This window comes from Methanococcoides burtonii DSM 6242, assembly GCF_000013725.1.
In the GTDB taxonomy this organism is placed as follows: Archaea; Halobacteriota; Methanosarcinia; order Methanosarcinales; family Methanosarcinaceae; genus Methanococcoides; species Methanococcoides burtonii.
Genome location: NC_007955.1, coordinates 2359485 through 2474827, shown reverse-complemented (window position 1 = coordinate 2474827; position 115343 = coordinate 2359485). Strand labels below are relative to the sequence as shown.

The following is a 115343-nucleotide window of genomic DNA, read 5'->3' as shown; positions in this document are numbered from 1 at the left end:
CTTGCAATCTTGCCATTCCCATAGCTTCAGCTATACAGACTCCCTAATTGGATTCTCAAAAATCTCTAAAAGGCAAGATATAAATTCATAGAATGACCACTACTAGACATGAAAGCTGTAATTCTGGCTGCCGGAGAAGGATTACGTTGCAGACCACTCACACTGACACGTTCAAAGGTTATGCTTCCCGTCGCAAATAAACCAATCATCGAGCATGTAATTGACTCGCTCGCAAAAAACGAGATAAAGGACCTTATACTTGTAGTAGGTTATGAAAAAGAACGCATAATGGACTATTTTGAAGATGGGATCGATTTTGGGATTAACATAACATATGTTCACCAGAAAGCACAACTTGGAACAGCACATGCCATAAAGCAGGTTGCAGAGTTAATGGGAGAAGAAGATGAAACATTCCTTGTTCTAAACGGGGACAATGTAATAGAAGCAAACACCATAAAGGACCTTCTTGATAACCATAATGGAAATGCGACAATCTTAACAGCAAGAAAGGAAAACACTCGCGGATATGGAGTCATCGTTTGTGATGGCAAAAAAGTGAAAAAAATAGTTGAAAAACCTACCGCTGAAGTAAGCCATGTGATAAACACAGGCATATACATGTTCGACCAGAATATTTTTGAAAGGATCGAGCAAACCCCCATATCTCAAATGGGAGAATTCGCAATAACAGATACATTACAACAGATGATCGATGATGGCCTCCAGGTAGACCATACAATAACAAATTCATTATGGATCGATGCCGTTTTTTCATGGGATATATTAAAAGACAATTCGATCGTTCTTGATAGGTCCAAAGATTATGGAATAAAAGGTACTGTTGAAGAAGGTGCCATAATTCGAGGAAATGTTAGTATTGGAAACAATACAATAATAAGATCAGGATGTTACATCGTAGGACCTGCCATTATCGGAGACAATTGTGAAATCGCGCCAACCGTGGTCATCCTCCCATCCACAACAATAGGCGACAACGTAACCATAGGCTCATTCTCCCACCTACAGAACAGCATTATCATGAACAATACCAGAATAGGAAATCATTCACACATATCCAACTCTGTGATCGGAATGAATAATTCCATCGGCCCTTACTTCATCACAGAGGACAAAGAGAACATCAAGATAGAACTGGAAGACGATATCCAAACAGCTGAAAAGTTGGGAACTATCACAGGTGATGACACAATTATCGGCCACGGAGTACTTGTCAAAGCCGGAGTAATGATATCATCGAACTGCAACATAGATTCAGGAAAGATCATATCCCGCAATTTGCCTGAAAATTCCATTGTGATCTAAGAGGTAGTAAAATGTGTGGAATTATAGGATACGTGGGAACACAGAATGCAGCACCCATATTAGTAGAGTCATTGAAAAAGCTGGAATACAGAGGTTATGACTCCGCAGGCATAACACTACTAAATAAAACCATAGACACATACAAGACCATTGGTAAAATAAATGACCTTGAAAAAATACTCAAAGACGATATAAAGGGGAACATCGGCATCGGACACACTCGCTGGGCCACACATGGAGTACCAAGTACCATCAACTCCCACCCACACAACTCAGGCAACATATCAGTAGTTCATAATGGGATCATTGAGAACTATCTGAGCATAAAAGAACAATTACAAAAAGAAGGATATACATTCCTCTCTGAAACTGATACAGAGGTCATTGCACATCTTATACATTCAAAATTATATGGCAGTGCAACCAACACTAAAAAGATATGCGACTTTTTCACTGCACTTCAACAAGCACTAAAAGAATTAGAAGGATCATATGCAATTGCAACTGTTTGCAGCAGCGAACCTGATACCATGCTGGCAGCCAGAAAAGATAGCCCCTTAATAATAGGTATGGGCAATGGTGAATATTATGCAGCATCGGATGTTACAGCTTTTTTAAGCCACACAAAAAAAGTAGTTTTTGTGGATGACCTGAACATCGTTAAAATGCAGCCAAATGGAGTAGAATTTTACGATATAGACGGAAACGTGATTGAAAAAGAAACGACTACCATCAACTGGGATATCGAAGCAGCAGAAAAGGCAGGCTATGAACATTTCATGCTTAAAGAGATACACGAGCAAGCGACTTCTGTTTATGACACGTTCGCAGGAAAGCTATCCGAACTTGATGGTTCAGTCAATCTGGAAGAATTGAACATATCCGATGAAGATATCAGGAATATTGACAGGATCGAGATAATTGCCTGCGGAACATCATGGAATGCAGGACTTCTCGGAAAATATCTTTTTGAGAAACTTGCCGGAATACACACTGATGTAGATATCGGTTCAGAGTTCCGATATGGCAATCCGATAATGAGAAACAATGTCCTTTCAATTGCCATAACACAATCCGGTGAAACAGCAGACACCCTCGCCGCCGTCAAAAGCTGCAAAGCCTACGGTTGTAATTCCATTGCCATAACCAATGTTGTCGGCAGCAGCATAACAAGAGTTGTAGACAGCGTTCTTTATACAAGAGCAGGACCGGAAATCGGAGTTGCCGCTACAAAGACATTTACCGCCCAACTTATAATTCTTTACTTACTTTCCATACGTTTTGCAAGGACCAGAGGAACCATCAACACAAATGAAGCGAAGGATCTGCTGATAGAACTTAAAAGGATTCCGGGAAAGATACAGAAGATATTGAACCGCAAAGCAGAGATCCGTGAATGTGCTGAGATCTTCGCAGAAGAGAGGGATTATTTCTTTGTTGGAAGAAATGTGAATTACCCTGTTGCACTAGAGGGTGCACTAAAGCTTAAAGAGATATCATATATACATGCAGAAGGCTTTGCCGGTGGAGAATTAAAGCACGGACCACTGGCCCTTCTTGATGAGGGAACCCCTGTTGTCGCAATTGCTACAAAGGGGCATGTCTATGACAAGATATTGAGCAACATAAAGGAAGTAAAAGCCAGAGAAGCCAGAGTCATTGCCGTAGCAGAAAAAGGTGATACGGAGATAGAGAAATATGTTGACTATGTACTGCGCATTCCACCGACACATGAAATGCTTGCACCAATACTGTCATCCGTTGTACTGCAATTGCTTGCATATTATACCGCCCTTGCAAAGGATTGCTCTATTGATAAGCCAAAGAACCTTGCAAAAAGCGTAACCGTAGAATAAGAAAAAATGGAGCTATTATATGAAATTATTCGGATCATCCGGAATAAGAGGAATTACCAATAAGGAAGTTACAACAGATCTTGCCCTGAAGGTAGGTCTTGCACTCGGGAAAACAAAAAGGAGTGCAGTTGTAGGCCGTGACCCGCGCATTGCAGGAGAGATGATAGAACACGCAATCATTTCCGGGCTTCTTTCAGCAGGCTGTGATGTTGTACGAATCGGAATGGTCAGTACCCCAACCCTTGCATATGCAACAAAGGACTACGATTGTGGAGTAATGATAACTGCATCCCATAATCCCGCAGAATATGTAGGAATAAAGTTATGGAACCCTGATGGGATGGCCTTTGATTCCAGCCAGCAGGAAGAGATAGAGGAATGCATAGAGAAAGAAGATTTCGAACCTGTCAATTGGGATCAAATTGGCAATGTGTCAGAAGATGCGAATGCCATCCGCCAGCACACCAACATGATATTGCAGAATGTAAAAAGGTCCTCAAAACGTGTTATCATTGACTGCGGATGCGGCGCAGGTAGCACGATAACTCCATATGTGCTCCGTAAGATGGGGTGTGAGGTCATTACCCTTAATTCCCAACCTGACGGTTACTTCCCGGCACGCAATCCCGAACCCAACGATACTAACCTTACTCTGCTCAAAATAGCCGTAAAAGAATTCGGTGCAGATATTGGCATTGCTCAGGATGGCGATGCAGACAGGATGATGGCGATCGACGAGAAGGGAGAGTTCATTACTGGCGATGAGATGCTTGCACTTTTTGCCAGACATGAATGCGACGAAGGTGCTATAATTGTAGTACCCGTGGATACCTCGATGATGGTGGACGATGCCCTGCCCGGCTCAACTGTCATTCGTACAAGGGTCGGAGATGTCTACGTTGCAGAAGAGATCAAAAGATGCAATGCCGACATTGGAGGAGAACCTTCAGGAAGCTGGATCTTCCCGAAGATATCCTATTGCCCGGATGGAATCTTCGCTTCTGCAAAGATAATGGAGCTAATAGAGAACAGAACATTATCAGAACTTAAAAAAGAATTACCACATTATCCCACATATCGCGGCACAGTGAAATGTGACAACGAAAGGAAAGCGCATGTTATGGAAGTGGTCCATTCCAAACTCGAGAAATGCGGGAAGATATCTGACATCGATGGAATACGCGTGGAAATGGATAACGGATGGGTTCTTGTGAGACCTTCAGGGACAGAACCGAAGATAAGGATCACAGCCGAAGCAAGAGAAGGTGCTGATAGATTGTTCAGCATGGCAGAGAACATTATCAAGGAGGCACTTAATTGAAAGCTGTCATACTTGCAGCGGGAGAAGGCACCCGAATGCGCCCTTTAACATCATCCATTCCAAAGGTCATGCTTCCTGTCGCCAACAAGCCCATGTTAGAGCATATCGTGGATTCTGCCATCGAAGCAGGAATTGACGGATTCGTTTTTATCACAGGATATCATGAAGAAGTCATCGAGCAATATTTTGGAAATGGCGATAGATGGAATGTTACAATTGACCATGTACATCAGGAAGAGCAACTTGGCACTGCAAACGCTATCGGATATGCAAAAGGTCATGTCAAAGAGAAGTTCATAGTCCTGAATGGCGATGTACTAGTCAGTTCCGACCACATTGAACACATGATAGAAAGGAAAGAGGATGCAGTAATAACTGTAAAACGTGTGGACAATCCATCAGATTTCGGCGTTATTGAAACTGATGGAAATAAGGTCATAAATATCATAGAAAAACCAGAGTTTCCACCAACGGACCTTGCAAATGCCGGAATTTACCTTTTCAGCGAAGCCATCTTCGACCTTATCGAACAGACGACATTATCACCAAGAGAAGAATACGAGATAACCGATTCCCTTCAGATGCTCATCAACAGTGATGCAGATGTCGGATATGAGATACTGGAAGAAGAATGGATAGATATCGGAAGACCCTGGGACATGCTGGATGCGAACGCAGTCCTTTTGAACCAAATGGAACCTTCCGTAAAAGGAGTCATTGAACCCAATGCCACCCTTATCGGGGATGTGAGTGTTGGAAGAGGAACTCTGATACGTAATGGCGCATACATTATCGGACCGGTGATCATAGGAAATGACTGTGACATAGGACCTAATTGTTTCATACGCCCTTCAACTGCCATTGGAAATGATGTGCACATCGGAAATGCCGTTGAAGTGAAAAACAGCATAATAATGGATGGTACGAATATAGGACACCTCACGTATCTGGGAGACAGTATTATAGGCAGAAAGTGTAATTTCGGTGCCGGAACTAAGGTTGCCAATCTGCGCCACGATGGTAAGAACATCAAAGTGAAAATTAAAGGCAAACTAACGGATTCGGGAAGAAGGAAACTTGGAGTCATAATGGGTGATGACGTTCACACAGGAATAAATTCCAGCATCAACGTTGGAACCGTTATGGAAAGTGGAAGCTATACCAGACCCGGAGAGGTTGTTCGATAACGCCGGATCTTTGTTGTTATTTATGTATTTAAGGTTGTACATACGGGTGATCTGATTGATAGAAATGCAAAAAATAAGCGAACTTGCAGAGCAGATAGCAGACATTATAGAAGAATACAGCCATGCACGTGTCATTTCCCATAACGATGCTGACGGAATATCATCTGCTGCTATCATCTGCCAGGCGCTCCTCAGAAAGAACATACCATATCACCTTACGATCGTAAGCAGGCTCGAAGACAGTGTTGCCGAGATGATCAATGAGACAACTAACGAAGGAGATATCGTAATCTTCTGTGACATGGGCAGCGGTCAACCAGATATCATTGGAAAGGTACTGCACGATACAATTGTCATCGACCACCATAAACCGGTCGGAGATTCCCCTGCCAAGGCCATGATAAATCCGCATATGTTCGGCATCGATGGTGCTGTCCACCTATGCGGAGCTACCACTACATATCTAGTAGCAAAGGGACTTGATCATGAAAATGTAGACCTTGCCGGTATTGCAATTGCCGGTGCAGTTGGGGATAAGCAGCTTTTTGAAACGGCGAACAAGATAATACTGGACGAGGCTGTGGAAGCTGGAGTCATTTCCATCAAGAAGGGATTGAAAGTAGGCAGTGGGGACATTGCTGATATACTGGAAAACACACCCGAGCCTTATCTTGACATCACAGGAGATCGTGAAAAGATAGACAGTTTCCTTGACATGCTCGAGATACATGGTGACATCGATTCAATGGACAGTGATAAACTGCAAAAACTGATATCGACCATTGTATTGAAGCTTACAAAAAGAGCAAGTCCTGAAGCTATCGATGCTGCTGTGGGCGATGTTTATATTCTGAACAATGAAGTTGTGAAGAACGTCTATGATCTTGTTGCCATAATGAACACTTGTGGAAAAAAGAAAGTTCCAGGACTTGCACTTGCTCTTTGCATGAGAGATGATTCAACCCTTGACGAAGCAAAGGAGATGACCACCCAGAGCCAGAAAGCAATTGTCAACGACATAAATAAAGCTGAGGGGCTATTGCAAAAGGGGAAGAGTATTTATTATCTGATAGGTGATGACCTCGAGTCCACAGGGATGATAGCAAGCACTGTCATACGATACATCCATCCCGATATGCCTTTTGTTGCCATTAATAAGGTGGAAGGTAAAGTGAAGATATCGTCAAGAGGGACAAGAGAACTTGTCAGCAAAGGGCTTGACCTTGCATATGCCATGCGAACAGCAGCCGATGCGGTTGGCGGGCAAGGTGGCGGACACAATATCGCATCCGGAGCTTCTGTAGAACCGGAAAAAATAGAGGAGTTCATTGCTCTTGTAGATGACATCGTTGCTGAACAGCTTTCCTGATGTAAAAACATGAAAATATCCACCACCATTGAGTTAATCAGTACTGATGCACCCAGCATCGCTGAAAAGGTCGCCCTTTCATTGAAGCCGGACAATCTCTCGAACATGGAGACGGAGATAAATGAAGATAAAGCTGTGATCACGATCAGGACCGAGAAGATATCATCCCTGATAGCAACCGTTGATGATCTTTTGATGAACGCAAAGATAGCTGAAGATGTTATATGTGAGATAGAGGACAAAGAATGAAAAACGAGTGGACAACACTAGAGGGTGTGGAGAAGGACATCCTTGATTGTACGGCATGCCCTCTTTCTGAAACGGTCATTAACAAGGTCGTACGCAAGGGTTCCGATGAGCCGAAAGTGCTTTTTATAGGTGAAGCTCCGGGGAAGAAAGAAGACGAAACAGGCGTGCCTTTCTGTGGTCGTGCAGGGAAGATACTGGATGAGCTTATTGAATATATGGGACTTGAAAGCTCTGATTGGGCTGTCATCAATACTATCAAGTGCAGGCCACCAAATAACCGCAATCCCAACAAAAAGGAGCTGGATTGCTGTAAACCTTTCCTGATCAGGCAGATCCAGCTGCTTGACCCGAACCTTATAGTCCTGCTTGGGAACACAGCAGAGAAAGCATATTGCAGTGGCCATAAGATGAAATGGGGAGCTGTTGAGATGCTTGAAGGCAAGAACGTGCTCAAGATATTCCACCCGGCAGCGTTGATATATACGCGGTCGAGAACGGAAGACCAGCATAGATTCCTTGATGAGAATCGCTATATCTGGGAAAATGAATGATCACATTCATTCTGGTACTCACCTGCTTTTGTTGGAAAAATTATTAAATCTAAAGCCTATTTCATAACTGTTCGTTTTAGCGAACAATCCAATTAATTAGACCACTATTTGCTAATTATCAGAGATACTATGATAGTGGTCCATTTATCACGGTCAGTTTCAAGAGGAAAAATGCATGGAACTTAAATTCAATCTTAAAGGAGCATTCAAAACCAGTACCGACCCGACCGGTGCAAAGGAAGTTATTGCCCAGTATTTTGATGAGGCAAACAACACCATCCTTAAAAAAGGAGCACCTGAAGGACAGGGAGCGAAGATCACACAATGGGATATTGTGGACGGAAGTATCGAGCTCACCATTGAATCCGGAAGGTACGTCAGGGCACACGATGCAATAATGCGCCTGAAAAAGCCACTTGCTGCCAAACTTGGAAAGGAATTCCGTATCGGCATTCGCGGTGTCGATGTCAAGAAGTTTACAATATCAATGCCTGCGGAAGGGGAAATTGGGAATATGAACATCCCTCACGTAAGCAATATATCAAAAGTAGAGGGCGGTCTTATTCTGGAACTGAATGTTGGAGAATCCGAACTTGAGAGACGTATTCCTGACAGGATACTTACCCTTATGGAAGAGAAGGTAAGGGCAAAGGATTATGGCGGCAAGGCGGAGCACTGGCAGATCCTCTGGGAAAGTGACAAGAAGGAACACACGTTCGCCGGAGATCCTACTCAGGAAATGATGAAACATGGATGGATCAAGCGGGGTGCAAGCCGTGGTCAATGGATACACGGCCCGCAGTCCACTAAGATGTTCAGGACATTTGAGAAGATAGTCTATGATGAGCTTCTTGAACCTCTGGGATACAGGGAAATGATCTTCCCGAAACTTGTCCCATGGGAGGTCTGGCAGAAATCCGGACATGCAAAGGGTGTTTACCCTGAGATATACTATGTGTGCCCTCCAAAAACAAGGGACCCTGCATACTGGGAAGAGGTATCCGACCATTACAAGGTCACACATGAAGTGCCTACCGAGCTCATCAAATCAAAGATCGGCGATCCTATAGGCGGTCTGTGTTATGCACAATGCCCACCTTTCTGGATGTATCTGCAGGGAGAGACCATACCTACCGATGAGTTCCCAATAAAGGTCTTTGACAAGTCCGGAACATCACACCGCTATGAGAGTGGCGGAATTCACGGCATAGAACGTGTGGACGAGTTCCACCGTGTCGAGATAGTATGGCTCGGTACCAAGGAACAGGTCATTGAGACAGCCAGGAAGCTGCATGAGAGATACATGCACATATTCAATGAGATACTTGACCTCGAGTGGAGAAAGGCCTGGGTAACCCCATGGTTCATGGCACAGGAAGGGCTTACAGGTCTTTCTGAGCAGGGCGAGGCAGGCACGACAGACTATGAGGCACCACTGCCATACAGAGGAGATGACGGAGAATGGCTGGAGTTCCAGAACGTCAGTATCAATGGCAATAAGTATCCATCAGGTTTCAATGTGAAATCCCAGACCGGTGAAGAACTGTGGTCTGGTTGTTCAGGTGTAGGACTTGAACGCTGGGCATCTGCGTTCTTTGCACAGAAGGGACTAGACCCCGAAAACTGGCCAGAGGAATTCAGAAAAAGAGTAGGAGAGGTACCAAAGGGAATTCGATTCCTGTGATATCACTTTCATGTACCGATTTGTTTATATATAGACGCCTACAGTATAGGCACGCTATTAATTAACCTATCAAACGGGAATTTTACCGGTCAGAATCACGAACATCACATCTTCGTTCGATCAGGGAATTGGTCGAACACATCAATAATAATTACAGAGGAGGAATTACTTGGCTAAAAAGAGAGTACAAAGGAAATTGGATAAGTGGAAATTAAAACAGTGGTATAACATCGTAGCACCAAAGTTCATTGGTAGCAACCACATCGGTTTAACTCCAACTGACGATCCGGAAAGTCTTATTGGTCGTATTGTAGAAACCACCGTTGGCGAGCTTACCAACGATTTCTCGAAACACAACATAAAACTTAAGTTGGAGATCGACAACGTCACAGGCGATGTTGCAAACACAAGGTTCATCGGTCACGAGATCACAACCGACTACCTCCGTTCCATTGTAAAACGCCAGACCTCCAGGATCGACACTAACCTTAATGTCAAGACAAAGGATGGCTACAAGATCAGGGTTAAGCCTATATGCTTCACCGTAAAGAGAGCAAGGACAAGCCAGATCAAGGCACTCAGGGACATCATGACCGAAACAACAGCAAAACGCGCATCTGAACTCGACTTTGAGCAGTTTGTCGAAGAGGCTATTGTCGGTAAACTTTCCGCAAACATCTACAGGAAAGCAAAGTCCATTTATCCACTCAGAAGAGTAGAGATCAGGAAGACCGAAGTTCAGGTAGTTCCTCCACACCGCATGGCAGTCGCATCTATTACACCTGTTGAACCAGTTGTAACTGAAGCACCTGTTGAAGAAGTTGTGGCTGAAACACCTGTTGAAGAAGTTGCACCTGAAAAACCTACTGAAGAGTGATCTTTAAAATACATATGGTGGCCTTTCGGTCACCGCTTTAAACTTTTTTGACTTCTTACAACTTATTTCAATTCGGACACATCAGATCAATAGAATGATGATCCCGAAAATACATCCGAAAACTGCTGTAGCGTAAGCTTTTTTCAGGAAAGAAAATAACATTTGACGCTTTTCTAGCTTTTCCATAATAACATTCTGGAATTTCATAATTGAAATGATAACTGAAAATATTAAGACCTTTATCCCAAGTGTAAACGTCGTTGATCCTGCAACCGTTTCCAGACATAAGAGCTGTTGCTCAAAATGTGATCCTAAAATAGAAACAAAAAGAAGGAACCAGCCAATAATACCAAAAATGAATGCAGCGACCCTAAGCTTTACACCATAATACCTTTTCCACTTACTCCAATCCATATTACCACTCAAAATTAAAACAAGAGACCGGAAATACCGGTCTCGTTCATACACTTTGAACTTACTTGTGGGTGAAATAAGCGACAACGCCATCATCCACAGAATCGATACGGCAGAAGCCAAATCTTTCGAACTGGACAACATTGTCAAGTTCATCCACGATCTGCTTTTCACCCATACCGATAAATTCACCTTGTGGCGCAAGTACTTTCACAGGAATACCGTCTTCAGGCACCCAGTGGATTATACGCATCTTGTTGCTCTTTGCATCTTCCATTGAATCGCCGATACATTTACATTTCAACGGTGATACAGAAGTTATCTCGATATTATACAGGTATTTCATACGCAACATATCGCCCAATTCAGCAGACTCGACGTCACTCTTGCAGACCAGCAACTTTGAACCGATATCGATGCAACGTACTCCCCTATCCTCAGAAGGATGAAGAGATGGGTTCACAGTACAACATACCGCATCCTCGACCTCAAGCTCCACAGGATCCCACACAAAGAAGTACCTATTAGCAATAGTGTCGATGATCTTTCTGTTCTCCGCATAGAGAGTGTCCATGCTGAGACTGACATCAGTCTCGCCAACGCCCATATCGATCATGAACTTACGAATAGCTTCAGGCTTGATACCCCTTCTTCTAAGAGCACGAAGTGTAGGCAATCTTGGATCATCCCAGCCGGAATATTCGCCATCCTCGATGGACTGGCGCAAACCACTTGTGCTGAACTTACCGAACTCATGCATTTTCACACGACCCCAGTGAGTTGTCTTTGGATATTCCCAGCCCAGATAATTATAGATATAGCCCTGACGTTTTTCACTGTCCATCAGGTCCTTACCACGGATAATATGGGTCATACCAAGCACATGGTCCTCAATTGCACCCTCGAAATCAAGTAATGGCCATACGACATATTTATCGTCAACTTCAGGACGAGGATGAGCTGTCTTCACTATCCTGAAAGCACCAAAATCACGCATAGCAGGATCCTTATGTTCGATATCGGTCTTTATCCTCACGACCGCAGCCTTCTCCTCATATTCGCCTGCAAGCATCTTGTCCCAGTGCTCAAGATTCACTTCAGGTGCATGGCCCCTATGAGGACATGGTTCCTTAGCATCCTTGAACTTCTTGAAATCACCACCCTCACAGAAACACACGTAAGCGTGACCCATCTCGAGGAGCTGTCTCGCATAGTCATAATAGACCTCCATATTATCAGAAGCAATGACTACCTCGTCCGGTTTTGCATCAAGCCACTCGCAATCCTCGAGGTACCAGTCATATGCTTCAAGCATAGGGCGCTTGGTCTGAGGATCAGTATCATCGAATCTAATGATGAACTTGCCACCATACCTCTTGACATATTCCGAATTCACAACGATACCACGGGTACTACCAAGAGTTGGTGGCCCATTAGGATTCGGTGCAAACCTCATTACAACACTCTCACCCTCCTTGACATCCAGAGGCTTAAGCCCTTTATCAGGCTCCTTTTTCGTGTTCAGTTCCTCAATAAGTTCAGGCGCTATCACCTCAAGTCTTGCCTGCCATTCTTCAGGCACCTCTTTCATGACCTCATCAAGGACATGCTGAATAACAGGACCAACCTCTTTTGAAAGAGGACGAAGATGAGGACATAAACCCATGACCTTTCCCATAACAGCTCCAAGTTGAGGTGCTTTTCCATATTTAACAGCGTTTTGAAGCGCAAATTTCTCAATCGTAATCTTATCTTCATCACTTAAGGTCATCTAAATACCCTCATAGGATCAAATTAATTGTAGAACATAATAAATTATAATTAAAAACAAAGAGATATCAGAATTTATCCCCAATATGCCTTATCTGCGTTATTTTCTCCAGAATATTGCCTATATTACCTTCAAATTTCCCGATAAACTCTTCTGCAAGATCTCCGGCAGTAGCACCATGAGATGATGGCTTTATGAGATGTTCCTGCTCAAGGACACGCAAAGAATATCTGACCTTATGCGTAGGCATCCCCGTCTCTTCAGCAAGTTTCAATATACCTATAGGCCCATTCTCAATGACCTTTTTAAGAACGAGCAAATGCCGTTCAGTAAGCTCAAGTTCTCTGTTGATCTGATCAAATAGCATTATATCACCTCATTCGCCAAAGTGCCTATACCTTCGACCTCTACTTCGACAACGTCCCCGCGCAGTAATTCCCCCACACCAGGAGGAGTACCGGTAGAAATAACGTCACCTACCTCTAATGTCATTATATCCGATATAAACTCTATCAGATGTGGTATATCAAATATGAGGTTCGAAGTACTGGAATCCTGCCGTACTTCGCCATTCACCCTGCATTTAATAGAAACATCACTGGGATCAAAGTCCCCTTCCGGAACAATGAACGGACCCAGAGGAGCAAAAGTATCAAAGCTCTTTGCACGTGTCCACTGCCCATCTTTCTGCTGCAGGTCCCGAGCAGTCACATCATTAAAGCATGTATACCCCGCAATGACATCACCTGCATCCTCGTAATCGATGTTTCTGCACCTCTTCCCAATAACGACTGCAAGCTCCGCTTCATAGTCCACACGCTGGCTCATTGCAGGATAAACTATTTTATCACCAGACCCTATGACCGAAGAAGGTGGCTTCATGAATATGACAGGCTCGACAGGAACATCCATGCCAAGTTCGACAGCATGGTCAATATAATTCAGACCAATGCAAACTATCTTAGAAGGTTTAGCAGGTGGAAGCAAAGCAAGCTCGGACATCTCAAAAGTTCCGCCATCGTGAGATAGGGAAGTCACAAGATTCCCATCAATGCTCAGTTCACCGTAGAAAATATACTCATCGTGTTTGAATCGACCCATCATAATTGCACATTCTCTGTTCTAATTGTACTAAAGAACAGAATTGTAGTATAAAATATTTATCAGCCAATGCCTTACAAAAATATTATGATTTGTCTGGTTCCCATAGATCATCATAACAAATTTATAATCAATATATACATATATTCCATAAGATGAGAAAAAAGGGGAACGAATTTGGGTTACTCTATGGCGGAAGGAACTATGATATTTTTGCCACATTGTTGGGATTTGGACATTCATACTACGAAAAAGCAGCAGGTGAACTACCTCTTGAAAAAGGAATGAAGGTACTCGACCTTGGGTGTGGTACAGCATCCCTTGATATAGAGATAGAGAAAAAGGCAGAGCACACCTGTAAAGTGTATGGAATTGACCTTTCCGACACACAACTGAAATATGCTCATTCAAAAACAAAGGGAATGGAAGAGGAGATATCGCTCTACAAAGGAACGATGGATGAACTCCCTTTCAAGAATGATGCTTTCGACATAGTGGTAACAAGCGTAGCATTCTGCGAAACCGATGAGGAAGTCAGAAGAGGCTCCATAAAAGAAACCTCAAGGGTACTAAGAAATGGAGGATATTTTGTCCTTATCGACTGTGCCCGACCAAGAATGGCACTCACCAGTGCAATGTTGCTGCCATTCTTCATGCTCAAAACAAATGAAGATAACTGGAACAATACATATGTTGAAATATGTAAAAATAACGGCCTTATGCTGGATAAGGAAACCTATCTGAAATCCTACATACGCTGCCAGCTATTCAAAAAAGAATAAGGGATTTAAGCCGCAGGTTCTTCACGAGACCTTTCAAAGTCTCCCTTATGTGACTGTTCAATATCTTTCTTATATACAATCGTCCTGTAAGGGAACGGAATTTCAATACCTTCAGCATCAAACCTCTTTTTGATGGCTTCCTTCAGATCACAACCCGTAGTAAAGCACACCGAACGATCCCGGACCCATACATAAAGCCTGAGATTTACTGCAAAATCTCCCAGTTCGGTCAAAAGAACAGAGACCTCCTCCCCCTTTTTTTCATGAGAATTATGTTTTTGGAGATTTTCGTATGACATTACATTTTTGTGTTTACTGGCCTCATCTATCATGATCCTTCTTGCAAGATCAATATTGGAATCATAACTAATACCGATATCAACTGTCCAGTTGACCGTCGGATCATCGATGGACCAGTTGATGATGGCTTCATCACTGATTACGTGATTGGGAATGTTCAAACGCCTGTTATCCCAGGTCCTGATCTTAGTGTAACCAAGAGTTATGTCAGTGACCCTGCCATATTCACCATGAATTGTCAACAGATCACCTACGCGGAAAGGTCTGAAAGTCGCAAGAGCAACACCCGCAATGATATTCGAGAGAGTGTTCTGAGCAGCCATACCAACGACAATTCCCGCAAATCCAGCACCCGCAAAAAGGGCTATGGACAGGTCACGAAGACTTTCAAAATGAAAAATGATAACAAGTAAACCGGCAAAATAGACCACTGCTACTATAATGCGGCGTACAAGTCCGTAAGTGGTCTCATCGATGTTCATTTTCTTGCTTGCCAGCACAAAATATGCCTTTAGCAGCCGGTCAGTCAACCTGGCTGTAAAAAATGTCAATATGACGACAAAGAAAGCAAAAAAAATAACCGCAACATCCCCCGAAAGCCATGAGGGGATAACGTCCAGAATTTCCATAGCCAATTATTAATGCAGAACTAATATAGATATTTAGTCATTCAAGAATATGCAATTAGATCAGACCATAAAGATAAACAAGACTGAAAAGCACAGTTACACCCAGAATAAGAACACTGATGGTAAAGACAATGAACACCCTCTGCAACCTTGACTCTTTTTCTGTCAGTGGGCGAATGTTCTTTACATGTTTTTTCTCAAGCACGTAACCTATCATAGTACCAAAGCCCATCCCAAGTGCCGGACCAATAGCAATGCCTATAGCAACATTTCCTAAAGCTATTCCGATGGAAATACCAAGAGGCATCCCAAGCAAAAGACCAAAAGCTATACCCATGCCAAACCAATAGCCTTTCGGATACATGCCACCATTTGCTGTGTCAGCTACTCGTTTCTTTACAACATTAGCTAAGAAGATACTAAGTACACATAAAACAAAAGCAAGGAATACTGCGGCTAAAAAAAGGCTCATATGTTAAGGAGTGCAGGAACTTTATTTAAATATTTGCAGTAAATCGAGTTCAACAATTTCAGCAACACACCAAAAATCGCACCGATCAATAAAAGACAGCAGGATCAGATATCCACGTAGATCATACCGCCTTCAACTTTTGTAGCATAAGATATCTGGTCATTACATTTGCCGGAAAATGCCTGCACAAAAAACCCGCTTTTTTTTGATCTTACCCGATGTCACATCATATTCGCACTTGTGACGAGGGCAGATCACTGTGCTATCCTTAAAGCTTACTATCCACAAGTTTTACCACCCATGTGATTACAGATAGCATCGATGGCATAGAACTTGCCACCATGATTTACTACCAGAATCTTATTGTCACCTGAATCGAAACTGCGCATTTCCCCATCCGGCACATCATCTGAACTGCATAGCTCTGTATATCCGGTCATTTAAATTACCCCATAGGGTATTGGACACGTTTGCATAAAAATATTAGTGTTCCATAGGTTCCGATCGAAATAGGACATTCAAATGAAATAAATATAAAACCCAAGAATTACAACCGAAATTATTTAAGTGTGTATTAATAACTTTTATATGGGAGCTTTTGTAAGGAGGTTGTGGGATTGAAACAAAAAATTAACCGTTCTGAAGAAGAATGGAAAAAATTACTGACGCCTGAACAGTATGCCATCCTAAGGGAAAAGAAGACCGAAATACCATTCACAGGCGAGCTGTTACGCAACGATAGACCCGGCGTATATAGCTGTGGAGCTTGTGGCCAGGAGATATTCAGTTCGAAGAATAAATTTGACTCCAGCTCAGGTTGGCCAAGTTTCTATGAAGTGATCTCCAATGATCGTGTGGAACTAGTTATCGACGATAGCTATTTTATGAAAAGGATTGAGATCCAATGTTCAAACTGTGGAAGCCATCTTGGACATGTTTTCGATGACGGACCTCAATCTACCGGAAAAAGATATTGTATAAATTCGGCATCATTGGGTTTTACAGAAGGTTCAGAGAAGGAAAAGGAAAAAAAGAACGATAAATGAGAGGAATCGACAATGGAAAGAGCAACATTTGCAGCAGGATGCTTTTGGGGTGTTGAAGCTGCATTCAGCAAAGTCGAAGGTGTGATCTCAACAAAAGTAGGATACACTGGCGGCACATTGAAAGACCCGACTTATAAGGATGTTTCCACGGGATCGACCGGACACGCTGAATCCATAGACATCATTTTTGATGAATCGGTCATCACATACGGGGAACTGCTAGAAGTATTATGGAACACACATGACCCTACGACAAAGGACAGTCAGGGACCTGACCATGGATCACAGTACAGATCAGCCATATTTTACCATGACGATGCTCAAAGGGAAGCTGCACTCAGATCCAGGGAACAACTGGAGCGTTCAGGAAAGTATGATAGTACCATTAAGACAGAGATAGTAAAAGCATCTGAATTCTCTCCTGCAGAAGACTATCATCAGAAGTATTTCCAAAAACTTCAGTTCAAACGATGATACAAAAAATAAGACGAAAATAAGGAAAAGCAAGACAAATATGGGAGTTTACCGGTAATTCCGACATTCCCCCATTTAAAGGAGGCTGCTATAAGATGAAACCCTCATGAGGACCATAAGTGCAATGGACCCGGCCACTGTAGCAAAGAACAATCCGTTGCCATCAATGTTTAAGCCGCCGGTTCTCCATTCAAAAAGCTTCTCTTCTTCTTCCATCATAGAACCTGTGTAATATGTGTCCATATATGTATTCCTCCTTGTTGGTGTAGTGCAATTTGTCACGATTAATGATTGCACATATCTATAACGATTAATCGTTTATAAGGTTTTCGACAAATGTTACCAAAGGGGATATAGAAACCCAAACGAATTGATATATGGACGAATTTACTCTAATGCTGGTATTGGAAAAAATCCGATCATCCAAAGGAGTGCTTTAAATGAATAATAAGATATTGAACCAAACATCTTGCTGTGACAGGAATTCGAAAAGTGATGACTGTTGCTGCGATTCGAGCAACAACAATTGTTGTGTGACTGATACTATAACTATAGATACTTGCAAAGAGAAGACCGCGTGCCCGATTTGTGGATATAGCAGTGAACAGGTTGGATCAATTACTGTAAAGCATCTTGTGAAAAAAGAAAAGATGGAAGATAATATTGATGAAAATCATCTGCTCTGCATGAATGAAGAATGTGAAGTTGCATATTTCACGGAAACATGAGCAAAATTCAAAACCAATTATCTGAAAGTACCGATTTGGTTCAAAAAGGGTGCTGATCCAAAGTATGCGTGCTATTGCAATGAGATAACTGAAGAACAGGTCATTAAAACCGTTGTTAACGCCGGTACCGATAATATGAAAGATGTCATGACAGACATCAAAAGGGAAGTAAGGTCACAATGCAAGATCAAGAACCCACTTGGCAAATGCTGTACACAAGCTTTTAATGAAGCAATAAGGAAAGGATTGAAGATCAGGAACATTTGAGAGTGTGATATGGGAAAAGGCAGATCGCAAAAAAGAAAAGCGATATCATAAGATAGCATGAGATAGCATGAGATATCAAATAGACAGCAATTCCCATCATCAGGGTCAAAGTCCAGCATACTGTTACAATATCCATATGGAATTTCTTTTTGAACCTCCATCTGTTGGTCACAAAAAGAATTATGAAGATCAGAACTATTGAGCCGAGAAGCCGGTGCATACCAAGTATGATTCCATATTCAGGAAGTCTAAAGCCCAGACTGATAGAATAGAACATATACAATATCGTAGGGACCATTACATATACCGCAAGAGAAGACGCCCTCCCATGCTCTTTGAGACCTTCTTTCCTTAGATTTATCGCATACAGAAGCATTACAAAAGCTATCACTTGAAGAGTCAGTGACAGATCAGCAAGTACCGAGATCACAGATATCAATAGATTACCCCCAATTATTTATTATATCGTAATTGGGAGTAGAAAATATTTAGCTGTTGCTACAGGTCACTTCTTTCCAGAATTATATATATCTGGCATGATCAATATATGAAAATGGTCATAAGTAGATTCCTAGTGTATCATGCCAGCTTGTCACTGAGATTTAATCCAAGAACACCGGCCATGACGATGAATATGGAAACCATCTTTATGGTAGTGGCAGGCTCTTTGAAATAATATACACCTATCAAGGTCATGGATGCTGTCCCCACCCCGGACCAGATGGCATAGGCAAGGCTTACATCAATGTTCTTCAAGGCGAATGGGAAAATACTGAAACTTATACCATAGAACACGAATATCATCAGAGATGCCGAAATGTTCGAATAGCCATCGGATATTTTCATGCAGACGGTACCACATATCTCAAAAAATATGGATATTGCCAGAAGTGAATAGCTCATATTAATTCCCCGGATCACAAGATATAACATGTATTTATGGAAGTTATTTACAGATAAACATAATGACCATGAAAAGATATATTGTTCTTGACCTGAGCAACGATAAATGAATGGTATGGAATCATCATAAATAGTTAGCTCTCAATAAATGACACACATAAGGAGATAATAAAAATGCCAGAAGACCCACTTCAGATAATAGCAGATAATGACCCGGAATTCGTCAAGCTTTTGGATGAAAACCTTCATAACGCATTCCCGGAAAATGGAATCCCTTACAAGTACAAGCTCCTGATGGCATTGTCCCTCGATGCATCAAAGGGTGCTGTTAACGGAGTGCGTTCCCTTGCATTGCAGGCATTGGATGCCGGTGCTACAAAGGAAGAGATCATGCAGACCATCAGGATCACACAGTACATCTGCGGAATTGGCAGTGTTTACGTAGCTGCTAATGCCCTTCAGGATGTTCTCTAAATTATAATAAATTACTGCACATATTTTTTCTGTAAATTTATAAAGACCCAGCTTTACAAATTTAAAGAGGATTATATATCGATTTCGGGGGACTTATATGTGGCAGATGTAAAAAATAAAGTAGCTGAAAATATAGAAGGAGTTTTTTATGTCGAGAATGAGTTTATCACTTGTCAGAAATGTATAGATGAAGCTCCAAATAATTTCAAGATGAATGACAACGGTTCGAGTGTTTTTGTATTCAAGCAGCCGGAAAATGATACTGAAAAAAAGAATTGCGAAGAAGTCATGGACTCCTGTTCTGCAGAAGCGATCGGAAATGACGGATAAGTGTAGAACTAATTATTAAAGCATCTTTTTTTCTTTTTCGTCATTCTTTTTTAGAACAGTCGTTTGCAGATCATAGAATACCACTACTCACAAAAACACTTATAGCGAATAGTATTTCCTTTTTCCTCCCATGACGTATTCAAAAAACTCAAATAGATTGCAAACTATTATTTCTATATGAGTTTAATCTATGAGGACCTGGTAAAATCGCTCGATTCAAAACAACAGGCATATGTGGATCTGAAATTACCAGATCCGACCAATGGGGAATTCCTTCTCGCAGTATTTCACATGATACCGGGAGGAGATCTTAACGTACTGCAAGCGGCTGCAGAGATCGCTGCAGAATCATCAACCGGTACGAATATCAAAGTAAGTACTGAGACTGCATTTTCCAGAACCATGAACGCTCGGGTGTATCAGCTTGATCTGGAGAGAGAGCTGGTATGGATAGCTTATCCGTGGAGGCTTTTTGACAGGGGAGGAAATGTCCAGAATATACTGACCTACATTATCGGCAATATCCTTGGAATGAAAGAGATCCAGGCATTGAAGCTAATGGATATATGGTTCCCGCCATCCATGCTGGAACAGTATGACGGTCCAAGCTATACTGTGGATGATATGCGAAAGTACCTTGATGTTTATGACAGACCAATCCTCGGAACCATAGTCAAGCCAAAGATGGGACTTACCTCAGCGGAATATGCGGAAGTATGTTATGATTTCTGGGTAGGTGGAGGAGATTTTGTCAAGAATGACGAGCCTCAGGCAAATCAGGATTTCTGCCCGTATGAGAAGATGGTCGCACATGTGAAAGAGGCCATGGACAAGGCTGTGAAAGAAACCGGTCAGAAGAAGGTTCACTCGTTCAATGTTTCAGCCGCTGATTTCGATACCATGATCGAAAGGTGCGAAATGATCACAAATGCAGGATTCGAGCCCGGAAGCTATGCATTCCTTATAGATGGCATCACAGCCGGATGGATGGCGGTCCAAACACTCAGAAGACGATATCCCGATGTGTTCCTGCACTTCCACAGGGCTGCACATGGTGCTTTTACAAGACAGGAGAACCCCATCGGGTTTTCAGTTCTGGTACTGTCAAAGTTCGCACGCCTTGCCGGTGCTTCAGGGATACACACCGGAACAGCCGGTATTGGTAAGATGAAAGGTACACCTGCAGAAGATGTTGTTGCCGCCCACAGCATCCAGTATTTGAAGTCACCGGGACACTTCTTTGAGCAGACATGGTCAAAGATAATGGATACCGACAAGGATGTCATCAACCTTGTTAATGAGGACCTTGCCCACCATGTCATTCTCGAAGATGATAGCTGGAGAGCCATGAAGAAGTGCTGCCCAATCGTTTCCGGCGGTCTTAACCCTGTGAAACTGAAACCCTTCATCGATGTAATGGAGAATGTAGATTTCATCACGACCATGGGTTCAGGCGTACACTCCCACCCAGGAGGCACCCAGTCAGGTGCAAAGGCACTGGTTCAGGCATGTGATGCATACCTTCAGGGAATGGACATTGAGGAGTATGCCAAGGACCATAAGGAACTGGCAGAAGCGATCGAGTTCTATTTGAATAGATAATTGTACGGAAAGGGTCTCTACACGGATATATAAGCCTGTAGAGATGAATACTTTTTTAATTTAGAAATTTAAGAATCTAACATTCTCATTAATAATAGTGATAAGAAACAAAACCATAGATTTGAAAGACTGGTAAATCGGCTCCATAGAAATCCTCAGTTTTGTTTTAATTGAAGTCAAATATTGATATAAACATCACTTATTCAATTTCGAAAGTACAAACTCATTAAACCAATCTGAAGTAAGATAATCCACCAATAGATCTAATGAACCATCTGGATTTTTTTTAGCTATTAATTCCATTTCTTCAGAATTGTCAAAAATGTATGCCCTACGACAGTGCTTTAAAGCTTCAAATAAATTATTGTTGGTCTTTGTGTACCGATCATAGATCTTTTCACGGGGAACATCGTGACCACCCATTTGCACTCGTTGTGCTACACGAACACAATTAATTTCAGGGTCGTTTGTACTTACAAAATACAGATAGACATCCCAACCAAGTTCTTTTGCATCCTTGAGAAAATCTATTTTTGATGGATGGGATAAAACAGTTTCAAACGAAAACAAACGTTCATTTGTTTTTATGAGACAATGCCTAAGATAATCCGATAACATTGCACCCATGTATGAACTTTTTTGATTTATGTAAAAACAGTTGTCTTTAATTTTAAGATATTCAATGGTAATGCCAAGTTTTTCATAAAAATGATATTGGAGTACGAAATCTCGAAAATCACTCTCATCAACTTTTACTCCGAAGTTATCAAAATTAAGAACATCCAATAAATTAAGGTCGTCAGGATTAACATGACGATTAGGATCGATCAGCTCATCCCTTTTTTCAATAAATTCACTAACAATTGCAGTTTTACCTGATCCATTTGGTCCTGCAAATACCCTCATACGTTGTTTCATATGTAGTATCGTTTTTTGTTTAGTGTCACAGGAATATTTTCAATTCTCTTGATGACATCAGTACTTCCATCTGGATGCAACATGACAATGTTTTCACCCTGTTGTCTTGCTACTGATATCCCATGACTAAATGCATTTTGTTTCGCACTAGAGGATGCTGCCCTCGCGATTCTCACGATATTATCAACTTCCCGCGTCCTGCGGTTCTTTTTATTGATCGATAGTCGCATTATTGATTCCTCCGTCTAGCTAATTGGTCATGTATAATCATCATACACAATCGTTACATATATACATTTGTGTATTAATCCATATTTTCACTATAGATTAAATCGCATCTATTGAAGCAACTAAATTATATTTGTGAACAATCTTACCTTTCTTTGATAGGTACCAATACATTACAAAAGTCAGTAGGGAATCTACTGCGATTCCTGCCAGTGTCGCTATGTCCGAGCTATCAGGAAGATTCGAGCTCATAACAATAGATTTAATTTTAGAATTCATATTGAATGTAACATAAATATTCAAATGTGATTTTGCTACAAATATTTAAAAAAGCTAGTGCGGGAGGTGCGATTCGAACGCACGAACTCCTACGAGACAGGGTCCTAAGCCCTACATACAGGGCCACGTAATATTTATAAGTGTATAAAGCATGTTATGAAGTATGAAATATGCACCTGAATTTGATGAAACAAACAAAGAAGTGCTAGAAGACTATGCAAGAAGCCTTGGACTTAACAACTTCAAAGAAACTACCATCAATACAAAGCTATGGAAAGTTTACACATTCCTTAAACACCACGATAACAAAAAAATCAATGAAATCACAAAAAAAGACATTGAGAGCTATATACTTTTTCGAAGAAAAAACAATAAGCCAAAAACAGTCCATAATGATATTGTCGATCTGAGACTCTTTTTCAAGTGGTTAAAGCCAGATAACACTTTTTTTGAAGACATCAAGACCCGTACTCCAAAGAACCACTTACCCACTAAAGAGATAATTGTACCAGCAGATGTGAAGAAACTTATTCCCGCATGTAAAACTCAGCGCGACAGAGCAATTATAATGACATTATGGGATAGTGCCGCAAGAGCTACTGAAGTACTGAACCTGAACATTGGACATGTGGAGATTGACAAATATGGAGCTGTGATAGTTGTTGAAGGTAAGACTGGAATGAGAAGAATTCGACTCATTGAAGCAGTGCCTGACCTCCAAGCATGGATAAACCAACATCCATACAAAAATAATCCAGAATCACCTTTGTTTGTCACTTTCAGAAACACTGGAAATGAACCAAAAAGGCTCGATATTCGTACAGTTCAGAATACACTCAAAAAGGTTGCTGAAGATGCAGGAATCAAGAAAAACATACATCCACATGCATTCAGACATGGAAAACTTACTGATCTCGTTAAACGTGGTTTCAAAGAAACTGAGCTGAGAATCATCGCTGGTTGGGAAGCAGACTCAAAAATGCCTGCCACATACATCCATCTATCTGGAGATGATGTTGAAAAGAAACTGCTGGCTTCTTACGGTATAATAGAAGATGAGATCAAAAAAGAAAAACTTGAACTCAAACCAATTGAATGTCCGCGTTGTAAAACCCTTAACCCACATGATTCCAAGTATTGCAGTAGCTGTTCAATGGTGCTTGATATAAAAACAGCAGTTAAACTTGATACTGAAATAAAAACAACCGATGGAAAACTTACACAACTTATGGAATCCAAGATTGATGAATTGGTGGAAGCTAGAATAAACGAAATATTAAAAGGAATTAGCCTTGGACAATAATTAATATTAAAATGATTATCGATATTCAATTTATTTGGAGTTTATCTTTTACTTGCTGCATATAACTATGTGCCTTCGTAAGGTCTTTACTAATACCACTGTGAAAAATACTCATTATTATCCATAATATAAGCTAATGATTTGTCTTGCTTCTATAATTGTAAGGGGTTTGGAAGTATGATAGATAGAAGCAAAGGATGATCAACATCAATATACATAATATATGATTATATTAGGATTGAAAAAATTTCAGAGAGATTGTCAACGAGATTTTCAAGATGCTTGTACTCTTCTTCCAATCTGATATGAAATACTAAGTATCTTTTTTCGTCATGACATTTTTACTGCAAACTGTGCCGTTATGTAATATTCTATACTACAAACATTACACAATTTAATAGTTCAGAAGTTGTAGGGCAGGATAACGGCATCGGACTTAAAATCCGATTTCAAAGGAAGTTGTGGTTTCGAATCCCACCCCCTGCACCAACATACGGGGATATATACAACACTGAAAAAGTGTACGCTAGATTTTTGTAAAGTTGGATATTTCTATAAAATAAATTGTTTCAATGGTTAGCTGGAATTTTTGTTAAAACAATTTTCATCTGAATCTCAGATTAGCAACACTTTTAGTAATTTTGTTTCCAAAAAAAGTATTAATACTTTGGAAAACCATTTTTAAACATCGAATTTATTCGGGAAGTATTTTTTTAATTATTTGGTGGATGTTTGAAAATGAAAATATATGTTACTAACAATTACATTGATTTTGAAGCTCCTATTCACATGACCGAAGATCAACGCGAAAAATTCATTGATTTTATGCAAATCAATTATTCTGATATTGGAGTTCGAGAAGTAGAAGAAGTTTCTAAAAGGATGGGGTCTGTAAGCCGACAAATGATTGAATGGACAGCAGATGATTATTTTGCTCTATTGAAAGCCGATAGTAATGAAGAATTAAGCAGGGAAACAGGACGAACGAACATGAGCATCATCATGAAAAGAGGAAGTTTCATACCTGAATTTTATTCGTGGATTAATTTGAAAGGTTATTCTGCACCAATCACTAAAAAGATGGTCAATGAATACTTAATGGAAAGGGGGATTTGAAAATGACATTACTTATTGGTGACAAAGGAAATGTCGATTTTGATAACCCCATTCTTATGAATAAAGAACAACAACAGAACTTTTTGGATTTTATGAGTGAAATGTTTCACCCTATCACGATTGAAGAGAACGTGGCATTTAGAATTAATAGATTAGGAGATCAGATTTTTCAAAGAAAGTGGGACGATAAAGAAGAATATGCTGTGTTATTGGACGTAACCATGGATACAAACGAAGTTTGTACCAAACTTGGTAGGACATGGATGAGTGTTAACATTAAAAGAGGACAGGCTTTACCAGATTTGATGAGATGGGCAGAGTCAAAAGGTACTGATCTTACAAAAGGCGATATTAGGAATATTGTTGAGAAATACTTGAAAGAGAAAAAAGAAATCTCGCGATTAAATAGAAAGATAGCACGGGATAAAAGAAAAAGGACAGAAAAAGAATTAGATGTCATCAGAAGAGAGATTGAAAGATGCAAAACAATGATTAATAGTCTTGAGCGTCGAAAAAACACTAATCTAGAATTTGATTCTGATGCTGCGACTATCTTCTTAAACATAGAGAAAATAGTAAACCTTGAACTTGATTATTATACAAAAGCACTTGAACATAATCCCGATAATGATTCATATTGGAGTAACAAGGGTGATGCACTCTGTAACCTTGAAAAGTACGATGAAGCGATAGGGTGCTATGATAAAGCAATTGAGATAAGCACCGATTTTGATATGTATTGGAATAACAAGGGCAATGCACTTTGTAACCTTGAAAGGTACGATGAAGCGATAGAGTGCTATGATAAAGCAATTGAGATAGATCCAGATTTTAGTTCATATTGCAATAACAAGGGCGATGCACTTTGTAACCTTGAAAAGTACGATGAAGCGATAGAGTGCTATGATAAAGCAATTGAGATAGATCCAGATTTTAGTTCATATTGCAATAACAAGGGCGATGCACTTTGTAATCTTGAAAGGTACAATGAAGCGATAGAGTGCTATGATAAAGCAATTGAGATGAGTACCGATTTTGATATGTATTGGAATAACAAGGGCAATGCACATTTTAATCTTGAAAAGTACAATAAAGCGATAGAATGCTATGATAAAGCAATTGAGATAGATCCAGATTTTAGTTCATATTGCAATAACAAGGGCGATGCACTTTGTAACCTTGAAAAGTACGATGAAGCGATAGAGTGCTATGATAAAGCAATTGAGATAGATCCAGATTTTAGTTCATATTGGGGTAACAAAGGCGATGCACTTTGTAACCTTGAAAGGCACGATGAAGCGATAGAGTGCTACGATAAAGCACTTGAGATAAGCACCGATTTTGGTATGTATTGTAATAACAAGGGCAATGCACTTTGTAATCTTGAAAGGTACAATGAAGCGATAGAGTGCTATGATAAAACACTTGAGATATATCCAGATTTTAGTTCATGTTGGAATAACAAGGGCAATGCGCTTTATTATCTTGAAAGATACAATGAAGCGATAGAATGTTATGACAAAGCACTTGAGATGGATCCAAATGATGATGATGCTTGGTATGCTTCAGCTTCGATATTCTCTAAAAATGGCAATAAAGAAGAGGCGCTTTATAGGTTGGCTAAATCAATCGAATTAGATGATTCCGATAAAAATAGTGCTATGAATGATCAAGATTTCGAACTCTTATGGGATGATTCAAGATTTAAGGAATTAATTGAATGATTAATTGTTTGATTTAGGTAGTCCTACCTATTAATCTAATCAAAAATCAAAAAACGGCAGTGTCCTTCCATGTATAAGATATATCAATGATTTTCCTTCTCAGAAAATCAGAATCATTCCCTTTTCCAGCATAAACAGGATTGACAAACTCAACCGTTTTACTCTTTCCAACAAGATAATGACTTAACTCTCTTGCCTTCCCCAAAAGAACAGAACTCCAAGAGCTGTTCTTTTCCTATAATCAACTTTTCTATTCATCACTGAATTAAACTCTTCAGTAACCTTCCTTGCTCCAGTAGGTCTAAGCCTTAGAGAAAAGCTTTCAGTCCTGACAAAATCCTTGTTATCCATAGCTCCCTTTTCAATCAGGTTCATAACAGTGAGATCTACAATGAACCTGAACGGCTCTTGAAGATCATAACCTCATCAAAAACTAAAAAGCATATCAAGCAAACTATCGTTGAATTCATAAATAAAATCATTGAAAAAAGCAGTAATACAAATGTTGAATTAGACCTTTGCAGAAAATTAGAAGAAAATGATCTTTGTTTTGATGTTGTTGTTTTATGTTATTCTCAACTCATTCCCAAAATATCCGGAACACATGCAGAGATTAATTGCCTCTCAATATCTGGTGTTACCCTTGCATAGAAGGCTGCTGTAGTCCTTGTACTAGCATGTTTCAACCTGTATGCTATGATTTCCATGGGAACACCTTTGGAGAGCAAGTATGTGGCTAAACCATGCCTGAAAAGGTGAGGATGGATAGATCTGATGCCTGCAATTTGTGCATAATCATCCAGCATATAATTTACACTCTGACGGATCATTGCTTTTTTTGAACCATTGATACTCTGGAAAAGCAACCCAGATATATTCCAGGTCCTGATATAGTTTGATAATCGTAGTGTTGTATCACTATCAAGACTGATAGTATGCCACTTTTTCCTTTTTGATACAAAGAATTTGATTGTCTTTTCTTCAAAGTCAATATCAGATTCATGGATGGAGAGAACATCGGAGACCCTGCCACCAGTAGCCCACATTGTTATCATCAATATCTTATTCCGATCCCTTACATATGCATTACGAATTGAAGATCTCTGCAAAGTTCCCAGCTTCCGATCTGCAGCATCCAAGAGCTTATGAAACTCAGCTATTGTCAAGTGATCCACTTGATCTCTCAAGACAATATCAAGGTTGACTATTGATGGTAACATTAACACTTATATTAATTGTAAAAGATAAGTAGATTTCTGTTAAACTTAAGTCCCCATAACACCTCTGATAGGGGGTTCTGGATGCACTTAACTTTAACATTATTAGAAAGAAGGTTAAAGTTAATTTTTCAAAGAAATGAAGTCATATAATCAACACAATCGATATTTTAAAAAAGTGAACTACCACCCATTTAAATGGGTGGTAGTCCAATTAGAGATTGTAAAATGAGTGAGGTCCGTAGAAGGAGAAGATTGCCATCTCAGGACCAGTTATTATTTTTGATCAATCTTGGCAAGATATTCTATATTGTTTTGTAATACTTGCTGATCTAGAGTAAGATTTTCTACAGAATCAATCAGTTGATTAATAGTATTTTTTACAAAGTATAGCTCCGAATGGGTGGGAACGGAGATTAGATCTACCACTTTTCGAGATGAGCATTTCTGGTTTGGATTATTGCAGCGAGGAAATTCAACTTGGCTTAAAAATTCAAACCCACATTTTAAACATTTTACTTGCCGTTTCCGAACTCGGTTCTTGTCGTTGATTTTTGGCATATAATCCTCATGGCGATAGATGGTAATAGACGGTTTTATTGATGGTAATAGATGGTATTAAATGGTATATAAAATCAACGCAAAAAAAACAGATTGGTAGATTATAATACATATTCTATGTATTTGATTAGAAGTACCTACGCGAATGGCAAAATTTAGGAATTAGTATCGAAGATTAAAGTGTTTTTTCAAAAAATTTCGGACTGGAATTAGCCTAAAGAGAATTGCGATTAACTGCTGATTTTTTTCAAAGCAAATTTTTCCAGCTAAAATTTTGAGCTTTTCTCTCTATTTCCAGCAGTTTGCTAGTATCTATTTATATACTTTCCAACTTTTTTGAATAGCTACCGCTATTCATCCTAATGATTTTCTTCTTATTGTCCTCAATTGATAGAGATTATAGCTGAATGCTGTAATCGCCATTTTGACATTTACTCTTGCCAACGTTGTTACTCTTACAAATCCTGACGTAAACACATTTTTGATAACAGCATAAGGTCTTTCTCCCTTTGCTCTTTTCCTGCTTATTCTTTTGTTTCTCATCTTATCCCTAATACCAATAGGATGACCTCGCACGCCCCTTTGCATAGTTGCATCATATCCTTTTGAAATTGCACCAAAGTAACCTCTATCTCTGTAAACAACTTCGCCTTCTTCAGAAAGATCCACCTGACTATCATGAACTGAGGCAGTAGTTGTCCTATATCTCCTTATCAGATCATATTCGGTATCTTCAATGGTATGTAGTTTATATCCAAAATGTGACTTAGATGCCTTTTTTGTCCATGTACCGTCCTTACATCTTCTGGTCTTTGCTTCATTTCCACGAGGAGTATCAAGATTTGCATGTCCTGGATCAGCATGTATAAATGTTGCATCCTGAATCATACCTTGTTTGATCCTCAAACCTTTCTTATCAAGTTGTCTTTGCATTTCATTCCAGATTTCATCTTCTTTTCCTGATTGAGCAATTCGTTCTCTAAATGCCCAAACAGTAGTATGATCTGGAATTTTTGCAGGAAATTGTTGCAGATTGATAATCTGCAACTCCTGTTAAATCTCTGATTTAACATGACCCAAGAATTTCCTAAAGGAAATTCTGTCAGTAGCTTGTCTTTCAAGTTCAGGGTCAGATAGTCCATGCCATTGTTGCAATACTAACATTTTGAGCATGACGATTTCATCAACGTTTGGTCTGCCACCGAACTCTGTTTTATTGATATACATCTCTGCTATAATTGGACGAAATGGTTTCCAATCGATGAGAGATTCAATTTCAGAGAGCTTGTCACCGAGATTTTCAAGACGTTTGTACTCTTCTTTAAAAGCAAAGTTTGTTAAGGACATAATACAAAATTATTGTAATATATTATAAATATTGCGTCTGTTTCCGAGGTTTATCGGAATTCTCTAAAGACAATGTCCTTGAACATATGGTCGAGTATATTGGAGGCACGTTTGAATATCATTTATCAAAATCTCCAAATTTTTATCATTTATGTCTTTCCAATGATAGTGATGCCTTAGAAAAAAAATGTAGATTTTTCAAAGATTATGGAGGATTTACAGATGAACAAACATCAAATTCAACTCCATATCCAGTAGCGACGCCCGGGGCTCATTTTACGGAACAACCTGATCTAATAGACATTGCAATAAGGGCATGTATTCTTTTTGATTGCTTTGAAGGCTATTACGATGAGCATGATGCGAAGATTTCACCATATAGACATCGTTTGACCTACCTGTACAATAGGTTTGAACAAACATCTGGTGACAGATATTAAAAAATAATATTTTATTATAAAGGACAATAAGAATAGAATAATGGGGCTTTTAACCCCGTGATTTGGAGCCGTCGGGAGGACTAATTAATGTAGCCTAAATCACCACTATTTTACCTGCTTTGTAAGGAACATTTGATATTACACTTAACAATTAGTACATATATTATATAAAAGATTTTTTGTCAAGTGAAACAAATTGACAAGCCTTATATTGACAGATGTAGATATTCCAGAATAAGTTATATTCTAAAATTTGAGATCCAGTGGCTATTTTTTCACGATAGTAGTATTTATTAGAACATTAACAGTATGAGTCTGATAATATCCTCTATAATTTCAGATGTTGTTTATATTTTTTAGTAATTCATTCTGGAAATTATCGATGTCTTTGATTACATCATTGTTCACAGGGCTTTGTTCAATTTCAAGTATATTTTCAACATTTATTGCAGCAACATCCACAATATCTTTTTCTTCATTATTCAACCACTGGGTATATGAGTCTTTTTGGCTGATCTTAGGCTTAAAATGTTCTGAGTTTAACCAAAATGTTGTATGGTTGGTTTTCATGTAATTGCCACCAGGACCAATATACTTGATTAAATCCCCCGCAAGAGTTTCTTCTGTAATGTTAATTCCATCATTAACCCTATTAACCATTCCAATAACTTCATTGTCTATAACTAACTGTTCAAGAGAAACTAGAGATTCACTTGTAACACATCCTGCTCCAGACAAATAGCTAACTCCACTTAATGAACCTAAAATCCATTGAATCGCTTTTTCGTATCCAACTTGTTGGTCAGAGATGTGTGAATCAGATTTGGGACAATATGAATTTGTGGGGATATCATAGTATTCACCCATTTGAGCAATACAAGCACTAATTAACCCCATCTCAACAGCTCCACCCGAGTAAATACCCGTATGCATGTCTAAAATTGTGTTGCTATGCCCATACATAACTGGAGCACCTTTTTTCATTGAATTCGCCATCACTAACCCTGCTAAAAATTCTGCATTACTTTGTACCAGAGTTCCAGCAATCGTTACAGGACCTGTCATTCCAGATAAAATTGCAGGCATTATTACAAGTGGTAAACCTTCTTCCACCGTCCTGAACAAAATCCGACTTTGATCTTCCGTGTAGGTTAAAGGAGATATTGAGCTGATTAAAAACATTAAAAATGGTTTTTTACGTAATTCAAAAGTGCTTCCAGCCACAATTTTAGATAATTTAATAACATTATCCATGTCTTTTAATGTGGAGCTAATATTTGAACCACCAGTTAGATAGAATTCAACAGTCTTGTTTGTGTTCTTAAAGGTCTCACCTAAAATAATAGGACTCGCTATTTCAGAAGGAACGTCATGAACTCCTGTTAAAAAAGGTATAACGGAATGAATATTGTCTAAATTTTCTGCAACTAAAGTTCCTTCTGCAACATCATTTAAGATGCCATCTCTAGCTATTTTTTTATTCCGATCAATTATTCCATAACCAGAAGCTGTTGATGTATAAGTTCTTCCAGATTCGATTTTAATATCATATTTTGATGCCCTCCCATATAATTTTATTGAACGTGGGGCATACCGTAGACAGTCATCAATAACATATTTTGGAAATTTAACAATTGAATTTTTCCGATTTACAATACATCCAAAATCACTTAGTTTATCTAAAGCATATTCTGATTCGATTTTAACCCCACACTCCCCCAAAATATCAACGGATGTGTCGTGAATTTCTTTACAATCTTCTTTTGTGAGAAAACATAGTCTGCCACTCATATAGCCTTTTATTCCTTTTTGCATAATATCAACAACATTCCACATATTAATAAAAGTTAATCCACAACCCTTGTATTTTTAGAGCTGACTAGCCAATTTTATAATACCAATCCATACATGCTTAAATAAATAAAAAACGAAATAAAGGCGAATGAGTTGGAGAGAAAATTCGCCTTTATTAAATTAATTTTTTAAAATTGTGACACGAATGTCCTTGCTTGCCACAATCCGATCAAAGCAAGAATAATGATCGCGAGCATCCAAGTATATTCTGCTGCTGGTACTGGAGCAAGGGTCATGTCAAAGCTTTCACCATAGTAGCCCACCATGTAGTCGTTTATTACTCCCATATTCAAACCTCCTTAGATGTACTCCAGACATGCATCAGCTGCACGAACCTTTCCGAAGTCTGTTATCACATACTTATGCAAGAGGAAACCTTTCTTGTATATGCCTTCCTCATCTACTTTTGATTGTACTGATCTAAGCATACCACCTGAAGCCAACTCAATGATATCGAAGTTTATCGAATCCCTACCAAAGTTGTTGTTCATGTTGTATTCTTTCTGCATCTGTACAACGATCTCATTGTTCCAGTGTTCTTTCTCATCAGAGAATAGCTCAAGCAACCTAAATTTTATTGGACGTTGTCCAGCCATATTAGTCACCTCTCACAGATTCTGATTCTGTTTCTTCAAACATCATTACAAAGCTACCGAGTATACAAAGTGCACCACCGACAATTACGGTCCATGATGGAACCTGTGCAACGAACAGGTAAAGGAAGATCACGGAACAAAGACCGTAGAGGTTACCAATACCCTGCCCCCTTGCTACACCAACTAGTGGGAATGACTTGTACCAGGCAACGTAGCAGAAACCAAAAGCGATACCTGCAAATGAAAGCACAAGTATTGACAGTGGATTCAGTGCTGCAATTGCATACTCGAAGATTGGATACCCAGCAAGTGCAACTACAGGTACGATAATGATCCACCAGATAATGTTCTCACCAAGGAACCTGAGTGTGAGACCTACATCAGGCTCGGCGATGTCAAGCCCTTTACCCGCAATTGCACCTTCAATACCCCATCCTAGTGCAGCCATCAGACCACCTATGTATCCAAGATATCTGGCATCACCAGCTTGAAGCTCAGCGATTGCTCCACCGACGAAGATAACAAAACCACCACCAATAATGACAAGGATACCTAACCAAGTCCTCTTGGAAATCTGTTCACCATACCATTGCCTTGCAAGGATGGAACCAACCACAGGATAGCCCAACGCAGCAACTGCTGCAAATCCTGCTCCAATGAAACCCATTGCGATAAATGAACCAAGTATAGCGACAGGTCCACCGAAGATGGATGCCATGAAGAACCATTTACTGCACGGGCGGAACTCCCTTAATGTTCTTTTCATTTCACCAAACTTACCAAGCACAGCGTTCCACACGAATAGTGCAAGAAGAACGGTCGCCGCATTGAATGCAGATATCAAAATAGCAACTATAACTGTTGCCATTGAAGCACCATTTGTTGCCTCGATTGCTACCCACATTGAATCAAATGGTGGTACTGCCCAGATAATTGTACCTGGAATATACCACATACCCCACAAGATTGCACAGAAAAGAGCCCACAGATAACCTTTGTTCATTTTCCTTTTATTTTCTAATTTTTTTAGAGCAATTATGTCCAAAGAGAATCATCTCCTTTATTATTAGAAATACAATAATTTCAAAATGATAAACGCCACCGCATGGCGAATTCTTTGATCTATTTTCGAATTGGGAAATCAGTTTCTCAAAAGACAAATAAAGGAAGTTGTAAAGGCGGTGGTGTCATCAAGTTGATAGAAGAAAAAATGCATCATTAATAGATGCATATTTTCTTATTTACTCAGCAGATGCATTACATTTAACAACAGCATCTGTTGCGTTTTCTGCGTAGATGTCTGAGCCGATCTTGTCTGCCCAGTCCTGTGTGACAGGTGCGCCACCGACCATGGTCATGACAGAGTCACGAATTCCAGCTTCCTTAAGCTGTTCTTCGATGTTCATCTGAAGGATCATTGTTGTGGTCATGAGTGCGGAAGAACCAACAATCATTGGCTTGTGTTCCTTCACTGCATCTACGTATGTTCCGATTGCAACGTCCCTGCCGAGGTCAACTACCTTGAATCCAGCGATCTTGAGCATTGTTGCGACAATGTCCTTACCAATGGAGTGAATGTCACCCTCGATGGTACCGATAACGATTGTTCCCTTTGATTTTACAGATCCACCCTGTGCTTCAAGAACAGGGGTGAGTATTGCAACACCAGCGCTCATTGCTTCAGATGCTGCAATGACGTGAGGAAGGAAAAGGGTACCCTGTTCGAACTGGTCGCCCACTTCGTTCATACCTGCAGTAAGACCGTCCTGAATAAGGGAAACCATATCAACCTTTGCTTCGATTGCTTCTTCACAAATCTCTTCAACAAGCTCGTCATCGAAATCCATGACTGCAGCTTTTGCTTTTGCATTAATTTCATCCTGTGTAACCATTAGTAAAACTCCTTTATTTTATGTAATAATTATAGTCCAATTTACATGCTGGATCTGAAGTCAGCATCTGCCCTGTCCACTACAGCCTTCATATCTCTCACAAGATCGGAATCGATTGGAGTAACCTCATGATTCTTCAATATTTCAGTAACTTTCTCGTGTGCAACGGTTGCAATATCTTTGGAACCTGCTGCTGCCCAATCACCGAACATATCTCTGTCAAAAATATCAGGAGAAGATACAAGATTGATATTATCCCTGGTTTCTTTGTGTGCAAGGAAATTGTTACCGATTCCTACCTTCTGGATGGATGCTAGACCAAGAGTTTCATCGTTTACTGGAATTCCTTTCATGACTTTCTTTCCCATCGAGATGATATCGTTGTCTATCATAAGTTGTTCCATTGAGAATGTCATTCCAAGTTCAAGCATACCTGCACCGTACAGCGTATTTGCACCAGCCAGTGCAGGAAGGAGGTTGGTCAAGGTTTTTTCATGACCTGCTTGGCCATCAGGAACTTTAGCATCAGTCTAAGTGGAAGCTACATATGTTGGCAGATCATAATACTGACCCAATTTTGCTACTGCAGCACTGATGAGACCTAGCTCAGGTGAGCCTACAGGTGCTGTACCATGTTTCAGGTCGAATGCTGTGGTCGAGCTACCGTACCAGACTTTTGCACCAGGTGATGCCAACTGTGCTAGAACAATACCTGAAAGAACTTCTGCATTATGAGTAACAAGAGTTCCTGCAAGATGTACTGGACATGATGCACCCGACATTGCCATACTTATAACATTTATCGGGATTCCAAAGTTGACACTTTTAAGAATTAATTGGCAGGCATTAGTTCCGATCTTGAGGGGGCTTGTTGGGCACAAGAGTTCAGAGAATATTGGCCTGCTTCGTGCTTGTTCTTCATCCCCGCCATAATATGCTTTTAAGATGTCCCAGTAATATTCAACATTCTCGCCGACTGGATCAATATGGAAGAAATGCTTAGATGTGTTCATAAGTGGTGTGAATGTTTCATGTACATCCTGAGCACCTTTTCCCGCCCAATCTCTCGCAGAAACAGCAAGTGAATAAGAATCAATATTATCTGCCCAGTCACAAACCCGTGCAGTATTTGCAAGATCCTCTTCAGTAGAATCAACAGTCTTGAATACACCAGGCGCTTCATATTTACACATTTTAACACCAGTACCAAAACATGTGTAGTGAACTTTTCCGCCAGCTTGCTGTGTAAATGTGTGTTGTTTTTCACGTCCATAAAGTGTTATTTTTGAAGGTGCAGTCATTATTGCCCTTCTGACAACATGTTCTGGTATTTTAACAACCATGGTTTTTTCGTTAACATCACACCCTGCCTCTTTAAAAAGTGCTCTTGATTCTGCATCACTTACCTGTATACCAGGATTCTGGAATACATCCATGGTTGCAGAATCTATTGCCCTCAGATCTGCATCAGAAAAGAAATCTATAGAAACCCCATCATACCTGTTTCTACCTGCACACAAATTTTCGTTTGTCATATTTAGTCTCCTTTTAGATATATCCATTCAATTTTTAGACATATCCATTCAATTTGAGAAAAATCTAAGATTTAGACAAATCCTCAATTTTTGAATGGAATTTGTGAACAAATCATTCACATATAATACAATTCTCTTCTATTATTTAAACATTTGCTGCAAATTTATAATATATAAATGTTTGTAGTGATGTTTATATACAATAATGTTTTCGATTTGAAATTTGCCAAAATAAGGTACAAACCGTGACATATTGATGACTTGTCACGGCTACTGTTTAAAATAATAATGCGCCCATATTTAGTTTTGTCACTCAAATCAAAACTGAAAAAACAGATATTGCAGATTCAATGAAAGTGCTTAATCATTGGCAATATGAAACTATATGGAAATTTGATAATAATCTTAACAGATCCAATTCAATACGAGAAGCTTTTTTTTGGACATGTGTGTGTTTCAAATAACCCTTTTAAGTTAAATTATTAGAATCTTCAGAATTAGTAAGATATTAAGTACATGTACCAATGGACGCAGACCTCAATAACTGCATGACATCAGCAGATCTGACTTGAATCTACAGAATACATAATTAAAACCGTGGAAGGGTTTTCATCTAGCAAAGTAAATCCACAAATTGATTGAAAGATGCAAGTTTGCATATTTTCCTGCAGTGCTGGTTTAATGAATATATGTTTGAGAAGAATAAACAACATATATAGATTTGATTTCTTGTTTGTGCACGAAATCAGTTGACCATTAGGAAACGGAAATTGAATTTAGAGAGGAGAATAAGATTTCTACATACTTAATTTATTGTATAAAGAGTCAGCTTTGAACTCCGAATTACATGTCAAAAAAAATAGCAAGAGAGTTTTATATACATCTGGCAAGCCGTCAGGGGAAAATTGAACTCATCACAATAGCTTTAATTCTAATATTCATATTGAATGTAACATACATCTTCAAATGCGATTTTGATACAAACATATAAAAAAGATGGTGCGAGAGGTGTGATTCGAACACACGAATTCCTACGAAAATGGGTCCTAAGCCCATCGCCTTTGACCTGGCTGGGCAACCCTCGCACTGAGAGATATGATTAACTATATTTCTACATATTAATGTTGCGCCTTCTATTTTGCGAGTATATCGGAAATATTATGAAGCCCTTTGAATAAGGTCCTAAGCCCTGCGCCTTTGGCCAGGCTGGGCAACCCCCGCAAAAAGGAACAATCTCTAAACTCATTTTTCATATTTAATCTTATGCAATGATGCGACAAGGCATATCTCTGCATGACCTTATCGCAGCATTATAAACTTCATTCATTGACCTCTGTAGGAGGGTGTTTGAGAATTTTTATCTCTTTCAGGAACATGACTCCCACAACTATGAGCATCAGATATATCCCCACAGGAGCGGCCATCCAGACACCTGTAAGACCGTAGTATCTCGGCAGTATGAACAACAAGGGAAGGATGAAGATGAAGATCTTGCCGAAATGGATGAATAATGAAGGTTTTATCTTGTTCACTGACTGGTAATAGACAGCCACGGAAATGATGACACCTTCAACGATGATACCGAATATGAATATCCTCATGCCTTCAACCGCTGTTGCCAGCAACTCGGGATCATTGCGATTGAAAAGCTGGATGATCGTTTCCGGGAAAGTGTATAGCAGAATGAATCCTGAAAGCCCTACTAAAAAACACGATAGAATAGCCATTTTGGTAGCAACGTACACCCTGTCGTAAAGTTTTGCGCCGTGGTTGAATCCGATTATCGGCTGCACACCGGCTGAGATACCCTCGAATATCATGAAGAAGATAGCGAACGAATACTCGATGACACCATAAGAGGAGACCGCAATTTCAGAACCGTATCTCAGGAGCATATAATTATAGCTCAGCACAAGAACTCCAAGGGATGCCTGCATGACAAATGCCGGAAAACCGGTCTTCAATATGCCTGCAATTATTTTGATATCAGGGCTTATGTCAGAAAGGTAAAGCCTCAACTGTGCATACCTGCTGAAGAAATAGGACACGAATGCGATCATTGATACTGCAAAAGCGATAATAGTAGCAATGGCCGCACCCTGCATACCCATGCCCCAGCACATGACGAAAAGATAATCAAGCACAACGTTCGTCATAGCACCCACAACCATCATCTTCATGGCAAAGTTAGGGCGGCCGTCATTACGTACAAGAGGATCAAGCCCTATTCCTGCAATGAGACAGATCGAACCTATGAACATTATACGGAGATAGTCGTTCGCCATAACGAAAACAGTACCTGTAGCACCCACCATCCTGAGCAACGGTTCAGTGAAGAATAGCCCCAGGATAGCAAAGAATGTACCTAGCACAAACATCAGAGGCAGCATATCAGAAGCGATACGATGAGCACGCTTGCGATTACCCTTCCCAAGCTCGATGGCCACGAGTGAAGCACCACCAGTGCCTATAAGCATGGCTGTTGCGATCATACCAATAAGCAAAGGATATACAAGTGTCACAGATGCGAGACCAAGAGTACCAACGCCATTACCGATGAAATAGCCATCAATTGTGATCTGTACACCACCGATAATGAATCCCACGACCGCAGGAAGTGCGAATTTTCTGAATAATTTACCTATACTTTCAACTGCTAATTCGTCTTCGCTCATTTCCCATCATCCTCTTCAAGATTGGAAGTTATCTTTTCCCACAGGCCTGAAAAGACCTCAAACTCATTGTCATCAAGTATCTCCCCGACCTTCCCAAAGAACATATCTTCTGCAGACCTACCCATTTCGACCACTTCATTTCCTTCTGCAGAGAGAGTTAAATTACAGACACGTTTATCACTGATCGAGCGTTCGACCCCAAGCAGACCCATATCAACAAGTTTCTTCACCATAACACTCGCAGAAGGTTTTTTCACATCCATTGCAGATGCAAGCTCCGATATTGTAGGATTGACAAGAGATCTGACCACCACAAGATAAGAGAAGGAACTATAGCTCACATCAGCATACATCTCAAGCTTTTCATTTTTTGTCAGGATCTTCTGGTAGTACTTATCGACCTTTTCAAATGAAAGTTGCGCGGGCATAATGATTAGTTTGGCTAACTAATATATAAGCCCCACGGAAAATCATCTAGCTTCAGACATCCATGATCTGACTTGCTGCCTTGAACATGAACAATGCAACCTCCCTTTCTTTACTGTGGTCAACTATTGGAGCAGGATATCCGGGAATATCCATATCGCCCTTTTCCAGTTTGTGAATACGTTGTGGCTCGATGTCTTCCAATTCTGGTATCCATTTTTTGATATATTTACAGTCTTTATCGAACTTCTTTTGCTGCAGCCAGGGATTGAATATCCGAAAATATGGTTGTGAATCAGCACCAGTGGAAGCAGCCCACTGCCAGTTACCATTATTCACACATGGATCATAGTCCACAAGTTTGCTTGCGAAATAACGCTCACCCCTCTTCCAGTCGATATGCAGGTCCTTCACAAGGAAGGAGGCTACGATCATCCTCACTCGATTGTGCATATATCCCGTTGTGTTCAGTTCCCTCATGCCTGCATCCACAATGGGAAAACCTGTTTTACCCAAACACCATGCATCGAAGAAGATCCGATCATTGTCCCAACTAAGATGATCGAACTTTTTTTTGAAAGCATGCTTGAAGACATCAGGAAATTCGAAGGATATTTGGGTGAAGAAATCACGCCAGTACAATTCATTGATAAGTGTGTGACCCCTGCCAAGTTCATCAATGACCGAATAATAGAATTCCCTTATGGATATGGTGCCCAGCTTGTTGTGTGCAGACAGACCCGTAGTTCCCTTGACGGAAGGCAGATCCCTCTCTGTATCATAGTTCACGAACTGGGAAAGGGATTGCAATACAGACAACCCATTTGCCCTCCCGCCATGCACGAATATTTGTTCATTCCTTTCAGGTAATGACCTTTTCAGAAAACTACCCTCATCGACCTCATCAACTCCGCAGTCCCCAGTAAAGAAACTGCCTCCACTGAACATTGAAGGAACAGCAACATCCCTTTTCGAAGCCTCTCGGAAGAACTGGGTGAAGACCTTATACGGAGTTCCTTTTTTCGTGCGTATGGACCCAGGTTCATGAAGCAGGCAGTCATGGAATTGAAGCATGTCCACACCTTTATCAGTACATATACTGGCTATTTGCATGTCCCTTTTGATACTGAAAGGAGTATAATCATGGTTCACAAAAACAGCATCAATCTCCAGGTTCTCCAGAAGCTGACCAATTACCCCCTCGGGAAGACCTGAAAAGAGATACAGTCTGCCATTCACTTTTTCGAGCTGTCCTTTGAGATCATAAAGCGACTCCAGCAGGAACTGCAAGGCATTGCTGTTGAAAGCCTTCCCCTTAGGATCGCACAGACGGGGATCTAGTATGAAACAGGGAATGACCACATCGGACATGTCAAGAGCTGCCAAAAGAGCAGAATTGTCATCCACCCGCATATCCCTCCTGAAAACAAAGAGGGATCTATTCAACCGGGATGTCATTGTACCTCAACCGCAATTTCATTCCGCATTATCATAGGAGGGAACCAGGGCGGATTGTACCGCATAAGGAAAAATTCCCCTTTTGTACTCAGCCCGTGCTCTGAAAGATTCTTTTCAAGTATGAGCCTCCGAGATTCAATTTTATTCTCGGTAACATATCCGGAAAATCTTATTCCCGCAAGCTTTCTGGGAGAAACATCATGAATTGATATGGCTTCGTCCAGAGAATAAGGAGCATTGTCTACATCATATCCTTCCGGCAGGACGAAAGACATATGCAGGACATGTTCCTCCTGCCGGGATATCACAGGAGCTGTCATCGCTATCTTTACACCATTTTTATTCTTGCCGAAGATATAACCCGACAGTGCCCTAAACCCGGAGTTCGAATCCTTTTTTGCATCCGCAGATATGAATGTACTTCTGCCATACTGCCTTATCTCAACACCATCACCAAGCTCTTCAATTACCGTATAGTTAAGCTGTTCATTACTCATTGAAACCTTGACCCCCACCAAGAACCATATTGCAACAAGAACTAAGATCAGTACCGATATCACAAATAACGCCCCCATTTGCTTCATAAATAAATATGCTAATGGGAACTTAATAAATATTTTGCATGAAAAACACACCTTTGATTTTAGAACCAAAGACATCACTATTAGAAAGTTAGATATGAGAAAAGAATAAGATGCGCCAACCGGGATTTGAACCCGGGTTTAGGGCTTGGAAGGCCCCAGTCATAGCCACTAGACCATCAGCGCACTTGCACCCCTTAACTAGTATTTTTAACATATAACCCTTTCGGATAAAGCCACTATCAGAAAGAAAGTATTACAGTCTACACAATACATAATAAAGCATCAACTTTTATATCGCATTGGAAGAGAACGCCCTTAAAGAGAATACGTGCTACGGAGTTCCTTTATGTTGTCACGCAACGCCGCTGCCCTTTCAAATTCCAGATTTTTGGCAGCCAGGTGCATCTCCGCTTCAAGTTCGATGACCATATCAGCGATCTCGATATCAGAAAGGTCTTCTGCAACCCCAAGAACTTCAGATACGACCTCACCATATTCTGTTTCAACAAGTTCTCTTTGGAGAGCTTTGTGGATGGTCTGCGGAACTATGCCATGTTTCTCATTATATGCAAGCTGGATCTGTCGCCTTCTGTTAGTTTCTCTCAAAGCAGCCTCAATGGAACCGGTAACTTTGCCAGCATAAAGGATCACATATCCATCCGCATTCCTTGAAGCTCGCCCCATTGTCTGTATAAGCGACCTTTCCGAACGCAGGAAACCTTCTTTATCAGCATCAAGGATAGCTACAAAGGCCACTTCAGGTATATCCAGACCCTCTCTTAACAAATTGATACCCACCAGAACATCGAACACACCCTTTCGCAGATCACGGATTATCTCTGCCCGCTCAAGAGTGTCAATATCAGAATGCATATACCGCACCCTAATACCCATTTCCAGCAGATACTCGGTCAGATCCTCAGCCATTCTTTTAGTAAGCGTTGTGACAAGGGTGCGATATCCTTTCTCAGTGACCTTATTAACTTCACCGATAAGATCATCGATCTGATTCTCCACCGGGCGAATGAACACCACAGGGTCAACAAGACCTGTCGGCCTGATTATCTGCTCCACGACAGCACTGCTGATCCCGAGTTCATAATCCGCAGGTGTAGCTGACACATAGATGGCCTGGTTTATCTTATGATGGAACTCGTTGTAGGTCAACGGCCTATTATCGTAAGCAGAAGGAAGACGGAATCCATAATTGATGAGTGCCTCTTTTCTGGCACGATCCCCATTATGCATTCCCCGGATCTGAGGAATGGTCACATGGGACTCATCGATAACAAGCAAAAAATCATCAGGGAAGAATTCAAGCAGAGATGAAGGAGGATCACCCGGCTTGCGTCCGTCAAAGTGACGGGAATAATTTTCAATACCACTGCAATATCCAAGCTCACGAATCATTTCCAGATCGAACTTTGCCCGTTGCGTAAGTCTCTGCGACTCAAGAATACGGTTCTCTGATACCAGTTTTGCAACCTGCCCTTCAAGTTCCTTTTCAATAGAACCAAGTGCCTTGACCATTTCTTCCTGCGGCATCACAAAATGTTTTGCAGGATAAATGACAATACTATTATCTTCCTTAACCTCATCAATAGTCTTTCCTGTCACTGGGTCGAAGGAAGATATCCTATCGATCTCATCCCCAAATAGTTCTATCCGCACACCATGATTATCCTGCGCAGGAAAAACCTCAATGGTATCACCCTTGGACCGGAAAGATCCTTTGGCAGATTCGATATCATTGCGCTCATAGTGGATATTGATGAGTGCGGCAAAAAGATCACTTCTACCGACCTCATCACCCGTACGGAGAATTACAGACATTCTTCTCCACTCATCAGGAGAACCGATGTTGTAGATACTTGAAACACTGGAGACCACAATAACATCCTTGCGTTCAATGAGGGATTTTGTAGCCGACAGACGCAAACGATCGATCTCTTCGTTCACAGAAGAATCTTTTTCGATGTACGTATCTGTGGTAGGAAGATAAGCTTCCGGCTGATAGTAATCATAATAGCTTACAAAATATTCAACTGCATTATTAGGAAAAAATTCACGGAACTCAGAGAAAAGCTGTGCAGCAAGTGTTTTATTATGTGCGATCACAAGAGTGGGCTTCTGCACGTTCTGTATAACATTCGCGACCGTGAAGGTCTTTCCAGAACCTGTAACACCCAACAGGACCTGATGTTTCAGACCTTTATTCAGACCTTCGGATAGCTTCCTGATAGCTTCCGGTTGGTCACCTTTAGGTTCATAGTCAGACACAAGCTCAAAACCACTCATTACTCTGTGAATATGTATGTGAATAGCTATAAACGTATGCGTGTGTCACTGTAGCAGGTTTCACAAAAACACAGGATGTGACCACATTGCCACAAGTAAACAACGATGGATAATCAGGTGAAAACAGTAGAAGGACCAGAATAACAAGAGCAGAACAGTGAACATTAAAATATTAGATTGCAGAGATCATGTCCTCTGTATCTGCCAAACAGGATAACCTTGCTGAACAGGCTGACTTACAACTTCTTCCATATCACCAATGTAGAGATATTCGCGCTGAGTGCGGTTTCCACGGCGTTCAAGAAGGTTCTTTCGATACATACGGGAAAGGTATGTTGACACAGTGCTTAATTTGATCTCACCATAGATGCTTTCATAATGTTGCTGTATCTTTTTTGAAGTTGACCACTCACGAGAATGTTCGTATTTCAAAAACAGCTCGAGCCTTTCACTGATAGTCAAAGAAGTGTCCAGTATCCTGTCGCGAAGTGATGTGCTCGACACACCCTCGTTGTTAACTTGTGGAACTTGTTTTTCTGTGACAGTTGGCTGAACAACAGATGGCACATTCATGTTGGGAGGCGACATTGCCGGCTGCTGCTGTTGTTGTGGTGGAATATAATTAACAGGCTGATTCACAACCGGATTTACAGACGGATTCACATTTTGCTGGTTCACAGGAACATAGTACTGCGGATAAGGAACCTGTGTTGTTGGCATCTGCATGCCAGGATACATAGGTGGTACGGGTGAACTTGCCGGCATAGCATTTACTGGATTATATTGATTTTGTGCACCCTGTGGCGGTTGTAACACTACAGGTTGCGAATTTTGCTGTGAAAAAAGTTGTTGGGCATTCTGCCCAGAATGCAGATAGGCTGATGAAGATCCGGTCGAACGAGTTTGTGTTTCATCTAAAGTATCAATGAACTTGATCACTCGTTCTTTTACATTCTCACCAGCAAATTCAATGCTGGTAGATTCTTTTCCTTCGTCATCGAGTATTTCGATCCGAATTTTCATCTTATGCGCCCCTGCTAGCATATCCATCCATCCCCTCAGATCGGTGGATTCACAAACCATTCATCCCCTCAGATTATGGTATAGTTTTTGTGTGAATGCAGCTAAATACAATTGCACTATGCTGCTTTTGTGCAATTGAGACATACTGCAATACAATAATTGTGTGTGATAATATATAAGTGTTACCTTGAATGAATGTCATCATATGTTTTACAGCAATTTAAAAGGTTTTAAAGACTTATATTAAGTAAATAACAGTTTATTACACATTAAATTATAAATAAGTAGTACCCCGAACATAATATATGGAAGGATAATTGCATGCATCAAAATAAACCATATTAAAAACAATTTAAAGTGTAGGAACCAAGTATAAACAGTCCTAACAAGACGAAATACATAATAATGATTATAATTTAGATGAATTAACATTTAAAACTTTGAAACAACAGATTAATACAAATAAAATAGAAAAATGCCCGCAATATAATGGAGACCCCCATAAATCAAGTGCTATTTTCTAACACGCAGTTGTTTTATATTACATGGTGTTGTAAGAAGGCAACATGTCCGACGTAAGTGCAGGATCAACAACAGAAAAGAAGTTCTCTGATATGGATTCCAATGGCGAGGAACACAATACTGATGAAATACAGGAAGTGGACATCCAGAAAGTGATCAGTGAGAACGACCTTCTGAAGGTCCAGAACGAAACAATGAAAGCAAAACTTCTTGAAACCAGCATGATGGTGAACAAGTACCTGTCAGAGATGGACCAGCTTAAGGACCAGCTTGATCACTTGACGACACCACCACTGTTCATTGCCAGTGTCATGGAAGTAGAGGATGACATGGCACTCCTGCGCCAGCATGGTAATAATCAGGAAGTTATGACGAGGATACCACCTGAAATGGAAGGAACCATCGGACCAGGCATGCGCGTAAGCATCAATGCTGCATTCGCCATAATCGCGATTATCAGTAGAGCAGCCGATGTTCGGGCACAGATGATGGAACTTATCGATTCACCCGGAATAGATTATGATATGATAGGTGGCCTTGATGATGTGCTCAAAGAGGTCATTGAATCAGTTGAACTACCACTTACAGAGCCGGAACTGTTTGAGAACATAGGCATTGAACCACCAAGTGGCGTTCTTATGTATGGCAGTCCCGGAACAGGAAAGACACTTATTGCAAAAGCAGTTGCCTCAAGAGCACATGCAACATTCATTCGCATGTCAGGCTCAGATCTTGTACAGAAGTTCATTGGAGAAGGTGCAAGGCTCGTTAAAGATGTATTCCAGCTTGCCAGAGAAAAGTCCCCATCTATCCTGTTCATTGATGAGATCGATGCAGTTGGTGGAATGAGAACACACGATGGAACGACCGGTTCTGCAGAAGTTAACCGTACGATGCTTCAACTTTTGGCTGAGATGGATGGTTTTGACCCCAGTGGAAATGTGAAGATAATAGCTGCGACCAACAGGATAGACCTGCTTGACCCAGCACTTTTGCGCCCAGGAAGGTTTGACCGTATAATCGAGATACCCATACCTGATGAAAAGGCAAGAGAAGAAATTTTGAAGATCCATACACGGAAGATGAATCTTGAAAAGGATATCGACCTTGCCAAGATCGCAAATATGACCGATGGCCTTAGTGGTGCAGACCTTAATGTAATAGTTAAAGAGGCAGGCATGTTCGTCCTCAGAAGAAGAGGAGACATGATCAAAATGCAAGATTTCCTCGAGGCGTTCGAAAAAGTGGTTTCCGAAGAAGAGGTCAACACACCGGCCGGAATGTTCGCATAATGCGAACTTCCAATTACTTTTTTTGACGAAAGTTATAAATAGAATTGATTGCTTTTAGGGGATGTTAAAAGCAGCAAAACCGTGTGCTCCGATAGTGTAGCACGGCCAATCATACAGGACTCTCACTCCTGCGACTGGGGTTCGAATCCCCATCGGAGCACCATACTTTTGTTTATAATCCCACTATTTTTGATTAAAGTTACATGAAGTTATGAGCCATATTCCATAATTAATTATTGCTTCATGAAATCATTTTGCCCTATAGATCAACATCCAGTCTTTGCCCATTGTAAATAATAATGAGATTCATTCTAAAATATGGCAATCAGGGTTTCATTCATATTTCTGAACTGTAAATATTTATAATTTAGTCAGTCATTTTGTGTCCCAAATCCTAGATTATCTCGATCTCATAAACCCCCCTCTAATCCAATTACAAGCCTTCTATGAGAATATCTGTACCTCACTCATACATTAGGGAAGATGACTAGATCCCTTAAAACGCTTTAAAATCAAAATTTATTAAAAAGTAAGATGGCAGTTATATTTCCATCAGCAATGAGTTTCAAGCACTGTAAAAGATTTCTACAAATCTCAAAATAACTGGAAATTAAAGTTATCAAAAACAGAGGGGATGAAGGCGGATGGACATCCCCACTCCCAATTAGTTATTCAATAGAACCACCACCACCACAGCGTTCGTGTTTTCAGACCGTACCACCGGAGTCGTGAAACACAACATAGCCCATAATATATAATAATAGATTAATAACATATTAACTTATCGAATATCCTTCTGATGTTATAATACTTATTATTATGAAATATGTGTAATATTCGGTGTTGTCTACTTCACCGGAAGCCTGGAAGAAGCAAGACAGTTGGTACCGGAAAGTATTTCATTGCACTTTGTCTGTGGGAATTGTAAATGTGAACTTACTTCCTTTTCCAACTTCACTTTCAACCCAGATCTCCCCACCATACATTTCGACCAATTTCTTAACGATTGAGAGGCCAAGGCCAGTGCCACCATATATTTTGGAAGTTGAAGAATTTACCTGTTTGAAGGTCTCAAATATTGCATCGTGCATGTTTTTGGGAATGCCAATACCATTATCTGATACAGAGATCTCCAGCATATCATCACAGTTAACAACATTAATCTATATGCAACCATTTTCAGGCGTAAACTTCAAAGAATTACTTAATAGATTATATAAGATCTGTTTCATCCTTAATCTGTCAGCATACACTTCGATATTTTCAGAATGAAACTGATTACAAATTTCAATGTTCTTTTTATCTGCCAGATATTTTATTGTATCTTCTACATCACGAATGAAGGAAGGTAAACTAAACTTCTCACATACAAGTTCGGATTTCCCGCTTTCGATCTTCGAGACATCAAGAATATCATTGATAATATTCAGTAAGTGTTTCCCGCTGGTCATAATATTGTATGCATATTTTGTTTCCTTTTCATTCAGATTACCGGAAGGATTGGTATTTAGCAACTGTGAAAAGCCGATGATGGAATTAAGAGGTGTGCGTAGCTCATGACTCATATTTGTGAAGAATTCAGTCTTGGCGTGGTTGGCAGCTTCTGCCACAAGTTTTGCATGGAACATTGCATCCTCTACTTGCTTGCGTTCGGCGATGTCTACAAGTATCCCCCTAATGCCTATTGTTCTGTCATTATGAACAATTCTGCTTGGATATATGCTGACAGGAAATGTACTGCCATCTTTTCTCAGAGCTGTGTATTCGTTAGACCTTCGATCATCACCACGCACGACATTCTCTAGATTCAGTTTAGCCCTATCCAGATCATCGGGAATCAGTGTCTGATAGACAGTTAAACCTTTTACAAAGTCTGCCTGTGTGTAACCGAACATTTCAAATGCCTGACGGTTTACGAATGTGAGATTTCCTTGTAGATCTGTTTCAAAAACTGTTTGGGGTAAGGAATCCGCCAACTCTTTGTACTTGATTTCACTTTCTTTTAGTACCTTTTCAGATAGCTTCTGTTCTGTAATATCTTCAGCAGTGAGCAAAACCATTGGTTCATTGTTTTGTTGTATCAGAATCGTTGAAATTAAAAAATGAAGTGTTACAGACTGACCATTGGTCATTATTTCCAATTCGCCTTCCTTTTTGTAAATGTTTTCACCGGTCTCAAAAGTGTACATTACAGAGTTCCGCACAGTACATTCAGAGCATTCTCTGTTTTTCCCACAACCTTCACCTGTTAATGAATTCATACATCCAAACAGTTCGCCACCAAGAAGACCAATGCTATCTTTTTTTTCTTTTCCTAATGCAATAGAAGTAGCTCGATTGATGTTTTCAACTCTGCCGTCCTTATTGATAAGGATCAGAATAAGAGGAAGGTCCTCAAAAATATAATTTAATATCCCGGGATTTACAAATGATTCTGTTGAGTGTTCATGCAATTTTTCGGCAGATGAATTACTCAGAATTTTTTTACTTCTAACCATATCTGACTCACTACATATTTCATACAAACAGTTTAATATTTTTAATGTGGAGTGTCATCAATTTGTTGTACACTGTGATACTATTTAATGTTTTTTGCCACGATATTGATAAAAACGGTTCTCTTTAACATCGTGTGGGTAAACTCAGTTTCCCTGCCATCAAGAATATCATTGTATTCCTGTACACTTCAGTCTTCGATCCATACGATCTCTTAAAAGCAGTCTTGATCTTGTTGTTCATCTCTTGGTCAAGGACAAGTGAGCATTGACCACAGAAACGGTCAGACTCTTGCAATACATTGTTACAGCGTGGGCAACGAATGAGAGTTACATGGCGTTTGTCTTCAGTTTTAAGACCATATTTTTCATAAACAGAATCGTTCATTTCTTGGTCAGTGAAATTGGCATATATTTTCATCATTTGGTTGCTGTCCTTTGCCCAACCTGCCCTGTGATTAATAATTTGTTCACTAAGACCATCCAATATCCAACCCGTGATTGCATAATGGCGGAATACGTGTGCATGAATGTTCTTCTTGACACCAGCTCGCTCAGCAATTCTTTTTAAAGTGACCCCTATGGACTTATAGCTCAACGGTTCCTTCTTGTATGTATGCGTCACCCATAGGGGAGCTTCAGGGTCTTCTCTGAGTGGATGAACAGCCATCCATTGTTGCAAATAACCAGACGACCATGTCAGTGGTAGACCTTTAGCTGGAGTTGTTTTTTTGCTCCTGCTGGTAGTGCTGATGTATATCATTGAACCGTATTGATTCGATTCGACATTTTTGATCCTACAGGATGCAAGTGCTCCAACACGTAGACCTGCGTCACAAAGAATAGCTAAAAATGCTCGGTCTCTGGCATTTGTACAGGCTTCTAACATCGATGTGACCTCTTCCTTTGTTGGAAGGTCTGAAGGTTGTACAGGTGTTTCAATGGATTTTAATTTGAGACTATGCACCCATCTTGGCACATCATCTTCATCCATAATCGTTTTGAAGAACTTCTTAACACATTTTTTATAGTTGCGAATTTCTCCTTTGGATATATCGCAATTGTCCTCCAAATGAAACAACAGATCATCGAATGTATTTTGGTTGAGCTTATCAAGGTCATCAATATAACCAATATTTTTCAACCTTTGAATCATTCTTTTTAGTAAATTTATGTAGTTAGTTATCGTGCTTTTAGCAAGTTCATCTCTTCTGCAAGCACGGACAAAATTTATTACCAGCTTTTTATTATTATCGCTGGTAGTAAGCTTTCAAGCCTAATCAATGCGTTTTCATAGCCACTATTATATGAGTGGACATCATCTACATTACGGACTAATTTATAACACATTTTCTATATTAACAGAGTGGTTATAAACAGTCCGTAGATGTTCCCCCCTCGGAGCACCAAACTCTTGTTTATAATACGAATATTATAATTTGTACCCAAGTACCATTTACCGGATGTCGGTAGTACATAACTTCACAATTGATTATTATGCAAGGTATTTGAGCAGACGAACTGTTGAAACATACAAAAATAGTGAAAAGAAAAAAGATGTTAATGCATTGTTATTAACTTTACAAGCACATCTTCAACTTCTTTCATTTTTGTATTAGTAATATCGCCTACTTTGTAAGCGATGATATCAGTAGTTGCAGTGAAAAGTCGATTTGAACGAATCAAACTATCATGCTTCAGGCCACCTTGGATAAAATCTCCAGATTTTAATGAAATATCATAGCCATCGCCTCGATGAGTTGATGTAATGGGACAAAGTATTACATCATCACCTTTCAGATCCACAACTACTAAAGAGGGTCTCTTTTTTGCTGCTGCCAAATCTGAAAATGGGAATGGCAGTACTACAATTGATCCTTTTGTTATTTTTCCCAATATGTTGGCCTCGATTTATTTATTTATTTATTGTAACTATTCAGCCACCTTTGCGTGCTAAAATCCCCCCACCTCAATTTATTTCATCTTCTGACATGGATTTTTACGAAAAAAGTAAGTAGTAGCATTCTATTTAAGTTCACACCCAAAAAATCAATTGGTTTTGCCAAACAGGAGGTGAATGAACACGAAACGCAAAGAAATCCTAGCAGTTTATGAACAAGGTCCCGAAGCAGTTGTCACTCTTGTCACTACATTGTACGACATCATTGCTGAACAACAAAGGATCATAGAACTACAAGCTGCCAGAATAACCGAACTCGAAGAACGAGTTAAAAAATTGGAAGAGCAACTCAAAAAAAACAGCCGAAACAGCAGTAAACCACCTTCAACTGATGTTTTTATTAATGAGAAACCAAAAACAAAAAGCAGACGAAAAAAGAGTGGAAAGAAACCAGGTGGTCAGAAAGACCATCCTGGAACTACTCTCAGAATGGTAGATGTTCCTGACGAAGTTATAATTCACAAAGTACACAAATGTAGCAATTGTGAAAGATCGCTTGAAGATATAGAAGTTAAAGATCATGAAAAAAGGCAAGTATTTGACATACCTCCCATTAAACTTCAAGTAACAGAACATCGTGCTGAAATCAAGTCCTGTCCTCACTGCGGTTGCAAGAACAAAGCTACTTTTTCAGAAAAGGTTAAACAACCCACGCAATATGGCTTGCGTCTTGCATCATTAGCAGTCTACTTACATGATTATCAATTACTTCCTTATGAACGCAGCTGTGAATTGCTAGCTGATGTTTGTGGATGTGAAATAAGTCCCGCTACTTTGGCCAGGGCAGAAAAGACATGTTTTGAAAAACTTGAAGATTTCGAACAGCAGATCAAGAACTTCTTAATAGAATCTCCTGTGATAAATTGTGATGAAACTGGTATGAGGATAGAAGGAAAACGACAGTGGTTACATGTTGCTTCTACAAACAAAATGACATGTTATTATCCTCATCAAAAAAGAGGCTCTGACGCAATGAATGCGATGGGAATCTTACCAAATTTCAATGGTACAGTAGTTCATGATTTCTGGAAATCATATTACAAATATGATTGTGATCATTCGATCTGTAATGCTCATCTATTGCGAGAATTAACAAGTGTAAGCGAGAACGATAATCAATTGTGGTCAAAAGCTATGAATATTCTACTTATTGATGTCAAAAAGTCAGTTGACCAGATCCGAGGAATGTCTGGTTGTATGAAACCAGAGAGAATTAAAGAGTTTGAAGATTGGTACGGCCAGATTATTCATATTGGGATAGAAGAAAATCCTCAACTTCAAGCCAAATCAAAGAAGCGAGGAAGAACTAAACAAACCACAGCAAAAAATCTGCTGGATCGGTTTATTGGTTATAAAAATGATATTCTCAGGTTTATGCATGATCTAAAAGTTCCATTTGAGAATAATCTTGCAGAAAGGGATGTGAGAATGATGAAAGTACAGCAGAAGATATCGGGTACATTCCGAAGTATGCAAGGAGCATTAATTTTCTCGCGGGTAAGAAGTTACATTTCTACTGTTAAGAAGAATCAGATTCCTGTGATGGATGCAATTCGAAATGCAATTGCTGGAATGCCATTTATTCCAACAATTGTTTGAGCTTCTAATCTTTTTGTGTAAAGGTTGGTCATACAGGATTGATTATAGGTAGGCTGAATAGTTACTATTTATTTATTTATTTAAAGATAATTCCATGCTTCATCCTCTTCGGGTGTATCCCAAAGTTTTGCAAGGGACTTTTCTGATGCGATTGCCGTTTCCATTTGATCTTCAATCTCACTGAGTGGTCTAATCTCAATGTGATTATTTTTGGCAATGACTGCAACACGATGTCCAATATCAAAGGAACCCTTACGCATGGAAGAAGGAATCACAATTTGACCCTTACTTGTTATTGTTGCAGTCCTGATGTCTACAATTGCCATATTTTCACCTCGGTTTAAACTGTCAACTATCCACCTTACATAGATTACATGTAAGATATGTAATACAATGGGTGATTGATATATAAAAATAATGGAGTTAAAACCCTAACAATATGAATTTGTACAGATACTCTAATATGAACAAATTAACATCAATTAAAAGTAATATATGTATTAGATAGAAAAATAAGTATTTTAAATGCTTGAATATCCATCGGAGCACCATTGATACTTTTCTAATATCATACTAATTTTGTAATGATTTCTCATGATTTTTAGAGGTTCAAAAGGATTGAGAGCTCATAGCCTGCAAGTGCCTTTTTAAGAGTGTGTTTAACCCAATACTTGCAAGTTTCAAGTAAACTCCATGGATCCAAATAACATCCAGGAACAGATCCAAGGAGGATAAGATCTTGACCCTCATTGGATACTACAAAGGTGACACATTTAGTTAAAAAAGCAAAAGGGTGTCACCCTTTGTTTCAATTTGCGAAATACCACAGAAGTCCCAGTGCAATACCGATCAATACCCACACTTTGAAACTAAAACAACACCCAGAAGTACAACAACTTCCATTCGCACATACATCATCGGACAAGTGTATTTCATCACCATTAAAAGTATCTTCATTTTCATCCATGGACATTCACTCCCTTTTCTTAGGCTGAAAAAGATCATAATTTATAAAATTAATAATTTAAAACATCCGCATTTGCAACCTACAGCCCATACAGATCACTTCACATTTAGTATGAGACAAAGCTATTTCAATATATGTATATTAGCAAACCATACCCACCTTACGACCCATCAATCATCACCAACTACCTTCCAGTACCCCGGTTCACAAGCATACAGACAAGCAGCTAATATATTTTTCTCACCAAGATCAGCTACCGTCTGCTTCAACCCAGGTTTAGAACATTCATCAGAAACCTTACAGACATTACAACAATTCGGATTCATTCTACCCCCTCAGATACAACCACAATTATTGACATAACCAAAAATAAAGCAAAATTAAAATATCAAATGGCGAAATTTAAGAGAAAAAACAAATTTTTCAAGTAACCCCAAACTGAATCCCCTAAAAGTTAACATAAAAGGAAAACAGTAGAATTTAGAAGCTTGACAGGAACGCGATCTTACTAAGTGCAAATACAGCGAAAAAACCGATTGCAACTTCCTGAAGATTGAAAGGAATAGCGCCCCCAGGGTTTGTAAGAATATAAAGAATAAATGTTGCAATTCCTGCAAAGGCGAATGCACCAATGATAACATCTTCCATTTCTACCATTTTTTCACGCTCATTTTTATGGTTGGGCATAGATATAGACCATGAATGCAACCATTGTTGTATATACAGTAACCACGAGTTGTTTTTAAATAATAGTATCATTTTCCTAAAAGATTAGTTAATATATAAAGTTATTGGTTTTGAAAAAATGAAATGGCTTAAAGGGAAAAATAGAGCTGTCAATTACGGAAATGAAACCGATGTATAAAATACACATCCCCTGCATTGTAAATCAAAAAAACAAGATGAAAAGAGACATTTACTTAAAAATAAGGAGGAAACAAAAAAGGACGATAATACCAGATCAGATATTCGCATTTACCGCACTTGCCCCACCCATAGAATTACTGAACACAGAACGAACAAGAGATCCAAGTTCTTCATCCATAAATGGTTTAAGCAAAAAACCCTGAGGACAGGCAAGTTCCGCCCTTTCCCTCGTTTCGAGAGAAGAATCCGCAGTAATGAACACAATCGGAATATTTGATATTTTCCGGATCATCATAGCAGCCTCCACCCCATCCAAACTACCTTTTAAGCGTATATCCATAAGTACAAGTTCGGGCCTTACCTTCTCGACCATTGCAACAGCATCAGCCCCTGTTGAAGCCATACATGACACGCAGTACCCCATTTTTGCCAGCTTCAACTTTATCATCATACCAACAATAAGCTCATCCTCAACTACCAATATTTGTGCACCTTTCATAATACCATCCCCAAACAAATATCCAGCTCAAGGCAATAGTCCCATAACCCCAATAATAAAGATCATCAGGTCAGATCGAAGCAAATTCCGCCCACCTTTGCAGACATATTCACATTATCTATCATAAGCCCCGCAAGGGACTTGATCACATCAAGAGAATCACGGTCATTCTCAGGAATGATACACTCCGAAGATGATGCCGCAAACAACATCCCCATAAAACGACCCTCATGATGAATAGGAATTATTGCCGTACCCTGAAGACCCTCATCACCAAGATACGTACCTGAAATAAACGGATATATCTCCGAATAATGTTTGTAAATAGGAAAACCCTTTTCCGCAAAATTGAGCTGAATAGAATTATGATCAAAATATGAGATGCAACTCAAAAAGCCATCAGAGAGTCCTTTATACCTCACGAGGACAAGCCCGCCAGTGACATCATCCAACATATAAAGAGCACCGGCATTAATAGCATCTAACTGAATAGTCAATTTCAAAAGAGCATCCATAGAATCCTCAAGGTTGCCAGGCCAATTCAGATCAACACCCATTTCCCCTTGAATGAACATAAAATCACTTATCTTCTTTTCATCACTAATATCAATGATACTACATTCCAGACGTTCCATTACCCCATGCTCATCATAAATGATACACATCTTTTCACGAACCCATCTGACATCCCCATCAGAAGTAAAGATCCGATACTCCTGTACAAATATCCCATCAGGACTCTCAGAATAAACAGACAACGCTTTTCTAACCCTTTCCAGATCAGCCGGGTGAATAATATCTTCATAATTCAACCCTTTGAACATAAAATCATCTGCATCATAGCCAAACATGGCAACATTATCAGAAACGAACTCAATCGGCCACCCATACTCAGACTTCCAAACAAAGACTACTTCAAGATCCCCACATGAAACATCAGACACTCTTTCGACCACATCCATAGAACCACCCATATTAAAACAACCCACGTTAGAAAATTATACTGATCATTGAATAAAAAAAATAAGTTCCTGTAAATATTCAGGAACCTTTGGACAAATAAAGGAACTGTTTACGATTACTTTTTCATTGAAAGCTCTGGTATCAGGCTAATAGCAGCGATCTTGTCAACATGTGCCTCATGCTGTGAATAGAACCACATTGGGATATACAGACCGAGCACACAAATACCGACAACCGTTGAGAACCAGCTTCCTTCAATAGTGTTAAGGTAGATCACACCAACCAGACAGAGAGGGAGGTTGAAGAGACCAAACATCAATGCAACATTCTTCCATCCTGCTGGTGCCTTGAATGGCCTGTCAAGACCTGCAAGGTGAGGACTTGATTTTGCCTTAACGTATGCGAAGAGACTGATACCGTTTGCACAAACATATCCAATAGCTGATGCAGCAAGGATAGCTGTAGGAGTACCCATTGAGATCAGTATCAAGTTGAAAATTCCGATAACGACCATTGCAAGGATCGGAGTACCATGTGCATTTGTCTTTGCAAATACTTTAGGAAGATTTCCTTCAGTTGCCATTGAGTGCATTGCCCTTGAAGAACCAAGGTATGCAGTCTGTATGATCAATACCATTGCTGCAATAAGCATAACGATCGCAATTGTGGAACCGACATCACCAAGTGCTGCCTGAGCAACAGGGAGCATTGGGTCAATAGGTGCATTTGCAATACCATCAATACCTAGCACACCTGTAACGGTCATCTGTACAAGGATGTAAGCTACCAGACAGATAGCACCACAGGAGAACAATGCTTTTGGCACATCTGAACCTGGGTTTTTATATTCCGGGCCATAAATAGCTGCAGTTTCCCATGCACAAGCACTCCACTGAGCCATTGCAAAGATACCAAGCAAGATCAGTATATGAGACAGATCCCATGCCCAGTCAGTTGGTAACCAGGTACTGGTGATGTTAGCCATCACGAAATCACCTGTAAAATAAGGTGCCAGTGTAATAATTGCCATTGGGATAAGTGAGAAAGCTGCGAGAATATAACCTACAGCAGCACCACTTGAAAGTCCACGATAGTTTACAAGAATTAATCCACCATATATCACAACACCTGCTATCATTGAAAGCTGGTACTGGCTGAAAGTGCCCGCCAATACAGGGAACAAACTATGAAGATAAAAACCAACAAGAATTGCAAAGATAGCAAGTACAGGGTTCCATGCGAACCAGTAGCTCCATGCACTGAATCCACCAATCAATTTACCCTTGTCATACTTTCCTTTGTGATCAGGAGACTTGAAAACATTCTGTGCAAATCCAGGCAGACCGGATGCATTAGGGAATGTAGTTGCGAGTTCACCATAAGCGAGGTTCTGCATAAATCCCTGGAATACAGAGAGACCCCATACAATAATAGCAAATGACCATAAATAGCTGGCAAAATAGCCAATCGAAGGTAAGATCAATAAAGGTACACCAATAGCAATAGCTAATCCCTGTTTCCAATCGATCGATCGTTCGAGCTCACCGGATTCACAGACAACCTTTGCGCACTGTTCGGCATGTTGCCAGTCTACACCCGATTTTTTTTCTTCGGACATATTACATCACTCCTTTTCTAATAGATACTTTCTGTCAGATCAAAAAACTGAAAAGGGCCTGACAACTGCCAGGACCTTTATATCAGTATGCAGAAGGGATTTAACCTGTAATTTCCCTGAACCTATCACAGCAGTTGATGTCTATGCCGAGAAGCTTCTCGATGTTCATCTTAGCTGCAATACCCTTTGCGCAGCCAGGAACTGATGTGATTACACCAATATCGAGCTCTTCCCTGAGTTCCCTCATGACATACTCGTCGGAGAGATCTGCATTTGAAACACCGAGTTTCTTAGCAACGAAGTCCTTTGCTTCACCGATTCTCATGCTCTTGTCAAACTGCATCCTTGCAACAAGGTCACCAGCTGCCCTGATTCCGGTCATACCGGAAGCCATGATGTGTGAGATTGGCATACCCATTGGGTCACCAACACCGATCTATATACCATCGACACCAGCGATCTCGACCATTGCCTTGCTTGCCCTTGTAACAGCATCTATTGGCGGTGTTTCAAGCATTGGGGATCCACCAACACCCATACCCATATTCACATGAACCGGAATTGTTGATGCTTCGACAGCTGCCTTTGTGAAGGTAACTGCACGACCAAGGTTCCATGCGGATGTCCTGCTGGTGTTGGTATTACATACAGGACCGAATATGTTTGCTCCTGCCTTTGCTATAAGTGCTGCCTGCTGGTGTGGCCACAGACCTGCAAGTACTGTACCATCGTACTCAAGCTCTCCGTGCATACCGAGAACAAGTTCTCCTGCCATACCTGCTTCAATGTACATTCCCGGGAATTCTTTCCTCAATGCTTCGATAGAATTAAGTGATGCATACATGTCACCGTCACCGGCTGCACCGATGGTATCGAAGTTGACACCGTCAGAACCAACATTCTGGAGTTTTTGCATGATCCAGGTCATGTCGCGGATACCGTGCTCTGCAGCATGGAAAATAGGGCATTGGTATTTAAGTAGAGTTTATATAGTATCAGGGCCTATGTTTGTGCATGAACTGTCCCAGGTGCAAGAGCTCAAGTCATAAAAAGAACGGTAAAATCGATGGACGCCAACGCTACAAATGCCATGATTGTGGGTATAGCTATTCAGTAGAGATTAAATCAACTGCTAGTCCCATGTCTGTTAAACGGCAGGCTTTACAGCTCTATCTCGAAGGATTAGGATTTCGCTCAATTGGACGTTTATTAGGAGTTAGCCACGTTTCTGTCCAAAAATGGATAAAGAAGTTTGGTCGTGAATTAGAGGATATAAAGAGCGAAAATGAAATATCGATCGTTGAATTAGATGAAATGCACACTTACATCGGGAACAAAAAAAATATTGTTGGATCTGGATTGCTGTTGATAGAGATGGAAAAAGGTTCATCGACTGCTCTTTTGGTAGCAGGGGGAAGGAAACAGGACTAAAGCTCTGGAAAAAGTTAAAGGGGAAGGAGATTGGAGAAGTGATGACTGATCACTGGAGGGCATATGCAGAGTTTCTTCCAGAGAAAATTCATACTCAATCCAAAGCTGAAACATATACTGTTGAAGGATATAACAGCATATTCAGGCACTTTCTGGCAAGATTGAGAAGAAAGTCAAAGTGTTATACTAAGAGTCTTGAAATGCTGAAGTACTCTGTTCTTCTTTTGATGAAGTACAGAAATAAAGAGCTAGCTATGTTTAGTTAACAATGCCGAAAATAGAATCCTGTGCTTCGGAGATCTTGAATGCTTTCATAAGATCACCAGGGTTCTCGAATGGACCATCAGGAGTGTAGTAAAGACCCATGTTTGGCATTGCGCCATAGAGCATAGGAATGATCATGTTCTGCTGGCAGGACTCCATTGTCTGGCATTCCTGTGAGATCACAGGCTTTACAGGCTTGAAACTGTAGTCGATGTGACCAAGTTCCATTGTATCCGCACCAAAAGCACGCTCGTGGATCATTGAACCAACAAGTCTGCTTGCAGGAATACCTACACCACTGTTACCCTGGTCACCATCGATCCTGATAGCACCGATATCGTGAGTTACAGGAACTTCCATGCCTGGCTCCACACCGACGATCCTGCCAGGTGAAGTGATGATATCAAGCATATGATCCATTTCATTTTCAGAAAGTGCTGGAATGTCACCAAGGTCTGCTGCATCTGCACTACCTGCTTCGATGTCAGCTCTGATGTCTTCCTTTGTCATGAAGATCTTCTGACCGTCACCCATTCTTAAGAAATATTCTGTTGCCATATTATACACCTCGATCGATCAGAGAAGTAATTCTTTTGCTTTTGTTACAGCTTCACTTGCATTTTCTGCATAGCAGTCTGCACCACATTTCTTTGCCCATGAATCAGTTGCTGGTGCGCCACCGACCATGACCTTTACCTTGTCCCTGAGTCCGTTCTCTTTGAGAAGCTCGATGACTTCTTTCTGGCCCGGAAGGGTTGTTGTCATAAGTGCGGAAAGACCGACCATATCTGCGTTGGTTTCCTTGATCTTGTCAATGAAGTTCTGTACAGGAACATCTCTGCCAATGTCGTGGACTTCAAAGCCTGCTGCCTGAAGCATTGTTGATACGATTGACTTACCGATGTCGTGAACGTCACCCTCGACGGTACCGTTTACAATAACTCCGAGCTTAGAAGATGCGCCTCCGCTTCCACCAAGCTCGTCCTGAAGTAATTCAACACCAGCGGACATTGCGTCTGCTGCCATCATAACGTGCGGAAGGAAGAGTTTTCCTCTCTCGAAGAGTACACCAACTTCGTTCATACCTGCTGCGAGACCGTTGTCAATAAGTTCTACTGCTGGAGCCTTACCTTTTGCCTTTTCTACTGCAGCGATTACTTCATCTTTCTTGCAACTTACTACCGCATCGGATAGTGTTTTGAATAATTCTTCGTTTGCCGTGTTACAACCTCCTTTATATCAATATGGATAAGACCACATTGAAATGGCAGCAGGATATCACTCCGCACCACCATATAAGAAAAAAACAACATGTTATATAGCATAATTTGAGTTGCAAGTCTTACTGGCATCGGAAATTGCAAACCGCATAAGAAATTGCCAGTGGTATGAGAAATTCCAAAGGCTTTGGTATATATACGGATAAAGCCCACTTAATACGGTGGTATTTTTAAAAAAAACAATTCCTTAAATGGAACATCCTTTATAGATAACCAAAAGAATCATTCTGTTGATACAGGATTTTATAGAGGATAACATATGAGATCATCATTGAGTGATACAATATGGCTTTCTGAAAAAAGAAAGAACCTACTCTTATTATTAGCCGAAGGTTCAAGGAACATCGACCAGATCAAGACATCACTAAATGTCACTTCAAAGGCCATGATGCCACAGATCAAGATACTCAAAGAACAGGACATGATAGTCCAGAACGAACTTGATGATTATGAGCTATCCGATGTAGGTCGCATTATAGTAAAGAACATGTCACCCCTGCTAAAGACACTCGGAGTTATTGAAGAGAATATGGAATACTGGGCAACCCGTGACCTTTCTTCCATCCCTGAGTCACTTTCATACCGCATAGGAGAACTCGGGCAATGCATGTTGATAGAGCCAGACCTTAATCATATGTTCGACCTGCCAATCGAATTTACTGAGAACCTTGTACGCTCACAGAATGTGAAGATGTTCATCTCCTACTTCCACCCATATTATACCAGGTTATTCGTAGAACTCCTGTCAAAAGAGATCGATTTTACACTCATATTCACAGACACAGTATTTGAGCGTCTAAAAACCGATTGTCTTAAAGAATTAGAGCTTATAACAGGATCAAGAAGTGCAGATCTATATGTTTGTGATGATTCTATAAAACTTACCACCATTTCTGTAACTGAGAGATTCACATATCTCTGTTTCTTCAACAAAGAAGGAATGTATGATCACAGAAAGATCATGAGCTTTGATGAAAGTGCAAGTAAATGGGGAGAGGAACTTTTCACCCACTACCAGAACCTTTCTAGAAGGATCACGGAGATCTAAACACAAGGGAGTGAAAAATGGACTGGAAGAACACATCCCTTAAATCAAAACTTATTCTCTTCATCGTGACAGGTGTTCTATTGGTGCTGGTAACATCAACAGCCGTGATCATTTCAACGGTCACATCCCAGGAAGTGAACCTCGCATACGAACAATCGATCGAGAAAGCAAGGGGATTCGCCAACTATTTTAATAGCGATATGCGTGCGAATCATGTTATCGGTCAGACCATTGCCAATTCCATGAACGCTTATAGCACTTCAGATAGAGATGAAGTGAATGAGATCCTCAAAGAGGTGGCTGTACGCAACCCGAATCTTCTGGGAACATATGTATGCTATGAACCAAATGCATTTGATGGCAATGACCAACTTTTCATAAATGCAGAAGGACATGATGAGACCGGACGCTTCATACCATACTGGAACAGGATAAATGGGGATCTGGCAATTGATCCATTGTTAAACTACGAGGAATCTGATTATTACAAATTACCAAAAACGACAAAGACCGACCATATTATTGATCCATATTTTTATGAAGGTGTGTTCATAGTAAGCTATGTTACGCCCATTTTCAAAAATGACGAATTTGTCGGCATGGGTGGAGCCGATGTATCCCTTACATACCTTGATGAAGTTGTCAGTGAAGTGAAAATATTTGATACCGGGTATGCATTCATGACCGGGAATACTGGAATTCTTATCTCACAACCTGAACAGAAGGACTGGATCGGCTACAAAACACTTTATGATTTCGATATCCCCGAGATTTCCAACATGGCAGATGAGATAAAGAATGGTAGCTCAGGATATATCGATACCATCGACCCTACTACAGGAAAGACGGTGGTGATGTTCTATGAGCCTATTAAAACCGGGAATTTCTCATTTATTCTCGTAGTGCCAAAGGATGAAATGCTCGCTGGTGTTACAGAATTGCGTAATAATCTCATTGTGATATCTACAATGTCTATTATTTTTATGACCGGACTTGCAGCTCTTATCGCAGGGTTTGTCACCCGCCCCATCAATGATATCGTTGCGGATTTCAAAGATCTGTCAGATGCAGCCGTTGTAGGACAACTTCATGCCAGAGCGGATACCGAAGTAGATATAGATTTCAAGAACATACCCCTGGGTTTGAATGAGATTCTCGATGCTTTTACAAGACCTATGACAGAAACCATGCGAGTCACTAATGAACTTGCAAAGGGCGAACTCCAGACCCGTATGCCGACCGACCTTAAGGGAGAGTTCAAACATATTGGAGATACACTAGATAGTTTCGCAACAAAGCTCAATGCCATTATAGATGAATCAAATGCAGTTCTGACCTCATTTCAAAATGAGGATTTTACCCATAAGATCAATCTAAAAGGAGAAGGGGATTTCAGGATCCTTACAGACGGTATTGAGATTACAAGGCAGTCCCTTTACAAAGCTACCACTGAACGAAAAAAAGCAGAAGAAGAACTGATAAGATATGCAAAGGAGCTTGAACGTTCCAACCAGATGAAAGAAGAGATGGAAAGAGTCATTGAGAGTAGTCCGGTTGTTGTTTTTAAGTGGCGAGCAGAGAAAGGATGGCCCATTGAATTTGTTTCCAGTAATATTTCACAGTTTGGCTATTCCCTTGAGGATTTCTCAGCCGGCAAAGTAACTTATTCAGATCTGGTTTACCCAAAGGACCTTCCAAGAGTGGAGGAACAGCTACAGAAAAAATGTGATGAAGGAGCAAATGAGTTTACCATTGAATATCGGATACTTACTAAATATGGACAAATCCTTTGGGCTGACGAGAGGACCTTTATCCGACGTGACATCGACGGAAATGTGGATCATCTACAGGGCATCATTGTGAATATCGATGAGAGGAAGCGTGCAGAAGAAGCATTGTTGAAGATCGAGGAAATCCGCAAGAAAGAGATACACCACCGCATCAAGAATAACCTGCAGGTGATATCAACACTATTGTACCTGGAATCAGATAAGTTCAAAGATGAAAAGGTAAGGGATGCTTTTAAGAACAGTCAGGATAGAGTCAGGACAATGGCGCTTGTCCATGAAAAATTGTATCAGTCAGAGGATATGGAAAGTATAGATTTTGTAGATTATACAAAGAATCTTATTAATTACCTTTCCCAATCATACGTGATCGGCAACAGGAACATCACTATCGACCTTGATGTTGCTGATGTGTTCCTGAACATGGATACTGCAGTACCGCTTGGCATTATTATTAACGAACTTGTTTCTAATTCACTAAAATATGCATTCGGGGATAAGGACGAAAACGAGAAAGGGATCATATCAGTAGATATTGAGAACTTCGGGGATGAATTTATGTTAACAGTTAGCGACAATGGAAATGGCATCTCAGAAGACATTGATTTCAGGGACACTGAATCACTTGGGCTCCAACTTGTGACTAACCTTGTTGAGCAGATCGGCGGTGACATTGAACTTAAAAGGGACAATGGAACAAAGTTCATAATCCAATTTACAGAAGAAAAATATTGAGAGAGGGTGAATAATGAGCCAGATTAAGATACTGATAGTGGAAGACGAAAAGATTGTCGCATTAGGTATTAAGAAGATGCTTAAGAACCTTGGATACCTTGTCCCCAGTATCGCATCATCGGGAGAAGAAGCGATCAGTAAAGCAGAGATAACATTTCCAGATCTTGTACTGATGGACATTATGCTAAAAGGGGATATGGATGGAGTCGAGGCTGCAGATCAGATACGAAAGCGATTTGAGGTCCCGGTAGTATTCCTCACTGCCTATTCTGATGAGAAGATATTAGAGAGAGCTAAAAGGACAAATCCTTATGGATATATTATCAAACCTTTTGAAGAGAATAGTCTTCATGCGACCATTGAGCTTGCACTTCACAATTACAAAGAAGAGAAAGCTATCAAATGAATTAAAAGTGGACACAGCAGAAGCTGTTAGAACAGGTTATTGAAAAAAAACTAAAAAAAAAGGCATCACATTCAATGGTGATGCCATTTTTAAATATTATTTCTTGAACTCAGTGTATCCGCATTTACCACAGGTAAGTCTGTCCTTGTGGTCTGCAAGATAAACACCATCGCCACAGCGTGGGCAGAACTGCCTTAGCCTTTCAATGGATTCGCCGTTTACTTTATAGTAGTCTTTAACAGCCATGTTTACTCACCTGCTTCTTCTACAACTTCTGCCTCAGGAAGTTCGTTTCTCTTGAGGACATATTCTTTCTCTACGACCTTCATACGAGCTGCATCTTCGTAGATCTTTGCATATCCATTTGCTGCAGACATTCCGTAGGTGTTCTCGAACTTCTGAAGGATGACAAGCTCAAGAGGTACGTTAAGCATTGCAGCCAGTTTGCCCCTGACATCAAGCCTTGAAGGTGTGGAACCTTTGAATGTTGCATCGAACTTCACTTCATGCCTGTTGAGAAGCGCATTGTTTTTGTCTTCAATGATATTAATATCCATTTAATTTCCTCCGCACATTATGTAATAACTGTTCTTTATGATCTTGTTTTTCAAGGATCTTATCAAATAGATCCTTAAGTTCTGCTTTAAGGGATTCTGTAACCCTTACAAGCATTACACCTTCGTCCGGTTGGCCATAAAGGACCACCGAATTCAGAGGCGCCATTAGTATCGCAGGCAAAGCTGCAAGATCTTCTTCGCCTTGTACGAATATTCGGACATTTTTGTCAGACACGATCGCATCGCTTATCACGTTGATCAGATCCTCGGTTATTACCCCGGGAGGATTATCCACTGTTATCTCAGCGAAACCCTTATGTTTTGTTCCAAATACGACCTGTGATGAAGCTGGTGCCCTTTTTGTCCTATCATCCACGATAAGTATATCTGGAATGATATTGGAATCTAGCAAGTGGAAAGTAGTAACATCGCCCACAGATATAAGTTTTGTGGGATTATTGAGATCCTTTACAAGACTTTTGACAGCATCACTGCCAATACCTGTATATAAGACCCCGAAAGGTTTCCTTAAAAGAGGCCGAAGGCTATCTGGCAAGGAAATTTGCAAACCCAACTTACCGCACCTTCAAAGCGTATTTATCGGCAACTTCAACACCGATCATCTCTGCTATTATGGAACGTTGAGGATCAACGATAATGACAAGTCCGCTCCAGTCATCACTCAAATTACTTGAAGCGCAAACAGGACATGTCTGACCTGAAACGATCCTGTGACATTCACGGCATACCTGATCTACCATTTAAAAACACCCCGGTTTATTCATCTTTATTCTTAGATTCATCGGACTTGGGCTTGCGTGCATCTTCAAGCCATTCAAGTCTGCCCAGAGCATGCTGGCGCATTGTCAATCCGATCTTACTATCCCTTGGCTCTCTCTCGTTGGTGCTCACAGCAACGATACGGGCACGCACTTTGTCACCTTCTGAAAGAGTACGATTTCCGACCTTGCTAATAAGCCTGCCATTCTTACCATCATAGGACATAAAATCATCAGTGATCTGGCTAACGTGTAAAAGACCATCCATAGCTCCAATGCTTACAAAAGCACCAAATTCTACAGTCTCTACTACCAGACCTTCAATAACCTCTTGAAGCTGTGGGATGAATATGATAGCTTCGAAGATCACATCGTAATAGACAGCTCCGTCTCCTACAAGGATATGCCCTTCACCCACTTCTTCAATATCAGTGATAGCGACAATGGAGCCCAGTGCCTTATCGACCCTGCCCTCAAGCTTCTCCTTTAACGCATCCTTTACGCTAACTCCTACATCTTCGCCCAACAGACGGGGAGCCACACGGATCGTATCCTTAAGTTTCATCCTTTTATACATATCTCGATCTCCAATATGCCCTGTATTAATTTAAACTGCCACTGCAATTATAATATGATCATCGTGTTATATCTAAACGGTTCTTCTGGCGTAAACGCACAACGGTAGCATTCGCATCATTAAGACGCTTTACCAGACCAACATCGTTTGTCAGCACTGCTGCATCCATATCAAGAGCAAGCTGAAGGATGATATCGTCCGCAATCCCTGCTCTATCCAAGAGAGTACATCTATCGGATAACGAAAGTCCAACTTTTGCTGCGGTTTTGTTCTCACCCCTATACTTCTTGACCAGGGACTTGAGCTCGTTGACGACCGCCTGAGGCACAATAAACTCATCGTACCCGAGACGTCCCAGTTCACCAAAGATATCCACTTTGAACTGAACCGGTATCATGAAACCGTTCGTATCGATTATAACCTTCAATCTTTGATTACTCCAACGCCAATAAGTCGCCAGCGTGAACCAATACGCCTGCTGATAGCTACCATGGAGCCAACCTCAGCACATACCGGACGCTTTAACTTTGCCTCTGCGACATCCTCACGTGCACTAGTAACGATACCCACAGTAGTTGCAGTACCGACATTGAGCATAAGAGGTTCACTGGTCTTGATCTTACCAATAGACTCCTCATCAGACACACCCACTACACGTTCAAGCAACTTCAGTTCAAGAGTGAACGAGTCACGTGTTGGCGGCAATGTACCAGGTACGCCTGCAACCTGTCCAGTAAGGGAATCACTCTTTGTGATACTTGGGTCCAGACCGGTACCCAATGCAAGCAATCCACCAGGAGTTGCCTCATCAACCTTTTCCTTCCCTGCAATTATAAGATTGATGTTGGTGAAGATAGGTTCCCACCTAACAGCATTCTCACTCTCGACCTTACGTCCTGGACGTATCTCAATATCATCACCTGCTTTTAGTGTACCTGCTGTAAGGGTTCCACCAATAACGCCACCAGAGATCTTATCAATAGGTGTTCCAGGTTTGTTGATATCGAAAGACCTTGCAATAAGTAAGTGTGCAGGTTTATCAAGTTTTTGTACTGGAGTTGGAATCATTTCGTTCATCGCGCTGATGAGAACATCAATATTGATATTCTGCTGTGCGGAGATCGGAACAACCGGTGCATCCTCTGCAACCGTTCCTTTAACGAATTCCTTGATCTGATGGTAATGCTCAATGACCTTTTCCTTTGGAACAAGGTCTATCTTATTCTGCACGATCACGATATTCTTGATACCGATGATGTTCAGAGCCATCAGATGTTCCTTTGTCTGTGGCTGAGGACATTCCTCGTTCGCAGCAATGACAAGAATAGCTCCATCCATAATAGCAGCTCCTGAGAGCATTGTTGCCATCAAGGTCTCGTGACCAGGGGAATCTACAAATGACACTGTACGGATCTCTTCCGTTTTTGTCCCACAGTGCTCACAGGTCTTAGCAACACTAAGATTCTGTGGCTCTGGGCAGGTAGGACACTTCCTGAAAGTGGTATCTGCATACCCTAATCTAATAGATATACCACGCTTCATTTCTTCACTGTGCGTATCTGTCCATACACCAGACAGTGCGCTTACAAGCGTTGTTTTTCCATGATCGACATGACCCACCATGCCAATATTAACACAAGGCTGACTCAATTTTTGATTTCCCTCCCTATCGGGCTAAAATAAAAGTGTGATGTAATATAGATTATCTAAATTAAATTAGCTGCTTTAAAGTTTGTGATACCATGTCATTTCTAATATATAAGTGATTTCAACCATAATAATATCATACTATACTTATTAGTGATGTCATATCAGATCAAAACATCAAACATCACAATAAAAAAGAACACTTCAAAAATAAAGGCGATAAGATCACTCATCGCCATCTTTCTTTGAAACCCTGCTTCGATAAACAAAATATCCTGCAGCGGCAAGCACTATGACCACACCTGCACCAATGATCACCATCGTATTAGAGCCATCGGACTTTGCAGATGTAGAAAGTACATCGGTCTTGATCTTCACAGTATCAGATGTCTGGTCATGTCCCTTTATATCCTCATACTTGACCTCGCTATTCAAAGCATAAGCCTTTGGAACTGCAAGTTCATCGACCTTAAGCTTAAAAATTGCAACTGTGCTCTCACCAGATCCAAGCGTACCCAAAAATGCCTGATCATCGGTAGTACTGAACGGATCAGCTGCACTTATCCTTACAGTAGCATCCTTTGCTGGAAGATCGCCTACATTCTTGTAAGTAACATAGACCATACTCTCCGAATCAGGATATAGGTCACCGGTAACATTGGTAACTTCGAACCTTGCTTCATCCTCTACGAGGATATTGAAAGTTGTATTCTGCCCACCAACATCATACCATAGGCCAACCTCCATATTAGTGATACCAAGGTTGGTCTCATTGTCACCATTTATCTGCACATTCTTCTGGTATCCATAATAAAGGTCCAGACGCATAGGGTAATTTCCAGACACTGCATTATTTGATATTTCGATATTGAACTGTACAGGAGACTCTGTCTGCTGGCCTGAAACAAGGGTTCCAGCTTCCTGAGGACCGGACTTGACATCAACATCCGGATCAAGAGATGTTAGAACCGCCACAATACCAATTGCAGTAGTACGCTGGGATTCATACGACATTTCTGTATTTTGTAATTTCTGTTCCAGAGTACTCAGGAAAGTACTATCTTCCTCAGATCTAAATCCTGTAATAAGACCTTTGTTCATAAGATCGATGTTCAAAGTCACGGAATCACCGCGCTCAAATTTATTGTCACCCACAAGGGTTGCAGTCACATCAGGGCCACCATATACAGTATAGTAGTTCTCATCAAAATTGAAGAAATCAGGAAGTTCAGCATTCGCTGCCGTAAACTCAGCACTTGCCGGAATTGCACAAAGGAGCAATACCGCAAGTGAAGCCATAATTGGCAAAGCATATCTGGAATCGGTCATTTTCACCATAATTAGTCCTCTTGATATTGTAAAGTAGATAATTTCAAAACATTATTTAGCTTTTTTAGCCTTCCTTAAAGTATTGTAGCCCATGTAGATAACCAGCAATAGAATTCCTGCAAATGCTACAAGAGTGATACTTATACTGGACTCCCTGGACCTTATCGGAACCTCAACAAAGATGTTATCCGAAAACTCGATCTCGTCATCATCATTGCGATATTTGATCTCACTGTCGATACCATAGATCTTCTCGACAGCAGATATTTCCGAAGCAACATTGAATGAAACGGTCTTATCCTCGCCAGGAGCAACGTTCCCAAGATTAACGACCGATCTGCTAGAGCTCAAAGGTTTCATCGTAATGATGCGGGCATATGCATCATATGCTTCAACCTCACCGATATTCGTATAGGTCACATTGATAGTACCAGATTTTCCTGACGTAAGTTCACCTTCGACCTCAGAAACCACAAACTTTGCAGAAGGTTCGATGATAACCGGGATCTGAAGCGTTGTATTCCTTATCTTATAGAAAGAAGTATGATCAACATCAGGCAAACCGATCCTGATAGTAATTCCATCGGTCATCTCCACCTCATCCTGGAATTCATAGCTCACAGGGAGCAAAATCATATAGCTGCCTGCCGGAGCATTGTCAGAGATAGTTATAGTAAAGGACATAGGATCATCAGGAAGCACACCTGGCGAAAGCTTTTCAAGAGTCTGGACGCTCGTGATCGGATCTACCTCTATATGATCTGTAGAAGATATCATTTCAGCCTTAATGCCGAATGCTGTGGTCCTCAATGACTCATATTCAAGCTCCTTTAAGGACAAGGAATGCAATCCCTCATCCGTCCCCACATTACCCCTTGCCTTAAAGCCATGCAAAACACCTCTGTTGGAAAGAACAACACGCACCTGCGCAGTCTCTCCTCGTTCAAACTCAACGTCCCCCAGAACGGAAGCATAGATATCCGGTTCGCCGTATCCGTCATAATAATTGGTGGAAAATTCATGATTCGGCTGAATGAACTCTTTTGCTTCCGCTAAAGGAGAAGCTGCCAGAACAAGCAAAGCCATGGCCAACAAGAATGTTAGCATGACCGCTGAATTAACATATTTCTGTTTTTTTGTATATTTACAATTCATCATCAAAAGGCATCAGCCCCCGGTTCATTGCCATAAGTACCGATTTCTCGATCCAGTCCTTCATTTTCAAATGATCCATCAAGTAATGTTTTTGCTGCTTTCCTCTTTTCACGGAAATTGTCAAGCGATACCATCACAGGCGGGAAGATGACAAACGTTGCGAACAAAGCAAGCCCCACATCTATCACAGTTATAATACCAAAGCTGCTAATTATATCGAAATCAGACACTGCCAATGCACAAAATCCAAACAGCGTAGTAAGGCCTGAAGTGATAATGGCTTTACCGATCTTGGTACCCGCTTCCGACATAGCTTCCTCAGGAGTAGCACCTTTCTCTTTTTCCTCGAAATATCTCTCCATCATCAGCACAGCATACTCGGAACCAACTCCAAGAATGAGCGCACCCAGTGTAGCTGTCATTGGTGTATAATCCATACCCAGAAGATACATCAGACCACCTGACCAGCCAACGACCATGAACATAGTAATAACAGGCACAAGCGCTTTGAGAAGATCACGATAGATCAAAAGTAATCCTCCAAATACCAGACCAAGGCCAAGATAGGTCATAAAGACTCTTCCGGATGTGAGGGCACCGATGACTTCTGTAAAGACCACATTGCTTCCAGTTATCGTTGCAGATACACCCGGTGGCGGAGCCATCCACACCATATCATCCTCGACAACATCGATAAGAGCTTCAATGCCCTCCATACCAAGACTGCCCATTGCATCACCAATGTTCAGATTCAGCAAGAGCATATTCCCACCATACATGAAACGCTCTTTCTGCTGAGCAGGCATCTGATCATACAGGGCATTTACCTCAGCTTCACTGTCGGGAATAACGCCACCATTCATTGAACTGATGACAGAGGCCATACTCTCCGCCCCGAGAATATTGCTTCGACTATCGACCTCATGCTCGGCAAACTCATCCATCCATTGCAGAAGTTCGGGATCAGCCACATTATTAGTCTTTATAATTATGTTGAACTGGTCCTCACCACCAGTGATATCAGAAAGGTGCCCAAGGTCTATCAGTGCAGGAAGGTCCTGCGGAACGAACGACTCCGTATCTGTCTGGATACCTACTTGAGTATCAGCCACCAAGCCAGCACTACAGGTGAGAAGAGCTATAAAAAGTATCAGAAAAGGATGCTTTAGAGTGAAGGTGGTAGTACTTCCAAGCAACCTTTCCATAAGATCAGGCTTAGTATCCTGAGTGGAAGAAGATGCTTTCGACTTGCTTTTTCCATTTGAAAATAATTTTGCAAATTTCTCTTTACGTATCGATTGCATGTGATTAAGACCATATATTACTGTCACTCCGACAAACAGGGATGCAAGGAAACACATCGCAATACCTATGAGAAGCAATTTTGCAAAATCCTGTATCATAGGTACACTGGAAGTAAGAAGGGAGAAAAAACCCAGTGCAGTAATAATAAGTGCGATCAGAACAGCAGGGCCAGTGTGCTTGATAGTATCCACCACAGCGGCCTCAGGAGATTCACCCCGTTCAAGTTCTTCTTCGATACGATTATGGAACTGAATGGCATAATCAATGCCAAGCCCTATCAATACAGGGAAAGCTGCCATTGAAACCATGGTCATGGGTATCTCAAGATAACCCATAGCTCCGAACGTATAGATGATACCCAGTAGCACGATTGCCAATGGCATAAGCCTCCATCTGACATGACCGAATACGAGGTAGAGAACAACGACCATCAATATGACTGAAAGACCAAGCAATACTGCCATGCTGGACATCATTGCATTGTTCATGGAAACCATGAAAGCCGGTTCTCCGGTAACCACTACATTATAGTCAGGAGGGAATTCTGCCATTGAGACCGAAACCTCAAGTTCACGCAAGATCTCCTGTTTCTGTTCGTCCGAGGTTGAGCCTGCCATCTCCACATACATAAGTGCATGAGTTGCATCAGGCATCAATCCCTCCGGCACATAGTCCCTTATCAATGCTGCAAGTTCTGCCTCATCTTCCGGCAATGCTGCTTCACCGTTCACCTTGTAATTGGCATCCTTGATGACAGAGGTCGCACTTTGAACCCCTACAACTCCGGGAAGCGACAATGTCATGTGTTCGAACCGGTCCATTGCCTGCAGTGCAGCAGGATCACTCACCTGCCCATCCTCAACTATGACAACAATGGCTTCAATGCCGAAGATGTTCATATAGAGGTGATCAAAATCCTGATACAGTTGGGAAGTTTTCTCAACAAATGTATCAGTTCCGGATTCCATAGTAATGTTCTGTGCACCCTGGACAGAGACAAGGACGAGCAATAAGGCTACTAATATTATAGGGATAGTGTTGCTCTCAATAAAGACGCCCAGTTTTTCGAATAAGTTCTTTATGATGACTACCTCCTTATGAGTTATCCGAACATTTTTCCTGAGCCATCTTCTCAAGGAACAAAGGAGTATTAGAGTGCATATGTGTATGGAATTTGACGAGGATCTTCAGTGCATTTAGTGCTTCATCAATATCCTCATCGCTCAGATCGGACATACATTCTGATGCAACACTGCACATTTTATCGATCATATATTTAGATCGTTCTAGCCCATTTTCAGTAAGACCCAATAATGTTTTCCTGCGATCAGACGGATCATCCTTTCGATAAACAAGCCCCTCAGTTTCAAGAGAATCGATCAGGCTTGTGGCACTACTTTTCTTGATCTCCAGATATTTTGCAAGATTGGAAGGCATGACCTCCCCTTCACGCTTTATAAAATGAATAGCCTTATTTGCGGTTTTGTTCAAACAAATATCATCTTTTTCAACGAACTGACCGACAATGTTGCTTTCTATTTTTCTTTTAAGATAGTCAATTTCAAGACGCAACTCTATTATTTGTTTTGTTTTATCCACAATGCACCTCCGTAATTTTTAAGATCATAACTTGGGCAATCCAAGATTCGATTACCGTATCTTTAGATAATCGAATAGTTGGTTTTTCTAATATTCATATTTATATATAAGGTTTTTGAGTTAAATGACGCGTATGAATACCAATGAGAACTTGTGACGATATATCGCCCTGCCTAGAATAGAGAATATACAAGAAAAAACTAATAGACCCCAAAATAAAAAACGTAATCATGCGACACATTAATGGAATATGGAACAGAAAAATAAATGATATGAATGAGTTGGAGGAGGAGTGGAATTGGACACACCTCCTCGTTTGGAGTCAGCCCCTACATCGAATTTATTCTATAAAAACATTTTGTCAATGAATATTAAGGAGGAATACAAGAAGATCTTCAAATATTGATATTAGAAGAAGAAGCATTTTGGAAGTGGAAAGATACCATATATCTACGATGACCACAAAACATTAACTATTAAACAAATTGGGGAGTTGGTACAACGTTATCACAAAACATACCATACATGGAATTGACATATTTTGACCTTTTATCAGCATTGATAGTACTCGTATTAGGCATCATTGTTGCAAAAGTCCTCATAAAAATATTCAAGAACGGATTGCAGAAAACGAATCTACCGGAACTTATTGTAGAATTCCTGTCTAAATTCATTCTTGCACTTCTCTATGTCGCAGTCATTCTTGCAACAGTATCAATGCTTGGACCTGACATTAGCTCGGTCATTGTCGGACTTTCAGCAGTCATAGGACTGATCCTTGGTTTTGGAATGCAGGATACATTGACAAATATTGCAGCCGGTGTCTGGATCGCCACACTTCGACCTTTCGATAAAGGAGAGTACTTGGAAGTAACAGGATATTCAGGAACCGTACATGAGGTAGGTATCATGGCGACCGACCTGCTTACTCCGGACAACAAGCTCATCACAATACCAAATAAACTGGTATGGGGAAGCCCTATTGTCAATGCAACAAGAATGCCCACCCGAAGAGTCGATGTTGATGTGGGAGTCAGCTACGATACCAAACCCGAAGATGCATTAAAAGTTGCCATGAAGCTTATGAAAGAGAATCCAATGGTCCATGCAGACCCTGCACCAGCTGTCGTGACAACTGCACTCACAGATTCATCAGTGAACCTGCAACTTCGGGCATGGACAAATACAGCGGATTACTGGGGAGTAAAGGGTGCATTGACGAACGGCATCCTGAAAGCATACAAAGAAGAAGGCATCGAGATCCCATATCCACAACTGGACGTGCATATAGAAAAAGAATGATCATTTTAATTTAGGGGGTTTAATAAATGACAGAGAACAAGACATCCATCCAGCCATCAACGAACGGACCATATATTGCAAAGGAACTGAACGACCTGAAGAACTCAAAGGGAGATACTTTCGAACCGCAGTCAATGGTAGCCCTTTGTCGCTGTGGCCATTCTTCGAACAAACCGTTCTGTGACGGAACACATTTAAAAGTGGGATTCACTGGCGAAAAGGTAGAAGGCAGACAACCTGACAAGGTCGATACCTATGTTGGAAAGGATATTACTATCCATGACAACAGGGGTGTATGCTCCCATCGTGGATACTGTACAAACAATCTTCCAACCGTTTTTAGAATGAAAGAAGAACCATGGGTCGATCCTGATGGTGCAAGTGTAAAAGATATAATCAGGGTCGTAGAGATGTGCCCTTCAGGTGCCCTTAGTTACACAAAGGATGGAGTCCTGCACAAAGATGTTGATCGAAAACCTGGCATCACGGTCACAAAGGATGGACCATATGATGCCGTAGGCAGGATAGAGTTCGATGATCCCGATGGAAATACCTCCGAACCAAAAGAGCATTTTACCCTTTGCAGGTGTGGTGCTTCAAAGAACAAACCCTTCTGTAGCGGAGAACACTGGCACATTGAATTCAAAGACGAGAAGAACTAAATACACTCTCTGCGAGGATATAACATGGGTAAACACAGATGTTCCGTCTGTAACTGGGTCTATGATGAAGAAGCGGAAGGGCAGGATTTCGATTCCCTGCCTGACGACTTCACATGTCCTGTCTGCGGCGCTCCAAAGTCTGCATTCGTTGCAGAGGAAGAAGGTAAAGGTAAAGAAGATATAAAGACCACTGTTGCAGAGAAGATAATTGAGCAACTTGAGATATTTGGTGTAAAGTATGTTTACGGAATACCAGGAGATTCCAATTTACCGCTAATAGAAGCCATTCGAAAGAGTGAAAAAATAAGATTCATCCTTACACGACACGAGGAGACAGCTGCTTTTATGGCATCAGCTCATGGGAAGATGACAGGAGAGCTCGGAGTATGCATGTCCATAGCAGGTCCGGGTTGCACTAACCTGATAACCGGATTGATGGATGCTGCCACTGACAGAAGTCCAGTACTTGCATTTGCAGGACAAATACCTGAAGTATATCTTGGAAGTGAAGCGTTTCAGGAAATAGACCAGATAGAACTGTTCAAACCATTCACGGAATTCGCAGAGACCATTGCAAGGGAGAATCAGGCTCTTAAGCTTGTCACAATGGCGACTAAATATGCATTCAAGAAACCCGGTGTATCGGTATTGAGCACACCAACAGATATACTTGCAGAAAAGCTTGATGAGAAGGTTTATCCTATCGAAAAAAGGATATTCTCCAACAAAACAGCCCCAAGAGATGAAGATGTTCGAAAAGCTGCAAACCTTATCAATGGATGTCAGAAGATCACCCTCTTTGTAGGCTGGGGTTCCAGACATAGTGGAAAGTTAATAAAGGAGCTATCTGCAAAACTGAACGCACCTGTTGCAACTACATCAAGAGCAAAAGGTGTCGTACATGAAAATGATCGGTTTAGTCTTGGTGTACTCGGGTCAATCGGTTCGAAACACGCTGCAAAGGCAATAAAGAACTGTGATCTGATAGTTATCATGGGTTCTGGTTTCAGGCAGGCAAACCTTGTACCTTCGGGAATAAAGATAGTACAGATAGATATCGATCCGACAAAGCTCGGCAAGACATTTGATGTTGATGCAGGGATCGTTGGTGATGCGGAACTTGTTCTCCAAAAACTTCTGCCACTTATTGAGAGGAAGAGAGAGAACACCGAATTTCTTGAATATATCGACAGAATGAAACAGGAACACCGCGAAGAACTTGAAGCCGAATCAAACGACCTTTCTATTCCGATAAGTTCCGGTTATGTGATACAGGCCATAAAACGCCATGCAGACAAAGATGCGATCATCTGTGTCGATGTAGGGGACCATACATACTGGTTCCAAGAAGTTCGTGTGTGAAGGACAGAGAACATTCATGTCCGCAAACATTGCAAGTATGGGATTTGCACTTCCGGCTGCATTATCAGCGAAACTTGATTATCCGGATAAGCAGGTCATATGCGTTACAGGCGATGGTGGCTTTGCAATGTTAATGGGGGATTTTACCACCGCTGTAAGAGAAGGCCTTGGCATTAATGTCATAGTCTTTAACGATGGTAAGCTCAAGAACATAAAGAAAGAACAGCTACGAGACAATTATCCCGAATACGGAGTGAGCTTCCCGAATCCCAACTTTGCAGAATTTGCCAGATCTACCGGAGGCGAAGGTTACAGAATAGAAGACCCGAAAGATCTCGATGATGCACTTAAAAAAGCATTCTCATCCGAAAAGGCATCACTTATTGAAGTTGTAGTTGACCCGGATAAAATGGCTGCAAGCACAAAAAGGGTAGATTAAGGGATTACTTCAACCCCTTTCCAAAAAGCAAAGTGACCAGTAATCTCTTTTGCTGCCTCTTTCGGTTCAGGATAGGACCAGGCAGCATCATTATTATCCTCCCCGTTGACAACGATATCAAAATAATGTGCCAGACCCTTCCAGGGACATGTTGAGCGGGTATCCGACTCTCTTAGATATTCTTTGTTCACCGACTCAGGTGGGAAATAAAGATTACCTTCGATCTCTTTTACCGACTCACTTTCCGCAAGTACAACTCCATTCCATTTTGCTATTGCCAAAATAACCACTCCTTATAAACAGTTGAAAAACATAGCTTATGTGGTTTTCGGTAAACAGCACTTTAATGAAATTAAAAATATCTGTTATGGGTATCGGGAATCAACAATCATCAAAAATAGAGATACCCATTTCCTCAAGAATTGTACCAAGCCTGAAAAGAGGAAGACCAACGACATTGAAGAAATCCCCATTGATACTTTCAACAAGCACAGCCCCTTTCCCCTGTATTGCAAAAGCCCCCGCTTTGTCAAGCGGTTCTCCTGAATTCACATAGGATGCGATCTCATCAGAGGACATCTGTTTCATATTAACATCTGTACTCACGTATTCACTGACACATTTGCCGGAATCCATATCGAGAATGGTCATTCCGGTGATAGCCAGAACAGACTTCCCACTGATGTTTTCAAGCATTTCCTTTGCATTATTCAGAGTATGGGGTTTTCCCAGAATGGCTCCATCACAGAAAACAACAGTGTCTGCAGAGATGATGATACCCGAATCGAACCTTAAGGCAACATCCTTTGCTTTCTCCAAAGAGTGAAAGACCACCAACTCTTCAACGTTCATTTCCTGCAGGGGAGTTTCTTCGTACGAGCTAACGCATACCTCAAAATTATTCCCGATCAACTTGGAAAGCAGCTCTTTCCTGCGAGGAGAGGCGGAAGCAAGTACGACCTTTCTCACATCACACACCTTTGAAGTAGTGACCAGAAGTGAAATCAGAACCCCGTTTGGAATAGATGACCGCATCCTTACCATCCATGACCCGGCGATATGCAGATGTAATTTCCTGAACATCCTTTTTACCATAAAGGGAAAGGTCCAGACGTATCACATCGATCCCGCATTCTTCGAACTTGTCCACATGGTCCAGCATCTCAGTGACCATTGAATCATAGATAAGTGTCCTTTCCCCGACACGCTTGACAGGATATTCATCACTCTTCGAATCGACAAGAAGGACCTCACTTCCTTCAATGGTGATCCCATTATCGATCAAAGGCTTTAGCAGATCATGTTCGGTTATGAGCATAAGTTCCCGCCCATGCGCAACAGCTTCGAGCTGGTGAGACTCCCCACGACAGGAGATATCATCCGCCACATCTTTCATCTCATCCATATTGAGTTCACTGGAAAGGGTCACACGGAATGCACCTGCCCTGTAGAACCCATCCGAAGTATAGGAATTGAATGTGTTGAACTCCTTCTGCACAACAAAAGGAATGCTCATCTTTCTTGCCAACTCGACCTGTCCAAGTGTATAACAAGCTATACGCAAACCTTCCTCTTTTACGGTCTCGAACATTGGAACAAGTGCATCCAGCTCAGCTTCATGCGATATACGGGGAGCCAGCACAACGATCTCCACCGTTTCCTTTACATCCCTGAAAGTTTCAGCATATTCCTCTGAAAGCAATTCCGAGAATTTGCCCATAGGCAGATAAACAATATCGGCACCACAATCCACAGCATCAAAAAGAGCAGCACTGTTCTTTACTTCCACACTTAGGAGAGGGACATTAATTTCAGACCCAACGGCAGCCCCATCATCGCAGAAATGTGTCATATCGGACAACTTCGGATGCTTTTCTTCCCTTCGGTAAGATGCCAGTATCTTTTCAAGCAGCATATCCGCAGCCTGCCTTCTGGCATTTGTAAGCACTCCCATCGGAATGAAGATGTCACCATTTATCCTCACATCGATGTCCTTTGCCTCAAATGAGGTGTCACCGAGTTTTCCTATGACCTCAACGATCTTTTCCTTTGACATCGGCGCATTCTGGGCCTTTTGCACTACGAACTCATCAACGAACTCAGCACTAAAAGAAGCAGAAGAAATCCTCACTTTCAGCACTTCACCAACACTTGCATCCACTTCAATGGAAACCGGCAATCCCTGTTTCCGTGTTCGCTGCAAACGTTCCAGAAGTCTTTGATCGGTAGTCAGATAAACCTCATTGCCTACAGAGACAGCCTTACCCGTCTTTGAGCTTATCTCAAGGGTAACAATATCCCTTTTATTTGCCTCTTTGATCTCCTCGCCATCTGCATCAAAAAGCTTGTTAACAGCTGACCCCAGAACACCGGCCTTTGTATGTATGCCCACACCATCTTTCAGACGAATATCCTCGTCCAATGTCAGAGTAATGCTTGTATTGTACTTGAAATCCTTCACATTGGTGATCTTGCCTAAAAATACACCATAACTTGAACTGTATTTCGAATGTGCAACATTCCTGTCGCCAAGAACGAAACCCTTGGTAAATCCTCTGTAGAACAACTGTGCAAGGTCCTTCTCGAATCCCTTGATCTCATCCTCGTCAAGTTCCTCAGAACCACAGAAAGCTTTCACGACCTGCTTATAAGCCAGAGAACTTTCGGTCACATATTCCGGTCTTTTCATCCTGCCTTCTATTTTCAGGCTTTTCACACCGGTCTTAACAATATCACCTATCTCGGAAAGAGTGCAGAGCTCCGCACAACTTATAGGGAATCTACCTGTTATCTTCTCATTGATAGTCCGACCGTTCACAACAAAAACATAAGGTCGCCTGCAAGGCTGTGCACAAGCACCACGATTGGCACTACGGTCATTGATGAAACTGCTGAAAAGACATTTACCGGAATAAGAATAGCACAACGCACCGTGTACGAATATCTCGATCTCAACATCGGAATTCTTAACAATGTCCTCGATCTCCTGAACCTCAAGTTCCCTCGAGACAATAACGCGAACAGCACCGGCATTTGCTATAAAGTCCACACCTTCTGGTGTGTGAACGGTCATCTGTGTGCTTGCATGCAATGCAAGGTCAGGATAGCTTCTGTGAAGGATGCTCAAAAGCCCGAGGTCCTGAAGGATGATAGCATCGATACCAAGCGAATATGCTCTGTCCACAACATCAAGAGCATGCTGGAGCTCATTCTGTTTCACAGGTATGTTCAATGCAAGGAAAGCCTTGATGCCATGAGAGTGAAGCAAGTCGATGGTTTCCCCAAGATCATCTACGGAAAAGTTCTTTGCGCCTTTTCTTGCATTAAGGTCCGTAACACCAAAATAGACAGCATCGGCACCGCCTTTAATTGCGCCCATCAATGCATCAACATCGCCTGCCGGAGCCAGTATTTCCGGAGGGGGACTACAGACCGTATTATCATTTTTCAAAATATCAACTCATCCATTTTAAGGGAGGTATCTTACTTTTCCGTAAGAAATACCTATCCCTATAAAAGAACTTCCTGTTCAGATCTCGTTTCTTAATTCCTGTGCTGCCTCATGCATACGGATAGAATCTTCTCCCCTTCCCATCTCACCAAGCAATGAACCAAGATTATCAAGGGTTATGGAAGCGTGTTTCTTGTAACGAACATTCTCCGGGTCAGCATTCAGCAATTCAACATATGCCTCAAGTGCTGATTCATAAATGCTCTTTGCATCTTCATGGCGACCCATATCAGCGAACAGTTTTGCAAGATTGTTCAATGTAAGAGCAGCACCGTACTGATATGCTGCATCCTCTTTATCCCTGTCAAAAAGATCGACATACGTTTTAAGGGAAGCCTCGAACATTGCTTTGGCTTCTGTGAACTCGCCATCCTGTGCAAACATCGTACCGAGGTTGTTCCTGATAGAAGCTATTCCGAACTCCTGCAGCATTGATGATTCGCCTTTTTCGATAAGCATTTTCCTTATGCTTAATGCCATTTCATAACTTGAACGGGCATCAACATTCCTACCTGCATTCATTAAGAAACTGCCCTTGCGATCATAGAGATCAGCTACTTTCGTATGATGCGAAAGATCAAATGGATCAATAAGAGAAAGCTTCTCGTACATCGAGATCAGGACATTGAGATCTTCTTCTTTTTCACTCTCATCACAGTCAATTTCAAGAAGACTTTCCATATCCGACAATACATTACGGAATATAGAAATGAAAGTGACATTTTCAGGTTCCCCTTGCATCAATTTCATCAGGATATTAAGAGTGGAACCATACATTGAACGGACATCATCAATACGACCAGCATTCATCAAAAGACCGATCATTATCCCATTGAGTTCTACGATCTTTATATGATACGAAAGATCGGAAGGATTAAGAGTGGAAAGCTTCTCATACATTGATATGAGGAAATTGAAATCGGCTTCCTTTTTACTGGCATCAAATTCCGTATCAAGAAGAGATTCCATATCAGTTAGTATAGTACGGACCATGGAAAGGAAAGTGACATTATCAGGATCCTTCTGAACCAGATCCATAAGAACATCAAGGATGGAATCAGACCTTGAACACGCATCATCGAGACGACCTGCGTTTATCAAAAGGATGATCATGCCCTCATTGAGTTCAGCGATCTTTGCATGATACGAGAGATCGGAAGGAACCAGAGTGGAAAGCTTCTCATACATAGAGATAAGGAAATCGAGGTCAGCTTCCTTTTTACTGGCATCACTTTCAGTTCCAAGAAGAGATTCCATATTAGTTAGTATAGTACCGATCATGGAAAGGAAAGTGACATTATCAGGCTCCTTCTGAACCAGACCCATAAGAACATCAAGCGTGGAATCAGACATTGCACGGGCAGCATCAAGATGACCAGCAGTTAGCAAAGTAAGAACCATGCCCTCATTGAGTTCAGCTATCTTTGCATGATACGAGAGATCGGAAGGATTAAGAGTGGAAAGCTTCTCATACATTGACATGAGGAAATTGAAATCGGCTTCCTTTTTACTGGCATCATTTTCAGTTCCAAGAAGAGATTCCATATTAGTTAGTATAGTACCGATCATGGAAAAGAAAGTAAAATTATCAGGCTCTTTTTGCACCAGATTCATAAGAACATCAAGGATGGAATCGGACCTTGAACACGCATCATCGAGACGACCACCATTTATCAAAAGAAGGATCATGAGGTCATTGAGTTCGGTGAGCTTTGTATGATGCGAGAGATCGGAAGGAACCAAAGTGGAAAGCTTCTCGTACATAGAAATGAGGACATTGAGTTCAGCTTCCTTTTCAGTTTCAGAACTATAAGTCTCAAGAAGATATTCCATGTCACTAAGTATCGTACGTATCATGGAAAGGAAAGTGACATTATCAGATTCCTTTTGTAACAGGTCCATAAGAACGTTAAGGGTGGAATCATATTTTGAACGGGCATCGGCAAGACGACCACCACTTATCAAAAGGATGATCATTCCCTCATTGAGTTCGGCGAGCTTTGCCGGATAGGAGAGATTTGAAGGTTCAAGAACAGAAAGCTTCTCATACATAGAGATGAGGACATTGAAAGCATATTCATTTTCACTATCATCATCGTTCATTTTGATGAGGGCTTCCATGTCAGTAACTATAGTACGGACCATAGAAAGGAATGTGACATTCTCAGGATCCTCATTGATAAGTTCCACCAGATCATTAAATGTGGACTCGTATTTTGACCGACCAGCAGAGAGACGACCAGCTTTCATCAGAACATTACCCATGCGCTGATTGAGTTCGGCGATCTTCACATAGTAGGAGAGATCGGAGGGGTCAAGCTGTGAAAGTTTCTCGTACATAGAGATAAGAACATTGAGATCAAATTCCTTTTCGCTATCAGCACAATCAACCTCAAGAAGATGTTCCATATCGGCAAGTAGAGTACGGAACATAGAAAGGAAAGTAAAATTGTCAGGATCATCCTGTATCAGATCCATCAGAACAGTAAGTGCAGAATCATACTTTGACCTAGCAGCAGCGAGGCGTCCAGCATTCATTAAAAGGCTGCCCACCCGCTCATTGAGTTCGGCGATCTTCACGTAATGGGAGAGGTCGGTGGGATCAAGAATGGAAAGCTTCTCGTATATCGAGGTAAGAACATTGAGATCAGATCCTTTTTCACCGTCATCAGCATTCATTTCAAAAAGAACTTCCATATCATTTACTATCGTACGGAAGGTCGAAAGGAAATTGGTATTATCAGGCTCTTCCTTGATCAATTTCGTCAGAACAGCAAGTGTGGAACCATAACTTGAGCGAGCAGCAGAGAGACGACCAGCATCCATTAAAAAACGACCCATGCGCTCATTGAGTTTGGCGATCTTTACATGGTGGGAAAAGTCAGAAGGATCGATTCTGGAAAGCATCTCGTACATGGAGATCAGGACATTGAGGCTTGATTCCTGTTTGCTGGCATCCATTTCAGTGTCAAGAAGAGATTCCATATCATCCAGAATCTCATGGATCATTGAAAGTAAATTGACATTTTCAGGATCCTCATGGACCATATCCATAAGAACGTAAAGAGTGGAATCAGACTTTGAACGAGCTTCAGCAAGACAACCGGCGTTTATCAAATGACGTATCATGCAGTTATCGAGATCGGAGATCTTTGTAACATAAGATACGTCAGAAGGATAAATATCGGAAAGATTCTCGTACATATAGATGAGGGTATTGAGATTAGATTTATGTTCGTTGACATCACGATCAGTTTCAAGAAGAAATTCCATATCATCCAGCATCTCACGGATCATGGAAAGTAAATTGACATTATTAGGGTCCTTCTGCATCAGATCCATGAGGTCGTCAAGAGTGAGATCCGATTTTGAACGAGCATCCTCGAAACGACCAGCAACTATCAAAAGCTGTACCATGCGGTCATTGAGTTCAGAGATCTTTCCAGCATAGGAGAGATCAGAAGGATCAAGAGCGGAAAGATTCTCGTACATAGAGATCAGGATAGTGAGATCGGCTTCCTTTTCGCTGACATCAGTATCATTTTCGAGAAGAGATTCCATATCATTAAGCATCGTACGGACCATTGGAATGTAATTTGCATAATCCTGATCATCCTTTATCAAATCCATCAGAACAGGAAGCATAAGCTCATACCCTGAACGGGCATCGGCAAACATCCCCTTGTCTGCATTGTCACGAGCAAGCTTTACCAGTCCGTGAATAGGATCAGTAATCCTTTCAAGAAAACGAGGTTCATCCTTTGCGAACCTTTGAAGCATATCCATCAGTTCATGAAGCTTCTTGCCGGAAGCAGCATATTCCTGCATATCAAAAAGGACATTTACCTGTTTTTCCAGTGTATCTGCAATTTGATCACGGAACAAATTGCCAGATGTATTATCCTTTAGCAGCCCGGAATATCCTCCATAAGTGCTTTCAAAATTTATTTTTGCATCTTCCAGGAGTCCCATATCGTAGAGAAGATTAGCAAGATTTGTCTGAATTGTCAGAGCTTTTGTAATATTAGAACTGTTCAGAGGGTCGAGTACAATGAGCTTAGCCGATAACTTAAGGGATCTTTCGAACCTTTCTTTTGCATCCTTTTGCTGACCCCTTTCGGCGAGGATGGTAGCAACATCATTGAGTGCAGAAGACATGGATGAACAATGGACAACATTATTCGGCTCCTTTGAAAGCAGTTTATCATATGCTTTCACTGTTTCTTCAAATAAATATCCGGCATGTTCCACATCGCCTTTATTGGCAAGAAGGGTGGCGGCCTTGTTCATAGCAAGGGCTTTGTGCTCCACAAATGAAGGATCCGAGTTTGCAAGACCGTCTAGTAGCTCAGATGCACCCAAGTACCTCTCAAGGGCTGCATCCTTTTCGCCGTTGGATTCCATTATTTTTGCAACCGATTGAAAAATATTTATTAGCAGATCCGTAGAGCCTGCGTCCTTTGCTTGTTTTTCAGCAACAAGCAATACTTCAAGAGCTTTTTTCTGTTGTCCGGCTTCTAAAAAGGACATCCCTTTTTTGAAATTACGAAGTGCCATATCTTTTGATCTTTGTGACATGATCTATAAACCTGTGATTAGTACCTGATTTCCACGTTATCCGACTACATTTAAAGCAAGCTATCGTTATTAGTCTTTGCCTAAAAGGGACTTTTATTTATATAGCCCGGTCCATTGTAAGAAGGATCTAACATGGAATTGAAGAACATATTGCGACAGGTAAAGGATGGCAGTACGGAACTTGAAAATGCGGAAAGCCAGATCCGTTCCATGGGATACGTACCCGTCTCAGATATCGCAAAGCTGGACACATTCCGAAAATGTCGAACCGGTTTCATGGAAGCAATTCTCGCAGAGGGAAAGGAAGCAGACGATATAATAGAGATTGTGAAAGCACACAAAAGGGCTACTGGAAGAACACTTATCACACGCATCAATGAAGTACAGGCATCTGCCCTTAGAAAGGCATTCGTGCCTGAAAATATCGAATGGGGCATACATTCAAGAACGGCTGTCGTGCATGATGGCACTCCTGTATCGAAGACAGGAGGCACTGTAGCCATAATTTCAGCCGGCACTGCGGATATCGATGTTGCAGAAGAAGCACGGATGGCTGCCTCAGAAATGGGGTGCAATACCATTAAGATATACGATGTGGGAGTGGCGGGATTTCATAGACTGATATCCGAGATGAAGAGCTTCGAAAAGAACAGACCTGATGCTATCGTTGTGGCAGCCGGAAGAGAGGGAACACTACCAACGGTGGTATCCAGCCTTATAGACGTACCTGTAATAGGCCTGCCCGTATCGACTGGATATGGAGCAGGTGCCAAAGGAGAGGCTGCACTTCTTTCGATGTTGCAGTCATGTTCTATATTATCAGTGGTCAACATCGATGCAGGGTTCGTGGCAGGTGCTTTTGCCGCAAGGATAGCAAATAGCATTGCAGAAGCGAGAAAGTAAGAGTTTTGAGGCGGGATAACATGAGAACACTTGTATTTGAGCCATTTTCAGGTGCTTCCGGAGATATGATCCTTGCAGGACTGATCGATCTCGGAGCAGACAAAGGGGAGATAGTGGAAGTTATCCAAGCCTCCGTAGATGTTTCCGTAACTATTGAAGATATCACTAAATGCGGGATACGTGCCACGGATGTTAATATACATACAAAGGACAGTGCAAGGATAAGGTCATTCGGGGAACTTATAGACATAATAAAGGATGCGAACCTTCCCGAAGAAGTGGAAAAAAATGCTATTGCTGTATTCAGGATTATTGGAGATGCGGAAGCAAAGGTCCACGGTATGTCTCTTGAGCAACTACATTTTCACGAGGTCGGTCAGGATGATGCACTTGCGGATGTCATAGGTTCTTGTTATGCAATTCACAGGATGAAGGTAGAAAATATATTGTGCACTCCGGTCAATGTAGGAGGGGGAAGCGTGAGAACTGCACATGGTACATTGCCTGTGCCAGTTCCTGCGACCACAGAGATACTAAGCGGAAGTGGTCTGGAGGTACATAGCAACGGTGATAGGGAACTTCTCACCCCAACAGGAGCTGCTCTACTCACTTATTTTGCAAACCCTAGCGACCAACTACCCACAGGAAAGATACTGACCACCGGATATGGAGCAGGAGATGCGGAAACTGACATGCCCAACGTTCTTCGTACAATGCTCATGGAAACCACAGGGAACCTTTCACGTGACCACATGGAAGTTCTTGAGACAAACGTGGATGATGTTACCGGAGAAGTGCTTGGGAATCTTTTTGAAACCCTAATGAAAGAGGGAGCCAAAGATGTAACGATTACACCTGCCACTATGAAAAAGGGGCGTACTGGCCACATCATACACGTTATCGCTCATCCTGAGAACAGCGAAAGAATCGCAAGGGAGCTCATAAGACAGACTGGGACCCTTGGAGTTCGCATCCTCCCAACGAAGCATCGTTTTATTGCAGAGCGTAAGATGGAAAAAGTGAATATAATAATAGGGAAGCAGACATTTCAAGTAACTGTAAAGATAGCACATGACAGGTCTGATGAAGTTCTTCATATTTCAGCTGAATTCGAGGATTGCAGAAGAATAAGTCAGGAATGCGGACTTCCCTTGAAAGAAGTGATAAGGCGCGCCGAGGAGAAGGCCTGGAACAATATTCTAAAGAAATAAAATGTAGGGTAGATTATTTGATAATGGGTGCATAAATTGAACGCTTGTCAAAAATGAAGCCACAAAGTTGCATTTATTAAGAAAGGGCATTTCAAAACAAACCTGCTTGTTATTAAAGAAAAGGCAGTAGTAGCGTGAAATACATCTTATATATTATAATGATCTTACTCCGAAAAAGATGCTTACATCAAAATTGATCATTTTCTACTTTTTTTAGCAAATTTCAGATTTTAATGCCATTAGAAATTGATTTTAAGAGATATAATAACAGTTATCCGATCTTCAGAAAATAAGTATTATTTGAAATATACACTGACAAAAAGACCAATAACTTCAACAGATGTTGATTTTTTAGAATAATAAAGTTATTAAAGCACATATCATAAATTATAGAAAACATTATATGCATAAAGTTTTGCACAAGCAAATTTGTTTATAAAAAAATTATAAACAAACATTAAATTTAGCACATTTGCAAGAAGGATATATAAATGCATGAGTAAACTATAAATAGTAGAATATTAGACTTCATTTGCCGATTGAATAACAGGCGATCGGCAAAAAGGAGTCCAAAAACGATTTAACTAAAAGGAGAAACAGTTATGTCTGAGAAAATAGAGGTCCGAGTAGTCAATACTTCACCAATGGCACATGTATTGCATGGGTTCAAATTGAGCGATGCAAAACCTGAAAACAAAATGCATGCAATCCCAGATATTCATGCATCCATTGCAGAATGATATTTGTTTTTTGTCAGGCATCGATATTCATTGCAGATATCGTGCCAACTATATTTTCTTCAATAATTGGCCATTCGGCCAGAACTAAAATTAAAAAAGTTGTTCGTAAGGATTTATTTCCTCACGACATCTTTTGCTTGTTTTAAATATCCGGTACACTCATCCATTTTCGTAGCTGCCGTACGGATATGATCTGCAACTTCCTTAAATCCCGCAGCTTCCAGCTTGGAGATCCAATCGTTGAAGCTCTTGCTATGACTTTCACTATGTTCGATCCAATGTTCCAGAAGATGTTCCAGTTTACCTTCATCAAGTTCTTCTACCATGATAATACCTCCACTTTGAAATTCATACAGTTCTTGGGTCGGTTATTTCACCTGTGATCGCTGATGCCGCTGCTGTAGCAGGAGATGAAAGATAGATGAAACCGCCTTTGCCCATCCTGCCTCTGAAATTACGGTTTGCTGTCGAGATACATACCTCACCTTCACCGATAACCCCCATATGTCCGCCAAGACATGGACCACATCCAGGAGAGCCCAGTGTGACACCAGCATCGAGAAGTGTTTCTGCTGTACCATTTCGGACAGCTTCAAGCATTATTGAACGGGATGCCGGAATTACAATGGTCCTTACAGCGACCTGCTCACCTTTGAGGATCTCAGCGGCCACTTCAAGATCTTCCAGTCGTCCATTGGTACAGGTTCCGATGAACACCTGGTCCACCTTTTTACCCTCGATCTCCGATACATCACACACATTGTCCACCTGATGCGGAAGTGCAATCTGTGGCTCAAGGTTCGCACCATCAATGTCATATTCTGCACAGTATTCAGCATCCTCATCTGCATAAACTGGCTCATAACCTTCCACAGCCCTGCCTTCAAGGAAATCGAAGGTCTTTTGGTCAGGCGGAACGATGCCTGCTTTAGCACCCATCTCAATAGCCATATTTGATAAGGTCATCCTGCCGGATATTGACAGATCGGTTATTGTATCACCATAGAATTCAGCAGCTTTGTAAGTAGCTCCGGATGCACCAACCGTACCGATCACTTTGAGTGTTACGTCCTTGGCAAGAACATCCTTCTTCAGTTTTCCGGAAGCAGTTACTTTAATGGTCTCAGGCACCCTGAACCAGAGTTCACCGGATGCAAATATCTCGGACATGTCAGTTGCACCGACACCCGTACCAAACGCACCGAAAGCGCCATAGGTGCATGAATGGGAATCAGCACCAACAACGAGCTTTCCCGGCATTGCAAAGCCGTTCTCAGGAAGGACCTGATGGCAGATACCTTCACCAACATCGAAGAAGTTCGGTATGCCCTGCCCCCCGATCCATTCACGGATATCATGATGTAAATCCGCAGTAGTTTCCGTGTTTGCAGGAGTTAAATGATCAAAAGGAATAACAATGCGCTTTGGATCCCACACATTTTCAAGCCCCATGTTCTTGAAAGAACGTACTGCAAGCACACTTGTGCCATCGTGAGCCATTGCATAGTCTACTTTTGCCATGACGAACTCATTGGCTTTTACATCCTTTCCACTTGCTTTGCTGAATATTTTTTCACTGATGGTACTCAAAAGATTAACTCCTTGTGTCTCTTGCTTAGTATATATTACAGTACAATGAACATGTAAATATTTATATCCGTCCACTGATCGAAATATATCTAAAAAAAGATGATTTCAACGGTAAAAAAGAAAGGTGCAAAAGGCCAGAAAGAAAGAAAAGTAGATTAAGATAAGCTCTTAAGCTTTTCAATATTCTCCAAGAGAATTTTGTTTTCAGCCAATACTTTAGATTCAATGGTCTCAATGATCTCGTTCATTGGAACAATGAGCGAATAAACCTTTATTGGCCTTCCTTTGCCCTGTTCCTTCTTTATTTCTTCGACATCGACCCAATTGTTCTCTTTGAGATAGTTCATAGCGATGCTGACTTCCGGCTGCCTCAGACGAGACATCATCTCGACCTCACGAGAAGTTATCCGTTCAGTACTAAGTAAACAAGCAAGTGCTTTTGCAACCGGTTTTGATACATTAAGCTTCTGAAGAAGCATCACCATTTCATGTTCTTTGTCATCCATATACGACTCTCCGTTATCCATGTCCACCATTATAACGCATATTTTATAAAGAACATATTATCTTAGTAGTTTATAAGATTTATGGTATTTTTAATATAATAGTTACAAGATAAACATCTGCATAGACTTTCGGCCGAATATAAATAAAATGATAAATTCCAATAAAATCACGCCTCTGATACCCATATACCACCCGCATAACTTCCATTTGAGCGAAATAATCATGGTTTTTCACCAACAGAGATCACAGCGATATTTCTCAGAATATTGGTTTAGCCCGAATTTGACAGTTTATAAAAATTAATGTTAATTTATGTGGCATTTTGCTTATTTTCTATCAATATTTGCCTAATCTGTAACTAAAATAAGAATATATCACAAATTATAGTTTTTACATAACATTAATTAACATAAATATTTAACTTAATAACAATTGTCCAATTCTAAAAGACTAAAAAATAGAACTGTCAAACTTGGGGTTTAGAAAAGAAAACAAAAAGCAAAAGCTTTTTTTTGAAAACTATTAATAAGAACAAGAATAGTGGGCCCGATGAGATTCGAACTCATGGCCTCACGGTTATCAGCCGTGCGCTCCACCTAGCTAAGCTACGGGCCCAATGCGTATCTTGCACGATGCTGTTCATCGTACGAGCTACACAATACTCATTCTATTACATTAAGATTTCGCTTTGGATCCGCCTCTCCCCGAAAAAATAAATGGAGATGAGGAGGAGAGTTTCAGCAGAAAGCGATAGGTTTATCTGACATTATTGTAACTATGTCACTAATTATCTAATTCAATAATTCAATTGTGGGCCGGTAGATCAGGGGAAGATCGCTACCTTGGCATGGTAGAGGCCTCGGGTTCAATTCCCGACCGGTCCACCAACCTTTTTTAGAGATACATATCTTGAAATTATTTTTTTGCATTTTATTTGCTAGATTGTCAAGTGTGCTAATTTTCCCATATTTCCACCAGAAGGTTCTGAACGATCCAAGGGAAGTGACGCCTGAGGAGATACTTACCGAGACATACGCACCCATAGACAGAACATATTTTATCGGCCGGTCTTGACGTTTACTTTCAGATAAAAGGATCTGTGAACCATTATCCCTGTTGCCTACGGTTCAACGTGTACATCTGTACCTTTTTCATCTTTGCAAGGTTGATCGTTCGATCCATTTCAGCTTTTTCCAGAGGACGGGCTTCCAGATAACCACTATCTACCGCTTCATTAAATATTTCATACCCGACAGAGGACCTTATAAGCACTGTTGTCCAACCAACCGGGGTTCCCACGCCACCAAATGAAATATCAGTATTCTCTGAAACCATGTCCGTACAGTATTTGCATGAACTGCATCGGTACTGATCTAATTCTGAAAGATCATAGCTCTTCATACCTTCAGAAGTACCAAGCTCAAAAAGACCTTTTCGGATCTTCATAGAGTGGATATCATTAAGGTCCATACCCTTTGACTCAACGAATTCCTTAATCCCGTCATGTTCAAAGCTGTCCATACAGAACAGACCGAACTTAAGCACCCTTGCCCTTAAGAAAAGATGAAGAAAACCATAAGAACTTGTCTGCATCTTGTGTACTGCATCTATATTGCAACTTGGACCAACAAATCCAATGCTCCCCATCCCCTGCTTTATGGCGCTCATCAAAGGTTCCAGTGTCATACTATGGGTATAGATGCTGCCAGCAGACTCAAGCACTTCAGCAGAGGTTCTAACTATCACAGGCTCAGCCTTCCAGGGTTCATCCTTAGATCGTTTCGTAACGACCGCACAATCAAGCAACCCTTCATCAAGTGCATATGCAAGCATTGAAGTTACAACGCCACCATCCTGCCCTTTTACCCCGGGGATCGCGGACCTTGCAGCATAAGCGTACCTTATCTTTCCAATGAGGTCCTCTTCCTTGGTAATGGTTCTAGGACATTGATTATAACAAACCCCACAGGCAGTGCATTTGCCCACAAGTTTTGGCTTGTTGTCCACAAAAGTGACATATTCACAGGAAGCAACACATGCACCACACAAAGTGCATATTCCAGTCTTGATTATCTCCTTGTTCAACCTGCCAAAAGATATTTTCTCACGATCACCGATATTGCGCTTAAGGCGTATAACGCTTTTTTCAAGCCTGTCGAACTTGCTCTTGCACTTACCAGAACAGAAATAGTATGTTTTGCCACCATATTCAGTGACAAAGTCACTCTTTTCAGACATATGAACTTTACAGATGGGATCAATGAACATTGTTATCATTCCAAAAGGATGTGAATGATAGAACTAATAAATCATTCGTATTAAAGCTAACTTTAATGAATGTTAATTTTAATTGTTGATAATGATGGAAATTAAGAGAACTAAAAAACCCATTTACAAAAAATAAAATTAGCCCCCACATTAAAAAATGCAGGGGAATGAAACCTTTTTTACACATATTATTTCTTTCTCATGAACCCCACATAGATCATCCCGACAGATACTAGAAGGATCAAGGTCCCCACAATATCAGATGTTGAGAAAGGAGAACTTTCCACTTCGGTTTCAGAAATCGATTCAGAGGTCATCTCATAACCTTCCACATAATTGTCAGGAGAATCAGCAGCTTTTACAGGAGAAGGATCACTCTCAAGATCAACGTCATAGCCACCTGTTGAACTTGAATTCTGGTTCGCACTTTCAGAGACAACCGCTTTTCCTGAAGAACTGCCACCATTACTTCTAACAGCAGTGCTGGAAACTTCCTGCTTTGGAACCTCTCGTTGTGTCGCATCCTCCAAGATACGCTGATAATCATCTAAAGTGCTCATACTAACAGCCCCTGAAGCAAGTGCCTGATTCACAACATAGTCATCAAGAGGAATGTTGCCACACGTGTGATGGCAGCAGGTCACACCATTTTCAACGACGGATTCAACATATTCCTTGACAAGATGGTCAATGACCTCCTGAGGAGCATCCCAGTAATCCTTTCTTGCAGCCTCAAGCATCCTTCCTGTAATGGACTGATAAGCACCCGGATTATTCTCATTGAACCATTCCCTCATCTCATCATTGACATATGTATTGTGAAGCATTTCCCAGGTAGAATCATCAACCAGTTCTGGATCCGAAACTTCCGCAAGCCATACATTATCAATAATTTCTGCAAACATCCTGCCACCTGCATAACCTGACCCCTTCATACCTTCGATCCATTTCGGGTTAAAAGCAGTGGTACGTAAATCTTTCATAAAGTATTCTTTCAGAGTAGAGAGCTCAGTCATCTCAGGGTCACTACCATCCACAACATAAGAATCAGGGTTATCTCCAGAAAGATTCCTTATCGCCAGATTCAATGCTCCAAAATATTGGAAGAAATCATCATTGTCTATGGAATTATATAGATTGGAGTTTACAGAATGAACTGAAGCATCTACATTCATGAGATTGGCTATAAGGGACTGACTGAACTCATATCCCCAAAGTTCACTACCATAAAGGAATCCCATCTTTTCAAGATAGATATTTACGATCTCTTCATCTGACTCCCAGGAACCACTTGCACCCATTGCATTTCCAGTTCCGATCTCATAAGTTCCATCACGCACCGCATAACAGCGCATAGTGGACAACTTCCTTGCAAGATTGGATGCAGTTTCCTCATCCATTGTCTTAGACAGCTCTTCATAGTACTGCTCATAGTTTGCATCTGAATGTTCACGTACATAGTTTGGATAATTCACCGGTTCGATACTATTGGCAAGTCTTATCGAATCATCTATCATCTGCACCTTGCTCGGGAAAGCATCACGCATTCCGGCAGTAAGATAAACGATATCGATACGAGGTCTCCCGGGAACTGAAGGATCATAGTTTGGAAGCAACTCCTCTTCAGGTATTTCTTCGACACCGATCACATATCCATTATCTTCATCCCACACCGGCCTGACACCAAGTGTGTACATTATTGCAGCTTCGAGAGTACCATGATCACGTATGAACTCCACACCGAACCTTGAGAATGCAATCGTATCTGGATACGTACCATTTTCGCTGTCATAAGTTGCATCTATCAGATCAATCGCCATTTGTTTGCCAACTAACCATGTAGCCTTAGAAGGATAAAGCTCAGGATTCACACCATAGAAGTTCCTGCCAGTAGGCACAGACTCGGGATTCATCACAGGATCAGTGCCCGGACCTGCCGGAATGAAACCTGCATTGAGTGCAGATAAAAGCCGGTCCATTTCCATTGAAGAATCTACAAGCCGATCCCTATAAACGAGACCTTTCACGAGATCCACAGTTACAGACTCATTGGTCTTGCCATAGAACATCATCTGGGACTCATTCACATCAGTACCATTGGTTACAACTTCCCAGAGCATCTGATCTACACGTGTGTCATTGAAAGGAACCCCCAGAGGATAATCATCTTCAGGATAGAATGCTGACAGAACTGACCCCTCAAATCCACTCTTGAGCATCGATCTGACCATCAGAGACAATTCATCATGAAGATAACCGGTAGTGTTCGTAGCAGGCGTTTCACCGAAGATATGCATACCATAAGGGATATTCTCACCCTCGATCTCTTCAATATACTCATGCAGCACATTTTTAACAAAACTACTGAACTCGGACTCATTGTAGCTTGCCAGATCGGTTATATTAAGCCCGAGGTCAGAATCGATGTGTGTTTCTCCGATCTCGTAAACTATCTGTGCCTGATAAGCAGCCTTTGTCTCGGGACTCATCTCAGGTCCATAGTAGATCTGTGTCAAACGAGACAACTCTTCGATCTTACCATAACTTCCCGAACGCTCAAGTGTAGGGGTCATGTGGTCTACGATAAGTGCATTACCACGGTATTCAGCGGTCAGACCTTCTCCGACATTTGCAACTATGTAAGGATAGATGTTCGGAAGGTCCTGAAGCAACAATGGTGCCCATTCGGTCTTTCTGTCAAGACCATAAGACTTTCCAGGAAGCCATTCATGTGTTCCATGGGTTCCGAAATGTATGATAGCATCTGGTTGCCAGTCATTGTTCAACCATAGGTAGAAACCGATGTATTGATGGGTCGGAGGAACAACACTACTATGATACAGCGTATCGTCATTCTGCATGAAACCACGGGCTGGCTGTGGCATTAACAATACATTTCCATACTGTACAGCAGGAATGACCAAATACTGACCCGTTTCATTTTCCCATATCATCACAGACTTGTTCTCAGGAAGCTCTTCTGCCCATGGCTCACCCCATTCTTCAATGACGGAATTTCTTAGGTCTTCAGGAAGTTCTTCTTCGAACCATTGCTTATACGTTTCCATCGGAATAAGCTGAAGTCCCCATTCGGTGCGGTTCTCCACCATCTCATCAAGAACACCAGGTGCCCAGGAACCAGCGTTTATACCCTGTGCCCATATCCTTTCAAGAAGTTCGCTGTTGTTAGCAGGAAGATCAGAAACAGTATAATTTGCATCATCCATTTCATCCAGCAAAAGCCTCATGCTTGTGATGGTATCGAGATAGCTTGCCCCGATGTTATCCTTTCCTGAAGGATAGTTGTAGTAGATAACAGCTACTTTTTTATCTTCGTTCTCAGCAAGTTTCAACTCTGCCCATTTGATAGATCTGTTACTTATCCAATCGACCTGTCCATCGATCGGTACATATTCACTACTCATGGATTCAGCATCGTATATTGACTGCCCGACCAGAATGTATTCAAAGATACCATCAAGATTTGGTGATATCGTCTTTCGCACCATCTGAGCATTGGGAATACCACTATTGGAATCTGCAACATTGGTAGAATCAGATATTTCTGCTACTATTCCCCTTAGAACAGGAACATTGAGCTTTTTCAGTTCTTCCTCGCCTTTTAAAGGATCAAGGTAATTAAGTCTAAAGCTCTTGAGAGAAATAACAGACTGTACAAGTGGTTCCTCGTTTTCGTCACAATAGTACTGAACGATATCATCGAATGTATCAAAACCAACTATAACGTTACAGTCCTTGGATTCAATGTCTTCTATCAAAGCATCGACCACACCGGTCTGGCCATTCTGAACGTCATTCCGGTGGAACCACATCCCGATAGTAGGTCTTGAAGGATCGTACACCCTTCTTTCAGAGCTTTCCTGCTGATACCATTCAAGATATTCAGCTGTTGTTTCAAAATACTTGTAGCCATAGTCGGGATGGTAAATTCCTACTGCAGGAAGACCACTTGATGAAACATTTGCATAATCCCACCCAGCAGTCAAAGCAGTCTCCCCACCATACTCTTTTGCAATATAGACAAGCAGGCTTTCAGCGTTTCTTAATTCGGCTGATGTGCTTACGCCCATATTGTTGTAATAGTTACAGATCGTATCATTGATCGAACCGTTGGAGACATAATCAAAGTATTCAGGAGTGTCTGTTGAGCGAATATCAAGTAAAGAAGTACCATTATCATGCATATCTGCAAAAGTATCGTTCAATGGAATAAAGAGACCAGAAGAGAACATATCACAGAAAATGACATTTTGTTCTGCAAGTACACCACTGGATATAGATCCTAAAAGCTCATCGCTTGGACCCCATGTTGTCGTGTTGTAAGCAGGAATGTAATTGTATTCTATGAATTCAGCATACGGATTGCTTTGACTTGCATTTGCGAGGGCCATACTTGGAGAATAAGCAATATACGAGACTTTAATTGAAACCCAATTGTCGGTCACATCTGGCTTATTGCCATATTCATCTGCAAGATAGAGCAACATATCTTCCGCATTCTTTACACCGACTTGATCTGTTCCTAAGTTGTTATAGTAGTTGCAGATAATATCGTCAATGGACCCATTTGAAGCATAATCAAAGTATTCAGGAGTACCGGTTGAACGAATATCAAGTAACGAAGCTCCATTATCATGCAAAGCTGAGAATGTATCATTCATTGGATCAAAGAGACCAGAAGAGAACATGTCACAGAAAAGGAGATCCTGACGAGCAAGCTGACCATTCTGTGAAGCTTCCAGCAATTCATCACTAGGACCCCAGGAAGTCGTATTGTAAGCAGGGATATATGTGTACATAATATCGTCATGGTGGAGATTGCTCTGGCTTCCAAGATCAAGAGCAGTACTTGGAGAATAGGCGATATAGGTGATCAGGACCATCCATTCGTCTGTAATATCATGCTGGTTGCCATATTCTATTGAGATGTGACTCAATAACTTTTCAGCATTTTCAACACCATTTTCATCTGTACCCATATTGTTATAGTAGTTGCAAATGGTATCGTCAATAGAACCATTTGAAACGTAATCAAAGTATTCAGGAGTACCGGTTGAGCGAATATCAAGTAATGAAATACCATTATCATGCACTGCTGACAATGTATCATTCATTGGGATGAAGAGACCAGAAGAGAACATGTCACAAAGGATCGCATCCTGTTGGTCCAGAATACCATTTTGAGCAGCATTAAGCAATTCATCGCTTGGTCCCCAGGAAGTTGTGTTGTAAGCGGGTATGTAAATATACCCGATCTCATCACTGTGTTCATGGCTCTGACTAGCCATTTCCAAAGCTGAACTTGGAGAATAGGCAATATACGCAATGTTCACTTTGTTCTCGTCTGCCGATACCACTGGCGAAATCGCCAGTAAAATCAAAACACTTAATAGTAATAATTGATGTTTTATATTCTGCATATTATCCACCCGATAATGTGCCTGAAGCATCCCGGAAATTTGCTTGGCAGCTTATCGGGATGTTTCAAACTACTAATAATTCCACATTCAATTCACTTCTTAATTCAATTTTTTCTAATAATGTTCAAATTATATTTCACATCATAAAGAGCCAATAAAGGATCAGGATCCGGTGTCATTTCCTGAGTCCGGAACATAGACGACCCTTCCATCAGCCAACTGATAGGCAGTACCAAGAGCCTCACCGGTACCACCGCCTATCTGATCGGTCATATTCAGTACTTCTATATTCTGACCTTCCTTGACAATGATCTTCATATCAGGCTGACCCGGATTTTTAACAATGGTTATATCCGCCGTAGGACTTAGAAGTTCGGGAAGCTGGAAAGACATGACAAGAGCTATCATAAGTGCTACTGAGAACACCATGGCGATATCGAATAGATTCGCAACACCTGTCAGAGGGTTCTGGTCATCTTCCTCATAGAGGATGCCGGGCCTATGATAGCGTTTTCTCCTCATTGGTCACTCCCCATGGAATCCATAAGATAATCGATATCTGCCATATCCTGCCAGTACCACCGTTTTCTGATAAGTGTCAGGACATACCCTACGACACCTGCGAACAGTCCGAGAACTGTTGTTGCAAAAGCGATCATCAGGTTGTTAGCAAGCTGTAGGATATCACCCTGTGCAAGACCAATGAGCGCAGGACCCAGTGGAATTAGAGTACCCATCAGACCGAGCATTGGAGCAACCGTAGATAGTATCTTGGTCTGCTCCAGACGCTTTGTCATCCTTACCTCATACTCTTCTGAAAGCCAGTCAATAGAGGAAATTGAGTTCTGTTTCAGATATTCACCAGCATCTTTTGCAAATGAGGTTACCAATTGGTTCTGATCAAGACTATGCAATTTTTCTGCTGCATTGTCAAGCGAAGAAGCTTTCACGCTTTCCTGCACGCTTCGACCAACTTTTTCAAGTTCCCGTACATTGCGGTGACGTTTTGCATATTCCGAAATGAACTCACCAATCAATCCAAGAGATGCTGCGACTGCTAAAAGCAGCAGTATGACCACTGGATATAACAACGCGGCTGATGCAGTGTACATCAGCTGAAACAAAAATGAATCAATAGCCATTTTTAATTACTCCGTATATTATTCAGAACAAATCCCCCGGCAATGAAGACCGCGAAGACCACAAAGGGAAGAATATCAATAGGCGGTGCAGTATATTGAGGGATGTTCATCTGTTTCGTTTTGATGTAAGCAGGAACAATAATGGCACCCATTAGATAGTAGATACCAAGGATCATCATGATGTTACCGAGCGTTTCGGGGGTCTTGCCAAGTTTCTTGCAAAGCAGTGATGTTGAAACGACAGAAATAAAAAAAACTACACCCACAAGCAACCCTATCAGAGTACCACTCATATCGATGTACGATGCCAGCAGCATACAGGATATGAACAATGCTGTCAGGCAGACAGGACAGGGCAGGGAGATCACAAGGAATGTCCTATGGGAAACATCACAGCCACAATTCCATTGTTTTTGGGTATAGATGCCTGCCCCAATAAGTAACAATGCAACAAGGACGTGGAGAGACATACCCATGCTCGCAATAACATCAAGGTTCGACTGGTCCACATATCCAATCAGACTGCCCAGAACAATGGACAAAATAAGATAACTGGAAGCCAATAGAAGAATGCTTTTCAGACTACGGTTAGAGAAGCCACAACCAATCCCGGTTTTCACTCCAAAGAGTAAGATAGCCATTAGGATACCTATGACTGTGAGAATTACCATGTTCATTTAGTAACACCCATTGAGCATGGCGAGCTAAATGCTGAAATGTATTTATTTATGACCACATATACCACCCTTTTTGCTTATAATTAAGATCTAAATTTTGAAATTATATGCATAATTTAATACAAACTATCTGAATTGTAACAAGTAAACTTGTTATGACATATAAAGACGTGTATTTAGATTATATATGTAACTAAAACTGAGTATATACACACCATGAATTTGATACATATATAATCCAAAATGATAACGATTGCACAATTGATTAGAAGTTTTTTAAAAAAAAGAAAAGAGAAAAGATTAAAGAAAGTTATCTGAGAAAAATATCCAGTTACAGCGTTCTCAGCAAGCTCATAGACATACGCCCACAACTGCGAAGATGTCATATGAGATCGTTTTTAAGATAATTGTAGTAATCAAAACGCTTATCACACATAATAAGATTAGGACTATTGATTCCAATGAGAAAAGCACTATTACTCCTAATACTTACAGGCATGCTCCTTGTGAGCGGGTGTGCAAGCAACGGAGATCAGGAAAATACCATGGTACAAGAAGGAGATCTAATATCGGTCAACTATATAGGCCAGCTTGACGACGGAACGATCTTTGATACATCCTTTGAAGATGTCGCAAAGGAAGCAGGACAGTACAATCCTGCAAGAGGATACGAACCCCTTGAATTCACGGTCGGTGCCAGCCGGTTGATCGCAGGTTTCGATGCAGGTGTTGTCGGCATGACAGTCGGTGAAGAAAAGACAGTGGTCATCCCAGCTGCAGAAGCCTACGGAGAATATGATGAAGAACGTGTCCAACCGGTCCCAATAAGCCAACTTAAAGAAAAGGATATTGAGCCAGAAGTCGGCATGCTACTTAATACTATTTCCGGCCAACAAGTCCCCATTGTTAGAATGGATGAGACCAACGCATATGTTGACAACAACTACCCCCTTGCCGGAGAGACACTTACCTTCCAGATCACACTTGTTTCCATTGGCCAGGACTGAACATTACATATAGAAAAAGAAGAGAAAATAATTTCGAGTTTACAATTAAAGAAAGTCAGGAAGATAATATGGTACAAGAAGGAGATCTAATATCGGTCAACTACATCGGTCAGCTTGAAGACGGAACTATCTTTGATACATCTCTTGAAGATGTCGCAAAGGAAGCAGGGCAGCACAATCCTGCAAGAGGATACGAACCCCTTGAGTTCACGGTCGGCGCAGGCCAGATGATCCCCGGGTTCGATGCAGGCGTTGTCGGCATGACGGTCGGTGAAGAAAAGACAGTCACCATCCCAGCAGCAGAAGCCTATGGAGAATACGATGAGGAACTTGTTCAGCCGGTCCCAAGAACCCAGCTTAAAGAAATGGGCATCGAGCCAGAGGTAGGCATGCCACTCTTCACCCAGTATGGTCAGGTCACTATTGTAAGAATAGATGAGACCAACGCATATGTTGACTACAACCACCACCTTGCCGGAGAGACACTTACCTTCAAGATCACGCTGGTATCCATTGGCAAGGAATGAACAGTACCTATGGAAAAAGAAGAGAAAATAATTGCTATTCTGCTGGCAATGGCTATACTATCGCTGGCAGTAGCTTATTTTATATATATGCCCGGAGAGTTGGGCGGCAATATTGAACCATTGTCAGATTCAACCACCCTCGGAGAAAAAGTCTTTGTTGAAGGAGCTGTCCTCAATAAGAGAATGACCTATTCCGGAGACCATCTTATCCTGGAGATCGAACACGAAGGTGAGATGATCACTGTATTCGTTCCGAACAATAAAGGTGCCAAAGAGATAGGCAAGGAACTGGCAGTCAATGATATGGCACATATTGCAGGGGTCCTTGACGAGTACGAAGGTGAACTTGAGATCATTGTTAAGGACAAGAAGGATGTTGAAAAGCTCTGAAACTTACAGGCATTTTGTTCAACCTTTTGAGTAGGAGTCTCCTTCCGTAAGGTGGAGAGGAATACGTCTCTTTTTCACACAAACGTTATTTATACAAAACGTGTGAATACATCATTGTATGTTCTTAACTAAAACCGTTATCTTGAAAATTGAAACCCCTGATACCGAGTTAGTTGAAACTATGCAAAAATATTCAGAAGGGATGAATCACGTTTCCAAGGTTCTTTTCGAAAATGGTAAAACAATGGGAGCCATGAAACTCCAAAAATTAGTTTATCCTCATCTTCGAGAAAACTTAGGTTTAAAGTCCCAAATGAGCTGTAACATTCCACGTCAGGTTGCAGGTTGTTATAAAACATTGAAAGAACAAATAAAGACTAAAAAATCTCATTGGCAACAAGTAGAATTTAGTCCCACATCAATGACACTTTCGTATAAACGAGACTTCACCATTGATGAAAATACTGTAAAAATAACAACCTTCAACAGTAGCAGGAAAGCTTATACTATTCTGAATTACAACCACGCAAAGCAATATTTTGATGGTTCTTGGAAATATCAAGCTTCCAAAATTGTAAAACATAATGACGGAAATTATTTTATCCACCTTTCCATTGAAAAAGAAATTCCAGACAAAAGCATAATAGAAGCATCTACTTTTATGGGTGTTGATGTTGGAATTAATTATCTTGCTGTTGCATCAACCACCGATAAAAAATGCAAATTCTTTGCAGGTGGTAAAATCAAGAACCTTCGCAACCATTACAAATCAATGCGGACTCGTTTACAATCGAAGGGAACTTTATCGGCAAAGCGTATACTCAAATACATTTCCGGTAAAGAAAAACGTCTTATGCGAGATATAAACCACAAAATATCAAAAGAAATTGGTAACTATTCAGCCTACCTATAGTCAATCCTGTATTACCAACCTTTACACAAAAAAATTAGAAGCTCAAACAATTGTTGGAATAAATGGCATTCCAGCAATTGCATTTCGAATTGCATCCATCACAGGAACTTGATTCTTCTTAACAGTAGAAATGTAACTTCTTACCCGCGAGAAAATTAATGCTCCTTGCATACTTCGGAATGTACCTGATATCTTCTGCTGTACTTTCATCATTCTCACATCCCTTTCTGCAAGATTATTCTCAAATGGAACTTTTAGATCATGCATAAATCTGAGAATATCATTTTTTGATTTGGCTTGAAGTTGAGGATTTTCTTCTATCCCAATATGAATTATCTGGCCGTACCAATCTTCAAACTCTTTAATTCTCTCTGGTTTCATACAACCAGACATTTCTCGGATCTGGTCAACTGACTTTTTGACATCAATAAGTAGAATATTCATAGCTTTTGACCACAATTGATCATCGTTCTCGCTTACACTTGTTAATTCTCGCAATAGATGAGCATTACAGATCGAATGATCACAATCATATTTGTAATATGATTTCCAGAAATCATGAACTACTGTACCATTAAAATTTGGTAAGATTCCCATCGCATTCATTGCGTCAGAGCCTCTTTTTTGATGAGGATAATAACATGTCATTTTGTTTGTAGAAGCAACATGTAACCACTGTCGTTTTCCTTCTATCCTCATACCAGTTTCATCACAATTTATCACAGGAGATTCTATTAAGAAGTTCTTGATCTGCTGTTCGAAATCTTCAAGTTTTTCAAAACATGTCTTCTCTGCCCTAGCCAAAGTAGCGGGACTTATTTCACATCCACAAACATCAGCTAGCAATTCACAGCTGCGATCATAAGGAAGTAATTGATAATCATGTAAGTAGACTGCTAATGATGCAAGACGTAAGCCATATTGCGTGGGTTGTTTAACCTTTTCTGAAAAAGTAGCTTTGTTCTTGCAACCGCAGTGAGGACAGGACTTGATTTCAGCACGATGTTCTGTTACTTGAAGTTTAATGGGAGGTATGTCAAATACTTGCCTTTTTTCATGATCTTTAACTTCTATATCTTCAAGCGATCTTTCACAATTGCTACATTTGTGTACTTTGTGAATTATAACTTCGTCAGGAACATCTACCATTCTGAGAGTAGTTCCAGGATGGTCTTTCTGACCACCTGGTTTCTTTCCACTCTTTTTTCGTCTGCTTTTTGTTTTTGGTTTCTCATTAATAAAAACATCAGTTGAAGGTGGTTTACTGCTGTTTCGGCTGTTTTTTTTGAGTTGCTCTTCCAACTTTTTAACTCGTTCTTCGAGTTCGGTTATTCTGGCAGCTTGTAGTTCTATGATCTTTTGTTGTTCAGCAATGATGTCGTACAATGTAGTGACAAGAGTGACAACTGCTTCGGGACCTTGTTCATAAACTGCTAGGATTTCTTTGCGTTTCGTGTTCATTCACCTCCTGTTTGGCAAAACCAATTGATTTTTTGGGTGTGAACTTAAATAGAATGCTACTACTTGCTTTTTTCGTAAAAATCCATGTCAGAAGATGAAATAGATTGAGGTGGGGGGATTTTAGCACGCAAAGGTGGCTGAATAGTTACAGAAATTGTTAAGTTCGCACTTGAAAATAATGTATCTGTAATTGGTTTAGAAGACTTAACAGGTATCCGTGATGCTACTCTCAAAAAAGTCCATAAAAAGAGAAAGCACACTCACAGTAGTTGGGCTTATCGACAACTGCAAACTTTCATTGAATATAAAGCAAGAGAAGCAGGAATACTCACCCACTATATCGACCCTGCTTATACTTCTCAGACATGTATTCGTTGCAACCACATTTCCAAAAACAATCGTAACAGATTGAGCTTTGAATGTGAAATCTGCGGATACCAAAACAATGCAGATCTCATTGGTGCAATGAACATAGAACATAAAACAAGAGATTTCAGGTATATCTTGGAGTCTCAGGGGAGTTTGTCAACCGCCCAGACGATTGCATAAATGACAATCAAGCCCCTTCAGTCAGGGAGGGGTAGTTGACTATGGCAACAGTAATAAAGAAAAACAACATATTGGAAGACATGAAAGCGTGTATCATGTGTGGCGGGGAAGGCACACGACTTCGCCCTTTAACTTTTGAAAGACCAAAGCCAAGCATACCTATTCTGAACAAACCATCCGTTGTGCATCTGGTAGAACACCTTGCAAAAGAGGGATTCACTGAGATCGTCATTACGATTGGATATATGGCAGAAAAGATAGAAGAGTGCCTTGGTGACGGCCGTATGTACGGAGTGTATATCGAATATGTATATGAAGAAAAGAGGCTCGGTACTGCAGGTGGAGTGAAAAATGCGGAAGAATTCCTAAAAGATGAACCGTTCATGATAGTGGGCGGAGACCACGTAATGGACCTTAGTCTGCGCAGCATATATCGCCAGCATGAAATGAACGATGCCATGATAACCATCGGACTTATGTCCATCGATGACCCCCGTGAATTTGGTATTGCAGACATGGATGTCAATAACAGGATACACCGCTTTTTAGAGAAACCCGGTCCAGGAGAGATATTCAGTAATCTTGCCAGTACAGGTATCTACATGTGTTCCCCGGAAATATTCGACTGGATACCCAAAGATGAAAAATATGATTTTGCAAAGGACCTGTTCCCTGCATTGATGAGCAAAGGAAAGAAGATCAATGGAATGCTGGTGCGTGGCCACTGGACCGATGTGGGAAGTTCCACAGCATACAGGCAGGCACAGAGATGGATGCTTGAATCCCTCCCGGGAACATCCATTGAAGGTAATTTCAATACGAAGGACGCACGAATACAGGGACCTCTGAAGATAGGGAACAACGTTATCGTCGGTACGAATTCCGCACTTGTGGGGCCTATGGTGATAGGTAATAACACTACCATCGGAGACAACGTGCTTATCGGACCTTACACTGCGATAGGATCCAATTGTGTCATCAAGGACAATTGCAGGATATTATCTTCATACATATTCAACGATGTGACCATTGGAAGCAACACAAATGCATCCGGATCCATAATCGACAACCACACCATTGTCGGACAAAATTGTAACCTTGAGAACGGAACTGTCATAGGACCACGTGTTATAATACGTGATGATGCGACGATCCACTCTGATGTGAAAATATGGCCTGAAGTGAACATCAAAGCAGGTTCAAGGATCAAGGAGACCATAATAAATCCAGAATTCGACTAAACATCGAAGTTACCAAAACCATGAATCGGATCTTCAAGTGGCTCTCTGTTTCGCTTGTTATTAGCTTTATATCGATAGTACTTCTGTTGGTATTCACAGTAGATACCACGACCATTGATGCGATCCGGAACATTAAGAAAGAGGCTATTGTTGCTGCAATAGCCCTTCAGTTGTTCTCATACGTGGTATGGGGATTACGAACGAAATTCATGTGTCAGTCACTTGGACATGACATAAAGACCTTGAAAACTACTGAGATCGCAATATCCAGCCTTCTTGTAGCGGCTGTTACCCCCTCTTCTGCCGGTGGAGAAGCATTGAGGATACATCTGCTTTCCAAAAACGAGATCCCTATTGGAAAGGCCACAGCTGTCGTAGTGGGAGAAAGGTTGACTGATGCATTTCTCATCCTTCTTATCGCACCATTTGCCCTTTACATCCTAAGGGGGTTTTTCCCCAAAGAGAACTTCGATATGCTATTGATAGCAGGGGAACTATTCATTTTTATTATCCTGGGAATACTGATCTATTCAATATTGAAACCAAACAAAACAAAGTCTACCATTCATTTTTTTGTGAACAAGACAAAGCGCTTCCATGGCAGGAAGACAGATGAAGCTCTTGCGAACGTTCTGGAAAAGATCGATATAGAGATAGATAATTTCCAATATGGAATCAGGTATTTCACCAAAAAGGGGAGGAAAGGGGTTTATTATGGAATTATATGCACTATCATTTACAGAGGAACACTTTACTCCATACTGCCAGTGATACTTGCAGGACTTGGACAGCCTCCGGAGATATTGCTTTCATTCATGGCACAGATACTTCTTACATGTCTTATGATAATACCTGCAACCCCCGGAGCAAGCGGTATTGCTGAATTTGGTGCCAGCTCGCTCTTTTCCATTGTTATAGCGACCCCCTCGCTGATAGGTATAACAGTGCTCACATGGAGAGCACTCACCTATTATATGAATATCGTTGTTGGAGGATTTATCAGCATTAAGGTACTCAAAGATGCAGATATCATCAACGAATCCATCAAGAAATGAACATATAAGGAAATGAACACTGGTGAACTACCACCCATTAAAATGGGTGGCTTCCTGCTTCAAAGCCCAGACCAACGTCCGTGACTCCACAGGCTCTATCCGTAGTCCCTACGGTGCATAGATCGAGAATATTGATTGCAGCATTAACGTCTCTGTCAAGCTCAAGTCCACACTCTTGACATCTGTGAACCCTGACAGCTAAACTTTTTTTGACGATGTTTCCACAGCTGCTGCATTTTTGTGATGTGTTGTATGGGTTAACCAATTCGACATACTTGCCAGCCTCTTCCGCTTTGCTTTTTGCCATCTGGATCAGTTGACCCCATGCAACATCATATATTGATTTCGCGAGATGATGATTTTTAACCATGTTTTTGATACTCAAATCCTCGAACAGTATCCGGTCAAACCTGTTGACAAGGGCCCTGCTCAACGTATGGTTAAAATCAAGTCTCTGGTTACGTACCTTTCTATGGATTTTAACAACTTTAATTTTTTGATTGAGCCGATTCACTGAACCTTTCTTCTTCTTGCTCAGTCTTTTTTGCTGGACTGCGAGGGATCTCTCAGACTTGCGGAAATATGTAGGAGAATCGAACTGTTCCCCATTGCTCAGCGTGACACAGGAGTTAAGCCCAACATCAATACCTATGGATGTATTCGGATTGACCTTTTTGGGATTTGCACCCATATCGACAGAGAACACTGCATACCACTGATCGGTTTCACGTTTGATGGAACATGTCTTGATCTTACCTTCTATCTCTCGGTGCTGTTTGATTTTGATCTTTCCGATCTTGGAAAGTTTCAGTTTGTCATCTTCGATCTTGAAACCAGATTGGGGATATGTGAAACTGTTATACCTGTCCTTCCCCTTGAATCTCGGATAACCTGGTGTTTCACCTGATTTGCACCGTCTGAAAAAAGCATCGAATTACTTGCCAAGTCTTCTCAGTACATCCTGCTTGATCTGTGAGAATACTTCGGTCTTGCACTCGATATACTTGACCTGGTTGGTCTGGTCAAACGTAGTTAATCCCTGATTGCATCTGTCATACGCATTTCGTCTGTCCGCGAGAAACCGTAAAAGTGTACGCAATTCATCCACCTGATTCATCTTGCAGTTACACTGCAAGACATCCAGATTGATCTGGACGTTTTCGATGAAATGAAACTCCCATTAAATCTTCGATTTAATGCGAGATTGAAACCGGTGGTCTTCTTGCTTAGAAGAAGATAAAAGGACATCCCCGAATGAGGATTCAGGGATTCACAGATAGGTATTCAAGTATATTTTCCGGTAGAGCTACCTTTTGAACAAGTTCATCCATATTCGCATAAGGCACACCACTTATGATCTTAGATACATCCATAGCATTTAGCCCGGGAATTTCCCTGATCACCTGCAAAGGAGTGGAATTTACATCCAGTGGAAAAGGTATCGCTTTTACAGAACGCTGCCCATGTCCCACAATAGCAGCATCGATGAATGCACCCAGAGGAAGATTGAGAGGAAATCCTACAAGCAGAGGATATGAACCTAACTGTCTGCCAAATGTCAGATCGTGCTTTGATCTTTCATCATGGATCTCGCACATTACATCCCTGAGCACAGTTCCGATCGGCACGATCTTCCTTAGCATCGGCAGGTCGATATCCTTTCGTATCTTTTCTTTGTATTTAAGAAACAGTTTTTTGTGCTTGTAAACAAGGTCATCGTTCCCATACACTTTTGTTCCCGGAAATGCCATGACCTGACGAATATTTATCCTTCTTACAAGAAGCCCGGAATCCAGTATATCCTTAAGAAGATCATAGTTCAGCTCGAATGTCTTCCTGGTCTCCCCAGGCAGACCATGAACAAAGTTCAATCCCGGAAGCAATTCCGGCAAACCACTGCTACCCCTTGCCGAACCAACATCGTTTATCATCTTAATTACATCCAACACATCATCCGGATGTACTTTTAGATCATTTGCACTAACAACGGCAGGGTCCGCAGTTTCTATGCCCAGTGCTGCTATGTCGCCAGAGGTATGATATTTCACGATGGTCTTCAATATCTCAAAACTCTGTTCCGGATAGGCCACCATCGTTGCAGGGTTCGTGTTATCCATGTGCAGAACTTTCAGTTCAGGTGCGACCTTTCGGATACCACTGTAAAGGCTTTCCAGAATTTCCGGGCTCGGCTGAAGAACATCAGCACCTATATCCTTTGCATGATAACTTAATAGGTCCGGCTGCCTCCCAATACGGAAGTTCCTTGCACCAAGATCATAAAGTGAAGACACTTCAGCGATCACATCTGCCACAGGACGGTAATCGGAATGACCGTAGAATCGTTCAGTGCAGAAAGAACAGTGCACCTTGCGACCACATCCGCGATAGGTTTCCATTTCACACATAACGTGAGGATAATCGGGATGTTGAGCTATTATGAAAGCACCGAGCTTAGCCCATCTGCCAATCTCATGCACGGTCCTCCTCCTGTGGAAAATATCTTCAGGATCACAGAGCTTGCCATTTTCAAAAAGGTCATAGACAAAAGCTTCGATATCGCTTTTCGCGAGAACAGTTCCCTCGGCATCAGTTCCAAGTTCTTTTGCACCCTTACCACCCTCTTTACTGAAACCAAGACGAATGGGACCACCTATGACCTTGATGCCTGAAGCAAGGGTGCAGAGGTTCTCGATCTCACCAGGAGTTATCGGTGAGGAACGAAGGTATTTGCCGGGAACTGTCATACCGGACAATATGACCACAATATCTGCCTTTTTTAAAATATGGACATCTTCAGAAGTTGCTTTTCTGAGACTGTCGATGGTAAAATAATTAATGTCATGCTCTAAAAAGCCCTTTTCACGCAGGGCTCCAGCTATGTAACGAACATAAGGAGAAATATAGGGCGGGACTCCGAAACATGCCGGCTCATCCACATAGCCATCTATTATCACAGCTTTCATGGGATACTAAAAGGAAGGATGGCTTATAAATGAACCTTTTGATATAATGTACCACAGTATTATTCATATACTTTAATCGTGTAGAATAGTTGGTCATTGAATTTACGAGGTTACCATATGAGAAGTGACAATACAAAGAAAGGAGACGCACGAGCGCCAAATCGATCGCTTTTGAAAGCTATAGGAGTGACGGATTCTGAAATGAAGAAACCGTTCATAGCTGTTGTGAACTCCTGGACAGAGTTCATTCCGGGACATATTCACCTTGACAAAGTAGCAGAAGCTGTGAAAGCCGGTATTCGTAATGCGGGCGGCGTTCCTTTCGAGTTCCATACAATTGGAGTCTGTGATGGTATTGCAATGGGACATGAAGGTATGAAGTACTCACTTCCAAGCAGAGAAGCTATCGAAGATACTATCGAAATAATGATACAGGGACAACAGATGGACGGTATGGTCATGGTCACTTCATGTGACAAGATCACCCCCGGACACTTGATGGCTGCCGGAAGAGTTGATATCCCGGCCATCGTTGTAACAGGTGGCCCAATGCTCCCCGGATTTGTTGATGATAAGTACACAGATCTCGTATCCGTTTTCGAAGGAGTCGGTTCCTGCCAGAGTGGTGCAGTCTCATCTGAGAAACTAAAACAACTTGAAGACCTCTGTTGCTGTGGTGCAGGTTCATGTGCAGGAATGTTCACTGCAAACACAATGGCATGCATGACAGAAGCTCTTGGGCTTAGTCTTCCGGGCTGTGCTACTGCACATGCAGTAGATGCAAAGAAGATGCGTATGGCAAAGGAATCAGGAGAACGTATCGTTGAAATGGTCAGTGAAGGACTGACAGCACGCAAGATAGTCACTGACAAGTCATTCGAGAATGCGATCAGAGTAGACCTTGCAGTTGGAGGAAGTACGAACACAACACTTCATCTACCTGCTATTGCCCACGAATTCGGACTTGAACTTCCTCTAGAGAAATTCAATGAACTGAGCAAGACAACTCCTCACCTAATAGGACTAAGACCGGGTGGAGAGAACTTCATGATTGATTTCGAAAGAGCTGGCGGAGTTCAGGCGATAATGAAGAGACTTGTAACAAAACTCAATCTTGACGAGAAAACGATCACAGGAAAGACCGTTGGTGAGAACATAGACGAATTCGTAATTGTCAATCCAAAGACAAACGCACGCGTCATCACGACGATCGAAGAGCCACTCCACGAAGAAGGCGGTATTGCGGTCCTGAAAGGAAACCTTGCCCCTGATGGATCTGTGGTCAAACAGTCTGCCGTTCATGAAAAGATGCTCAGACACACCGGGCCTGCAAGGGTCTTCGACAGTGAAGAGGAGGCAATGGAGACCATCCTTAAAGGAGATATCAAATCAGGTGACGTTGTGGTCATCAGGTATGAAGGACCAAAAGGAGGACCAGGAATGCGTGAAATGCTCTCCCCTACATCCGCCATAGCAGGAATGGGACTTATCGATTCCGTTGCACTCATTACGGATGGAAGGTTCTCAGGCGGTACAAGAGGTCCATGCATAGGACATATATCCCCTGAAGCTTATGAGGGCGGTCCTATTGGATTGATACAGGAAGGCGACATCATCGAGATTGATATGCCTGAAAGAAGACTTGAGCTCAAAGTTTCGGAAGAAGATCTTGAAAAAAGAAGGGTATTGTTCAAACCAGTAGAAAAGGAAGCTACTGGATACCTTTCACGCTATCGAAAGATTGTGTCCTCAGCAAGCAAAGGTGCTATCAGAGAGTAAAGCTGCACCATGCAGCTGACCTTTCCATTTTATTAAGATCAATGTTATTATTTTGTCTCTTTTTCAAATGTTCTTGTAAGGAAGACGATTCCATCTTTCACAATACTGGACACCTCCCCTGAAGCCAGAAGCTGACCTATCTTAGTCTCAAGATCGTCATCTGCATATGTATTTGGAAGAAGGTTCTTGATTACGTTCTTTTTTACTTCATAACCAAATGGCAAGTATGCAAGAATAGAACACTCCAACTTGTCGATCCCGGGAACCGCATCATTGGGAGCAGGTGTGAAATTATCCATTGAAGGTATAGATTTTTTCAGCAAGTTTTCCAATTGAGGCTCCAGATCATTCGCTGAACTGTCCATTTCACGCATATCATTCTTGAATACGTCCTGCCTGAGAGAAACGAGAGTCTCAAAGGAAGTAGGCTCTGGAAAAGCAGATGGTATAGATCTGTTTAGGAAGGCGTCGAAAGAAATATCCTGTGCAGCCGTCCTTTCTTTCAGAGAAAGGCCATCTTCATCAGGTAGTAATTCCGGCGGTATTTTCAATTCAGGAAATGATAAGGTTTCATAAGGAAGTTTTCTTTCAGAATTGTTTGGAACTGTTGAATTGGGTACAGAAGGTGACACGACAGAATCAGTGGAATCAGGTGAGGAAGGAGAAATGACAGGATCAGACACGAAAGGAGAATCCAATGAATCAGGTAAGGAAGGGGAAGTGACAGAATCAGACATGAAAGGAGAATCAGTGGAATCAGGTAAGGAAGGGGAAATGACGGAATCAGAAATTAAAGGAGAATCCAATGGATCAGGTAAGGAAGGGGAAATGACGGAATCAGAAATTAAAGGAGAATCCAAGGGATCAGGTAAGGAAGGAGAAATGACGGAATCAGAAATTAAAGGAGAATCCAAGGGATCAGGTAAGGAAGGGGAAGTGACAGAATCAGACATGAAAGGAGAATCAGTGGAATCAGGTAAGGAAGGAGAAATGACAGGATCAGACACGAAAGGAGAATCCAAGGGATCAGGTAAGGAAGGGGAAGTGACAGAATCGGACATGAAAGGAGAATCGGTGGAATCAGGTAAGGAAGGAGAAATGACAGGATCAGACACGAAAGGAGAATCCAATGGATCAGGTAAGGAAGGAGAAATGACGGAATCAGAAATTAAAGGAGAATCCAATGGATCAGGTAAGGAAGGAGAAATGACGGAATCAGAAATTAAAGGAGAATCCAATGGATCAGGTAAGGAAGGAGAAATGACAGGATCAGACACTAAAGGAGAATCGAATGGATCAGGTAAGGAAGGAGAAATGACGGAATCAGAAATTAAAGGAGAATCCAATGGATCAGGTAAGGAAGGAGAAATGACAGAATCAGACACTAAAGGAGAATCGAATGGATCAGGTAAGGAAGGAGAAATGACAGGATCAGACACTAAAGGAGAATCGAATGGATCAGGTAAGGAAGGAGAAATGACGGAATCAGACACTAAAGGAGAATCGGCGGGTTCAGGTAAAGAATTCATACAGTCCAAATCCTCAACAGATCCTAACTCATTGATACTCGACATACCCTTACGGGATAAAACGAGATGATTCATATCACGGATCTTATTTTCGAGTCCATCAATACGATTTTCCAGGTCTTCGAGTTCGCCTATGCGGTTTACCAGATCTGCGATCGAAAGCTGAAAACACACTATTTTTTCAATGGACACAAACATTCCATTGCCACTTGATCCATTCAGAACGTCAGGAGATAATGCAACCTGTCCAGACACATCTTTCTGGGTCGGCATAATACCCAAAATATCTTCAAGCCCTGCATAATTAGAGATGTTCTTCGACACCGAAGCTTCGCACCCTGCCCTTTTCAGCTCTTTCTCAAGAACTGCCGCTATAAAGGAATCCATATCCTCAACATCGGACAATCCCTCATATAACTCATCAGATATACTAATCTTAAGTTCTTTCATGCCTGACCAACCTGGAAGTTAAAAGAAATATGCATGGAAGTAATACATAAACATTTCCAAGACCGAATATATCAGACCAACCTGTTAAGAGGATGACTGGATGCTATCGACCGCCCCATATCAGATGAAGCTTCCGCGATCATAATATCAGCCATTGCAGCCATTGGGAAAGTGTACATGGCATTCTCGATAGGACCATAAAGTACAAAATCGCCACCTACCAATTGCTGCATCGTTACTGTTCCGACATCACACATACGATATACGAGAGGATCAAGCTTCTTCTTTTCCTTGAGCCATCTCCATGAAGAAGGAGCATTATGAATACCTGAACCTACCGGGAATCCCCATTTTTCTTTAGCTGCCATAGTCATACGAAGTGCAATGCCTGCACCATTGCCCATGGGAGTAATGCTCGGATCAATAAGGATATTACTGATACCACAGTCTTCTGCCACTTCGATCAATCCCTTGTCAAGCAGTTTGCCGCCATCCTCAAGAAGGGACATCCTTCCCTCAAGGGAAGAATCCATTGCATTGAAACCAAGAACAATAGAACTGTCAATGTCAGAAAGTCGGAGGGCTTCGCATTCAGCTTCTGTGATGCTCATATTGATGGAATTGTAGATGGTCTTGTCAGCAAGACCGATATCAGTAACATACCCAGCAGAAGCCATTCTGACCTCCGGTTGCGGAGAATCTATTATGAAGGGAGAATCAGTTACAGATGAAACAAAGTCAATATATTCCTGCATACTTTTGACAGTGTTGGCAAAGATATGCACTATCGAAGGATTACCGGTCTCATCCGATATCAGGTCCTGCACATTCACAAGGTCCTCAGCAGCGAACCGGTCAAATATCCCAACATCCGCATCCTCTACAATCTTATGCCCTTCGTAGAAAATAGTACCTGCAAGGACTGTCGGTAGCTCACCGGGTTGACCGCCCATCTTCACTCCGGCAATATTCACGACATTCTGTTCCTTCTGGAAACAAAACATGCTACCACCCACCATATTCGTTGGAACTGTTTTCCTCTTCGTCACAACTTCCACAACAAAAGGACCTTCCGAGTATGGACTGCCTTTTGAGCTGTATTCATCCACAATATTGTAAATTTCGTCAAGGTCAGTAAGACCTATGTGATCAATTATGGTAACCTGTTTCTGGAAACGTTCGATGGCATCCTTTCCGATGTTCTCGACAAAAGGAATAGCACCATCCGAACCAATTATGCGACCATCATTATCAATGCCGTTCTTATGAAGTGCAATA

Annotated in this window: 108 protein-coding genes, 5 tRNA genes and 6 pseudogenes (1 of these 119 only partly in view); 44 read left to right on the top strand and 75 right to left on the bottom strand. The window is 41.1% G+C overall.

What is annotated here, in order from left to right; all coding sequences use genetic code 11:
• Window positions 1–108 precede the first annotated feature (108 nt).
• The 9 genes from glmU (MBUR_RS12140) (at window position 109) to MBUR_RS12100 (ending at window position 10420) form a co-directional block, all read left to right on the top strand.
• Window positions 109–1326: a bifunctional sugar-1-phosphate nucleotidylyltransferase/acetyltransferase gene (gene glmU, locus MBUR_RS12140; protein WP_011500333.1), complete on the top strand. Its 1218-nt coding sequence runs from the start codon at window positions 109–111 to the stop codon at window positions 1324–1326.
• 11 nt (window positions 1327–1337) lie between these two features.
• Window positions 1338–3182, top strand: coding sequence for a glutamine--fructose-6-phosphate transaminase (isomerizing) (gene glmS / locus MBUR_RS12135; protein WP_011500332.1), 1845 nt, complete (start codon window positions 1338–1340; stop codon window positions 3180–3182).
• 19 nt (window positions 3183–3201) lie between these two features.
• Window positions 3202–4503, top strand: a complete 1302-nt coding sequence (glmM, locus tag MBUR_RS12130) for a phosphoglucosamine mutase (RefSeq protein WP_011500331.1) — start codon at window positions 3202–3204, stop codon at window positions 4501–4503.
• The gene (glmU, locus tag MBUR_RS12125; protein ID WP_011500330.1) at window positions 4500–5690 is read left to right on the top strand and encodes a bifunctional sugar-1-phosphate nucleotidylyltransferase/acetyltransferase; all 1191 of its coding nucleotides are present in this window, start codon (window positions 4500–4502) and stop codon (window positions 5688–5690) included. Before glmM ends, glmU (MBUR_RS12125) begins: the two co-directional genes overlap by 4 nt.
• Before the next feature lie 55 nt (window positions 5691–5745).
• Window positions 5746–7059, top strand: a complete 1314-nt coding sequence (locus tag MBUR_RS12120) for a single-stranded-DNA-specific exonuclease RecJ (protein ID WP_011500329.1) — start codon at window positions 5746–5748, stop codon at window positions 7057–7059.
• A gap of 9 nt (window positions 7060–7068) precedes the next feature.
• Window positions 7069–7308 (top strand): KEOPS complex subunit Pcc1, encoded by a 240-nt coding sequence (locus MBUR_RS12115; RefSeq protein ID WP_011500328.1) that lies wholly within the window; start codon window positions 7069–7071, stop codon window positions 7306–7308.
• Complete coding sequence (locus MBUR_RS12110) at window positions 7305–7859, top strand: uracil-DNA glycosylase (protein WP_011500327.1); 555 nt, start codon at window positions 7305–7307, stop codon at window positions 7857–7859. Before MBUR_RS12115 ends, MBUR_RS12110 begins: the two co-directional genes overlap by 4 nt.
• 175 nt (window positions 7860–8034) lie before the next feature.
• Entirely contained in the window at window positions 8035–9543 is a 1509-nt protein-coding gene (locus MBUR_RS12105; protein WP_011500326.1) for a serine--tRNA ligase, read from the top strand.
• Window positions 9544–9712: 169 nt separating this feature from the next.
• The gene (locus MBUR_RS12100; protein WP_011500325.1) at window positions 9713–10420 is read left to right on the top strand and encodes a 30S ribosomal protein S3ae; all 708 of its coding nucleotides are present in this window, start codon (window positions 9713–9715) and stop codon (window positions 10418–10420) included.
• Between the two features lie 81 nt (window positions 10421–10501).
• On the opposite strand, the gene MBUR_RS12095 is transcribed toward MBUR_RS12100, so the two are convergent.
• The 4 genes from MBUR_RS12095 to MBUR_RS12080 all read right to left on the bottom strand — a co-directional run bounded on the left by MBUR_RS12095 (window position 10502) and on the right by MBUR_RS12080 (window position 13709).
• Entirely contained in the window at window positions 10502–10834 is a 333-nt protein-coding gene (locus MBUR_RS12095; RefSeq protein ID WP_048063422.1) for a hypothetical protein, read from the bottom strand.
• A gap of 61 nt (window positions 10835–10895) precedes the next feature.
• Window positions 10896–12605 (bottom strand): glutamate--tRNA ligase, encoded by a 1710-nt coding sequence (locus tag MBUR_RS12090; protein ID WP_011500324.1) that lies wholly within the window; start codon window positions 12603–12605, stop codon window positions 10896–10898.
• Window positions 12606–12672: 67 nt separating this feature from the next.
• A complete protein-coding gene (locus MBUR_RS12085; RefSeq protein ID WP_011500323.1) occupies window positions 12673–12972 on the bottom strand; it encodes a hypothetical protein in 300 nt (99 codons plus the stop codon).
• Window positions 12972–13709, bottom strand: a complete 738-nt coding sequence (locus MBUR_RS12080) for a fumarylacetoacetate hydrolase family protein (RefSeq protein ID WP_011500322.1) — start codon at window positions 13707–13709, stop codon at window positions 12972–12974. Before MBUR_RS12080 ends, MBUR_RS12085 begins: the two co-directional genes overlap by 1 nt.
• Window positions 13710–13861: 152 nt before the next feature.
• Here MBUR_RS12080 and MBUR_RS12075 point away from each other — a divergent pair, with 152 nt between their 5' ends.
• Entirely contained in the window at window positions 13862–14488 is a 627-nt protein-coding gene (locus MBUR_RS12075) for a class I SAM-dependent methyltransferase (RefSeq protein WP_011500321.1), read from the top strand.
• 5 nt (window positions 14489–14493) lie between these two features.
• Here MBUR_RS12075 and MBUR_RS12070 read toward each other — a convergent pair whose 3' ends face one another.
• The 3 genes from MBUR_RS12070 to MBUR_RS13615 form a co-directional block, all read right to left on the bottom strand.
• Window positions 14494–15417, bottom strand: a complete 924-nt coding sequence (locus MBUR_RS12070; protein ID WP_011500320.1) for a mechanosensitive ion channel family protein — start codon at window positions 15415–15417, stop codon at window positions 14494–14496.
• Between the two features lie 55 nt (window positions 15418–15472).
• Window positions 15473–15889, bottom strand: a complete 417-nt coding sequence (locus MBUR_RS12065) for a hypothetical protein (protein WP_011500319.1) — start codon at window positions 15887–15889, stop codon at window positions 15473–15475.
• Window positions 15890–16167: 278 nt separating this feature from the next.
• On the bottom strand, window positions 16168–16329 hold the full coding sequence (locus MBUR_RS13615) for a Rieske (2Fe-2S) protein (RefSeq protein WP_083754985.1): 162 nt from the start codon (window positions 16327–16329) through the stop codon (window positions 16168–16170).
• Between the two features lie 177 nt (window positions 16330–16506).
• Between MBUR_RS13615 and msrB the strand changes: the two genes are divergently transcribed.
• Window positions 16507–16935 carry a peptide-methionine (R)-S-oxide reductase MsrB gene (msrB, locus tag MBUR_RS12060; RefSeq protein ID WP_011500318.1) on the top strand — a complete coding sequence of 143 codons (429 nt, stop codon included), beginning with the start codon at window positions 16507–16509 and terminating at the stop codon, window positions 16933–16935.
• A gap of 12 nt (window positions 16936–16947) precedes the next feature.
• Complete coding sequence (msrA, locus tag MBUR_RS12055) at window positions 16948–17409, top strand: peptide-methionine (S)-S-oxide reductase MsrA (protein WP_011500317.1); 462 nt, start codon at window positions 16948–16950, stop codon at window positions 17407–17409.
• Window positions 17410–17484: 75 nt separating this feature from the next.
• On the opposite strand, the gene MBUR_RS13990 is transcribed toward msrA, so the two are convergent.
• Window positions 17485–17652 (bottom strand): hypothetical protein, encoded by a 168-nt coding sequence (locus MBUR_RS13990; protein ID WP_157196739.1) that lies wholly within the window; start codon window positions 17650–17652, stop codon window positions 17485–17487.
• Window positions 17653–17849: 197 nt separating this feature from the next.
• On the opposite strand from MBUR_RS13990, the gene MBUR_RS13190 reads away from it, so the two are divergent.
• Window positions 17850–18137, top strand: a complete 288-nt coding sequence (locus tag MBUR_RS13190) for a hypothetical protein (RefSeq protein ID WP_011500316.1) — start codon at window positions 17850–17852, stop codon at window positions 18135–18137.
• Between the two features lie 135 nt (window positions 18138–18272).
• On the top strand, window positions 18273–18404 hold the full coding sequence (locus MBUR_RS14585) for a hypothetical protein (protein ID WP_269479025.1): 132 nt from the start codon (window positions 18273–18275) through the stop codon (window positions 18402–18404).
• On the opposite strand, the gene MBUR_RS12045 is transcribed toward MBUR_RS14585, so the two are convergent.
• Window positions 18391–18843, bottom strand: a complete 453-nt coding sequence (locus MBUR_RS12045) for a hypothetical protein (protein WP_048063421.1) — start codon at window positions 18841–18843, stop codon at window positions 18391–18393. The genes MBUR_RS14585 and MBUR_RS12045 overlap by 14 nt on opposite strands.
• A 140-nt stretch (window positions 18844–18983) precedes the next feature.
• Entirely contained in the window at window positions 18984–19307 is a 324-nt protein-coding gene (locus tag MBUR_RS12040) for a DMT family transporter (RefSeq protein ID WP_011500314.1), read from the bottom strand.
• Between the two features lie 174 nt (window positions 19308–19481).
• Here MBUR_RS12040 and MBUR_RS12035 point away from each other — a divergent pair, with 174 nt between their 5' ends.
• The 3 genes from MBUR_RS12035 (at window position 19482) to MBUR_RS12025 (ending at window position 21713) form a co-directional block, all read left to right on the top strand.
• Complete coding sequence (locus MBUR_RS12035) at window positions 19482–19781, top strand: carboxymuconolactone decarboxylase family protein (RefSeq protein WP_011500313.1); 300 nt, start codon at window positions 19482–19484, stop codon at window positions 19779–19781.
• Between the two features lie 99 nt (window positions 19782–19880).
• Window positions 19881–20111 (top strand): ferredoxin, encoded by a 231-nt coding sequence (locus MBUR_RS12030; protein ID WP_011500312.1) that lies wholly within the window; start codon window positions 19881–19883, stop codon window positions 20109–20111.
• Window positions 20112–20288: 177 nt separating this feature from the next.
• Window positions 20289–21713, top strand: a complete 1425-nt coding sequence (locus MBUR_RS12025) for a ribulose-bisphosphate carboxylase (RefSeq protein ID WP_011500311.1) — start codon at window positions 20289–20291, stop codon at window positions 21711–21713.
• A gap of 195 nt (window positions 21714–21908) precedes the next feature.
• On the opposite strand, the gene MBUR_RS12020 is transcribed toward MBUR_RS12025, so the two are convergent.
• From MBUR_RS12020 to MBUR_RS13985, 3 genes are all read right to left on the bottom strand, one after another.
• Window positions 21909–22619: a hypothetical protein gene (locus MBUR_RS12020; protein ID WP_232221910.1), complete on the bottom strand. Its 711-nt coding sequence runs from the start codon at window positions 22617–22619 to the stop codon at window positions 21909–21911.
• An 8-nt stretch (window positions 22620–22627) separates the two neighbouring features.
• A complete protein-coding gene (locus tag MBUR_RS12015; protein WP_048063420.1) occupies window positions 22628–22861 on the bottom strand; it encodes a hypothetical protein in 234 nt (77 codons plus the stop codon).
• Window positions 22862–22958: 97 nt separating this feature from the next.
• Window positions 22959–23111 (bottom strand): hypothetical protein, encoded by a 153-nt coding sequence (locus MBUR_RS13985; protein WP_157196738.1) that lies wholly within the window; start codon window positions 23109–23111, stop codon window positions 22959–22961.
• A gap of 190 nt (window positions 23112–23301) precedes the next feature.
• Here MBUR_RS13985 and MBUR_RS12010 point away from each other — a divergent pair, with 190 nt between their 5' ends.
• From MBUR_RS12010 to MBUR_RS12000, 3 genes are all read left to right on the top strand, one after another.
• Window positions 23302–24441, top strand: a complete 1140-nt coding sequence (locus MBUR_RS12010) for a site-specific integrase (RefSeq protein WP_011500309.1) — start codon at window positions 23302–23304, stop codon at window positions 24439–24441.
• A 732-nt stretch (window positions 24442–25173) separates the two neighbouring features.
• Entirely contained in the window at window positions 25174–25557 is a 384-nt protein-coding gene (locus MBUR_RS12005) for a hypothetical protein (RefSeq protein WP_157196737.1), read from the top strand.
• A gap of 2 nt (window positions 25558–25559) precedes the next feature.
• Window positions 25560–27281 (top strand): tetratricopeptide repeat protein, encoded by a 1722-nt coding sequence (locus MBUR_RS12000; protein WP_011500307.1) that lies wholly within the window; start codon window positions 25560–25562, stop codon window positions 27279–27281.
• A 183-nt stretch (window positions 27282–27464) separates the two neighbouring features.
• On the opposite strand, the gene MBUR_RS14490 is transcribed toward MBUR_RS12000, so the two are convergent.
• The 17 genes and pseudogenes from MBUR_RS14490 to MBUR_RS13185 all read right to left on the bottom strand — a co-directional run bounded on the left by MBUR_RS14490 (window position 27465) and on the right by MBUR_RS13185 (window position 45247).
• Window positions 27465–27656, bottom strand: a complete 192-nt coding sequence (locus tag MBUR_RS14490; RefSeq protein WP_048063419.1) for a hypothetical protein — start codon at window positions 27654–27656, stop codon at window positions 27465–27467.
• Window positions 27657–27856: 200 nt separating this feature from the next.
• Window positions 27857–28501: a tyrosine-type recombinase/integrase gene (locus tag MBUR_RS11990; protein ID WP_011500306.1), complete on the bottom strand. Its 645-nt coding sequence runs from the start codon at window positions 28499–28501 to the stop codon at window positions 27857–27859.
• A 912-nt stretch (window positions 28502–29413) separates the two neighbouring features.
• Window positions 29414–30406, bottom strand: a pseudogene (locus MBUR_RS11980) (IS5 family transposase).
• A 776-nt stretch (window positions 30407–31182) separates the two neighbouring features.
• Window positions 31183–32661: a trimethylamine methyltransferase family protein gene (locus MBUR_RS11975; protein WP_198003753.1), complete on the bottom strand. Its 1479-nt coding sequence runs from the start codon at window positions 32659–32661 to the stop codon at window positions 31183–31185.
• Window positions 32662–32828: 167 nt separating this feature from the next.
• The gene (locus MBUR_RS13975; protein ID WP_157196736.1) at window positions 32829–32987 is read right to left on the bottom strand and encodes a hypothetical protein; all 159 of its coding nucleotides are present in this window, start codon (window positions 32985–32987) and stop codon (window positions 32829–32831) included.
• Window positions 32988–32999: 12 nt separating this feature from the next.
• A complete protein-coding gene (locus tag MBUR_RS11970; RefSeq protein ID WP_011500303.1) occupies window positions 33000–33296 on the bottom strand; it encodes a hypothetical protein in 297 nt (98 codons plus the stop codon).
• A 1-nt stretch (window position 33297) separates the two neighbouring features.
• Window positions 33298–34341, bottom strand: a complete 1044-nt coding sequence (locus MBUR_RS11965; protein WP_011500302.1) for a membrane protein — start codon at window positions 34339–34341, stop codon at window positions 33298–33300.
• A 196-nt stretch (window positions 34342–34537) separates the two neighbouring features.
• Complete coding sequence (locus MBUR_RS11960; RefSeq protein WP_011500301.1) at window positions 34538–35188, bottom strand: corrinoid protein; 651 nt, start codon at window positions 35186–35188, stop codon at window positions 34538–34540.
• A gap of 41 nt (window positions 35189–35229) precedes the next feature.
• A pseudogene (gene mttB, locus MBUR_RS11950) lies at window positions 35230–36723 on the bottom strand ([trimethylamine--corrinoid protein] Co-methyltransferase).
• 997 nt (window positions 36724–37720) lie between these two features.
• Window positions 37721–37808 (bottom strand) — tRNA-Leu (locus MBUR_RS11945).
• Between the two features lie 234 nt (window positions 37809–38042).
• Window positions 38043–39398 (bottom strand): MATE family efflux transporter, encoded by a 1356-nt coding sequence (locus MBUR_RS11940; RefSeq protein ID WP_011500298.1) that lies wholly within the window; start codon window positions 39396–39398, stop codon window positions 38043–38045.
• Complete coding sequence (locus MBUR_RS11935) at window positions 39395–39826, bottom strand: MarR family winged helix-turn-helix transcriptional regulator (protein WP_011500297.1); 432 nt, start codon at window positions 39824–39826, stop codon at window positions 39395–39397. Before MBUR_RS11935 ends, MBUR_RS11940 begins: the two co-directional genes overlap by 4 nt.
• 52 nt (window positions 39827–39878) lie before the next feature.
• Window positions 39879–41282, bottom strand: a complete 1404-nt coding sequence (locus tag MBUR_RS11930; RefSeq protein WP_011500296.1) for a cryptochrome/photolyase family protein — start codon at window positions 41280–41282, stop codon at window positions 39879–39881.
• Window positions 41279–41866 carry an SOUL family heme-binding protein gene (locus MBUR_RS11925; RefSeq protein ID WP_198003752.1) on the bottom strand — a complete coding sequence of 196 codons (588 nt, stop codon included), beginning with the start codon at window positions 41864–41866 and terminating at the stop codon, window positions 41279–41281. The genes MBUR_RS11930 and MBUR_RS11925 overlap by 4 nt, the downstream gene beginning before the upstream one ends.
• Before the next feature lie 111 nt (window positions 41867–41977).
• A tRNA-Gly gene (locus tag MBUR_RS11920) sits at window positions 41978–42049 on the bottom strand.
• A 132-nt stretch (window positions 42050–42181) separates the two neighbouring features.
• On the bottom strand, window positions 42182–44164 hold the full coding sequence (gene uvrB / locus MBUR_RS11915; RefSeq protein ID WP_011500294.1) for an excinuclease ABC subunit UvrB: 1983 nt from the start codon (window positions 44162–44164) through the stop codon (window positions 42182–42184).
• Window positions 44165–44350: 186 nt separating this feature from the next.
• Window positions 44351–45247: a hypothetical protein gene (locus tag MBUR_RS13185; RefSeq protein WP_011500293.1), complete on the bottom strand. Its 897-nt coding sequence runs from the start codon at window positions 45245–45247 to the stop codon at window positions 44351–44353.
• A gap of 506 nt (window positions 45248–45753) precedes the next feature.
• Here MBUR_RS13185 and MBUR_RS11905 point away from each other — a divergent pair.
• Together MBUR_RS11905 and MBUR_RS11900 are read left to right on the top strand one after the other, a co-directional pair.
• The gene (locus MBUR_RS11905; protein WP_011500292.1) at window positions 45754–47001 is read left to right on the top strand and encodes a proteasome-activating nucleotidase; all 1248 of its coding nucleotides are present in this window, start codon (window positions 45754–45756) and stop codon (window positions 46999–47001) included.
• An 85-nt stretch (window positions 47002–47086) separates the two neighbouring features.
• Window positions 47087–47164, top strand: a tRNA-Glu gene (locus MBUR_RS11900).
• A gap of 736 nt (window positions 47165–47900) precedes the next feature.
• On the opposite strand, the gene MBUR_RS13180 is transcribed toward MBUR_RS11900, so the two are convergent.
• The 4 genes from MBUR_RS13180 to MBUR_RS11885 all read right to left on the bottom strand — a co-directional run bounded on the left by MBUR_RS13180 (window position 47901) and on the right by MBUR_RS11885 (window position 51392).
• The gene (locus MBUR_RS13180) at window positions 47901–48140 is read right to left on the bottom strand and encodes an ATP-binding protein (RefSeq protein ID WP_052286246.1); all 240 of its coding nucleotides are present in this window, start codon (window positions 48138–48140) and stop codon (window positions 47901–47903) included.
• A gap of 24 nt (window positions 48141–48164) precedes the next feature.
• Window positions 48165–49499 carry a PAS domain-containing sensor histidine kinase gene (locus MBUR_RS13175; protein WP_052286245.1) on the bottom strand — a complete coding sequence of 445 codons (1335 nt, stop codon included), beginning with the start codon at window positions 49497–49499 and terminating at the stop codon, window positions 48165–48167.
• 124 nt (window positions 49500–49623) lie between these two features.
• Window positions 49624–50652, bottom strand: coding sequence for a site-specific integrase (locus MBUR_RS14655; RefSeq protein WP_011500291.1), 1029 nt, complete (start codon window positions 50650–50652; stop codon window positions 49624–49626).
• A gap of 404 nt (window positions 50653–51056) precedes the next feature.
• Complete coding sequence (locus MBUR_RS11885) at window positions 51057–51392, bottom strand: type II toxin-antitoxin system PemK/MazF family toxin (RefSeq protein ID WP_011500290.1); 336 nt, start codon at window positions 51390–51392, stop codon at window positions 51057–51059.
• A 181-nt stretch (window positions 51393–51573) separates the two neighbouring features.
• Here MBUR_RS11885 and MBUR_RS11880 point away from each other — a divergent pair, with 181 nt between their 5' ends.
• Window positions 51574–53055 (top strand): IS66-like element ISMbu5 family transposase, encoded by a 1482-nt coding sequence (locus tag MBUR_RS11880; protein ID WP_011498778.1) that lies wholly within the window; start codon window positions 51574–51576, stop codon window positions 53053–53055.
• Window positions 53056–53135: 80 nt separating this feature from the next.
• On the opposite strand, the gene MBUR_RS11875 is transcribed toward MBUR_RS11880, so the two are convergent.
• The 8 genes and pseudogenes from MBUR_RS11875 to mtbB all read right to left on the bottom strand — a co-directional run bounded on the left by MBUR_RS11875 (window position 53136) and on the right by mtbB (window position 58930).
• On the bottom strand, window positions 53136–53381 hold the full coding sequence (locus MBUR_RS11875) for an AbrB/MazE/SpoVT family DNA-binding domain-containing protein (RefSeq protein WP_011500289.1): 246 nt from the start codon (window positions 53379–53381) through the stop codon (window positions 53136–53138).
• Between the two features lie 482 nt (window positions 53382–53863).
• Window positions 53864–54022, bottom strand: a complete 159-nt coding sequence (locus tag MBUR_RS13970) for a hypothetical protein (protein ID WP_157196735.1) — start codon at window positions 54020–54022, stop codon at window positions 53864–53866.
• A gap of 170 nt (window positions 54023–54192) precedes the next feature.
• Window positions 54193–54348, bottom strand: coding sequence for a hypothetical protein (locus tag MBUR_RS13965; RefSeq protein WP_157196734.1), 156 nt, complete (start codon window positions 54346–54348; stop codon window positions 54193–54195).
• Window positions 54349–54502: 154 nt separating this feature from the next.
• Window positions 54503–54709 carry a hypothetical protein gene (locus MBUR_RS11870; protein WP_048063415.1) on the bottom strand — a complete coding sequence of 69 codons (207 nt, stop codon included), beginning with the start codon at window positions 54707–54709 and terminating at the stop codon, window positions 54503–54505.
• 274 nt (window positions 54710–54983) lie between these two features.
• A complete protein-coding gene (locus MBUR_RS11865) occupies window positions 54984–55388 on the bottom strand; it encodes a response regulator (RefSeq protein WP_011500287.1) in 405 nt (134 codons plus the stop codon).
• Between the two features lie 65 nt (window positions 55389–55453).
• Window positions 55454–56362 (bottom strand): GAF domain-containing protein, encoded by a 909-nt coding sequence (locus MBUR_RS11860; protein ID WP_011500286.1) that lies wholly within the window; start codon window positions 56360–56362, stop codon window positions 55454–55456.
• A 104-nt stretch (window positions 56363–56466) separates the two neighbouring features.
• Complete coding sequence (locus MBUR_RS11855) at window positions 56467–57969, bottom strand: APC family permease (RefSeq protein WP_011500285.1); 1503 nt, start codon at window positions 57967–57969, stop codon at window positions 56467–56469.
• A 100-nt stretch (window positions 57970–58069) separates the two neighbouring features.
• A pseudogene (gene mtbB, locus MBUR_RS13960) lies at window positions 58070–58930 on the bottom strand ([dimethylamine--corrinoid protein] Co-methyltransferase).
• Window positions 58931–58983: 53 nt separating this feature from the next.
• Here mtbB and MBUR_RS13610 point away from each other — a divergent pair.
• A protein-coding gene (locus MBUR_RS13610) for an IS1 family transposase (RefSeq protein ID WP_157196689.1) occupies window positions 58984–59666 on the top strand; the annotation gives its coding sequence in 2 pieces (ribosomal slippage) (window positions 58984–59304 and window positions 59307–59666; 681 coding nt in all).
• Here MBUR_RS13610 and MBUR_RS11830 read toward each other — a convergent pair.
• Window positions 59659–60222 carry a hypothetical protein gene (locus MBUR_RS11830; protein ID WP_083754982.1) on the bottom strand — a complete coding sequence of 188 codons (564 nt, stop codon included), beginning with the start codon at window positions 60220–60222 and terminating at the stop codon, window positions 59659–59661. The two genes, MBUR_RS13610 and MBUR_RS11830, sit on opposite strands and share 8 nt — an antisense overlap.
• 18 nt (window positions 60223–60240) lie before the next feature.
• A pseudogene (gene mtbC, locus MBUR_RS11825) lies at window positions 60241–60882 on the bottom strand (dimethylamine corrinoid protein MtbC); the annotation flags it as partial.
• Window positions 60883–61215: 333 nt separating this feature from the next.
• On the opposite strand from mtbC, the gene MBUR_RS11820 reads away from it, so the two are divergent.
• The 3 genes from MBUR_RS11820 to MBUR_RS11810 are packed head-to-tail and all read left to right on the top strand — an operon-like array spanning window position 61216 to window position 64920.
• Window positions 61216–61992, top strand: a complete 777-nt coding sequence (locus MBUR_RS11820) for a helix-turn-helix transcriptional regulator (protein WP_232221908.1) — start codon at window positions 61216–61218, stop codon at window positions 61990–61992.
• A 17-nt stretch (window positions 61993–62009) separates the two neighbouring features.
• Window positions 62010–64514, top strand: coding sequence for a histidine kinase dimerization/phosphoacceptor domain -containing protein (locus tag MBUR_RS11815; RefSeq protein ID WP_011500282.1), 2505 nt, complete (start codon window positions 62010–62012; stop codon window positions 64512–64514).
• A 13-nt stretch (window positions 64515–64527) separates the two neighbouring features.
• Window positions 64528–64920, top strand: a complete 393-nt coding sequence (locus MBUR_RS11810; protein ID WP_011500281.1) for a response regulator — start codon at window positions 64528–64530, stop codon at window positions 64918–64920.
• Window positions 64921–65016: 96 nt separating this feature from the next.
• Here the strand turns inward: MBUR_RS11810 and MBUR_RS11805 are convergent, their stop codons facing one another.
• From MBUR_RS11805 to MBUR_RS11755, 11 genes are all read right to left on the bottom strand, one after another.
• On the bottom strand, window positions 65017–65166 hold the full coding sequence (locus MBUR_RS11805) for a 30S ribosomal protein S27ae (protein WP_011500280.1): 150 nt from the start codon (window positions 65164–65166) through the stop codon (window positions 65017–65019).
• A 2-nt stretch (window positions 65167–65168) separates the two neighbouring features.
• Entirely contained in the window at window positions 65169–65477 is a 309-nt protein-coding gene (locus tag MBUR_RS11800) for a 30S ribosomal protein S24e (protein WP_011500279.1), read from the bottom strand.
• The gene (locus MBUR_RS11795) at window positions 65467–66051 is read right to left on the bottom strand and encodes a GTP-dependent dephospho-CoA kinase family protein (RefSeq protein WP_048063413.1); all 585 of its coding nucleotides are present in this window, start codon (window positions 66049–66051) and stop codon (window positions 65467–65469) included. Before MBUR_RS11795 ends, MBUR_RS11800 begins: the two co-directional genes overlap by 11 nt.
• Window position 66052: 1 nt before the next feature.
• A complete protein-coding gene (gene spt4 / locus MBUR_RS11790) occupies window positions 66053–66238 on the bottom strand; it encodes a transcription elongation factor subunit Spt4 (RefSeq protein WP_011500277.1) in 186 nt (61 codons plus the stop codon).
• Between the two features lie 16 nt (window positions 66239–66254).
• A complete protein-coding gene (locus MBUR_RS11785; RefSeq protein ID WP_011500276.1) occupies window positions 66255–66833 on the bottom strand; it encodes a DNA-directed RNA polymerase in 579 nt (192 codons plus the stop codon).
• 58 nt (window positions 66834–66891) lie between these two features.
• A complete protein-coding gene (locus MBUR_RS11780) occupies window positions 66892–67260 on the bottom strand; it encodes a DNA-binding protein (RefSeq protein WP_011500275.1) in 369 nt (122 codons plus the stop codon).
• Window positions 67257–68483, bottom strand: a complete 1227-nt coding sequence (locus tag MBUR_RS11775; RefSeq protein WP_011500274.1) for a translation initiation factor IF-2 subunit gamma — start codon at window positions 68481–68483, stop codon at window positions 67257–67259. The genes MBUR_RS11780 and MBUR_RS11775 overlap by 4 nt, the downstream gene beginning before the upstream one ends.
• Before the next feature lie 222 nt (window positions 68484–68705).
• Complete coding sequence (locus MBUR_RS11770; protein ID WP_011500273.1) at window positions 68706–69818, bottom strand: COG1361 S-layer family protein; 1113 nt, start codon at window positions 69816–69818, stop codon at window positions 68706–68708.
• Between the two features lie 42 nt (window positions 69819–69860).
• Window positions 69861–70967: a COG1361 S-layer family protein gene (locus tag MBUR_RS11765; protein ID WP_048063412.1), complete on the bottom strand. Its 1107-nt coding sequence runs from the start codon at window positions 70965–70967 to the stop codon at window positions 69861–69863.
• Window positions 70967–73405, bottom strand: a complete 2439-nt coding sequence (locus MBUR_RS11760; RefSeq protein WP_011500271.1) for an efflux RND transporter permease subunit — start codon at window positions 73403–73405, stop codon at window positions 70967–70969. Before MBUR_RS11760 ends, MBUR_RS11765 begins: the two co-directional genes overlap by 1 nt.
• Complete coding sequence (locus tag MBUR_RS11755) at window positions 73365–73868, bottom strand: MarR family winged helix-turn-helix transcriptional regulator (protein WP_011500270.1); 504 nt, start codon at window positions 73866–73868, stop codon at window positions 73365–73367. Before MBUR_RS11755 ends, MBUR_RS11760 begins: the two co-directional genes overlap by 41 nt.
• A gap of 525 nt (window positions 73869–74393) precedes the next feature.
• Here MBUR_RS11755 and MBUR_RS11750 point away from each other — a divergent pair.
• From MBUR_RS11750 to MBUR_RS11735, 4 genes are read left to right on the top strand one after another with little or no spacing between them, the layout of a single operon-like run.
• The gene (locus MBUR_RS11750; RefSeq protein ID WP_011500269.1) at window positions 74394–75170 is read left to right on the top strand and encodes a mechanosensitive ion channel family protein; all 777 of its coding nucleotides are present in this window, start codon (window positions 74394–74396) and stop codon (window positions 75168–75170) included.
• 26 nt (window positions 75171–75196) lie between these two features.
• The gene (locus tag MBUR_RS11745; protein WP_011500268.1) at window positions 75197–75832 is read left to right on the top strand and encodes a CDGSH iron-sulfur domain-containing protein; all 636 of its coding nucleotides are present in this window, start codon (window positions 75197–75199) and stop codon (window positions 75830–75832) included.
• Between the two features lie 24 nt (window positions 75833–75856).
• The gene (locus tag MBUR_RS11740; protein WP_048063411.1) at window positions 75857–77194 is read left to right on the top strand and encodes a thiamine pyrophosphate-binding protein; all 1338 of its coding nucleotides are present in this window, start codon (window positions 75857–75859) and stop codon (window positions 77192–77194) included.
• On the top strand, window positions 77187–77633 hold the full coding sequence (locus tag MBUR_RS11735) for a thiamine pyrophosphate-dependent enzyme (protein WP_269479024.1): 447 nt from the start codon (window positions 77187–77189) through the stop codon (window positions 77631–77633). Before MBUR_RS11740 ends, MBUR_RS11735 begins: the two co-directional genes overlap by 8 nt.
• Here MBUR_RS11735 and MBUR_RS11730 read toward each other — a convergent pair.
• The 4 genes from MBUR_RS11730 to MBUR_RS11715 all read right to left on the bottom strand — a co-directional run bounded on the left by MBUR_RS11730 (window position 77630) and on the right by MBUR_RS11715 (window position 85722).
• On the bottom strand, window positions 77630–77923 hold the full coding sequence (locus tag MBUR_RS11730; RefSeq protein ID WP_394295778.1) for a DUF427 domain-containing protein: 294 nt from the start codon (window positions 77921–77923) through the stop codon (window positions 77630–77632). The two genes, MBUR_RS11735 and MBUR_RS11730, sit on opposite strands and share 4 nt — an antisense overlap.
• Before the next feature lie 91 nt (window positions 77924–78014).
• Window positions 78015–78602 carry a Maf family nucleotide pyrophosphatase gene (locus MBUR_RS11725; RefSeq protein ID WP_011500266.1) on the bottom strand — a complete coding sequence of 196 codons (588 nt, stop codon included), beginning with the start codon at window positions 78600–78602 and terminating at the stop codon, window positions 78015–78017.
• A 1-nt stretch (window position 78603) separates the two neighbouring features.
• Window positions 78604–81084 (bottom strand): U32 family peptidase, encoded by a 2481-nt coding sequence (locus tag MBUR_RS11720; RefSeq protein ID WP_011500265.1) that lies wholly within the window; start codon window positions 81082–81084, stop codon window positions 78604–78606.
• A 78-nt stretch (window positions 81085–81162) separates the two neighbouring features.
• Window positions 81163–85722, bottom strand: a complete 4560-nt coding sequence (locus MBUR_RS11715) for a tetratricopeptide repeat protein (protein WP_011500264.1) — start codon at window positions 85720–85722, stop codon at window positions 81163–81165.
• A gap of 132 nt (window positions 85723–85854) precedes the next feature.
• Between MBUR_RS11715 and larB the strand changes: the two genes are divergently transcribed.
• From larB to MBUR_RS13955, 3 genes are all read left to right on the top strand, one after another.
• Window positions 85855–86625, top strand: coding sequence for a nickel pincer cofactor biosynthesis protein LarB (gene larB / locus MBUR_RS11710; protein WP_011500263.1), 771 nt, complete (start codon window positions 85855–85857; stop codon window positions 86623–86625).
• A gap of 20 nt (window positions 86626–86645) precedes the next feature.
• A complete protein-coding gene (gene larC / locus MBUR_RS11705) occupies window positions 86646–87836 on the top strand; it encodes a nickel pincer cofactor biosynthesis protein LarC (RefSeq protein ID WP_011500262.1) in 1191 nt (396 codons plus the stop codon).
• A gap of 602 nt (window positions 87837–88438) precedes the next feature.
• Complete coding sequence (locus MBUR_RS13955; RefSeq protein WP_157196732.1) at window positions 88439–88576, top strand: hypothetical protein; 138 nt, start codon at window positions 88439–88441, stop codon at window positions 88574–88576.
• 113 nt (window positions 88577–88689) lie between these two features.
• On the opposite strand, the gene MBUR_RS11700 is transcribed toward MBUR_RS13955, so the two are convergent.
• The 4 genes from MBUR_RS11700 to MBUR_RS11685 all read right to left on the bottom strand — a co-directional run bounded on the left by MBUR_RS11700 (window position 88690) and on the right by MBUR_RS11685 (window position 91288).
• On the bottom strand, window positions 88690–88902 hold the full coding sequence (locus MBUR_RS11700; protein ID WP_011500261.1) for a hypothetical protein: 213 nt from the start codon (window positions 88900–88902) through the stop codon (window positions 88690–88692).
• A 22-nt stretch (window positions 88903–88924) separates the two neighbouring features.
• On the bottom strand, window positions 88925–90157 hold the full coding sequence (locus MBUR_RS11695) for a 3-isopropylmalate dehydratase large subunit (protein ID WP_232222166.1): 1233 nt from the start codon (window positions 90155–90157) through the stop codon (window positions 88925–88927).
• 164 nt (window positions 90158–90321) lie between these two features.
• A complete protein-coding gene (locus MBUR_RS11690) occupies window positions 90322–90672 on the bottom strand; it encodes a transcriptional regulator (RefSeq protein ID WP_011500259.1) in 351 nt (116 codons plus the stop codon).
• 542 nt (window positions 90673–91214) lie between these two features.
• Window positions 91215–91288: transfer RNA gene (locus MBUR_RS11685), tRNA-Ile, on the bottom strand.
• A 197-nt stretch (window positions 91289–91485) separates the two neighbouring features.
• On the opposite strand from MBUR_RS11685, the gene MBUR_RS11680 reads away from it, so the two are divergent.
• A tRNA-Ala gene (locus tag MBUR_RS11680) sits at window positions 91486–91560 on the top strand.
• Window positions 91561–91780: 220 nt separating this feature from the next.
• Here MBUR_RS11680 and MBUR_RS11675 read toward each other — a convergent pair.
• The 5 genes from MBUR_RS11675 to MBUR_RS11650 all read right to left on the bottom strand — a co-directional run bounded on the left by MBUR_RS11675 (window position 91781) and on the right by MBUR_RS11650 (window position 100201).
• A complete protein-coding gene (locus tag MBUR_RS11675) occupies window positions 91781–92941 on the bottom strand; it encodes a Coenzyme F420 hydrogenase/dehydrogenase, beta subunit C-terminal domain (RefSeq protein ID WP_048063408.1) in 1161 nt (386 codons plus the stop codon).
• Window positions 92942–93129: 188 nt separating this feature from the next.
• Complete coding sequence (locus tag MBUR_RS11665; protein ID WP_011500257.1) at window positions 93130–98382, bottom strand: cobaltochelatase subunit CobN; 5253 nt, start codon at window positions 98380–98382, stop codon at window positions 93130–93132.
• A 162-nt stretch (window positions 98383–98544) separates the two neighbouring features.
• A complete protein-coding gene (locus tag MBUR_RS11660; RefSeq protein ID WP_011500256.1) occupies window positions 98545–98904 on the bottom strand; it encodes a DUF2149 domain-containing protein in 360 nt (119 codons plus the stop codon).
• Entirely contained in the window at window positions 98901–99524 is a 624-nt protein-coding gene (locus MBUR_RS11655; protein ID WP_011500255.1) for a MotA/TolQ/ExbB proton channel family protein, read from the bottom strand. Before MBUR_RS11655 ends, MBUR_RS11660 begins: the two co-directional genes overlap by 4 nt.
• Before the next feature lie 2 nt (window positions 99525–99526).
• Complete coding sequence (locus tag MBUR_RS11650; protein ID WP_011500254.1) at window positions 99527–100201, bottom strand: DUF2162 domain-containing protein; 675 nt, start codon at window positions 100199–100201, stop codon at window positions 99527–99529.
• 545 nt (window positions 100202–100746) lie between these two features.
• On the opposite strand from MBUR_RS11650, the gene MBUR_RS11645 reads away from it, so the two are divergent.
• The 4 genes from MBUR_RS11645 to MBUR_RS11630 all read left to right on the top strand — a co-directional run bounded on the left by MBUR_RS11645 (window position 100747) and on the right by MBUR_RS11630 (window position 103038).
• Window positions 100747–101208: an FKBP-type peptidyl-prolyl cis-trans isomerase gene (locus MBUR_RS11645; protein ID WP_157196730.1), complete on the top strand. Its 462-nt coding sequence runs from the start codon at window positions 100747–100749 to the stop codon at window positions 101206–101208.
• Window positions 101209–101276: 68 nt separating this feature from the next.
• Window positions 101277–101735, top strand: coding sequence for an FKBP-type peptidyl-prolyl cis-trans isomerase (locus MBUR_RS11640; protein WP_011500252.1), 459 nt, complete (start codon window positions 101277–101279; stop codon window positions 101733–101735).
• 9 nt (window positions 101736–101744) lie between these two features.
• Complete coding sequence (locus MBUR_RS11635; protein WP_011500251.1) at window positions 101745–102125, top strand: OB-fold nucleic acid binding domain-containing protein; 381 nt, start codon at window positions 101745–101747, stop codon at window positions 102123–102125.
• A gap of 118 nt (window positions 102126–102243) precedes the next feature.
• Window positions 102244–103038: a transposase gene (locus tag MBUR_RS11630; protein WP_011500250.1), complete on the top strand. Its 795-nt coding sequence runs from the start codon at window positions 102244–102246 to the stop codon at window positions 103036–103038.
• A 42-nt stretch (window positions 103039–103080) separates the two neighbouring features.
• Here MBUR_RS11630 and MBUR_RS11625 read toward each other — a convergent pair whose 3' ends face one another.
• Complete coding sequence (locus MBUR_RS11625) at window positions 103081–104499, bottom strand: IS66-like element ISMbu12 family transposase (RefSeq protein WP_011500249.1); 1419 nt, start codon at window positions 104497–104499, stop codon at window positions 103081–103083.
• Window positions 104500–104640: 141 nt separating this feature from the next.
• Between MBUR_RS11625 and MBUR_RS13605 the strand changes: the two genes are divergently transcribed.
• The 3 genes from MBUR_RS13605 to MBUR_RS11610 all read left to right on the top strand — a co-directional run bounded on the left by MBUR_RS13605 (window position 104641) and on the right by MBUR_RS11610 (window position 107344).
• On the top strand, window positions 104641–105048 hold the full coding sequence (locus MBUR_RS13605; RefSeq protein WP_332244259.1) for a transposase: 408 nt from the start codon (window positions 104641–104643) through the stop codon (window positions 105046–105048).
• A gap of 80 nt (window positions 105049–105128) precedes the next feature.
• Window positions 105129–106289 (top strand): sugar phosphate nucleotidyltransferase, encoded by a 1161-nt coding sequence (locus tag MBUR_RS11615; protein ID WP_048063676.1) that lies wholly within the window; start codon window positions 105129–105131, stop codon window positions 106287–106289.
• A 20-nt stretch (window positions 106290–106309) separates the two neighbouring features.
• The gene (locus tag MBUR_RS11610) at window positions 106310–107344 is read left to right on the top strand and encodes a lysylphosphatidylglycerol synthase transmembrane domain-containing protein (RefSeq protein ID WP_011500247.1); all 1035 of its coding nucleotides are present in this window, start codon (window positions 106310–106312) and stop codon (window positions 107342–107344) included.
• Between the two features lie 37 nt (window positions 107345–107381).
• Here the strand turns inward: MBUR_RS11610 and MBUR_RS13170 are convergent.
• The 3 genes and pseudogenes from MBUR_RS13170 to MBUR_RS11600 form a co-directional block, all read right to left on the bottom strand.
• Window positions 107382–108215 (bottom strand): annotated as a pseudogene (locus tag MBUR_RS13170) (RNA-guided endonuclease InsQ/TnpB family protein); the annotation flags it as partial.
• 63 nt (window positions 108216–108278) lie between these two features.
• The gene (locus MBUR_RS13165) at window positions 108279–108443 is read right to left on the bottom strand and encodes a hypothetical protein (protein ID WP_157196729.1); all 165 of its coding nucleotides are present in this window, start codon (window positions 108441–108443) and stop codon (window positions 108279–108281) included.
• A gap of 163 nt (window positions 108444–108606) precedes the next feature.
• Window positions 108607–110307: a radical SAM protein gene (locus MBUR_RS11600; RefSeq protein ID WP_011500246.1), complete on the bottom strand. Its 1701-nt coding sequence runs from the start codon at window positions 110305–110307 to the stop codon at window positions 108607–108609.
• 117 nt (window positions 110308–110424) lie between these two features.
• Between MBUR_RS11600 and ilvD the strand changes: the two genes are divergently transcribed.
• The gene (gene ilvD, locus MBUR_RS11595) at window positions 110425–112086 is read left to right on the top strand and encodes a dihydroxy-acid dehydratase (protein ID WP_011500245.1); all 1662 of its coding nucleotides are present in this window, start codon (window positions 110425–110427) and stop codon (window positions 112084–112086) included.
• Window positions 112087–112133: 47 nt separating this feature from the next.
• Here ilvD and MBUR_RS11590 read toward each other — a convergent pair whose 3' ends face one another.
• The gene (locus MBUR_RS11590) at window positions 112134–112769 is read right to left on the bottom strand and encodes a hypothetical protein (RefSeq protein WP_157196728.1); all 636 of its coding nucleotides are present in this window, start codon (window positions 112767–112769) and stop codon (window positions 112134–112136) included.
• Between MBUR_RS11590 and MBUR_RS11585 the strand changes: the two genes are divergently transcribed.
• The gene (locus MBUR_RS11585) at window positions 112753–113685 is read left to right on the top strand and encodes a hypothetical protein (RefSeq protein WP_157196727.1); all 933 of its coding nucleotides are present in this window, start codon (window positions 112753–112755) and stop codon (window positions 113683–113685) included. The two genes, MBUR_RS11590 and MBUR_RS11585, sit on opposite strands and share 17 nt — an antisense overlap.
• A 451-nt stretch (window positions 113686–114136) precedes the next feature.
• Here MBUR_RS11585 and mtrH read toward each other — a convergent pair whose 3' ends face one another.
• Window positions 114137–115069, bottom strand: a complete 933-nt coding sequence (gene mtrH / locus MBUR_RS11580; protein ID WP_011500243.1) for a tetrahydromethanopterin S-methyltransferase subunit H — start codon at window positions 115067–115069, stop codon at window positions 114137–114139.
• Window positions 115070–115084: 15 nt separating this feature from the next.
• Window positions 115085–115343: pseudogene (locus tag MBUR_RS13600) on the bottom strand (tetrahydromethanopterin S-methyltransferase subunit A); its annotated part runs 206 nt beyond the window's last position; the annotation flags it as partial.

What these genes read in the sequence shown, in the direction of transcription:
- glmU (WP_011500333.1), top strand. Translation starts at nt 109, where the DNA reads ATGAAAGCTGTAATTCTGGCTGCCGGAGAAGGATTACGTTGCAGACCA.
- glmS (WP_011500332.1), top strand. Translation starts at nt 1,338, where the DNA reads ATGTGTGGAATTATAGGATACGTGGGAACACAGAATGCAGCACCCATA.
- glmM (WP_011500331.1), top strand. Translation starts at nt 3,202, where the DNA reads ATGAAATTATTCGGATCATCCGGAATAAGAGGAATTACCAATAAGGAA.
- MBUR_RS12115 (WP_011500328.1), top strand. Translation starts at nt 7,069, where the DNA reads ATGAAAATATCCACCACCATTGAGTTAATCAGTACTGATGCACCCAGC.
- MBUR_RS12110 (WP_011500327.1), top strand. Translation starts at nt 7,305, where the DNA reads ATGAAAAACGAGTGGACAACACTAGAGGGTGTGGAGAAGGACATCCTT.
- MBUR_RS12105 (WP_011500326.1), top strand. Translation starts at nt 8,035, where the DNA reads ATGGAACTTAAATTCAATCTTAAAGGAGCATTCAAAACCAGTACCGAC.
- MBUR_RS12095 (WP_048063422.1), bottom strand. Translation starts at nt 10,834, where the DNA reads ATGGATTGGAGTAAGTGGAAAAGGTATTATGGTGTAAAGCTTAGGGTC.
- MBUR_RS12090 (WP_011500324.1), bottom strand. Translation starts at nt 12,605, where the DNA reads ATGACCTTAAGTGATGAAGATAAGATTACGATTGAGAAATTTGCGCTT.
- MBUR_RS12085 (WP_011500323.1), bottom strand. Translation starts at nt 12,972, where the DNA reads ATGCTATTTGATCAGATCAACAGAGAACTTGAGCTTACTGAACGGCAT.
- MBUR_RS12080 (WP_011500322.1), bottom strand. Translation starts at nt 13,709, where the DNA reads ATGATGGGTCGATTCAAACACGATGAGTATATTTTCTACGGTGAACTG.
- MBUR_RS12075 (WP_011500321.1), top strand. Translation starts at nt 13,862, where the DNA reads ATGAGAAAAAAGGGGAACGAATTTGGGTTACTCTATGGCGGAAGGAAC.
- MBUR_RS12070 (WP_011500320.1), bottom strand. Translation starts at nt 15,417, where the DNA reads ATGGAAATTCTGGACGTTATCCCCTCATGGCTTTCGGGGGATGTTGCG.
- MBUR_RS12065 (WP_011500319.1), bottom strand. Translation starts at nt 15,889, where the DNA reads ATGAGCCTTTTTTTAGCCGCAGTATTCCTTGCTTTTGTTTTATGTGTA.
- MBUR_RS13615 (WP_083754985.1), bottom strand. Translation starts at nt 16,329, where the DNA reads ATGACCGGATATACAGAGCTATGCAGTTCAGATGATGTGCCGGATGGG.
- msrA (WP_011500317.1), top strand. Translation starts at nt 16,948, where the DNA reads ATGGAAAGAGCAACATTTGCAGCAGGATGCTTTTGGGGTGTTGAAGCT.
- MBUR_RS13990 (WP_157196739.1), bottom strand. Translation starts at nt 17,652, where the DNA reads ATGGACACATATTACACAGGTTCTATGATGGAAGAAGAAGAGAAGCTT.
- MBUR_RS13190 (WP_011500316.1), top strand. Translation starts at nt 17,850, where the DNA reads ATGAATAATAAGATATTGAACCAAACATCTTGCTGTGACAGGAATTCG.
- MBUR_RS14585 (WP_269479025.1), top strand. Translation starts at nt 18,273, where the DNA reads ATGAAAGATGTCATGACAGACATCAAAAGGGAAGTAAGGTCACAATGC.
- MBUR_RS12040 (WP_011500314.1), bottom strand. Translation starts at nt 19,307, where the DNA reads ATGAGCTATTCACTTCTGGCAATATCCATATTTTTTGAGATATGTGGT.
- MBUR_RS12035 (WP_011500313.1), top strand. Translation starts at nt 19,482, where the DNA reads ATGCCAGAAGACCCACTTCAGATAATAGCAGATAATGACCCGGAATTC.
- MBUR_RS12025 (WP_011500311.1), top strand. Translation starts at nt 20,289, where the DNA reads ATGAGTTTAATCTATGAGGACCTGGTAAAATCGCTCGATTCAAAACAA.
- MBUR_RS12020 (WP_232221910.1), bottom strand. Translation starts at nt 22,619, where the DNA reads ATGAGGGTATTTGCAGGACCAAATGGATCAGGTAAAACTGCAATTGTT.
- MBUR_RS12015 (WP_048063420.1), bottom strand. Translation starts at nt 22,861, where the DNA reads ATGCGACTATCGATCAATAAAAAGAACCGCAGGACGCGGGAAGTTGAT.
- MBUR_RS13985 (WP_157196738.1), bottom strand. Translation starts at nt 23,111, where the DNA reads ATGAGCTCGAATCTTCCTGATAGCTCGGACATAGCGACACTGGCAGGA.
- MBUR_RS12010 (WP_011500309.1), top strand. Translation starts at nt 23,302, where the DNA reads ATGAAATATGCACCTGAATTTGATGAAACAAACAAAGAAGTGCTAGAA.
- MBUR_RS12000 (WP_011500307.1), top strand. Translation starts at nt 25,560, where the DNA reads ATGACATTACTTATTGGTGACAAAGGAAATGTCGATTTTGATAACCCC.
- MBUR_RS14490 (WP_048063419.1), bottom strand. Translation starts at nt 27,656, where the DNA reads ATGAACCTGATTGAAAAGGGAGCTATGGATAACAAGGATTTTGTCAGG.
- MBUR_RS11990 (WP_011500306.1), bottom strand. Translation starts at nt 28,501, where the DNA reads ATGTTACCATCAATAGTCAACCTTGATATTGTCTTGAGAGATCAAGTG.
- MBUR_RS11975 (WP_198003753.1), bottom strand. Translation starts at nt 32,661, where the DNA reads ATGCAAAAAGGAATAAAAGGCTATATGAGTGGCAGACTATGTTTTCTC.
- MBUR_RS13975 (WP_157196736.1), bottom strand. Translation starts at nt 32,987, where the DNA reads ATGGGAGTAATAAACGACTACATGGTGGGCTACTATGGTGAAAGCTTT.
- MBUR_RS11970 (WP_011500303.1), bottom strand. Translation starts at nt 33,296, where the DNA reads ATGGCTGGACAACGTCCAATAAAATTTAGGTTGCTTGAGCTATTCTCT.
- MBUR_RS11960 (WP_011500301.1), bottom strand. Translation starts at nt 35,188, where the DNA reads ATGGTTACACAGGATGAAATTAATGCAAAAGCAAAAGCTGCAGTCATG.
- MBUR_RS11940 (WP_011500298.1), bottom strand. Translation starts at nt 39,398, where the DNA reads ATGAGCGAAGACGAATTAGCAGTTGAAAGTATAGGTAAATTATTCAGA.
- MBUR_RS11935 (WP_011500297.1), bottom strand. Translation starts at nt 39,826, where the DNA reads ATGCCCGCGCAACTTTCATTTGAAAAGGTCGATAAGTACTACCAGAAG.
- MBUR_RS11930 (WP_011500296.1), bottom strand. Translation starts at nt 41,282, where the DNA reads ATGACATCCCGGTTGAATAGATCCCTCTTTGTTTTCAGGAGGGATATG.
- MBUR_RS11925 (WP_198003752.1), bottom strand. Translation starts at nt 41,866, where the DNA reads ATGAAGCAAATGGGGGCGTTATTTGTGATATCGGTACTGATCTTAGTT.
- uvrB (WP_011500294.1), bottom strand. Translation starts at nt 44,164, where the DNA reads ATGAGTGGTTTTGAGCTTGTGTCTGACTATGAACCTAAAGGTGACCAA.
- MBUR_RS13185 (WP_011500293.1), bottom strand. Translation starts at nt 45,247, where the DNA reads ATGGTTTGTGAATCCACCGATCTGAGGGGATGGATGGATATGCTAGCA.
- MBUR_RS11905 (WP_011500292.1), top strand. Translation starts at nt 45,754, where the DNA reads ATGTCCGACGTAAGTGCAGGATCAACAACAGAAAAGAAGTTCTCTGAT.
- MBUR_RS13180 (WP_052286246.1), bottom strand. Translation starts at nt 48,140, where the DNA reads ATGCTGGAGATCTCTGTATCAGATAATGGTATTGGCATTCCCAAAAAC.
- MBUR_RS13175 (WP_052286245.1), bottom strand. Translation starts at nt 49,499, where the DNA reads ATGGTTAGAAGTAAAAAAATTCTGAGTAATTCATCTGCCGAAAAATTG.
- MBUR_RS14655 (WP_011500291.1), bottom strand. Translation starts at nt 50,652, where the DNA reads ATGATTCAAAGGTTGAAAAATATTGGTTATATTGATGACCTTGATAAG.
- MBUR_RS11880 (WP_011498778.1), top strand. Translation starts at nt 51,574, where the DNA reads ATGAACACGAAACGCAAAGAAATCCTAGCAGTTTATGAACAAGGTCCC.
- MBUR_RS11875 (WP_011500289.1), bottom strand. Translation starts at nt 53,381, where the DNA reads ATGGCAATTGTAGACATCAGGACTGCAACAATAACAAGTAAGGGTCAA.
- MBUR_RS13970 (WP_157196735.1), bottom strand. Translation starts at nt 54,022, where the DNA reads ATGGATGAAAATGAAGATACTTTTAATGGTGATGAAATACACTTGTCC.
- MBUR_RS13965 (WP_157196734.1), bottom strand. Translation starts at nt 54,348, where the DNA reads ATGAATCCGAATTGTTGTAATGTCTGTAAGGTTTCTGATGAATGTTCT.
- MBUR_RS11870 (WP_048063415.1), bottom strand. Translation starts at nt 54,709, where the DNA reads ATGCCCAACCATAAAAATGAGCGTGAAAAAATGGTAGAAATGGAAGAT.
- MBUR_RS11865 (WP_011500287.1), bottom strand. Translation starts at nt 55,388, where the DNA reads ATGAAAGGTGCACAAATATTGGTAGTTGAGGATGAGCTTATTGTTGGT.
- MBUR_RS11860 (WP_011500286.1), bottom strand. Translation starts at nt 56,362, where the DNA reads ATGGGTGGTTCTATGGATGTGGTCGAAAGAGTGTCTGATGTTTCATGT.
- MBUR_RS11855 (WP_011500285.1), bottom strand. Translation starts at nt 57,969, where the DNA reads ATGTCCGAAGAAAAAAAATCGGGTGTAGACTGGCAACATGCCGAACAG.
- MBUR_RS11830 (WP_083754982.1), bottom strand. Translation starts at nt 60,222, where the DNA reads ATGGCAACAGAATATTTCTTAAGAATGGGTGACGGTCAGAAGATCTTC.
- MBUR_RS11815 (WP_011500282.1), top strand. Translation starts at nt 62,010, where the DNA reads ATGGACTGGAAGAACACATCCCTTAAATCAAAACTTATTCTCTTCATC.
- MBUR_RS11810 (WP_011500281.1), top strand. Translation starts at nt 64,528, where the DNA reads ATGAGCCAGATTAAGATACTGATAGTGGAAGACGAAAAGATTGTCGCA.
- MBUR_RS11805 (WP_011500280.1), bottom strand. Translation starts at nt 65,166, where the DNA reads ATGGCTGTTAAAGACTACTATAAAGTAAACGGCGAATCCATTGAAAGG.
- MBUR_RS11800 (WP_011500279.1), bottom strand. Translation starts at nt 65,477, where the DNA reads ATGGATATTAATATCATTGAAGACAAAAACAATGCGCTTCTCAACAGG.
- spt4 (WP_011500277.1), bottom strand. Translation starts at nt 66,238, where the DNA reads ATGGTAGATCAGGTATGCCGTGAATGTCACAGGATCGTTTCAGGTCAG.
- MBUR_RS11785 (WP_011500276.1), bottom strand. Translation starts at nt 66,833, where the DNA reads ATGTATAAAAGGATGAAACTTAAGGATACGATCCGTGTGGCTCCCCGT.
- MBUR_RS11770 (WP_011500273.1), bottom strand. Translation starts at nt 69,818, where the DNA reads ATGGTGAAAATGACCGATTCCAGATATGCTTTGCCAATTATGGCTTCA.
- MBUR_RS11765 (WP_048063412.1), bottom strand. Translation starts at nt 70,967, where the DNA reads ATGATGAATTGTAAATATACAAAAAAACAGAAATATGTTAATTCAGCG.
- MBUR_RS11750 (WP_011500269.1), top strand. Translation starts at nt 74,394, where the DNA reads ATGGAATTGACATATTTTGACCTTTTATCAGCATTGATAGTACTCGTA.
- MBUR_RS11745 (WP_011500268.1), top strand. Translation starts at nt 75,197, where the DNA reads ATGACAGAGAACAAGACATCCATCCAGCCATCAACGAACGGACCATAT.
- MBUR_RS11740 (WP_048063411.1), top strand. Translation starts at nt 75,857, where the DNA reads ATGGGTAAACACAGATGTTCCGTCTGTAACTGGGTCTATGATGAAGAA.
- MBUR_RS11715 (WP_011500264.1), bottom strand. Translation starts at nt 85,722, where the DNA reads ATGTCACAAAGATCAAAAGATATGGCACTTCGTAATTTCAAAAAAGGG.
- larB (WP_011500263.1), top strand. Translation starts at nt 85,855, where the DNA reads ATGGAATTGAAGAACATATTGCGACAGGTAAAGGATGGCAGTACGGAA.
- larC (WP_011500262.1), top strand. Translation starts at nt 86,646, where the DNA reads ATGAGAACACTTGTATTTGAGCCATTTTCAGGTGCTTCCGGAGATATG.
- MBUR_RS13955 (WP_157196732.1), top strand. Translation starts at nt 88,439, where the DNA reads ATGTCTGAGAAAATAGAGGTCCGAGTAGTCAATACTTCACCAATGGCA.
- MBUR_RS11700 (WP_011500261.1), bottom strand. Translation starts at nt 88,902, where the DNA reads ATGGTAGAAGAACTTGATGAAGGTAAACTGGAACATCTTCTGGAACAT.
- MBUR_RS11690 (WP_011500259.1), bottom strand. Translation starts at nt 90,672, where the DNA reads ATGGATGACAAAGAACATGAAATGGTGATGCTTCTTCAGAAGCTTAAT.
- MBUR_RS11675 (WP_048063408.1), bottom strand. Translation starts at nt 92,941, where the DNA reads ATGTTCATTGATCCCATCTGTAAAGTTCATATGTCTGAAAAGAGTGAC.
- MBUR_RS11665 (WP_011500257.1), bottom strand. Translation starts at nt 98,382, where the DNA reads ATGCAGAATATAAAACATCAATTATTACTATTAAGTGTTTTGATTTTA.
- MBUR_RS11660 (WP_011500256.1), bottom strand. Translation starts at nt 98,904, where the DNA reads ATGAGGAGAAAACGCTATCATAGGCCCGGCATCCTCTATGAGGAAGAT.
- MBUR_RS11655 (WP_011500255.1), bottom strand. Translation starts at nt 99,524, where the DNA reads ATGGCTATTGATTCATTTTTGTTTCAGCTGATGTACACTGCATCAGCC.
- MBUR_RS11650 (WP_011500254.1), bottom strand. Translation starts at nt 100,201, where the DNA reads ATGAACATGGTAATTCTCACAGTCATAGGTATCCTAATGGCTATCTTA.
- MBUR_RS11645 (WP_157196730.1), top strand. Translation starts at nt 100,747, where the DNA reads ATGGTACAAGAAGGAGATCTAATATCGGTCAACTATATAGGCCAGCTT.
- MBUR_RS11640 (WP_011500252.1), top strand. Translation starts at nt 101,277, where the DNA reads ATGGTACAAGAAGGAGATCTAATATCGGTCAACTACATCGGTCAGCTT.
- MBUR_RS11635 (WP_011500251.1), top strand. Translation starts at nt 101,745, where the DNA reads ATGGAAAAAGAAGAGAAAATAATTGCTATTCTGCTGGCAATGGCTATA.
- MBUR_RS11630 (WP_011500250.1), top strand. Translation starts at nt 102,244, where the DNA reads ATGTTCTTAACTAAAACCGTTATCTTGAAAATTGAAACCCCTGATACC.
- MBUR_RS11625 (WP_011500249.1), bottom strand. Translation starts at nt 104,499, where the DNA reads ATGAACACGAAACGCAAAGAAATCCTAGCAGTTTATGAACAAGGTCCC.
- MBUR_RS11615 (WP_048063676.1), top strand. Translation starts at nt 105,129, where the DNA reads ATGAAAGCGTGTATCATGTGTGGCGGGGAAGGCACACGACTTCGCCCT.
- MBUR_RS11610 (WP_011500247.1), top strand. Translation starts at nt 106,310, where the DNA reads ATGAATCGGATCTTCAAGTGGCTCTCTGTTTCGCTTGTTATTAGCTTT.
- MBUR_RS11600 (WP_011500246.1), bottom strand. Translation starts at nt 110,307, where the DNA reads ATGAAAGCTGTGATAATAGATGGCTATGTGGATGAGCCGGCATGTTTC.
- ilvD (WP_011500245.1), top strand. Translation starts at nt 110,425, where the DNA reads ATGAGAAGTGACAATACAAAGAAAGGAGACGCACGAGCGCCAAATCGA.
- MBUR_RS11585 (WP_157196727.1), top strand. Translation starts at nt 112,753, where the DNA reads ATGACAGGATCAGACACGAAAGGAGAATCCAATGAATCAGGTAAGGAA.
- mtrH (WP_011500243.1), bottom strand. Translation starts at nt 115,069, where the DNA reads ATGTTTTGTTTCCAGAAGGAACAGAATGTCGTGAATATTGCCGGAGTG.